Raw genomic sequence first — 103,801 nt, 5'->3', positions numbered from 1 at the left:
GGGTTGATAGGCCGGATATGGAAGCCCTGTGAGGGGTGGAGTTGACCGGTACTAATAGGCCGAGGGCTTGTCCTCAGTTGCTCGCGTCCACTGTGTTGTTCTGAAACAACGACCCCCACACGTCTGGTCACGGTGTGGGTGCGGTTGACAGTTTCATAGTGTTTCGGTGGTCATAGCGTGAGGGAAACGCCCGGTTACATTCCGAACCCGGAAGCTAAGCCTCACAGCGCCGATGGTACTGCAGGGGGGACCCTGTGGGAGAGTAGGACGCCGCCGAACAATTCTTATGGAGAAGCCCCCGCCGGGGAACCGGGCGGGGGCTTTTCTGTTGTAAGGTCAACGTGCGAAGTTGCCACACATGACAGGAGGCCCCCGGGTGGAGGTCCAGGAGACGCGAGTCCAGACCGATCGCGTCCTCACCATCCCCAACCTGCTGAGCATGGGCCGGCTGGTCGGTGTTCCGCTCTTTCTCTGGCTGATCCTCTGGCCGGTGTTCGACGGGCCGAACAACGACGGCTGGGCATTGCTGATTCTGATGCTCAGCGGTATCAGTGATTACCTGGACGGGAAACTCGCCCGCCGGTGGGGGCAGATCAGCCGCGTGGGGCAGCTGCTGGATCCGCTGGCGGACCGGCTCTATGTGCTCTCCACGCTCCTCGGCCTGACCTGGCGTGAGATCCTGCCGTGGTGGCTGACGGCGATCCTGATTGCGCGTGAGCTGTTTATCGCCGCGCTCCTTCCCCTTCTCAACCGGCACGGCTACGGGCCGTTGCAGGTGAGTTTCCTGGGGAAAGCCGCGACCTTCAATCTGATGTACGCGTTTCCGCTTCTGCTGCTCGGCGCCGGGGACAGCTGGATCGCCCGGCCGGCCGAGATCGTGAGCTGGGCCTTCATCTGGTGGGGGACCGCCCTGTACTGGTGGGCCGGCATTCTCTACGCCGTCCAGGCGCGCCAGATCATCCGGGGCAGCTCGGCCTCCTCCGCGTCCACTGTCTGAGACGCGATCCCGAGACGGGATCTGAGAGAAGTCCCACGGCGACACGGTGCGTCGGACGATATCTTCCGGGTAGACCCCCTCTGGAACGGTTTGATGGACCTGCAGGGTCCACACCGCGAAGGAGGACGCACCCGTAATGAAAGCCGTTGTAATGGCGGGGGGCGAAGGCACCCGACTCCGCCCGATGACCTCCAGCATGCCGAAGCCGCTGCTTCCCGTGGTCAACAGGCCGATCATGGAGCACGTGCTGCGGCTGCTGAAGCGGCACGGCCTCTCCGACACCGTCGTGACCGTCCAGTTCCTGGCCTCACTGGTCAAGAACTACTTCGGTGACGGTGAAGAGTTGGGCATGAATCTCACCTACGCCAACGAGGAGACGCCACTGGGCACTGCGGGGAGTGTCAAGAACGCCGAGGACGCCCTGAAGGACGACTCCTTTCTGGTGATCTCCGGTGACGCACTGACCGACTTCGACCTCTCTGAATTGATCGCGTTTCACCGTAGTAAGAACGCACTGGTCACCGTCTGTCTCACCAGGGTGCCGAATCCACTGGAGTTCGGTATCACGATCACCGATGACGAGGGGCGCGTGGAGCGCTTCCTGGAGAAGCCGACCTGGGGGCAGGTCTTCTCGGACACGGTGAACACCGGTATCTACGTCATGGAACCCGAGGTCTTCGACTACGTCGCGGCGGGTGAGTCCGTCGACTGGTCGAGTGACGTGTTCCCGCAGCTGCTGAAGGAGGGCAAGCGGGTCTACGGGTACGTCGCCGAGGGCTACTGGGAGGACGTGGGCACCCACGAGAGCTATGGCAAGGCCCAGGCGGACGTCCTGGAGGGCAAGGTCGACGTCGAGATCGACGGGTTCGAGATCTCGCCCGGGGTCTGGGTCGCCGAGGGCGCCGAGGTCGACCCGGAGGCGGTTCTCCGCGGGCCGCTGTACATCGGGGACTACGCCAAGGTCGAGGCCGGCGTGGAGATCCGCGAACACACCGTGCTCGGCAGCAACGTGGTCGTGAAGCGCGGGGCGTTCCTGCACCGGTCGGTCATCCACGACAACGTCTACGTGGGGCCGCAGAGCAATCTGCGGGGCTGCGTGGTCGGCAAGAACACCGATGTCATGCGGGCCGCGCGGATCGAGGACGGCGCGGTGATCGGGGACGAGTGCCTGATCGGCGAGGAGTCGATCATCGCGGCCAACGTCCGGGTCTACCCGTTCAAGACCATCGAGGCCGGCGCGGTCGTCAACACCTCGGTGATCTGGGAGTCCCGCGGGCAGGAGCACCTGTTCGGGCTGCGGGGTGTCTCCGGGATCCTGAACGTCGAGATCACCCCCGAGCTGGCCGTACGGCTCGCCGGCGCGTACGCGACGACGCTGAAGAAGGGCGCGACCGTCACCATCGCGCGTGACCACTCGCGAGGTGCGCGCGCCCTGAAGCGGGCGATGATCTCCGGGTTGCAGACCAGTGCGATCGACGTCCGCGACCTGGAGAACGTGCCGATGCCGGTGGCCCGGCAGCACACGGCCCGGGGCAGTGCCGGCGGGATCTTCCTGCGGACCACGCCCGGGGTGCCGGACTCGCTGGACATCCTCTTCTTCGACGAGCGCGGGGCCGACCTCTCGCAGGCCGGGCAGCGCAAGCTCGACCGGGTCTACGCGCGCCAGGAGTACCGCCGGGCCTTCCCCGGCGAGATCGGGGACCTCACCTTCCCGTCCAGCGTCTTCGACTCCTACGCGGGCAACCTGCTGCGGGCCGTCGACACCACCGGGGTGCGCGAGGCCGGTCTGAAGGTCGTCGTGGACACCGCGCACGGCAGCGCCGGGCTCGTCCTGCCGAGCATCCTCGGTCGGCTCGGGGTCGAGGCGCTCAGTGTCTCCAGCGGGCTGGACGAGTCCCGGCCCACCGAGGACGCCGAGGAGCGGCGCGCCGGGCTCGCCCGGCTGGGCGAGCTGGTGGCGTCGTCCCGGGCGGCCTTCGGGGTCCGCTTCGACCCGGTGGGCGAGCGAGTGGCCTTCGTGGACGAGCTGGGCCGGGTCATCGACGACGACCGGGCGCTGCTGGTCCTGCTGGACCTGGTCGCGGCCGAGCGGCGGAGCGGTCAGGTGGCGCTGCCGGTGACCACGACGCGGATCGCCGAGCAGGTCGCGGCGTACCACGGCACGCAGGTCACCTGGACCACGACCACGCCGGACGACCTGGCGAAGGCGGCAGCCGCCGAGGGCACGGTGTTCGGCGGGGACGGGCGCGGCGGCTTCGTCGTGCCGGAGTTCAGCGGTGTGCTGGACGGCGCCGCGGCGTTCGTCCGGCTGGTCGGGCTGGTCGCCCGGACGCAGCTCACGCTGAGCCAGATCGACGCGCGGATCCCGCAGGCGCACATCCGCCGCCGGGACATCGCGACGCCGTGGGCGGCGAAGGGCATGGTCATGCGTTCGGTGGTGGAGGCGGCCGGCAGCCGGCAGCTGGACACCACGGACGGTGTCCGGGTCGTCGAGGCGGACGGGCGGTGGACGCTGGTGCTGCCGGACCCGGCCGAGGCGGTCACCCACCTGTGGGCCGAGGGCCCGGACGACGAGGCGACCGAGGCGCTGCTGGACGAATGGGCGGCGGTGGTCGACGGCGCCGGGAGGTGACGGCCGGAGCCCGGTGACGGGTCGGCGGCGGGGCGGGCGGCTGGTGCCGCACCGCCCCGCTGTCCGTTTCGGGTGGTTGGTGGCGGTCGGTCCGTTTTGGTATGTATGCAGGTCAGGGGTTGTGTACGGGGCCCTCGTCGGTCGTGGGACGATGGTCCGCATGTCAGCGACGCCGACGCCGAGTGCCAGCAGTGGACGGTACAACCGTCCGGATGCCTCGATGTCCCTGCTGACCAATGTGATGGACCACAGCCTCGACGAGGGGTACGCCGAGGCGGCTGCGGCACGGGGTGGCGACGGTCCGTACCGGATACCCGGTACGGCGCGGGGGCTTCTCACGCTGGGGGCCGGGCTGGCCCTGGTGGGCGCGGTCCTCACGGTCGGGGCTGTGAACGCGCACGAGGCCGAGCCGACGCTCGCCAAGGAGCGCGACGCCCTGATCCACCGGATCAACGACTCCAACGGGTCGGCGGACCAGCTCCAGAAGCAGGTCCAGGAACTCCGGCGCAGGGTCGACAGCACCCAGCAGCAGGCACTCGCTCCGGGGGAGGTCGACCCGGCCGTCCTGGCCGGCGCGGTCGGCCTGGCCGAGGTGACCGGGCCAGGCGTCAAGCTGGTGCTGGAGGACGCGACCGGTACGGGCGCCGGCGGCAACGTCGACCCGCGGAGCGGGCAGGGCTTCTCGAACAGCGGACGGCTGCGGGACCGTGACCTGCAACTGGTGGTGAACGGGCTCTGGTCCTCCGGCGCGGAGGCCGTCGCGATCAACGGGCAGCGGCTCACCGCGCTCTCCGCGATCCGCGCGGCCGGTGAGGCCGTACTGGTGGACAACCGGCCCCTGGTCCCGCCGTACACCGTGCAGGCGCTGGGGAACGGGCCCAAGCTGGTGGGCGCCTTCGAGAACGCGATGGCGGGCCAGTACCTGCGGCTGTTGCAGGAGAAGTACGGCATCAAGTCGACCATCTCCGCGCAGAAGAGCCTGACCCTGCCCGCAGCCGTGGGGGTCACCCTGCGGACCGCCCAACCTGCGCTCCCCGAGCCCTCGCCCACCGCGAGTCCGCCTGCCTCCGGGGAGGCGTCGCCGTCCGCGGGGCCCTCCGGATCGGCCTCACCGTCGACGGGCGGCACCGCGAGTCCGTCCGGCACCGCCTCGCCGTCCGCGAAGCCGACCGGGCAGGCCTCGGGGAAGCGCTCGCCGAGCCCCTCGGCCAAGACCACGACCGGCCGTCCGCCCACCGCGACCACCGGGTCGCCCTCCGCAGCGACAGGAGCAGCTAGACCGTGATTGCCGTACTGGGTCTCGTGATCGGGGTCGTCGTCGGACTCTTCGTCCAGCCCGAGGTACCGGACGCCGTCGTGCCGTACCTGCCGATCGCGGTGGTGGCGGCGCTGGACGCGGTGTTCGGCGGCGTCCGCGCGATGCTGGACGGGATCTTCAACGACAAGGTCTTCATCGTGTCGTTCCTGTCGAACGTGGTGGTGGCGGCACTGATCGTCTTCCTCGGGGACCAGCTGGGCGTGGGCTCGCAGCTCTCCACGGGCGTCGTCGTCGTCCTCGGAATCCGCATCTTCTCCAACGCCGCTGCGATCAGGCGCCATGTCTTCCGCGCCTGAGCCGGGCCGCGAGCGGGCGGCGGAGAAGAAAGCGGACGGATCTGCGGGAGAAGTTGTGCGCGAGGACGGTGGAGAGGAACGCGAGCCGGTACCGGTCGAGCCGGTGGACGGGAAGCGGCAGGAGAAGCCCGGGCAAGGGTCGGGGGCCCGGCCGGTGAGGCGGTCCGACGGGCCGGCGATCGCGCCGGAGCCCGAGGAACGGCCCGGGCAGCCCGCGGACGCGGTGACGGAGGAGCGGGAGGCGCGGGGGGAGCCGGCCGAAGAGTCTCTGCCCGGCGGGAGGCCGGAGGGCGTTGCCGCCGACGGGGCCGGGGACGAGCCCGCGCCCGGGGCCCCGGCGGAGCCCGAAGCGGAGCCTGCGGAGGGGGTCACGGAGCCTGCTCCGGCGCGCGCCCCCGAGGTGACGCCTGCGCCCGCGCGTGCGCTGCCGCCGGTGGCGGCAGTGGAACCGGTACGGCGGCCGGAGCCACGGCCCGAGCCCGCAGCGAAGTCGATCCCGCAGCCCCAAACCCAAACCCCGCCGCAGCTACAGCCGGCGGGGCCGGACGCCGAGTCCGTGGCGCCGTCCCCGCCGTCCCCGGTACCGGTACCGTCACCGGTACCGGAACCTGCGCCGGCCCTCCCGTCTGCCGCCGCGACCGCCCCCGAACCCGAGTCCGGGCCGGCCCGGGACGACCGGGCCGCGGGGCGGCGACGGCTGAAGGCCGCGGTCTGGCCGCCGAGGCTGTCGCGCGGCCAACTGGTGGTGGCGGTGCTGCTGTTCTCGCTCGGACTGGCGCTGGCGATCCAGGTGCGGTCCACCAACGACCACCACAGTCAGCTGCGTGGCGCGCGCCAGGAAGACCTTGTTCGCATCCTCGACGAACTGGACGGCCGTCAGCAGCGTCTCCAGCAGGAGAAAGCGGAGCTCGAGCAGTCCCTGGCGAAGTTGGAGAACAGCTCCAACCAGGCCAAGGAAGCCCAGGAACAGACCAGGAAGAAGGTGACGGAGCTCGGCGTTCTGGCCGGGACCGTCCGAGCCACTGGTCCGGGGATCGTACTGACGGTCGATGATCCCCAAGGGCAGGTGAAGGCAGATATGCTGCTGGACACCCTGCAGGAACTCCGAGCGGCGGGGGCGGAGGCGATTCAGATCAACGATGTGCGTGTGGTGGTCAACACCTACTTCACGGACGTGTCCGGCGGCGGCGTGCAGATCGACGGCAAGAAGGTCTCGGCGCCCTACCGGTTCACCGTCGTGGGGAATCCGCAGGACCTCACACCCGCGTTGAACATTCCGGGGGGTGTGGTCCGTACCTTGGAGAACAACCAGGCACGCGCGACCATCTCCCAACAGCAGAAGGTGGTCGTCGACGCACTCGTCGACCCGAAGACCCCGCAGTACGCCAAACCGGCTCCGAAGTGAGCACCGCAGTCGGAGTTCCGCTCCAGCCGGCCCGATCCACGACCGGGCCCGCAACCTGTCCGAGGTCCTCACCCTGCCCCGCGGGCGGGTCTGTCACACGCAAGGGGATTCGCCCGTGAGTTTCTTCTCTAAGTTGTTCGGTCGTAACAAGGGCCGCGACGCGGCCGCCGTCGAGGCGCCGACCGCGCGCCACCGCCGGGACGACGAACCCGCCGTGCCGGGCATGCGTCCCGCTCCCGAGGGCGCGGAGTACGCCGAGCGCCCGCTGTTCCGGGACGGCGCCCAGTACGCCGGGAATCAGGCGGGCTACGGCGCGTCGGTTGACCCCTCCGGCGCCCCGCGCATAGGTTTCCCGTCAGGACCCTCAACCTCTGGTGGAGGGTTTGCACCGGACCCGTACGCCGGGCACAACCCGTCGGGTGTGCCGCGCCAGGAGGCTGTGAACATGGCTGGCCCCACTCCGTGCCCCAGGTGCGGCAACCAGAACCCGGCCGCGGCCCGCTTCTGTTCCAACTGCGGTTCGGCGCTGCGCGGTGGTCTGCTGCCCGAGGGGTCGGCGGAGACCACCTCGACGATCTCGATCTCCGGCCTGGAGTCGTACGACCCGAACACCACGACCGGGACCGGCACGCCGGCCCTCTCGGCCGAGGTGTTGGCGGCCATCGACGCGCTGCCCCCGGGTTCGGCCCTGCTGATCGTCCAGCGAGGCCCGAACTCCGGCAGCCGGTTCCTGCTGGACTCGGACAAGACCACGGCCGGCCGCCACCCGCAGGGCGACATCTTCCTGGACGACGTCACCGTCTCCCGCAAGCACGTGGAGTTCCGCCGGACGCCCGGTGGCGGCTTCACCGTCGCCGACGTCGGCAGCCTCAACGGCACCTACGTCAACCGGGAGCGGATCGACGAGGTGTCGCTGAACAACGGCGACGAGGTGCAGATCGGGAAGTACCGGCTGGTCTTCTTCGCCAGCCACAACCGGGGGTACTGAAACCAACGTCGGCAGGAGCCCGAGTGAGCACGAATACCCCTTCTTCTCCTCTCGGGGCGGCCACCCCCGCGCCGTTCGGTCACACGCCGGACAAGGGCTCGCGCGGGGTGGTCGCGGCCCCCAGGCAGCCGGTCCGGTCGGACCGGCCCGGCGGGGGCGGCCGGCGCCGCGGCGGCGACGAGCTGCTGAGCATCGGTGCGGTGCTGGCCTTCCTGCGTGACGACTTCCCCGAGGTCACCATCTCCAAGATCAGGTTCCTGGAGGCGGAGGGCCTGGTCGAGCCCCAGCGCACGCCCTCGGGGTACCGGAAGTTCAGCCCGGCCGACGTCGAGCGGCTGGCCCACGTGCTGCGGATGCAGCGCGACCACTACCTGCCGCTGCGGGTGATCCGCGACCACCTCGACGCGATCGAGCGCGGCGAGACCCCGCCGGCGCTGCCCGGCCCCTCCGACAGCCGCCCGGGGCCGGTGGAGGAGGCGGACCGCGAGCTGACCGCCGCGGCCGAGGCCTCCGCCGGGGTCCGCCTGGGCCGGGCCGAGCTGCTGGCCGCCGCCGAGGCGGGCGAGCGCGAACTGGCCGAGTGGGAGTCCTACGGGCTGATCGCGCCCGGGCCGGACGGCGGGTACGACGGCGAGGCGCTCCAGGTGGCCCGCCTGGTCGCCGAACTGGGCCGGTTCGGTCTGGAACCGCGCCACCTGCGGGCCATGAAGGCCGCCGCCGACCGGGAGATCGCCCTGGTCGAGCAGGTGGTGGCGCCGTTGCGGCGGCACCGGAACCCCCAGACCAGGGCGCACGCCGAGGCCACCGCGCGCGAGCTGGCGACCCTCTCCGTCCGGCTGCACGCGGCCATGGTCCAGGCCGGTCTGCGGGCCTGGACCTGACCTGCGCCACCGCGCTGACCAGCGCCGTCGGCGCTGCGCTTTCATATCCGGGTCGGGAGCCATAGGGTTGCTCGTGTGAATGAGCTCGACGTCGTGGGTGTCCGGGTGGAGATGCCTTCCAACCAGCCGATCGTGCTGCTCCGCGAGGTCGGGGGCGATCGGTACCTGCCCATCTGGATCGGCCCCGGCGAGGCGACCGCGATCGCCTTCGCCCAGCAGGGCATGACGCCGGTGCGCCCGCTGACGCACGACCTCTTCAAGGACGTGCTGGAGGCTCTGGGCCAGCAGCTCACCGAGGTCCGGATCACCGACCTGCGCGAGGGCGTCTTCTACGCCGAGCTCGTCTTCACCGGCGGCGTCGAGGTCAGCGCCCGCCCGTCCGACGCGATAGCGCTGGCGCTGCGGACCGGGACGCCGATCTACGGGAGCGAGGAGGTGCTCGCCGAGGCGGGCATCGCGATCCCGGACGAGCAGGAGGACGAGGTCGAGAAGTTCCGCGAGTTCCTCGACCAGGTGTCGCCCGAGGACTTCGGCGGCAGCGGCCCGCAGTAGGGCGTGCGGCCGGTCAGTGGGCCGGCGGGCCGTGTGTGTCCGGCCGTTTTGCCAAACCGCGTCCACCTACCCACACTAGGGGCACGAAAAACCACTCTCCTGAGTGATGTGGTCTGCCCGCCACGGCGTGGCGATCGTTGACGGGCCATAGGGGACTGCCTACCGTCAGGAGGGGCTGCCCGGGTGTCCGATGCCCGTGGTCTGGGTTGCCCGCAGCACGAGTGGACGGAGGTAGGCATGACCGGCACCGGCGAGGAATTGGCCGTGGGAGGCCTGTGCACCGTGCACATGCCGCGCACCGCCCGCAACGTGACCGAGCTGCCCCGGCCGGAACTGCCCCGGGTGGGCCGGTTCCCGGCGGTCCAGCCCGGCCAGCCGGCCCTGGAGCGACTCGGGCCCACGTCCGAGCTGATCGGTTACCGCGGTCCGACGGCCTGCGCCGCGGCCGGGATCACCTACCGCCAGCTGGACTACTGGGCCCGCACGGGCCTGCTGGCCCCGAGCGTCCGGTCGACCTTCCCGGCGACCGGCCAACGGCTCTACAGCTTCCGCGACATCCTGCTGTTGAAGATCGTCAAGCGGCTGCTCGACGCGGGCGTCTCGTTGCAGAACATCCGGGTCGCGGTCGCCCACCTGCAGTCCGTCGAGGTCTGTGACCTGACCGGACTGACGTTGATGTGCGACGGCGCGACGGTGTACGAGTGCACCACCCCGCAGCAGGTCGTGGACCTGCTGAAGAGCGGCCAGGGGGTCTTCGGGATCGCCGTCGGCGCGGTCTGGCAGGAGCTGGAACGCACCCTCGGGCGGCTGCACGCGGAGCGGACCGACACCGGGGAGACGGTGGCCGGGCACGACCCGGCGGACGAGCTGGCGCAGCGCCGCAACAGGGCTGTCTGAACAGGCATCTGACGAGGCCGCGGGCCCGGACGGGGAACCGTCCGGGTCCGCGGTTTCGTCGTGGCCGGTGAACCGACAGAGGGAGGGCACGTGCGCTTCGGTTCCGGAATCCCCGGCCTGGTGATGCGGAGGGCGGTGCGGCTCGGCGTCCGGTTGCGGCGCAGGCGGGCGCAGCGCCGGTTGTTCCAGCTGGTGACGGTCTGCTGCTCGCTGGCGCTGGCGCCGAGCGCCTGGCTCTGGTTCTCGGCGGGGGAGCGGGTGGGCACCGTGGCGACGGCGCCGCAGGCACCGGTGGCGGTGGTGTTCGGCGCCGGGCTGTTCGACGGCAGGCCCTCGCCCTACCTGGCGCACCGGCTGGACGCGGCGGTCGAGCTGTTCGAACGGCGGAAGGTCCAGGCGATCCTGGTGACCGGGGACAACGGCCGGGAGAGCTACGACGAGACCGAGGCGATGCGGCGGTACCTGATCGAGCACGGGGTGCCGGACGTCCGGGTGGTCGGGGACTATGCGGGGTTCGACACCTGGGACTCCTGCACGCGCGCGCACCGGATCTTCGGGGTGGAGCGGGCGGTGCTGGTCAGTCAGGACTTCCACGTGCGGCGGGCGCTGGCACTCTGCCGGGCGGCCGGCATCGAGTCGTACGCGGTGGGCGTGCCGGAGGCGCGGGACCTCACCTGGCTGTACGGCGGGCTGCGGGAGATCCCGGGGGCGGGGAAGGCGGCGCTGAACGCCTGGCTGCGGCCGGACCCGCTCTTCCTCGGGCCCCGCGAGCCGGGCCTACCGAAGGCGCTGGCTGACGCGGGGGCCGGTCCGGTGCGCGGGTAGGGCCCGCCACCGGGGGGAGACGGCCGGGTTCGTCCGTGCTGTCGGACCCGTGCGGCATGATCGGCGGGTGCGGTCACTGCCGAGCATCATCCACCTCGACATGGACGCCTTCTTCGCGGCGGTGGAGCAGGCGGCCAAGCCGAGCCTGCGCGGGAAGCCCGTGGTCGTCGGCGGGCTCGGCGGGCGGGGGGTGGTGTCCACGGCGTCCTACGAGGCGCGGAAGTTCGGGGTGCACTCGGCGATGCCGATGGCGCAGGCCCGTCGGCTCTGTCCGAACGCGGCCTTCCTGGCCGGTCGCTTCGAGGCCTACCGGCCGGTGAGCGAGCTGGTGATGGGGCTGCTGAGGGAGCTGTCCCCGCTGGTGCAGCCGCTCAGCCTGGACGAGGCCTTCGTCGACCTGGAGGCGGGTCCCTACGGTCCGCTGCTGGCGGAGGCGGAGCACCGGACGGGCGAGCGGCTGGTGCTGGCGCTGGCGGAGGACCTCCGCGCGGACATCCGGCGGCGGACCGGGCTGACGGCCTCGGTGGGCGCGGCCGGATCCAAGCTGATGGCCAAGATCGCCTCCGAGCAGGCCAAACCGGACGGGCTGGTGATGATCGAGCCCGGCCAGGAGCGCGCGGTGCTCGGGCCGATGCCGGTCCGCGCACTGCCGGGGATCGGTCCGGCCACCGAGCAGGTGCTGCGCCGGTCGGGGCTGAACACGGTGGCCGATCTCGCCGAAGCGGGGGAGAACGAGCTGGTCCAGCTGCTGGGGAAGGCCCACGGGGCCGGCGTGTACCAGATGTCGACGGGGCTCGACGACCGGCCGGTGGTGGCCGACCAGGACGCCAAGTCGGTCTCGGTGGAGGACACCTACGAGGTGGACCTGGCCGACCGGGAGCGGATACTGCGCGAGGTGGGGGCACTGGCGGCGCGGTGCGTGCGGCGGCTGCGGGGTGCGGGGCGGTCGGGGCGGACGGTGGTGTTGAAGGTGCGGCGGTTCGACTTCTCGACGCTGACCCGCTCCGAGACGCTGCGCGGGCCGACGGACGACGAGACGGTGATCACCGAGACGGCGCGCCGGCTGGCCTCGCAGGTGGACATCACGGGTGGGGTGCGGTTGCTGGGCGTCGGAGTGTCGCAACTGGCCGACTACACGCAGGAGGACCTGTTCGCGCAGGCCGTCCGGGAGGAGGCGGAGGCTGCCGGGCACGAGGCCGGTGCGGACGAGGAGGTGGAGGCCGACCGCGCGGAGGCGGCGCCGGCCGTGCGGCGCTGGCTGCCCGGGCAGGACGTGCACCACGCCGAGTTCGGGCCGGGGTGGGTGCAGGGCAGCGGGGTGGGGCGGGTGACGGTGCGGTTCGAGACGCCGTGGAGCGGGCCGGGGCGGGTGCGGACCTTCGGGGTGGAGGATCCGGCGCTGGAGCCGGCCCCGCCGCTGCCGCTGGGCGGGAGCGAGCCGGGCCCGGAGCGCGGTGGCCCGGGGAGTGGAGGCCGGGGGAGTGGTGCGGACGGTGGTGGTGCGTCCGGACGGGCGGGGACCGAGGGCTGAGGCACGGGGCCGGGGGACGGGGACGGCGTTGCCGGGCCGGGACATGAAGCGGCCCCACCCGGCAGGGGTGCCGGGTGGGGCCACATGCGGTTCCGGGCCACGGACGGTCGCGATGCCCTCGGCGACCGTCCGGGTCCCGGTCCCCGCGCCCTGTCCCTGAGCGCGGGGTCGGACGCCTCGTCAGGCGTCGGTCTTCACCGGCCGGGGGCCGGAGGTCAGGTCCGCGACCTCGTTGCCGTGCACCACGGTGGTGGTGGGCTTGACGGTGCGGATCAGGAACGGGACGGCGCCGGCGATCACGCAGACCACGGCGGCGGTCCAGAACGCGTGCTGGTAGGCGTCCAGGGTGGGCAGCGTGACCGGGATCGGCAGCTTCATGGTGTCGCCGGTGAGGATGGCGGCCATGACGGCGGTGCCGATCGCGCCGCCGACGGTGCGCAGCACGGCGTTCATGCCGTTGGCGATGCCGCTCTGCTCGACCGGGACGGCGCCGTTGATGTAGGCCGGCATCGCCGAGAACGCGAGGCCGATACCGAGGCCGAAGATCGCCGAGGAGAGGTAGATGTCCGCTTCGTGGCTGTGCCGGACGGCCAGGTAGGCCATCGCGACGGCGCCGAGGACACCGCCGAGGACCAGCGGAAGGCGCGGTCCGCGGCGGGCGATCAGCACGGCGCCGAGCGGGGCGGCGACCATCGAGCCGAGGGCGGACGGCAGCAGCATCACACCGGCGTGCAGCACGGTGGCGGTGAAGCCGTAGTGGGCGAGCTTCTCCGGGGTCTGGGCGAAGTTGCTGATCACCATGAACGAGCCGTACATGCCGAAGCCGATCAGCAGGCCGGCCAGGTTGGTGAAGGCGACGGCCGGGCGGGACATCATCGTCATGTCGACCAGCGGGTGCTTGACCTTGACCTCGATGACGCCCCAGATCAGGGCGACCACGGCGGCGACGGCGAACAGGCCGAGCGTCCGGGTCGAGGTCCAGCCCCAGGTGTTGCCCTGGCTGACCGCGACCAGCAGGGCGGAGAGCCAGCCGGCCAGGGTGATCGCACCGAGCGGGTCGGCGCCGCCCTCCTTGTCCGTGACCGGGTCGGTGGGCACCCGGACGGCGACCAGGGCGATCGCGAGCAGGCCGAAGAAGAGGCCCATCCAGAAGATGGACTTGTAGCTCCAGTGCTCCAGGAGCAGACCGGTGGCGACCAGGCCGAGGCCGCTGCCGACACCCATCGAGGCGCTGATGGCGGCGACGCCGCCGGTCACCTTCTGCTTGGGGAGCTCGTCGCGGACGATGCTGATCGCCAGCGGGAGCACGCCACCGCCGGCGCCCTGAAGGACGCGGGCGAGGACCAGCCAGGTGAAGGAGTGGGTGGTGACGGCGAGCGCGGAGCCCGCGGCCAGACCGGCCAGCGAGATCAGCAGCATCGGCTTGCGGCCGCGCAGGTCGCCGAAGCGGCCGAGGAGGGGGGTGAGCACGGCGGCGGAGAGCAGGTTGGCCGTCATCAGCCAGGTGATGCTGGAACCGGAGACGTTCAGTTCCTTGGCGAGCGAGGGCAGGATCGGGACGACCGCGGTCTGCACCACGCTGAACGACAGCATCGCCAGGATGAGGGCCGGCAGGACCCGGGCGCTGCTCTGCTTCTCGGCCGCGACGGTGGGCTGTGGTGCCTCACTCACGGTTGCTTCCTCCCGTACATAGTGAATGAACTGAAGTAACCATGCAGGGAGATACTTCAGAGTGTCAAATATCCATTGGTTAAGCCTTGGCAAAGTCGAAGGGTTTGCGCCGTGGAACGCCGCAGGGCCCCGGCCGGATCGGCGGGGGCCCTGCGGGCTCGGGTGTCAGACCAGGGGCCTGAGCGGGAGTGGGCGGGCCGGCTCGTCGGGGGCGGGGGAGACGGGCCCGGGCGGCGGGGCGGACGCGGCGGAGGCGGAGACCGGTGGGTTCGAGGCCGTCCCGGTGGTGTCGTGGACCTCGACGTGCTCGCGCCGCAGCTCGTCGCGGATCACCTCCTCGGCGGTGTACCGCTCCACCACCAGGCGGACCCGCTCGATCGGCGCGAGGTACTTGCGGACCACCGGGCGCTCCTCGCGCAGGGTGACCTCCTCCACCGCCTCGGCGATGTCCTTCTCGCTGAGCGCGGCCCGCTCGGCCTCGCCGACCGGCATCCGCTCGACCCGGACCCGTTCGCGGACCACCGGGACCCGGCGCTCGACCGGCTCGCTGGTGACGTACTTGCGCAGCTTGGCCGTGCCCACGACGTGCCACTCGGTCGTGACGTCCAGCCGCTCCTCGCGGCAGGTGATCTCCACCGGGCCGCCGGGCGTGGACGCGACCGCACCGTCGGCGGAGCGCGAGGTGCCGGTGGCGGACGGCGTGGCCTGCGAGGGCGAGGGCTGCGAGGCCGTCGGCGGGGTGCCGTTGGCCGGGGCGGGCTGCGCGGACTGCGGGCGCGGCTCGGCGGCCGGGGCGGTCGCCGCGGCGGAAGCCGGCGGCGCCGCGGCGGGCGTGGGGGTGGCGAGGGTCCGCACGTTGGCCTCCGTGACGGGGTCGGCCGGCTTGCCGGAACCGGCTGCCGGAGTGGTGGTGGCCGCGGCGGCGGCCGTGTGGAAGGTGAGCGACTTGGCCGGGGCGGCGGCGGACGGTGTGGCCGACCGGCTCCGCGCGGCCGCTGCGGCCGCGGCTGCGGCGCCCGCCGTTCCGGCGACTCCCGCGAGGGGCGTGCCGTTCGAGGCGGTGGTGCCGGGGGTGCCGTTCGATGAGGGCGTGTCCGCAGGGGTGCCGTTCGACGCCGTCGTGCCGAAGTCGAGGTCGGCCGGCTCGGAACCCGAGCCGGGGCCGTCGCCCGCCGACGGCTGCCCGTCCAGCGTCGTGTCCAGCCCGTAGTAGCGGTAGAGCTGGAGCTCCTGCGCCGGCGACAGGTGCTGGCCCACGCCGAAGTCCGGCGACTCCTTCACCAGCGACTTGTCGTACGGCACCCGCAGCTCGTCGCCGGAGAACTCGCTCGTGGTCAGGGGGACGAAGGCGTCCCGGCCGAAGATGCCGGTCCGGACGGCGGCCCACTCGGGCCGGCCGGTCGCGTCGTCGAGGTACACCTCGTCGACGGTGCCGATCTTGTCTCCGTTGCGGTCGACCGCCTTGTGGCCGATGAGGTCCCGGGGGTCGATATCGGTCTGCACTCTTTCCTCCAGTGCGCTCGTCCTGCGGCTCCCGCAGGACGGCGGCCGGCCCGCCCGTCCTGTCCGCCACTTCACACCAAAAGCCATGAACCGGACGTCCGCGACCGGGACGGGGCCGGACGGGCCGGGTCGTCGTCCGTCCGGGTCACGGCCCAACGGGCCGAGTGACCTGACGCACCCGTGATCGGGCGGCCTCCCGCTGGTACCCTGGGCGCGACCGCCGAGCCCGCTCGGGAGAGTCCCCGACAGTCGAAACCGCTGGTCGGGGCGCCGAAGGAGCAACTCCTCCCCGGAATCTCTCAGGCATCCGTACCGTGTGGGCTAGGTCACTCTGGAAAGCAGGGCAGGACCGTCGGCGAGGGAGCCGTCGGACCCCACCCTCACCGACGGTGCAAGCCGGCGGGGCGCCCACCGTGCCCCCGCGCGGGTGAAGCTCTCAGGTCCCGATGACAGAGGGGGAGGCCTGTCGGGTTCGTCCGCCCAGGCCGCTCCGCTGTTCTCCGCAGCGGCGAAGCCGTCCGGCGTGCGCACCCCCGCCGGTCCGTGACCAGGAGGCCTCGACCACCATGAACGCCCAGCCGAACTCGGGACGCCCCACCACCCCCGCGACCCTCACCGAGCTCGAACAGGCCAGCCCCTTCGAGAACCGCCACATCGGCCCCGACGCCGCAGCGCAGGAGAAGATGCTGGCCCAGGTCGGGTACGGCTCGCTGGACGAGCTGGCCACGGCCGCCGTCCCCGAGGCGATCCGCTCCATCACCGCGCTCGACCTGCCCGCAGGCCGCAGCGAGGCGCAGGTCCTCGCCGAGCTGCGCGAACTGGCCGACCGCAACCAGGTGCTCCAGCCGATGATCGGCCTGGGCTACTACGGCACCTTCACGCCGCCGGTGATCCTGCGCAACGTGCTGGAGAACCCGGCCTGGTACACGGCCTACACCCCGTACCAGCCGGAGATCTCGCAGGGCCGGCTGGAGGCGCTGCTCAACTTCCAGACCATCGTCTCCGACCTGACCGGCCTGCCCACCTCCGGTTCCTCCCTGCTGGACGAGGGCACCGCGGCCGCCGAGGCGATGGCGCTCGCCCGTCGCGTCACCAAGGTCAAGGGCGGTGTCTTCCTGGTCGACGCCGAGACGCTTCCGCAGACCACCGCGGTCATCAACACCCGTGCCGTGCCGACGGGCGTCGAGGTCGTCGTCGCCGACCTGTCCGAGGGCATCCCGGCCGAGATCGCCGAGCGCGGCGTCTTCGGCGTGCTGCTCCAGTACCCCGGCGCCACCGGTGTCGTCCGCGACCTCACCCCCCTGATCGAGCAGGCCCACGGCCTCGGCGCGATCGTCGCCGTCGCCGCCGACCTGCTGGCGCTCACCCTGCTCAAGTCCCCGGGCGCGCTCGGCGCCGACATCGCCTGCGGCACCTCGCAGCGGTTCGGCGTGCCGATGGGCTTCGGCGGCCCGCACGCCGGCTACCTCTCGGTGCGTGCCGAGTACGCCCGCTCGCTGCCCGGCCGCCTGGTCGGCGTCTCCGTCGACGTCGACGGCAACCGCGCCTACCGCCTGGCGCTGCAGACCCGTGAGCAGCACATCCGCCGCGAGAAGGCCACCAGCAACATCTGCACCGCCCAGGTGCTGCTCGCCGTCATGGCCTCGATGTACGCGGTCTACCACGGTCCGGACGGCCTGGCCGACATCGCCCGCCGCACCCACCGCTACGCCGCCGCGCTGGCCGAGGGCCTGACGGCCGGCGGCGTCGAGCTGCTGCACGGCGAGTTCTTCGACACCGTCACCGCCGTCGTCCCCGGCCGCGCCGCGGAGATCGCCGCCGCCGCCCGCGCCAACGGCGTCAACGTCTACCAGGACGGCGAGGACCGGATCTCGGCCTCCACCGACGAGACCACCACCCGCGAGCACCTGGCGGCGGTCTGGGCCGCGTTCGGCGTCGAGGGCGTCGAGGTGGCGGAGGGCGCCGACGCGCTGCCCGCCGCCCTGCTGCGCGAGGACGAGTACCTGACCCACCCGGTCTTCCACAGCCACCGCTCGGAGACCGCCATGCTGCGCTACCTGCGCCGCCTGTCGGACCGTGACTACGCGCTGGACCGGGGCATGATCCCGCTGGGCTCCTGCACCATGAAGCTCAACGCGACCACCGAGATGGAGCCGGTGACCTGGCCGGAGTTCGGCCAGCTGCACCCGTTCGCGCCGGTCGACCAGGCCGCGGGCTTCCTCACCCTGATCCGCCAGCTGGAGCAGCAGCTGGTCGAGGTGACCGGCTACGACGCCGTCTCCATCCAGCCGAACGCCGGCTCCCAGGGCGAGCTGGCCGGCCTGCTGGCCGTCCGTGCCTACCACCACGCCAACGGCGACACCCAGCGTGACGTCTGCCTGATCCCGTCCTCCGCGCACGGCACCAACGCCGCCTCCGCGGTGATGGCCGGCATGCGGGTCGTCGTCGTCAAGACCCTGGTCGACGGCGACGTGGACGTGGCCGACCTCAAGGCCAAGATCGAGCAGTACCGCGACAGCCTCGCCGTGCTGATGGTCACCTACCCGTCGACCCACGGCGTGTACGAGACCGAGATCACCGACATCTGCGCGGCCGTGCACGACGCCGGTGGCCAGGTGTACGTCGACGGGGCCAACCTGAACGCCCTGGTCGGCCTGGCCAAGCCGGGCAAGTTCGGCGCGGACGTCTCGCACCTGAACCTGCACAAGACCTTCTGCATCCCGCACGGCGGCGGCGGCCCGGGCGTCGGCCCGGTGGCGGTCCGCGCGCACCTCGCGCCGTACCTGCCGAACCACCCGCTCCAGGAGGAGGCCGGCCCGGCCACCGGTGTCGGCCCGATCTCGGCGGCGCCGTGGGGCTCGGCGGCGATCCTGCCGATCTCCTGGGCGTACGTCCGGCTGATGGGCGGCGAGGGCCTCAAGCGCGCCACCCAGGTCGCGGTGCTGAACGCCAACTACATCGCCAAGCGGCTGGCCCCGCACTTCCCGGTGCTCTACACCGGCCCCGGCGGTCTGGTGGCGCACGAGTGCATCATCGACCTGCGCCCGCTCACCAAGGAGACCGGCGTGACGGTGGACGACATCGCCAAGCGCCTGATCGACTACGGCTTCCACGCGCCGACCATGTCCTTCCCGGTGGCCGGCACGCTGATGATCGAGCCGACCGAGTCCGAGGACCTGCACGAGATCGACCGCTTCTGCGACGCGATGATCGAGATCCGCGCCGAGGTCGAGAAGGTCGGTTCGGGCGAGTGGGCCGCGGAGGACAACCCGCTGCGCAACGCCCCGCACACCGCCGCCACGCTGGTGGGCGAGTGGGCGCACGGCTACTCGCGGCAGGAGGCGGTCTTCCCGGCGGGTGTGAACCCGGCGGACAAGTACTGGCCGCCGGTCAGCCGGATCGACGGCGCGTACGGCGACCGCAACCTGGTCTGCTCCTGCCCGCCGCTGGACGAGTACGGCGTCTGACGCAGGACCGGTACGGCCGGCCCGCGGACACGTGGACAGGGCAGGGCCCCGGCGGAACGTTCCGCCGGGGCCCTGCCCTGTGTTCCGTGGTGGTCCGGACCGGTGCCGGGCGGGTCAGAGCGCGTGGGCGGTCCGGCGGCGCGGGGCGATCACCCGGCCGTCGGGCAGCAGTTCGCCGGTGTCCTCGAACAGCAGGACGCCGTTGCAGAGCAGGCTCCAGCCCTGCTCCGGGTGGCACGCCACCGGGACGGCGGCCTCGCGGTCCTCGGACTCGGCCGACGGGCACTCAGGACGGTGCTGGCACATGCGTACCCTCGCTTCGCTCTGCGATCCTCCCCGAGACACGGTGCCGCCGGTCTGCCGTCGGGCGCTGCCGCGGTGGTCGGATTCTGTCCGGTGTCGGGCCAGGTGTGGACCGGCACTCAAGTGGGTAGGACAGGAGGTCCCTCCACGCTGGTTCCCAGTGTCGGCATCCGGGGACGCGCGCGCAGCGATTTCGTGACATGCGCCACAACCAGCGGGTAGAGATCACCCGTTCAGGTGGCGGCGGACCGTGGCCGGTGCCGGGTGGGCCATCCGGTGACGGGCCTGGACGGGCCATGCCGCATGGCCCACCCGGGTGTTCGCCGGCGGTGGCCGGGAGGGACGAGGGGGGGGCGTGGCTGAGCTCCGGACCGAAGCACCCGGCCGGGGCGCGGGGCCGGACACCGGGCGGGTCCCGGGTCGGGTCCGGGTGGTGGCTCGGGGCGCCGGGTTGTCGGGCCTCGGGTCGGCTGCCCCGCTCTCAGGGGGAGCCGAGCAGCAGCGGCCGCCCGATCGGCGTACGGGCCAGGACCGGCAGGAGCTCGGCAGCCGGGTAGGTGCGGTGCGCGGTGACACCGAGCGGAGCCGGCGCCAGCGGGATCAGCAGGTCCGAGCCGGTGTCGCCGTCCGGGCCGTGCAGCCACAGGGCCGTCGCGTACTGGCCGGGGAAGGTCAGCAGCCGGGGCTGCCGGCGGGCCCGGGAGGACTGGGCGAGCTGCCAGGCCTGGCGCAGCGCCCGGACCGTCGAGTCCAGGTAGGGGCCGGCGGTGAAGTGCGAGAACGTGTGGCCCTCGGACCCCTGCACCACCTCGGCCGCGGCGGCCACGTCGGCGCCGTCCTTGATCAGGAAGCGCCACCCCGTCCGCCGGGCGGCGGCGAGATCGGCGCGAGGCCCGTCCAGGACGTGGACGGCGAGCGGATGGGCGGGGAGCAGTGCGCCGGTCGGATGACGGAGCGCGGCGGCGGCGGGCTGGCGCAGCGCGGTCTCGGAGTCGAGTGCGGCGAGGACGGCGCGGAGCGCGCTGGGCGGGGGCTGGGGAGTCTGCAGAGTCATGGCAAAGTCGCCTCTCCGTGCGAGATCGGCGTGCGAGTGCGGCATACCGGCATGGCCCGGTGCGTCGGCGGTGACGGAACCTGGGCCTTGTCCGGTTGGGCAGGATCGCGGTGCCGGCGAGGCCCCCGCCGTCGACGGTGGTCTCGGGGCGAAAGCGGGCCGGGCCGTGGGGCAGTGCGAATTCTACTCGAACAGGTGCGCAGGGTGACCTGTTTATCACAGGCGGTGGCGTCGGGCAAGTCGGCAGATTAACTGAAACGGCATCAGTTTCCTTGCATTGCAAGCCAATCGAAGCCATCGGGTATCGATCTTCGGGGTGGGCATGATGCTTGCACGGTCGCTCGGCCGGGCGGCTCTGGAGGAGGGGACCATGGGCGAGAAGGTCGTGGCGACGCGGGCGGACCTGTCGGACCGGCAGCTCTACCGGCGCAAGCTGCAGTCCAGCCTCGACGTGTTCGGCCGGATGCTGCGCGAGGACCGCTTCGAGCGACCACGGGCCGTGATGGGTCTGGAGATCGAGCTCAACCTGGCCGACGAGCAGGGCCTGCCGGTGATGAACAACGCGCAGGTGCTCACCGCGATCGGGTCCAGCGACTTCCAGACCGAGCTCGGCCGGTTCAACATCGAGGTCAACATCGCGCCGCACCGGCTCTGCGGGCACGTCTTCGAGGACCTGCACGAGGAGATCGACACCGGCTTGCGCTACGCCGACCGGCGGGCGAGCGAGGCCGGGGCGCGGATCGTGATGGTCGGCATCCTGCCGACCCTGGAGCACGACCACACCGGGTTGGACGCGATGTCCCACAACCAGCGGTACAGCCTGCTCAGCGACCAGATCCTGGCCGCCCGGGGCGAGGACATCACGCTGGACATCGAGGGCGTCGAGCGCCTCCAGCTGGAGTCCATCACCATGGTCGCGGAGGCCGCGGCCACGTCGCTCCAGCTGCACCTGCAGGTGACCCCCGAGCGGTTCTCCTCGGTCTGGAACGCCGCGCAGGCGATCTGCGGTCCGCAGCTCGCGCTCGGTGCCAACTCGCCCTTCCTGTTCGGCCGGGAGCTGTGGCGCGAGACCCGGCCGGTCCTGTTCCAGCAGGCCTGCGACACCCGTTCGGCGGAGCTCAAGGCCCAGGGCGTGCGCCCGATCACCTGGTTCGGCGAGCGCTGGGTGGACTCGGCGTACGACCTCTTCGAGGAGAACCTGCGGTACTTCCCGGCGCTGCTGCCGATCTGTGACGACGAGGACCCGGTGAAGGTGCTCGGCTCCGGAGGGGTCCCCCGGCTCGCCGAGATGCGGCTGCACAACGGCACCATCTACCGCTGGAACCGACCGGTGTACGACGTCAGCGGCGGGGTGCCGCACCTGCGGGTGGAGAACCGCGCGCTGCCGGCCGGGCCGACCGTCGCCGACACGCTCGCCAACGCGGCGTTCTACTACGGCGTGGTCCGGGTGCTGGCCGAGCAGGCGCGGCCGATCTGGACCAGGCTGCCGTTCGACCGGGCCGACGAGAACTTCCGGCAGGCGGCGCGGTACGGCGTCGACGCGGTGTTCCAGTGGCCGCGGCACGGCCGGGCCGGGCGCGGCGGCGGCCTGACCGCAGTGCCCGCCGTCGACCTCGTGCTGGGCGAGCTGCTGCCGATGGCGCACCAGGGACTCGACGCCTGGGGCGTGGAGCCGGCCGACCGGGACCGCTACCTCGGCATCATCGAGCAGCGCTGCCTGCGCCGGACCAACGGCGCCTCCTGGCAGAGCGCGACGTTCCACCGGCTGCGCGAGCAGTACGGGATGGACCGGCCGGCCGCCCTGGCGGCGATGACCCGCCGGTACATGGAGTACTCGCGCGCCGGCGAGCCGGTGCACACCTGGCCCGTGGGATAGGCGCGTCGCGGGGATCGGTCCGGACGAAGGTCCAGACGAAGCCGTCGCGGCCCCGGGCCGATCCGCCCCGCACACCCCACCGGCACGCTGTGGAAGGATGACCGCTCCGGCGGTCGGCCGACGGCCGGAGCGACGCCCGTCCGCCGTCCGCGCTGGAGCACCACGTGACCACCGTCCCGACCGAACCGCAGACCGCGAAGCCCACCCGCCGGCTGCTCGGCGTGGAGCTGCTGATCGTTCTCGGCCTGTCCCTCGGGGCCAGCGGCATCGGCGCGCTGATCAGCTTCGCGGGCTCGCTCACCGAACCGCTCAACCTGGGCCGGCAGGTCGCCACGCTGAACGGCTCACGGGCCCCCGGCCGGCCCTGGCTCGACCTGCTCTGGCAGCTGTACTACGTCGGACGCGGGCTGATGCCGGTCGTGCTGGTCGGCTACCTGCTGGTCCGCGAGGGCGTGGCGCTGCGGGTGCTCGGCTTCGACCTCGGGCAGAAGCTGCGCGACCTCGGCCGGGGCGCGGCGGTCGCGGCGGCGATCGGTGGTTCGGGACTGGCGCTGTACCTCGCCTCCCAGGCCGCCGGCTACAACCTCACGGTCGCGCCGTCCGGGCTGCCGGACGTGTGGTGGCGGATTCCGGTGCTGCTCGCCTCCGCCTGGCAGAACGCGATCCTGGAGGAGGTCGTCGTCCTCGGCTACCTGCTGCGCCGGCTGGGGCAACTGGGCTGGTCGTGGCCGGCCGCGGTGGTGGCGAGTTCGCTGCTGCGCGGCTCGTACCACCTGTACCAGGGGGTCGGGGGGCTGGTCGGCAACATCGTGATGGGCGTCGTGTTCTGCCTGCTCTACCGGCGGTGGGGGCGGGTGATGCCCCTGGTCGTGGCGCACGCGCTGATCGACACGGTGGCCTTCGTCGGGTACGCGCTGCTGGCCGGGCACGTGAGCTGGCTGCCGACCGGGTGAGGCCCGCCGCGTGCGGCCGGGCGGGGCAAGGGCGGCCCGGGCGGGTGGGCGTGGTGGGCCGGGAGGTCAACCGGCCTCGGGCCGGGCGGTGGGTCGGGTGGTGCGCGGGCGCAGGGTGGCGGGACGCGGCGGCCGGGCCAGCAGCCGGTCCACGTGCCGGCGTTCGAGGCCCCGGCCCGGATCGATCGGCAGCAACACGCGGTCGCGGCGCCAGAGTGCGCTGCGGACCAGCCGGCCGGGGATGACGTCGTCGACCCAGGCGAACGGCCGCCCGGCCGCGTAGCGCAGCAGCGGTGCCCACTTGCGGGCGGAGAACAGCTCCATCAACGGGACGCGCGGGTCGCCGGGCTGGGGCGTGTAGCCGGTGAACCGAACCAGCGGCAGCTCCGGCAGGCCGATCGCCGGGGCGATGTGGGCGTTGGCGTGCTCCTCCCAGGTGGTGGCCCAGACGAGTTCGTAGCCGGCGGCCAGTTCGCGCAGCCACGTGCCGTGCCGGGGGGAGAGCAGCACGGTGTAACCGAGCATGGTGTGCGCGTCGAAGTCGGTCTCCGGTCCGGGGCAGACCGGGTTGAGCACTCCGTCGACGTCCAGGAACAGCAGTGGCTTCGGCATCGGGCGCCCCCCAGGTCTCACTCGTCGTCACCTGGTCGGACGAGCCGGGTCCTCCGGTGGTTGCCCACCGGAGGGCGCATCCGGGGGCGCACGGGGCGCGTCAGAGGGTGGGAGCGGTTGCCGTGCGCGGTGCGCCCTGGGCGTCGGCGGCGGTGGGGCCGGCGGTCGGGCGTCTGGTGAGCCGGCGGACCTGCGGCTCCAGCAGGACGACCGCGCTGAGGAGGAAGGAGAGCGCGGCACAGGCCCAGAGCGCGCCGGAGAGGCCGAACAACCCGGCGGCGGGTCCGGCCAGCGCGGTGCCGAGCGGCGCCAGCGAGAGCGAGCCGAACTCGTCGTACGCGGCGACCCGGGAGAACGCCTCGGGCGGGATCTCCTGCTGGAGCGCGATCATCCAGTTGACGCCGAAGACGGTGACCCCCACGCCGGACAGGAACATCGACGCGGCCAGGACCGGCAGCGGGGCGGACACCGCCAGCGCCAGGGCGGGCACCCCGAACAGGAAGACGCCCCAGTTGCCGACCAGCAGGATCCTTCGCGGCTGCCAGCGCGCCATCAGCACGCCGGTGGCGACCAGGCCGACGCCGTAGGCCGCCATCGCGAGCCCCCAGTCGCGGGCCCCGCCGAGCCGTTCCTTCGCGACGATGGGCCCGTACACCGCCTCGACCGCGCTGATGCAGGCCACCAGGACCGAGAACTGGAGCACGATCACCCAGAGCCAGCGGCGGGAGGCGAACTCCTGCCACCCCTCGCGCAGGTCCCGCAGCATGCCGCCGCCCGCGGCCGCCGCCACGGGCGGCACCGTCTCCAGCAGGAACCGCAGCGCCGCGGCGACCAGGAAGCAGCCGGCGTCCAGGGCGAGCACCCAGCCGGGGCCCACCGCGGCGGTCAGCGCGCCACCGAGCGCCGCGCCGCCGATCTGGGCGGCGTTGAGGCCCATCCGGTACACCGAGAAGGCGCGGGCGGCGTGCTCCGGGGCGACGCTCTCCAGCACCATGCCCCCGGCGGCGGGGGCGTAGAACGCGTACCCGGCGCCACCGGCGGCGGAGAGCAGCAGCAGCTGCCAGAGCGGCGCCCCGCCGGCCAGTACGACCGCGGCGAGGGCCGCCTGGGCTGCCGCGCTGAAGAGGTTGGCACCGACCATGACGTGGTGGCGCGGCAACCGGTCGGCGAGGGCGCCGCCGAGCACCAGCAGCAGGACGGTGGGCAGCAGCCGGGCCGCGGTGACGTAGCCGACCTCGGTGGTGGAACCGCCGCCCTCCAGGACCGCGAAGGCGGTGGCGATCGGGGCACCGGCGTTGCCGAGGCCGCCGATCACGGTGGCGGCGGTCTGGATCCGGAAGTTGCGGCTCGCCCAGGCGAACCGGGGCCGGGACACGGGGGAGGGTGGGCTCTGCACCCGGCGACTATGCCGGGGGAGCGGTCAGCTGTCCAGCGAGTTTCGCCCCTTACCGAACCGCTCAGCCGAGGTGGCCCCAGAGGAAGCTGACGGTGCGGAGCCAGGCCGTCCGGGCCTGCAGCGGGTCGTAGGTGCCGAGCAGGTCCTCCTCGTTCATGAAGGCGTGGCCGGCCGGGTAGAAGTGGATCTCCGGACGGACGTCGGTGGCCTCCCCGATCCGGATCGCGGCCTCGTCGACGGCCTTCATCGGGACGGACCGGTCGTGTTCGGCGAAGTGGCCGAGGACGTGCGCGGTCAGGCCGCGGTACTCGAACTCCCGGTCGGGCGGCAGGCCGTAGAACGGCACCGCGGCGGCCACCCGGTCGCCCTCGGCGGCGGCCAGCAGGAGGGCGAAGCCGCCGCCCATGCAGAAGCCGACCACCCCGACCGCGTCGCCGACCACGCCCTCCAGACCGAGCAGGTGGCCGACCGCGCCGCGCAGGTCCTGGACGGCCTGCTCGACGGGCAGCTCGCGTTCGAGCCGCGCCGCCTCGGCGCGGTCGTGGGTGGTGTCGCCGCCGAACAGGTCCGGCGCCAGGACGGTGAAGCCCTCGGCGGCGAACCGGTCCGCGACCCCGGCCAGGTACGGGGTCAGCCCCCACCACTCCTGGACCAGCACCAGGCCGGGGCCGAGGCCCTGCGGCGGGCGGGCCAGGTACCCGTGGGCCTCACGGCCGCCGCTCGGGAAGACGGTGTTCTGCCGGGAGCCGCGCTGGTCGGGCATGGCTTCCTCTCGGGGACGGGCCGCGCGCGGCGGCATGGACGTCGGAGCTCAGCCCATCTCCTCCAGGGAGCGGCCCTTGGTCTCCTTGATGCAGAAGGCCACGAACGGGATGGAGAGCAGGGCGAAGACCGCGTAGATGACGTACGTCGCCGACAGGTTCCAGTCGGCGAGGTCGGGGAAGCTGACGGTGATCGCCCAGTTGGCGATCCACTGGGCGGACGCGGCGACGGACAGGGCGAGCGCGCGGATCCGGTTCGGGAACATCTCGCCGAGCAGCACCCAGACCACCACGCCCCAGGAGAAGGCGAAGCAGAACACGAAGACGTGGGCGGCGACCAGCGCGACCGTGGCGTGGGCGTCGTCCAGGGTGGCGGCGTCGCCGGTGCCGTGCCGGTAGGAGAACGCCCAGGCGGCGGTGGCCAGCGCGACGGCCATACCGGCCGACCCGGCCAGGGCGAGGGGCTTGCGGCCGATCCGGTCCACCAGGGCCATCGCGATCACCGTGCCGATGACGTTGACGATCGACGTGGAGAGGCTGATCAGCAGCGAGTTGGACTCGTTGATGCCGACCGACTGCCAGAGGAAGGAGGAGTAGTAGAAGATCACGTTGATGCCGACGAACTGCTGGAAGACCGAGGCACCGATGCCGACCCAGACGATCGGCAGCAGGCCGAACCGGCCGCCCAGCAGGTCCTTGAGCCGCGGCTTGTGGCTGGACTCCAGGACTCCGCGGATCTCCGCCACCCGGGCGTCCAGGTCGACGCCCTCGCCCTCGACCTCCAGCAGCACCTTGCGGGCCTGCGCCTCCCGCCGGTCGGCGATCAGGTAGCGCGGGGACTCCGGGATGGCCAGTGCCATCAGCCCGTAGACGATGGCCGGGATCGCCTCCACGCCGAGCATCCACTGCCAGGCCTGGACGCCGCCCAGGTGGCCGGTGGACTCGCCCCCGGCCGCCTGGTTGAGCGCCCAGTTGGCGAGCTGGGAGACGGTGATGCCGAGCACGATCGCCATCTGCTGGAAGGAGGCCAGCCGGCCGCGGTAGGCGGTCGGGGCGACCTCGGCGATGTAGGTCGGCGCGATGACCGAGGCGATGCCGATCGCCACGCCTCCGACCACCCGCCAGGTGGCCAGCACCTCGATGCTCGGCGGGAACATCGAGCCGACGCCGCTGATCGCGAACAGGACGGCGGCCAGCAGCATGGTGCGGACCCGGCCGAGGTGGTCGGCCAGCCGCCCGGCGGCCACCGCGCCGGCGGCCGAGCCGAGCAGGGCGATGGCCACCACGAAGGCGGTCTCGCCGTTGCCCACGTCGAAGTGCTTCTGGATGCCCGTCACCGCGCCGTTGATCACCGCGCTGTCGTAGCCGAACAGGAAACCGCCCATCGCGGCGGCGGCGGAGATGAAGACGACGTGTCCGAGGTGGGCCTCACCGGAGGCCGGATGGGTATGGGTTCTGGACACGTGCGCTCCCCGGGGTGGACGGCCCGCCCCACGGCCGAGCGGGCAGGATTCGTGTCACATTCGACCAGCGGAGGGCGGGTTCCGCCCGAATACGGGCTGATCGGGTGACTTGGCGTCAGCCCGGATACCCCGGGACCCGGGTTCCATGCGGGTACCGGGGTGACCGGGGTACGGGTGTGGTGGGGGAGCCGCGGCGACCGGTCGGCCGGCGCTCCGCGGTCGGCGCGCGCTACGGGCGGGGGGCCCGCCGGGCGTTGCGGCGCAGCAACTGCGCGCGGGTGCCCGCGTCCAGGCCGAGGCCGCGCGCGGCGAGCCGGTCGGCGAGCGCGTACTGCTCGGCCGGCGGCTTCTTGTCGTCGAACTTGAACTTGGCGCGGACCTCGCGGACCGTCAGCCGCAGCCCGCGCAGGCCCGGGAGGAGGCGGCCGAACTCGCCCTCGCCGGGGACCACCCGGGTCTGCGGGGTCTCGGGCTGGAAGTGCGCCAGCTGGCGGTTGAGGATCTCCGCCTTGCCGGCCGCGTCCTCGACGATCTCGGCGGTGGCGTGGAAGTGGACCGAGGCGTAGTAGCTGGTCGGCGTGCCGGGCTCGCCGCGCCAGTGGCCGGGCGCGAAGGCGTAGTCGTCGGTCACCGCGAGGGTGACCTCCGGGTCGTCCCGGACGGCGGCCAGCAGGGGGTTGGGCGCGGCGAGGTGGAGCAGGATCTCGCCGTGCCCGGCATCCAGCAGGAAGTGCGTGGGGACGAGGACGGGACCCCGGCCCGGTCCGCCGTTGGCGGCGAGCAGGCCGAAGTCGCGCCCCTCGGCGAGCCAGGCCCGCCACTCGGCCTCGTCGCCGCGGTCCCAGGACCGGATCAGCATCGGTGCGCCCCCGTCAGGCCGTCAGGTCGCGGACGTTGGCGGGGAGCGGCACGGTGGTGGAGGCGTCCGGCTCGGGTGTGCCGTAGCCGCTGGTGACCGGGACGACGCCGGCCCAGTGCGGCAGGTCGAGGTCCTCGGCGTCGTCGTCGGCGAGGTCGGCGCGGGTCTTGGCGGAGACCTCGTCGAGGTCGAGGCGGATCACGGCGGTGGCGGCGAGCTCCTTGGCGTTGGCCGGGCGGACCTCGGCGGAGCGGCCGGGGACGACCTGGTCGACCAGGGCGTCGAGCGCGGTCGTCAGCTCCTCGGGATCGGTGACCTGGTGGGCGGTGCCGTGGGCGACCACCGAGCGGAAGTTGATCGAGTGGTTGAACGCCGACTTGGTCAGCACCAGGGCGTCGACCAGGGTGACGGTGACGCAGACCGGCAGGCCCTGGTCACCCCGGGCCCCGCGCAGCGGCCGGCTGCCGGTGGAGCCGTGCACGTAGAGTCGGTCGCCGACCCGCGCGTGGATGGTGGGCAGCACCACCGGGGCGCCGTCGGCGACGAACCCGAGGTGGCAGAGGTAGGTGGCGTCGAGGATGGCGTGGATCGCCTCCCGCTCCCAGGTGGCGCGGTCCTTGTAGCGGGTGGGAGTGGTGCGCGGGGTGCGCGGGTAGGACGCTTCGCCGTCCGGCCTGGTCGACATGACAACCTCTATGTACTAGTGCATAATCTGTTTTGTGCTAGGAGACTATCGGATCACCGGTCGGCGTGCCAGCGAAATCGCGGCCGACGTCGAGCAGGGCGTCAGCAGCGGCCGACTGGCCCCCGGCGCGGCGCTGCCCCCCTTGCGCGACCTCGCGACCGAACTCGGCGTCAACCCCAACACCGTGGCCGCCGCCTACCGGCTGCTCCGCGACCGCGGCGTGATCGAGACCGCCGGCCGCAAGGGCAGCCGGATCCGCCCCCGGCCGCCCCACACCCCCCGCGACCAGCTCCGGCTGCCCGTCCCGCCGAACGCCCGCGACCTCTCCAACGGCAACCCCGACCCGGCGTTGCTGCCCGACCTCACCCCCGCCCTCGCCGCCGCCGCCGAGGCCGCCCGGCGCGCCCCCGTGCGCTACGGGGGGTCGGCCGCCGACGCCGGCCTGCTCGCGCTGGCGGGCGCGGGCTTCGCCGCCGACGGCCTGCCGGCCGGGCCGATCGCCGTCGCCTCCGGCTCGCTCGACACCATCGAGCGGATCCTGGCCACCCGGCTGCGCCCCGGCGACGCCGTCGCCGTCGAGGACCCGGGCTGGGGGAGCCTGCTGGACCTGCTGCCGGCGCTGGGCCTGCGGGCCGCGCCGGTCCGGCTGGACGACGCGGGTCCGCTGCCCGACGCGCTGGCCGAGGCGCTGGCCGGCGGGGCCCGGGCGGTCGTCGTGACCAGCCGGGCGCAGAATCCCACCGGGGCGGTGCTCACCGCCGGCCGGGCCGAGGAGCTGCGGGCGGTGCTGGCCGGCCATCCGGACGTGCTGCTGATCGAGGACGATCACGGTCACGGCATCGTCGACCAGCCCTACCGCCCGCTGGCCGGGGCCGGTCCGACGCACTGGGCGGTGGTCCGCTCGGCGGCCAAGGCCTACGGGCCGGACCTGCGGCTCTCGGTCGCCGTCGGCGACGAGGACACCATCGGTCGCGTGCTCGGGAGGCAGCGGCTCGGGGCCGGCTGGGTCAGTCATCTGCTCCAGTGCACGGTGGCCGAGCTGTGGCGCACCGACGCGGCGCCGGCCGGGCGGGTCGCCGCCGCGTACCGGGCGCGCCGGGACGCGCTGATCGGCGACCTGGCCGCGCGCGGGATCGCGGCGCACGGGGCGAGCGGGCTCAACGTCTGGGTGCCGGTGCCGGACGAGACCACCGTGCTGGCCTCCCTGGTGCAGCGGGGCTGGGTCGTGGCGCCCGGCGCGCGGTACCGGCTGCAGTCCCCGCCCGGGCTGCGGATCACCGTCGCGGAGCTGGACCCCGCGGAGGCGCGGCGTCTGGCCGATGACCTGGCCGGCGTCCTCGGAACGGGCGGCGCCGTTTCGCGACTGAGCTGAACCGGTCGGTAACCCAGCGAGAAATCCGGTGCAGATACCTAGCGGTAACAAGCGCGAGCATGTCATCTTCATCGCGCCACCGGCCGGCGGCCCACCCTCACCTCCGTGTCTCCCCGACCCCACTGTGCGGGCGAGACCGACCGCAGGAGTTCCGCCGTGCCCGAAAACCGTTCGAGCATCATCCGCAGGACCACCTCCTGGAGCGGGCGGCTGCTCACCGCAGCCCTCGCACTCCCGCTGGCCACCGCGCTGACCACCGCGCCGGCGGTCGCCGCCCCGGCGTCCCCCGCCGGCGCGGTTCTCGCCGGGCAGACCGCCAGCGTCACCCTCGGCGACAGCTACATCTCCGGCGAGGCCGGCCGCTGGAAGGGCAACTCCGTTGCCTCCGGCGGCAGCCGGGCCGGAACCGACCGGGCCTGGAGCGGCAGCTCGGCCGACCCGGCCAGGATCTACGGCGCCACCTACGCGAGCGGGTGCGACCGCTCGGACGTGGCAGAGGTGCGCAGCGCACCGACCGTGGCCCAGGTCCAGATCAACCTGGCCTGTTCGGGTGCCGTCGCCGAGAACGTCTTCCGTGCCGCCGCCGGCGGCCGGTCCTTCAAGGGCGAGGCCCCGCAGGCCGACCAGCTCGCCGCCGTGGCGAAGCAGTACAGCGTCAAGCTGGTCACGCTGTCGATCGGGGGCAACGACCTCGGCTTCGCCGACGTGATCGAGACCTGCGTCGCCGACTACCTCGTCTGGTACTCCTACTGTCACGACGACCAGCAGAGCGAGGTCGACGCCCGGATGCCGGCGGCGATGGCCGGGGTCGGCAAGGCGGTGGACGAGATCCGCACGGTGATGGCGGCTGCCGGATACGGGAGCGGCGACTACCGGATCGTGCTCCAGTCCTACCCGTCGCCGATCCCGAGGGCCGCCGAGATCCGCTACCCGGAGAGCGGCTGGAGCCGGTCGGACACCGGCGGCTGTCCGCTCTGGAACGGCGACGCGGACTGGGCGCGGGACTCGCTGGTGCCGCAGATCTCCCGCTCGCTGGCCGGGGTCGCGGCGGCCAAGGGCGTGCAGTTCCTGGACCTGGCCGACACGCTGCAGGGGCGCGAGGTCTGCTCGAAGGCGACCCGGCAGGCCACCTCGACCAGCGCGCCCTCCGCCACCACCAGTGAGTGGGCGAGGTTCCTGGACGGCGGGCTCAACACCTCCCAGGGCACCCTCCAGGAGTCCCTGCACCCCAACTACTACGGGCAGTTGGCTCTCGGGCGATGCCTGACCCTGCTGTTCGCCAGGCCGAGCGGCAACTGGGCCTGCCGCAACACGGCGGGGCAGGACGCCGGCGGGATGTACCTGACCGCGAAGTAGCGTGCGGTGAAAGGCCGGTGCCCCTCCCGCGACGGCCGTCGCGGGAGGGGCACCGGCGCCGGCCGGACGGCGCGGACGCGGCCGGGCGGTCAGCCCTTGGCGAGCAGCGCCTGGGCGTGCGCCTTCACCTGATCCTTCGTCAGATAGGCGTCGGTGTACTCGAAGTCGCGCAACCGGGCGGGCTGGCGGGCCAGGAAGCCGGTGCGGACGAAGTCGTCACCGGCGGTCGCGTTGAGCAGCCAGTTCGCGCCGACCCGGAACTTGGCGGCGTTGGTGCGCATCGCCATCAGGTGGTACCCGCGTGCCACCACCTGGGCAGGCACCCCGCGCAGTTCCACGCCGATCGGCTTCGACACGGCGTCCTTGCCGCCGAGGTCCACGACCAGGCCCAGGTCCTTGTGGTAGTAGGGCTCCAGCGGCTGGTGGCGGAGGGCGGCGATCACGTTGCCGGCCACGGCACGGCCCTGGCGGGCCGAGTGCTGGGCGGTCGGCGGGCAGACCGCGCCGTCGCCCTTGGCGAGGTCGGGCACGGCGGCCGCGTCGCCGAGCGCGAAGACGCCTTCGAACTGCGGCACCCGCATCTCCGCCGTCACCGCGATCCGGCCGCGCACGGTCTCCGCGTCGAGGGTGCCGATCAGCGGGCTGGCCGCGACGCCCGCCGTCCAGATCAGGGTCCGGCAGGGCAGCACCCGGCCGTCGGTGAACTTGACCGACTCGGCGCCGACCTCGGCCACCGAGACGCCCAGCGAGACCTCGATGCCGCGCCCGCGCAGGACCTCCAGGGCGGCGGTGCCGAGCGCGTCGCCGAGTTCGGGCATCAGCTTCGGGGCGATGTCGATCAGGTGCCACTTGATCTGGCGGGCGTCCAGCCGCGGGTAGCGGAGGGCCGCCGCCGTGGTGAGCCGTTGCAGACAGGCGGCGGTCTCGGTGCCGGCGTAGCCGCCGCCGACCACCACGAACTGGAGCCGGGACTCGCGCTCGCGCTGGTCCAGCGTGGCGGAGGCGAGGTCGAGTTGGGCGATCACGTGGTCCCGGACGTACGTCGCCTCGGCGAGCGTCTTCATCCCGCGCGCGTAGTCGGTCAGGCCGGGGATGTCGAAGGTGCGGGTGACGCTGCCGGGGGCGAGGACCAGGTAGTCGTACTTCAGCGCCACCACCTCGTCGGTGATCTTGCGGACCACGCAGACCTTGGACCCGGGATCGACGCCGATCGCGCCGCCGGGGACGATGTGCGTCCGGCGCAGCGTCCGGCGCAACGAGACGGCCACCGACTGCGGGGTGAGCACGCCGGCCGCCACGTGCGGCAGCAGGGGCAGGTACAGCTGGTAGCTGAATGGTGTGACCAGTGAGATCTCCGCCTCCGAGGGAGCGAGCTTGCGCTCCAGACGGCGCGCGCACTCCAGCCCGGCGAAGCCGCCGCCCACGATCAGGATCCGGGGTCGTTCCATCGTGCGTCCCTCACAGTGCATGTCGTTCAGTCACGGTGTCGTTCAGTCACGGTGCGGGCCGAGTCGGTGCCGGTCGAATCGGCGCAGTTCACAGCGGTGCAGGTCACGGCAGTACAGGTGCCAGTGGTGCAGGTGGTGCCGGGCAGGCGTCTACCCCGCTACTGTCCGCCACACTCGCACGGAGCAGCACGGGCTGCCACCGGGACGACCCGGGCGGGCGAGCATGCCGAGCGACACCCGCCCCGTGCATATGCCGGATAGGCTGTCGGCCGTGCTCCCCGAGGTGACGGCGGTCCGTTATGTGACGCCACTGCGAGAAGGCGGCTCGATGCCGGGCCTGGTCGAGGCCGACGACCGGCGGCTCTACGCGCTGAAATGGGTCGGTGCCGCGCAGGGCCGCAAGGCGCTGGTCGCGGAGGTGCTGGCCGGGGAGCTCGGCCGGCGGCTCGGCCTGCCGGTGCCCGAACTGGTCACCGTCGACCTGGACCCGGTGCTGGCGCGCAGCGAGCCGGACCCGCAGATCCAGGATCAGATGAGGGCCAGCGGCGGGGTCAACCTGGGCATGGCCTTCGTCAGCGGTGCGCTCAACTTCGACCCGGTCTGCTTCGAGGTGGACTCCGGACTGGCCGGTCAGGTGCTCTGGTTCGACGCGCTGATCGGCAACGTCGACCGCTCCTGGCGCAATCCCAACCTGCTGGTCGCGACCGGCGGGCTGCGGCTGATCGACCACGGCGCCAGCCTGATCTTCCACCACCACTGGCCCGGCGCCGCTGCCTGGACCCGCCGGGCGTACGACGCCTCCGACCACGCGCTGCTGCGCGCCGAGCCCGACCTGCTCGCGGCCGACAAGGTGCTCGCCCCGCTGGCGGAGTCGGCGATCGGGGAGGCGGTGGCGCGGATCCCCGACGTCTGGCTGGTGGACGAGCCGGGGTTCGACTCGCCCGAGGCGGTGCGCGCCGCGTACCGCGCCCAGCTGACCGAGCGACTGGCCGGTCCGCGGGACTGGCTGCCGGAGGTGTCCGCATGACCGGCCCGATCCGGTCGGCGCTGCCGGCCGTCGCCGAACTGCACGACTACGAGTACGCGGTGATCCGGGCGGTGCCCCGGGTGGAGCGCGGCGAGTGCGTCAACGTCGGCGTGCTGCTGTACTGCCGGCAGAGCGCCCACCTGGCGGCGCGGACGCACCTGGACCAGGCGCGGCTGCTGGCGCTGGACCCGGTGGTCGACGTCGCCGGGGTGCGGCGGGCGCTGCACGGGATCGAGGTGGTCTGCCAGGGCGGGCCGCAGGCCGGTCCGGCGGCGGCGGACAGCCCGGGTCAGCGGTTCCGCTGGCTGACCGCGCCGCGCAGCGCGGTGGTCCAGCCGGGGCCGGTGCACACCGGGCTGACCGCGGACCCGGAGGCCGAGCTGCGGCGGCTCTTCGACCAGCTGGTGCTCTGACCGGGCAGCCCGCGCTCCGGGCGGCAGGTCTTTGCCGTGCTCAAAGCTTGAGTTACTGAAGCACTCGGTCGTACCCTGACCTCATGGGTTCGACAGCGACGACGACCGTACCGACCAACGGCGAGCTGATGGAGGCACTGGCCGCCGTCGGCGCCGCGTACTTCCAGGACTTCGCGGCCGCCGCGTCCCGGCACGGTCTCTCCTCCTCGCAGGCCAAGGCGCTCGGCGCCGTCCAGGAGCCGGTGCCGATGCGCGCGCTGGCCGGCCGCCTCGGCTGTGACGCCTCCAACGTGACCGGGATCGTCGACCGTCTGGAGTCGCTGGGCCTGGCCCACCGCGAGGCGGCGGCCGGGGACCGGCGGGTCAAGATCGTCGTCATCACCGAGCAGGGCCGGGAGATTCTGGGGCTGATCCGGGGCGAGATGATCCGGACCCACCAGGCCATCGGGACCATGACCGACGAGCAGCGGGTGGCGCTGCACTCGGTCTGCGTCCAGGTGCTCCCGGTGCTCAGCGGCCGGGCGGCTCCCTGAAGCCTCCGCGACTCCCGGGGGCCCTCCGCGACTCCCGGGCGCGCCCGGCGCGACCGCTGCCCGGTTTCCGTCGGCCCCCGGCCCGGGTCGCTCCGTCCGGCCCGTCCGCCGTGGCCGCCGGACCGGCGCGGTTCCGGCTGACCTCGGCTGTTAGGCTTGCGAAGCGTGAGCGCGAAGCCCCAGATCCCCAATGTCCTGGCCTCCCGGTACGCCTCGGCGACCCTGGCCCAGCTCTGGTCCCCCGAGCACAAGGTGGTGCTTGAGCGCCACCTCTGGCTTGCCGTCCTGAAGGCCCAGCAGGACCTCGGCGTCGAGGTGCCGGCCACGGCCGTCGCCGACTACGAGCGAGTGATCGACCAGGTCGACCTCGCGTCGATCGCCGCCCGCGAGCGGATCACCCGGCACGACGTGAAGGCCCGCATCGAGGAGTTCAGCGAGCTCGCCGGCCACGAGCAGATCCACAAGGGGATGACCTCCCGCGATCTGACCGAGAACGTCGAGCAGCTGCAGATCCGGCAGTCGTTGGAGCACGTGCGCGACCGCGCCGTGGCCGTCCTGGTCCGGCTGGGCCGTCTCTCCGCCCAGCACGCCGAGCTGGTCGTGGCCGGCCGCTCGCACAACGTGGCCGCGCAGGCCACCACCCTGGGCAAGCGCTTCGCGTCCGTCGCCGACGAGCTGCTGGTCGCCTTCCGCCGCCTGGAGGAGCTGATCGCCCGGTACCCGCTGCGCGGGATCAAGGGCCCGGTCGGCACCGCCCAGGACATGCTCGACCTGCTCGACGGCGACACCGACAAGCTCTCCGAGCTGGAGCGCCGGGTCGCCGCGCACCTCGGCTTCGACAACGTGCTCACCAGCGTCGGCCAGGTCTACCCGCGCTCGCTGGACTTCGAGGTCCTGACCGCCCTCGTCCAGCTGTCGGCCGCGCCGTCCAGCCTGGCCAAGACGATCCGCCTGATGGCCGGCCACGAGCTGGTCACCGAGGGGTTCAAGGAGGGCCAGGTCGGCTCCTCCGCGATGCCGCACAAGATGAACACCCGCTCCTGCGAGCGCGTCAACGGCCTGGCCGTCATCCTGCGCGGCTACGCGTCGATGACCGCCGAGCTGGCCGGCGACCAGTGGAACGAGGGCGACGTCTCCTGCTCCGTGGTCCGCCGGGTCGCGCTGCCGGACGCCTTCTTCGCGTTCGACGGTCTGCTGGAGACCTTCCTGACCGTCCTCGACGAGTTCGGCGCCTTCCCCGCCGTGATCGAGGCCGAGCTGGACCGCTACCTGCCGTTCCTGGCCACCACCAAGGTGCTGATGGGCGCGGTCCGCGCGGGCGTCGGCCGGGAGGCCGGCCACGAGGTCATCAAGGAGCACGCCGTCGCCTCCGCGCTCGCGATGCGCGCCGGCGCCCGGGAGAACGAGCTGCTGGACCGCCTCGCGAACGACGAGCGGATCCCGCTGGACCGGGCCGCGCTGGACGCGCTGCTGGGTGACCGGCTCGCCTTCACCGGCGCCGCCGGTGCCCAGGTCGCCGAGGTCGTCCGGCAGATCGAGGCGGTCGCGGCCGCCCACCCCGAGGCCGCCAAGTACGCTCCGGGCGACATCCTCTGACGTTCCGTCAGGCTGGTCCGGCGTCTCGTCAGGCGTCCGGCCGGGGCCTCGTCACCGTACCGGTGGCGGGGCCTTCGCCGTGCTCGGACGCCTCCGGCGCGTGGCCCGGATCCAGTGGCGGTGCGCCGGTGGCGCAGGCGTACCGGCAGTCCGGCTCGGCCACCGGGTGATCCTCCGGCGCCAGGACGTTGCCGTGCACGGTGACCAGCGCGGTCAGCCCGCCGGCCACCAGGAGCCCGGCGCAGATCAGCATCGCGGTGCGGAACGCCGCGTCCACCGAGGCCGGCACCTGGTAGGCGTCGCCGCTCAGCCCCGCCAACGACGGCAGGGCGGCGACCGCGAGCAGGCCGGCGGCCCGGGCGGCGGCGTTGTTCACGCCGCTGGCGATCCCCGCGTGCCGTACCTCCACCGCCGCCAGCACCGTCGCGGTCAGCGGTGCGACCAGCAGCACCATCCCGCAGCCCATCACCGTGACGGCCGGTAGCACGTCCGTCCAGTACGAGGCGTCGGGGCCGATCCGCAGCATCAGCAGCACGCCGGCGGCGCAGAGCAGCGGGCCGACGGTGAGCGGCAGCCGGGGCCCGATCCGCTTGCCCAGCCGGCCGGCCCGTGCGGAGAGCGCCAGCATCAGCACGGTGATCGGCACCAGGGCCACCCCGGAGACCAGGGGGGAGAAGCCGGAGACGATCTGGAGCTGCACGACGAGCAGGAAGAAGACCCCGCTGAACGCCGCGTAGACGGCGAGGGTGACCAGGTTCACCGCCGTGAACAGGCGTGACGAGAAGAGTCCGAGCGGCAGCATCGGCTCCGGCGTGCGGCGCTCGACCAGCACGAAGGCCACGCCCAGCAGCAGCCCGGCCGCCCCGGTGAGCCAGACCCCGGGGGAGAGGCCCTCCCCGGCGGCGGTCAGCGCGTAGGTGAAGGTCCCCAGGGCCACTGCGGCCAGCACCGCGCCGAGGACGTCGAACCGGCCGGTCGAGGACTCGTCCCGGCTCTCCGGCACGTGTCGGGCGGTCACCGCGACGACCAGCGCGGCCAGCGGGACGTTCAGGAGGAAGATCCACCGCCAGCCCGGCCCGTCCACCAGCCAGCCGCCGAGGAACGGTCCGACCGCCGCCGACACCCCGCCGAGGCCGGACCAGAGGCCGACCGCGGCGGAGCGGTCCTCGGGGTGGAAGACCGCCTGGAGCATCGCCAGTGATCCCGGGGTGAGCAGGGCCCCGCCGACGCCCTGCACCGCGCGGGCGGCGACCAGCACCTCGATGGTGGGCGCGGCCGCGCAGGCCGCGGAGGCGACGGCGAACCAGACCACGCCGAGCAGGAAGATCCGGCGCCGGCCGTACCGGTCCCCGAGCGCGCCGCCGAGCAGGATCAGCCCGGCCAGGGTGAGCAGGTAGGCGTTGAGCGTCCACTGCAGGGCAGCGAGCGGGGCGTCGAGATCGGTCCCGATCCTGGGCAGCGCGACGTTCACGACGGTCCCGTCGAGCATCGCCAGGCTGGAGCCGAGCACCGTCGCCAGAAGTACCCAGCGACCCTGCGCGGTGCCCAACCGCAGGATGCCGGCCTCGGAGGTGGCCACGGCATGATCGTCCGCCCCGGGGGCCGACGTGACAAGGGTCACCGGGGGCGTGTCGGCGGATGGCTTTCCGTGAGTGATCGTGTGCGGACCGGTCCGGAAATCGGCGGAGGGTCGTGGATCAGTGGCGCGCCGTGAATCGATTGTGTGCGTACTGTGCAGCCGATCATTCGGAGCGTGACGGCGGTCCGGTGTTTTGTTGCGAGTTCAAGAGATCGACATTGCTTCACTCGGACGGATGAGTTTTAGTTCAGCGACCGCCCGGCGTCAGCCCGGGTGGCCACCGGGTGGAACGCCTAGTCCTGCCGCTGCCCGGTGGTACGCAACGAACTCTGTTCGGCAGGAGCGGGGGACCCAAAGGTAAGTCGCCGGACCGGAATTCGCGGTCCGGCTTGGGGTGAAGCCGCCTAGATGCGGCCGGGCAACTCCAGCCCGAACCCGACAGCTCACCTCGTAGGCGTCGGAGAGGACATCAGCCATGGCCGCACAGGCTCGTCGTATCGCCCTGCCCCGCGCCGTCCGCATCGGTATCGCCACCGCCGTCACCGGCGCCGCCTTCGCCCTCCCGCTGGTCACCACCGTGAGCGCCCAGGCCCACGAGGCTCCGGCCGCCAAGCCCCACCAGACCAGCACCTGGAACGGCGCCGCCAGCGTCGACGCCGCCCCGGCCGCCGCCCCGGCCGCCGCCCCGGCCGCCGAGACCGCCCCGGCCGCCGCGGCCGAGGAGACCTACAAGGTCGCCGGTGGGGACACCCTGTCGAAGATCGCCGACGCGAAGAACGTCCAGGGCGGCTGGGAGGCCCTGTACGAGCACAACCGCTCGGTCGTCGGCGCCAACCCGAACCTGATCTACCCGGGCCAGCAGCTCGCACTCGGCGGCAAGGCCGTCGAGGCCGCCAAGCCGGCCGCGCCCGCCGCCAAGCCGCAGGTCTCGCAGGACTCGGTGAAGCCGGCCGCGAAGCCCGCCGCCCCGGCCGTCAAGCCGGTCGCCCCGGCCGCGAAGCCCGCCGCGCCCGCCGCCAAGCCCGCGCCGGTCCAGGCCGCGAAGCCCGCCGCCCCGGCGCCGGCTCCCGTGGTCGCCTCCTCCGGTTACGTCGCCCCGCTGGCCGGTACCAAGCTCGGTACCGCCTACGGTGTCGCCGGTTCCATGTGGTCCTCCGGCCACCACACCGGTGTCGACTTCTCCGCTGCCACCGGCACCCCGCTGCGCGCCATCGCGGCCGGCACCGTGGTGAAGGCCGGCAACGGCGGCGCCTACGGCAACGAGGTCGAGATCAAGCTCGCCGACGGCAAGTACGCCCAGTACGCGCACCTGTCCTCGATCGCGGTGAAGGTCGGTCAGACCGTCACCGCCGGCCAGCAGATCGGCCTCTCCGGTGCGACCGGCAACGTGACCGGCCCGCACCTGCACTTCGAGATCCGCACCGGCTCGGAGTACGGCTCGGACATCGACCCGATCGCCTACCTGCGGGCGCACGGCGTCTCGATCTGATCGAGCACCAGAACCACCGCTGGGTGCGGGGTGAACGACCTCCCGGAATGGTCATGTCGGGTGACCGCTCGACCGGGTGATCGCCGCACCACCAGTGGATCCACGGGCGCGGGACACGCCCGTTGGGCCGGCCCGGTTCGCGAGACCTCCTCTCGCGGACCGGGCCGGCCTTTGTCGTTTTCGCCCCCCCGGGGGATCTTTCCGATGGATTGTCCGGCCGGCCGGATTCCCGCCGAATTCAGGTCGAAGCCCGAAGGGTTCCGGAAGGGTTCCGGAAGGGTTCCGGGAGGGGCTCGGGGAGGGGTTTCCGGAGTGGTTTCCGGGCGAACGGATCGTTCGGCTGCCGTCAGCGGCGCGGGGCGGTGGTGCCGGTCGGCAGGGCTCGCCGGAGTGTGCGGCCGCCGGGGACGCGAGGGTGGGCGCGGTCGACCCGGTGGACGCTCGCGGAATCTCCCGGCCGCCCGGTTCTGCGGCATGGGTGACCGGCGGTGCGCGGCCGGCCGTCAACGGCCGGGCCGGGCGGGAGAGTCGGGCCGGTGGTGGGGCGGGGGTGGGGCGGGGGTCAGCGCCGGTGCGCGGGCTCGGCCTGCTGCGCGGCGGTCAGCAGCTGGTGCACGCGGTGGCCGAAGTCGTCGGCGTCGTGGGCCGGTTCGGGGAAGACCAGCCGGACGTCACGGTGGCCGTGCGCGTGGTCGAGGCGGAGCACCAGGCCGTACCGGTCGAGGGCGAGCGGCCGGACGTCGGGGTGGTCGACGAGCAGCTCCGGGTCGAGGAGGCGGGTGAGCACCGCGAGGGCGTCCGGGTGGTCGTCGGCGAGGTGGGTGAGCATGCCGGCCTCGTAGCGGGCGAGCGGGTCCGGGGTGGCGAGGGCGAGGTCGGCGCCGGTGAGGGCGCTGGTGCCGTACGGGGTGGAGAGGACGGCGTGGGCGACGTCCAGGCGGAGGTGGACGCTGAGGCCGTCGTCGGCGAGGTGGGCGAGGTGGAGGCGCCCGGCCAGGGTGAGGCGTCCGCGGACCCGGTCGCGGACGGCGACCGGCGCGATGTCGGTGAGGTCGAGGACGACGGGGAGTCCGTCCTGCTCGCGGACGGTCGCGAGGGTGAGCGGGGCGTCGAGCGGGGCGCGCAGGCGGAGCCTGGAGCCGTGGACCGAGACGGGGGTGGTGAGTTCGTGGTGCTCGCCGAAGGCGCGGACGACGACGGAGGAGGCTGCGCAGAGCAGGCTGCCGACCCGTTCGGCGGCGGTGGGCTCGGGGACCTCGGCGTCGATGGGGGTGGGGTTCATGGCAGCCTCCGGCTAGTTAGGTGAGGCTAACCTAATGACTTGCGCTGCGTGAGGCAAGGTGACGCGGGCCGTCGCGTGCGGGGGGTGGTGACGAGTGGCCGAAGGGGGAGCGGGGTGCGGCTGCCGCGGGGGGTGTTGTAGGCGGCCGTCTATATGCCGCGCTTGCAAGTATCCGGCGAGCGGTCGTATTGTCGACGCTGGTAGTTGCATGCGCAATGGTTTGGTGTGCGGCTGACCGGTACCCCTGCAACGCTCCGGAAAGCGGTCCCTCTCATGCCTCTCGCGCTCCTGGCGCTGGCGATCAGCGCCTTCGGCATCGGCACCACCGAGTTCGTGATCATGGGCCTGCTGCCCGAGGTCGCCGGCGACTTCTCGGTGTCCATCCCCACCGCCGGCCTGCTCATCTCCGGCTACGCGCTCGGCGTCGTCGTCGGCGGGCCGCTGCTCACCGTCCTCGGCGCCCGCGTCCCCCGCAAGGGCATGCTGCTGATGCTGACCGGCCTGTTCATCGTCGGGAACCTGGTCTCCGCGACGGCCCCCGCCTTCGGGCTGCTGATGGCCGGGCGGATCCTCGCCGCCTTCGCGCACGGCGCGTTCTTCGGCATCGGTTCGGTGGTCGCCGCCGACCTGGTCGCCCCGCACAAGAGGGCCGGCGCCATCGCCCTCATGTTCACCGGACTCACCGCCGCCAACGTGCTCGGCGTCCCGATGGGCACGCTGCTCGGCCAGCACTTCGGCTGGCGTTCCACCTTCTACGTGGTCGCCGCGCTCGGGGTGATCGGCTTCGCAGGCATCGCCGCGCTCGTCCCCGTCCAGTCTCGGCCGGAGGGGGCCCGGCTCGGCGCCGAGCTGGCCGTCTTCCGGACCCCGCAGATCTGGCTCGCGCTGACCATGACGGTGCTCGGCTGGGGCGGCATCTTCGCGATGTTCACCTACATCACGCCGATGATGACCGAGCTCGCCGGCTTCTCGCCGTCCGGCGTCACCTGGCTGCTCTTCCTCTTCGGGGTCGGCCTCTTCGTCGGCAACCTGCTCGGGGGCTGGTTCGCCGACCGTGCGCTGATGCGCAGCCTCTACGTGATCCTCGCGGTGCTCGCGGTGCTGCTGTTCGCCTTCACCTTCGCCGCGCAGAGCCGGGTCGGCGCGATCGTGGCCATCCCGCTGATCGGGGTGTTCGGTTTCGCCACCGTCGCCCCGCTGCAGAAGCGGGTGATGGACCAGGCGGCGGGCGCGCCCACCCTCGCCTCGGCCGCGAACATCGCCGCGTTCAACCTGGGCAACGCGCTGGCCGCCTGGCTCGGTGGGCTGGTCATCTCGGCCGGGCTCGGCTACCAGGCGCCGAACTGGGTGGGCGGACTGATGGCCGCCGCGGCGCTCGGTGTGGCCGTGCTGTCCGGTGCTCTGGACCGGCGTGCGGGCCGGAGCGGCGGCGGCCGGGTGGTGGTGGCGGGGGGACCGGCCTCCGGCGGGGTGGCAGGCGCTGCCGGTCCGGACGGCGCGGTGGCGGCTTCCGCGTCGGCCCCGGTGGCGGGGCCGACGGAGCGCGCGGTGGCAGCCGGGAGGTGAGCCACGGCCACGCGGAAGGGCCCGGACGAGTGTCCGGGCCCTTCCGCGTGGCCGCGTGGCCGCGTGGCCGCGTGATCAGCCGACGACGGCCTGGGCGTCGATCTCGACCAGCATCGGCTCCTGCGGGAGCTCGGCGAAGATCGTGGTCCGGCAGGGCTTCACCCCGCCCGGCCTGATGTTCTCGTCGATGAACTCGGCATAGACCTCGTTCATCAGCGGGAAGTCGGCACGCTTGGTGAGGTAGACGCGGAACATCACCACGTCCTCGATCGTGGCGCCGCCCGCCTCGACGATCGCCTTGACGTTCTCCAGCGTCCGCCGGGTCTGGGCCTTCACGTCGCCGTGGAACAGGTACTCGCCGGTGGCCGGGTCCTGCGGGCCCTGGCCGGACACCTGGAGGATCGGGCCCTTGCGGACGCCCTGGGAGAACATCCACGCCGGGGCGGGGGCGCCGTCGGTCCGGATCTCGGTCTTGTCGCTCATGCGCTTCCTTCGTTGCGGTGATTGCTCAGGTGGTCGGCGGCGTCTGGCCGCAGTCGGCCGAGACGGCGCGGGTGGTGGCGAGCAGCTGGGGCAGCAGCTCCAGCACCTGCTCGTACGGGAGGACGACGTCCGGCACCGAGATCGAGGCGGCGGCGACCACCCGGCCGCTGGCGTCCCGGATCGGTGCGGCCACGCAGTTGATGAACGCCTCGTGCTCGGCGTGGTCCTGCGCCCAGCCCTGGACGGCGACCTTCTCCAGTTCGGCCAGCAGTGCCTCGGGCGTGGTCAGGGTGCGGGCGGTGTGCGGGGTGAAGTCGATCCCGGCCACCACCCGGCGGCGCTCCGGCACCGGCAGGTCGGCCAGCAGCACCTTGGAGACCGCGGCGCTGTGCAGGGCCGCGCGCAGGCCGATCCGCGAGTACATCCGCACCGGGTGGCGGGAGTCGTACTTGTCGATGTAGACCACCTCGCCCCCCTCGTACGCGGCCAGGTGCACGGTCTGGCCGGTGGCGGCGTTCAGCTCGGCCAGGTGCGGTGCGGCGATCCGGCGGACCCCGCGCTGCTCCAGCGCCAGGCCGGAGAGGGCGAAGAGCCCGGCGCCCAGGTGGTAGCGGTACGCCGGATCGCGGTAGACGAATCGTTCCTCTTCGAGGCTCTGGAGCAGCCGGAGCACGGTGGTCTTGTGCACGCCGAGCACCTCGGCGAGCTGGTCCAGCGAGCGCTCGCCCTCGCCGAGCTCGGCGAGGATGCGCAGGGCGCGGGTGACGGTCTGGCTCATCGTGCTCCAAGGGCCGGGGAGGCGGCCGGTCGGGGGTCGGCGGCACCGCCCCCCGGCGCCGGCGCGGCCGGAGCGGGCGTGGCCGCCGCGGGTGTCGCCGTGGCGGGCGCCGACACGCTGGAGGCCGGGACGGTCCGTGCGACCGCGGGCAGTACAGGGGACACGATGCCATCCGCCGACACCCGGGTGGACGCCCAGTCCTCCGGGGAGGCGGCGAGCAGGGCGGCGACCACCGGCTCCGGGGGCAGCTCGGCCTGGTCGCCGTCGGCGGTCAGCGCGCACGCCGCGCTCAGGTGGCCGAGTCGCAGACGGCGCCGCTGGTCGAGGCCGCGCACCGTGCCGGCCAGGTATCCGGCGGCGAAGGCGTCGCCGGCCCCGGTCGCCTCGACCACCTCGACGGTGAGCGCCGGCTCGCTGACGGTGCTCCCGTCCCGCTCCAGGGCGGTGACCAGCCGGGCGGCGTCCTTGACCACCAGGGTGGCGGGGGAGGGGAACCGGCGGCGCAGCTCGTGCGGGTCGCCGATGCCGAACGCGGCCTCGGCCTCGTCGGCGCCGATCAGCAGGAGGTCGGCGGCGTCCAGCAGCGGCGGGAGCACCGAGACGTCGCGGTCGCGCCAGAGCGCCGGGCGCCAGTTGAGGTCGAAGCTGACCAGACGGCCCGGGCGGCGGTCGGCGAGCAGGGCGCGGAGCAGGGCCAGGCAGTCGTCGGAGAGCGCCGCGGTGATGCCGGAGAGGTGCAGCAGCCGGGCGCCGGCCAGTAGCCGGGCTGCGGCCGGGTCGGCGAGCAGGGCGGGGGAGAGCGCGGCGGCGGCAGAACCCCGCCGGTGGTAGTGGAGCCGGCTGCGGCCGGGACCGAGGTCGAACCCGCCGCCGGTGGAGCCGCCGATCTCCTTGAGGTAGAGGCCGGTGGGGCGGTGCGGATCGACGGCGACCGCCGAGACGTCCACCCCCCGTGCGGTGAGCTCGCCGAGCAGGCGGCGGCCGAAGCCGTCGTCGCCGACCCGGCTGATCCAGGCACTCGGCACGCCCAGCGCGGCCAGGGCGCCCGCCACGTTCGACTCGGCCCCGCCGACGGATAGTCGGAACGCCTCCACCGACTCCAGAGGGCCGGGCCGGTCGGGCAGGAGGACGGCCATCGACTCGCCCACGCAGACGGCGGCCGGGGTGGCGGGGGCGCCGTCCCGGACGTCCCCCGGGGCGGGCGCGGCGGAGCCGGCCGGGGTGGCCGGCGCGGCCACTGCGGGCCCGGCCGGGTCGGGTCCGGCCGCCGCCGGGCCGCCGAGCTGTGGGGTGCCCGGGCTCACGGCGGCGTCCTGTCGTGGCATCTGCTGGGCTCCTCGGGGTGCTGCGGCCGACCGGGTGGGGGTGCTGCGGCCGACCGGGTGGCCCGCCTGCCGGGGGCGACCGTCGTTGACCTTCGTCCGGCGCCGATGCTAGAACCGTGCTGCCAGCATGTGCAACCCTCGTTGCGTATGTTGCAACACGGCAAATGGAGGAAGACGGTGGACCAGACCTTCGCAAGCAGCGGCACCGGGCCGGGCATCGACACCGGGGCGGTGGCGGCGCTCGCCGACGAGACGCTCGACTGGCGGTTCAAGGCGCTGCCGCCGGCCGCCTGGGGCCTGAGCGTCCGCGACTACCTGGCCACCGGCCCCGCCCTCGCCGACCTCGGCACCCCGCTGCTCACCCTCGACGCCGGCGCGCTCGACCACAATCTGCGGACCATGGCCGCCTGGTGCGCCGAGGCGGGCGTGGCGCTCGCCCCGCACGGCAAGACCACCATGGCCCCCGCGCTGTGGCAGGCCCAGCTGGCCGCGGGAAGCCACGGCATCACCCTCGCCAACCTGCCGCAGATCAGGGTGGCGCGGGCCTTCGGCGTCCAGCGGGTGCTGCTCGCCAACACCCTGCTCGACCCGGCCGGCCTCGGCTGGCTGGCCGGCGAACTGGCCGCCGACCCGGCCTTCGCCTTCACCTCCTGGGTGGACTCCGCCGCGAGCGTCCGGCTGATGGACGAGGGGCTGCGGGCCGCGGGCGCCGAGCGTCAGGTCGAGGTGATGGTCGAACTCGGCGGCCCGGGCGGGCGCACCGGCGCCCGTACCGTCGACGAGGCGGTCGAGATCGCCGCCGCCGTGCTGCGTGCGCCCACCCTGCGGCTTGCCGGGATCGGCGGCTACGAGGGCGCGCTGGCCCATGACGCGAGCGAGGACGGGCTCGCCGCCGTCCGGACGTACCTGCGGACCCTCGCCGAACTGCACGGACGGCTGGCTAGCGCGTACGCCGACGGCTCGGCGCCCGTGGTCACGGCCGGGGGGAGTGCCTACTTCGACCTGGTGGCCGAGGAGTTGGGGGCCCTTCCGGAAGCCTTCGTGGTGCTCCGTTCCGGTGCGTACATCGCCCACGACGACGGCTTCTACCGGGGGATCTCCCCGCTCGCCCGGGCCGCCGGCGCCGCGGGTGGGACGGACGCCGGTGGGGCACCGCTGCGCAGTGCGCTGCACGGGTGGGCCCGGGTGGTCTCCCGGCCGGAACCGCACCTGGCGCTGCTGGACGCCGGAAAGCGCGACCTGCCGTTCGACGAAGGGCTCCCGGAGCCGCAACGCGTCCGGGGCGGGGCGGAGTTGACCGGGACCGCGGCGCGGATCACCGCTCTCAACGACCAGCACGCCTTCCTGCGGGACGCGGGCGACCTCGCGCCGATCGGTGCCGTGCTGAGGCTGGGCGTCTCGCACCCGTGCACCGCCTTCGACAAGTGGGCGCTGATCCCGGTGCTCGACGACGCCTCGGCGGCCGAGCCGAAGGTCACCGGGCTGGTCAGGACGTTCTTCTGATGAGCCGGGAGCAGGGGCCGGGCGGCGAGGGCGAGCCGGCGGGCCGGGTGGACCGCGGCAACGGGCCCGGTGCCCGCGAGGTGGTCTTCAAGGGGGCCACGGTCATCGACGGCACCGGCGCCGAACGGTACCGGGCCGACGTCCGGATCGCCGACGGACTGATCGCCGAGATCGGCCGCGGTGTCGACGGGGCGCGGGTGGTGGACGCCGACGGGCTGGTGCTGGCTCCCGGGTTCATCGACATGCACGCCCACTCCGACCTCGCCCTGCTGCTCGAACCCGAGCATCCGGCCAAGGCCACCCAGGGTGTCACCTGCGAGGTCCTCGGCCAGGACGGCCTCTCCTACGCCCCGGTCGACGACCGTACGCTGCCTGCCCTCCGCCGCCAGATCGCCGGCTGGAACGGCGACCCGGAGGACTTCGACTGGGACTGGCGGACGGTCGGCGGCTACCTGGATCGGCTGGACCGGACCGGTCCCGCCGTCAACGCCTGCTACCTGGTGCCGCACGGATCGCTGCGGATGCTCGTCGTCGGATGGGAGAACCGGGCCCCGAGCGCCGCCGAACTCGACCGGCTGCGCGCGCTGTTGGCCCAGGGGCTGGCCGAGGGCGCGGTCGGGATGTCCAGCGGGCTGACCTACACGCCCGGGATGTACGCCGACACCGCCGAACTCGTCGAGCTCTGCCGCGTGGTCGCCGAGTACGGCGGATTCCACGCCCCGCACCAACGCTCCTACGGCGAGGGAGCGTTGGAGGGCTACGCGGAGATGGTGGAGATCGCCCGGCGTTCCGGCTGTCCGCTCCACCTGACCCACGCCACGATGAACTTCGGCGTCAACCGGGGACGGGCCGGCGAACTGCTCGACCTCGTCGACCGGGCGCTCGACGACGGGGTGGACCTCACCCTGGACAGCTACCCCTACCTGCCCGGTTCCACCACACTGGCCGCGCTGCTCCCCAGTTGGTCCACCGAGGGCGGCCCGCGCGCCACCCTCGACCGGCTGGGCGATCCCGCGGTGCGCGAGCGCATCCGGTACGAGGTGGAGGAGAAGGGCAGCGACGGCTGCCACGGGGTGGTCACCGACTGGGCCACCATCCAGCTGTCCGGCGTCCGGAACCAGGAACTGGCCGGTGCCGTCGGCCGGTCCGTGGCCGAGCTCGCCGCCGAGCAGGGCCGCTCCGGGACGGAGGTCTTCCTCGACCTGCTGCGCCGCGACGAGCTGGCCACCACGATCCTCCAGCACGTCGGCCACGAGGAGAACGTCCGGGCGATCATGCGCCACCGTGCGCACACCGTCGGGAGTGACGGGCTGCTGGTCGGGGCCCGGCCGCACCCGCGTGCCTGGGGCACCTTCCCCCGGTACCTGGCCCGTTACAGCAGGGAGGCGGGCGTGCTCACGCTGGAGGAGACGATCGCCCGGATGACCGGCCGGCCCGCCGCCCGGCTCCGCCTGGACCGGCGGGGCCGGATCACCCCGGGCCACCACGCGGACCTCGTCCTGTTCGACCCCGAACGCGTCCAGGACGCGGCCACCTTCGACCAGCCGCGGCGGCCCGCCGTCGGCATCGAGCACGTCTACGTCAACGGCACAGCCGTCGTCCGGCAGGGCCGCACCACGGGCGCGCGCCCGGGGCGGGCCCTGCGCCGAACCGCACGAGGAACCCGAGCCGCATGAACTCTCAGCCCGTCACCGTCGATTCCGTCGACCCGGCCGCCGTCGTCGACCCCGCCGCCCCGGTCGGTCCGGTTGCCGCCGACCCCGCCGTGCTCGCCGCCACGCGCGCGGCGCTGGCCGCCGAACCGGTCATCGCCGTCGTCCGTGCCCCCCGGATACCGGACGCCGCCGCGCTCTGCGCCGCGCTCGCCGAGGGCGGCATCACCTGGACCGAACTCACCTTCACCACACCGGACGTGACGTCCCACGTCGAGCAGGCCGCGCGTGCCGGCTGGCGGGTCGGGGTCGGTACGGTGCTGACCCCGGAGCAGGCCGGGCGGGCGCTCGACGCCGGTGCTTCCTTCCTGGTCACCCCCGGTCTGCGGCCCGAGGTGGCGCACGCCGCGCATGCCGCCGGGGTGCCGGTCGTCCTGGGTGCGCTCACTCCGACCGAGGTGGCCCTGGCGGTCGACCTGGGCGCCGCCGCCGTGAAGATCTTCCCCGCGCGGGCGTTCGGTCCCGGCTACTTCAAGGACCTCCGCGGCCCGTACCCGGACGTTCCGCTGGTCGCCTCCGGAGGCGTCAACGGGGGCAACGCGGGCGAGTTCCTGGCCCAGGGCGCGCTCGCGGTCTGTGCCGGGACGGACGTGGTGCCGCCGGACGTGGTCGCGGCCGGGGACTGGGCGGAGATCACCCGGCGGGCGAAGGCGTTCACGGCGGCCTGCGCGGCGCGGTAGCGGACGGCGGGGCGGGCTCCGCAGTTTTGAGGCTCCGCGGCTTTGAGGCTTCAAGGCTGCGGAACTGCGGGTCGCGGGGGTGCGGAGGGTGGGCGGAGCGGTTCGGGAGGGGTGCGGGGCGCGCGGGGAGGGGGAGCGGGAGGGCGCTGAAGCGGCGCGGGAGGAGTGCGGGACGACCCGGGGGCTCCTCCCGCCACAGGCCCCGGAGGCCCGCTTCGGCGCCGGGAGTGGTCGCTGCGGACTGTTGGGACGGCCGGGATTCAACGAGAATCGAGAGCCCCCGGCACCCGGCAGGAGGATCCACCCATGACCTCGACCCGCCCCGGCCCCGACTGGCTGGCCGACGCCGTCCTCTACCAGATCTACCCGCAGACCTTCGCCGACTCGGACGGCGACGGAATCGGCGACTTCACGGGCGTCACCGAGCACCTCGACCACCTCTCGTGGCTGGGTGTCGACACGGTCTGGCTCAACCCGTGCTTCGCCTCGCCGTTCCGCGACGCCGGGTACGACGTCGCCGACTACCTGACGCCCGCGCCGCGCTACGGCACCACGGAGGGCCTCGCCGCCCTGGTCGAGGCCGCGCGGAGCAAGGGCATCCGGGTCCTGCTGGACCTGGTCGCCGCCCACACCTCCGACCGCCACCCCTGGTTCCTGGCCGCGGCCGAGGACCCGTCCGACCACCGCTACATCTGGTCCGACGGCCCGGTGGACGGCTTCGTCGCCTCGCCCGGCGGCCGTCCCGGCTGGTACCGGCCCAACTTCTTCGACTGCCAGCCCGCACTCAACTTCGGCTACGCGCGCGAGAGTGCCGACCAGCCCTGGCGGCAGTCGGTGGACGCCGAGGGACCGCGTGCCAACCGTGCCGCGCTGCGCGAGATCATGGACCACTGGCTCGGCCTCGGCCTGAGCGGCTTCCGGGTCGACATGGCCTCCTCGATGGTCAAGGACGACCCCGGCTTCACCGAGACCGGCAAGCTCTGGACCGAACTGCGGGACTGGCTCGACCGCACCCACCCGCAGGCGGCCCTGTTCGCCGAGTGGGGAGAGCCGGCCGCCGCCGTGGCAGCCGGTTTCCACGCGGACTTCTTCCTCCAGTTCGGCGGCGCCGACCAGGGGTTGCCACTGCGTTCGCTCTGGAACAACAACGCCGGAACGGTCGAGGAGTACTGGAAGCAGGGGCCCTGCTACTTCGAGGCCGAGGGGCGCGGCACGCCCCGGGTCTTCCTGGACGCCTGGCGCTCCGCCGCCGAACTCACCGAGGGCGCCGGTTACATCGCACTCCCCACGGCCAACCACGACTTCTCCCGGCTCGCCACCGGACCGCGCACCGCGGAGCAACTCGCCCCGGCCTTCGCGCTGTTGCTCACCTGGCCCACACTGCCGGCGGTCTACTACGGGGACGAGATCGGCATGCGGTACCTGCCCGGCCTGCCGGACGTCGAGGGGAGCGTGCTCGGCCCGCAGTACAACCGGGCCGGCTCGCGCACCCCCATGCAGTGGGCGCCCGGCCCGAACGCGGGCTTCTCGACGGCTCCCGCCGAGCGGCTCTACCTGCCGGTCGACCCCGACCCGCACCGGCCCGACGTGGCCACCCAGCGGGCCGACCCGACCTCGCTGCTGCACACCGTCCGGCGGCTGATCGCGCTGCGCCGGGCGCACCCGGGGCTGGGGGCCACCGGCTCCGTGGAGGTCCGGCACGCGGGCTACCCGCTGGTCTACACGCGCGCCGGGCGGTACCTGGTGGTGGTCAACCCGCGGCGGGAGCCGGTGGTGGTGGAGCTGGGCGGGGCCGCACCGGAGGGCCGGGCGGTCCGGCCGCTCGACGTGCAGGGGGTGCGGGTGGTGAGCGGGGAGCTGCGGGCGGACGGCTTCTCGTACGGGGTGTTCGAGCTGGTCTGATGCCGTGGGCCGGGGCGGCCGGCCGGTCGGGCACCCGGTCGGCGGCGGTGGCGAGGCCGAGGAGGAGACGGAGGAGCCGCTCGCGGCCCGACCGCTCGGCCGGCCGCGACTCCGGACGGCAGGGGAGGGAGCCCCCGGGAGCGGAGTCGGGACGGGTACGTGCGGTGGCGGCGCGTGGCGCGGGCGGGGTGCCGTGGTGGATCCGGCGGGCAGCACCCCGGCCACGGAGCCCCCGACCTCGGGCCCGACCCGGGGCGGGTCAGGTGTGTCGGCCGGAGGGGCGGCGCAGCAGTCCGTGTCCGGCGCCGGCGAGCCCGCCGACCGCCCAGAGGAGGGCGGCGAACGGCGCGAGGTAGGAGGGCCGGGCGAGCCAGCCGACGGCCGCCGCCGAACCCAGCACCGCCGGCGCTCCGACCAGGGCGGCCAGGGCGACCGGTACCCCGGCCGCCAGCCGCAGGGAGGCCAGGGCGAGCCAGTACGCCGCTCCGGCCGTGAGCAGCGCCGCCGGGAGAACGAGTACGGACAGCACACCGGGACGATAACCCGGGCCGAGTCGAATCCGGTGCCGAGGGGCGAGCCGGTACCGCCTCGGCCGGCCCCGCCGACCCGGGCGCGGTCAGGGACGGCGGGGCGGGCGGGTGAAGCAGCAGTCGCCGCAGACGCCCGCCTGCGGGCCGACGCGGTAGTACAGGCAGCAGCTGGTGCGACGGAACGCCGTACCGCCGAGCGCGTCCGGGTGCCCGGGGATCCCGGGGACCCGGGTCGCGATCAACGTTCCGCTGCCGGTCAGCGGCGGTCGGTCGAGCACCTGGGCGACGAGCGAGCGGGCCCGCGCGGGGCCGTGGGGCGGGGAGGTGGCCTCCGGCGGCGGGGAGGTGCGGGCGGTGGCGTGCTCCGCGGTGTGTGCGTCGAGCATGCGCAGGGCGCCGGCCAGGGCCGAGGCGGTGTTGCCCCGGAGCAGCCCGTCGGAGAGCGGCACCACGGCCCGGACGGCCGCCTCCAGGACCACCAACTGCCCCTCGACGACGGTCCGGTGGAAGCGGTCGACGAGGGAACCCCGGTCCGCGCGGGCGGGCCCGGACGGCATCCAGAGGTCGACCGGTCCCTGTTCGGGGACCCGCACCCACGCCCGGTCCGGGTCCAGTTCGGGCACCTCGCCGAGCAGGACGGCCGCACCGAGGCCCACCGAGCAGAACCGGGCGGCCAGGCCGAGGTGCAGGATCGACGCCGCGACCCTGGGCTCGGCCGTCCCGAGCCGCCGCGCCACCTCTCGTACCCGGTCGGCCAGCGGTCCGTCCGGGCCGGGGGCGTAGAGCTCCCGCAGCGGACGGAAGCCCGGGGGCGGCCCCTGGTCCGGTGCGGCTGCGACGTCGAGGGCGAAGTAGGGGCCGACGAGGGCGAGCCGGCCGTAGTCGGGTGCGTCGCTCACCGGCCGGCCACCGCTGCGCCGGGGACCCGTGCGGCGCGGCTGACCGGGTCCGGGCGGAAGGTGCGGCCCGGGCGGGGGAGGACGCCGGAGGGCGTACGGGGCTGGGACATCGGACGGGTCCTCCGGTTCCGTGCGGCGGGGTGCGGCGGGGCTCAGCCCCGGACGGTGAAGTTGCCGGTGTCGGTACGGATGAACGGTACCGTGCCCTGGCAGTCGGACACGGGTATCCCGAAGGCGCCCCAGAGCCACCCCAGGCGGTCGTTCCGCCCGTCGTCCTGGACGGTGAGCGAGACCCTGGAACCCACGAGCGTCAGGTCCGGGAACCAGGGCGCCGACCCGCCGGTGACCACACCGGTGGTGATCGCCGTCCGCCCGCCGGCGGCGAGGCAGTCGAGGGTGCCCTCGAAGTCGGCGACCAGGGCGCCGTCCGGCCGGTGGTGGGTGACGTGGAAGCGGCCCCGGGCGTGGCCGGGCGCGTTGTTGAGGTCCGTCCGGGCGTCGACTTCGAACCGGACGAGGTCGCCCTCCATCCCGGAGAAGTCCTTGGTGAGGGTGGCTCCGCCGCCGCCCCGCACGCGGACGGTCGGCTGGCCCGTCCCGCCGGTCCCGCCGGTCCCGCCCGTCTCCCGGGCGTCGGTGACGGCGGGTGGGGTGACGGAGGGGGCTGCGGTCACGGGCGCCGCGGTGACCAGTGCCGCCAGCAGGCAGAGGGCGGTGGCGGAGGCGGTGCGAACGGTCGTGGTGGTGGGGCGGCGCATGGGACGGGTCCTTTCGACGGTGGTCGGAGTCGGTCGGCGCCGTGCGGGGTCCGGGTGGGCCGGGTCCGGGGCCGGGGTGTCTCCGGCGAGGTGTTGCGGTCACGCACCAGACTGATCGGTGTACGGCCGTCGCACCTCCCGCTGCGGTGGGGGTTGCCCCCCTCCTCCGGGAGGATCTCCGCCTCCCCCGGGAGAGTTGGCCCGAGCGGGTGAACGACCGGCCGGATCGTAGGCTCGTCCGTATGTGTGCTGAACCTTCGGCGAATCGAGCGCAGGCCCGGATCCCGGCCGAGCCGTGGCCCGCCGCCGCTTCCTCCCTCCCGACCCGGGCCGCCCGGGCCCGCCGACCGCTGGGCACCGCTGTCGCGCTGCTGTTGCTCGCGCCCGCCGCACTGGCACATGCGGGTGAGCACACCGCCGCACTGCTGGTCGCGGGCACGGCCGCCCTGGCGGCGCTGGTCGCCGTCCTGCCGTGGCCGTCGCCGTCGCGACGGGTGACGCTCGTGGCGGCGGCGGGCGCGGTGGCCGTCGCCTCGCTGTCGTTGGACCTCGGGTACGCGGGGCCGTACCGACTGCCCGCCCTCTGGCTGCCGTTCGAGTGGGCGGCCCTGCTGGTGCTGGCGGGACGGGTGGCCCGCCGGGCGCGCGGACGGTGGGCCGGCGCGGTCGGGGTGGCGGTGGTGACGGCGGCGGCCGTGGTGCCGCTGCGGTTCACCGTGAGGGTCCCGGACGGCGGCCGGACCGGTTCCGTGATCGCCGTGCTGTGCTCGTTGGTGCCGCTGGCCGTCGTGGTCGGGGCGAGCCTCTACCTGCGCGCGCTGGACGCCCGTCGGGAGCGCGCGGTGACCCGGGCCCGGCGCGCACAGCGTCTCGAAGTGGCCCGCGGGCTGCACGACTTCGTGGCGCACGAGGTCACGGGCATCGTGCTGGAGGCTCAGGCGGGCCAGCTGCCGGGGCTGGATCCGGAGGAGACGGCCGCGCTGCTGCGCCGGCTGGAGGAGGCCGGGCTGCGCGCGCTGGATTCGATGGACGCGATGGTCGGCGCGCTGAGGGATCCGCAGGACGACGGGGAGGACGACGGGGAGGGCGCCGGGAACGGTGTCGGCGGGCGGGTCGGGGAGCGGGAGGGCGAGGTGGGCGTCGGCGGCGCGGCCGGTCGCACGGCCGGCACCACCCGTGTGCCGGGGCTGGCCGAACTGCCGGAACTGGTCGGTCGGTTCGCCGCGACGGGCGCCGTCCGGGCCCGTCTGGAGGCAGCGCCCGAGACCGTCGGGCTGTTGTCGGCGGAGGCGGACGCCACGGCCTACACCGTCGTCCTGGAGGCGTTGACCAACGTGCGCAGGCACGCTCCCGGGGCCGCGGAGGTGGTGGTGCGCGTGGCGGCAGGCCCGGGCGGCCTCCGGACGGTGGAGGTGTCGGTCACCGACTCCGGCGGTGGCGGACGCGGCGTCAAGGGCCTGCTGCGCCGCCGCCCGGGCAGTGGGGGCACCGGGCTGGTGGGACTCGCCGAGCGCGTCTCGGCGCACGGCGGCACGCTGGCGGCGGGACCGTGGCGGCCTGCGGGCTGGCGGACCGGCTGCGTGCTTCCCGCGCGACAGGCCGATCGGTCGGGCGCGGGCGGAAGGTCCTCCGCCGAAGATCTGCCGAACGGCAGATGGCAGGGGGCCGTCGAAGGACGATCCTCGTCACTGTGATCGAAGCCGGCAGCGCCGACGCGCTGCTCCGATCCGCGTCAACGGGTCGGTGCGACCGCCGCACGCGGGTCCTGCCACCACGCAGGGCCGCCGTCGCCGGTCGTGCCGCCGGACCGCTCCCGCCGCAGGAGGCCCTTCATGACCGTCGTGCCCAGCCCCGCCGTCGCGCCCGCCGCCCCGCCGCGAAACACCGCCGTCGCGCCCGCCGCCGTGGCCGCCAGGCCGGGGAGCGCCGCCGAACGCCCCGGAAGGTGGGCGTTCCTGCTCGGGCGCCCCGGGCGGGCGGTGGGCCGGGTGCCCGTCCTGGGAGCCGTGACCGCAGTCGTCCTGCTGGCTGCCGTCACGGGCTGCGCCCGGGCCGAGGAGGCCGAGCCCGAGTCGACGCTCTTCGGCTACGCCGGCACCACGCTGGACGTCGTCGTGGCGCATCACGTGCCCACCGACCTGGTCACGGCGGACCGTCAGGACATCAAGGTCACGCGCTGGTTCAAGGCCGACGTCGTCGGCACGAGCACGACCGACTGGAGGCTGGAGGGCGACACCCTCCACCTGGAGGCGAGTTGCTCCGGCCTCGCCGACTGCGACGCGAGGTTCCGGGTCGAAGTGCCGCCGCACGTGGCCGTGCTGCGCGACGGCCGGGCGACCGACCTCAAGGGCCGGCCCTCCTGATCCCGGGGCGGGCGGTCGGCGCCGCCGTGCGAGACTGCCCCCCGTGACGAGTCCGAACCCGGAGCCCATCCGCACGCTGATCGCGGACGACCAGGAGGCCGTCCGGCGCAGTGTGCGGCGGATCCTTGAGGCCCAGCCCGACATCACGGTGGTCGGCGAGGCGGCCGACGGTCTCGCCGCGCTGGAACTCGCCGCGGAACGGCGCCCGGACGTCGCGCTGGTGGACATCCGGATGCCGCGGATGGACGGCCTGGAACTGACCGCCAGGCTCGCCGGCCCGGGCGCCGTCACACCGGTGCGGGTGGTGGTGCTGACCACCTTCGACCTCGACGAGTACGTCTACCCGGCGTTGCGGCACGGCGCCTCGGGGTTCCTGCTCAAGCGCTCCGGTCCGGCGCTGCTGGCCGAGGCGGTCCGGGCGGCGGCGGACGGGGAGAGTCTGATCAGCCCGTCCGTCACCGTCCGGCTGCTGCAGCACGTCACGGAGACCCGGCGGACGGACCGCCGGTCGGCGCCGGTGGCGCCGCTGACCGGGCGCGAGGTGGAGATCGCCGGGCAGGTCGCCGCGGGCCGGACCAACGCCGACATCGCCGCGGAACTCTTCATCTCCCCGGGCACGGTGAAGACGCACGTGGCGAGCATCCAGCGCAAGCTCGGCGTGTCGAACCGGGTCGGCATCGCGGTGCACGCCTGGGAGATGGGGTACGCGGTGCGGACGGGCGCGTAGCCGGAGGCGGGGAACCACGGACGTGGGGAACCTGCGAGGCGGCGGTGGCCTCCGGACGTCGCGTCCTCCGGCCGTACAGTTCGATCGTCGACCGAGGTACCAGCGGCAGACCCTGATCCGTCTCGATCTGTCGCCACTGCCTCCTGCGGTCGAACTCCCTCAACTACCTCGCAGGTTCACCACCATCATGCTCCTCGCCGGGCCGGTGCACCAGGGGTTCGGTGGACAGATTCTCCCCAATCGGATATTTCGGGGTGATGTGGGAGAGCGGAGAGTGTCCGGGGCCGGCGGCCACGCCCCTCCGGGCGGACGCTCACCGCAGTGCGTCCTTGCGCAGGAACCGCTTCAGCCGCTGCCAGGGCCAGGTGTTGATCACGTCCTCGGTGGTCAGCCAGGCCCGCTGGGCGGTGCCGATCCCGTACCGGGGGTAGGCCAGGTGCGGGGTGGCGTGCGCGTCACTGTCGATCGAGAAACTCACCCCGTGGCGCCGGGCGCGCAGGACGTCCTCGTCGCGCAGGTCGAGGCGTTGGGGAGAGCTGTTGATCTCGATGGCGGTGCCGGTCCGGGCCGCGGCCGCGAACACGGCGTCCAGGTCGACGTCGATCGGGCCGCGCCGGCCGATCCGCCGGGTGGTGAGGTGGCCGATGACGTGGACGTGGGGGTTCTCGCAGGCGCGGACGAGGCGACGGGTCTGGGCCGCCCGGTCCGCCCCGAAGTGCGAGTGCACCGAGGCCACGCAGACGTCGAAACCGGCCAGGAAGTCGGCCGGCCAGTCCACGCCGCCGTCGGGGCCGATGTTCAGTTCGGTGCCGTGCAGCAGCCGCATCCGCCGGTGGCGGCCCGCCAGTGCGCGCAGTCGCTCGCGCTGGGCGAGCATCTTCTCGTCGGTCATCCGCTGCATCACCAGGTCGGGCGCGTGGTCGGTGACGGCGTAGTAGGAGTAGCCGCGCGCCGCGGCCGCGTCGATCATCTCCTCCAGACCCGCCAGCCCGTCGGTCAGGTCGGTGTGGGTGTGCAGGTCGCCCCGGAGGTCGGCCTCGGTCACCAGGTCCGGCAGCTCGCCGCTCAGGGCGGCCTCGATCTCGCCCCGGTCCTCGCGCAGCGGCGGCGCGATCCACGGCAGGCCGAGCGCCCCGTAGACCTCCTCCTCGGTCGCCGAGGCGATCTTCTCCCCGCTCTCGGCGTCGAACAGTCCGTACTCGGACAGCTTCCGCCCGGCCCGGACGGCGATCGTCCGCAGCCTGATGTTGTGGGCCTTGGAACCGGTGAAGTACACCAGCGCCGCGCCCCAGTCCTCCTCGGGCACCACGCGCAGGTCGACCTGGAGACCGTCGGTGGTGCGGATCGAGGTCTTGGTCGGACCGCCGGCGATCACGTCGGCCACCTGGGGGAGCCCGGTGAGAGCGGCCATCAGCGGCGCCGAGTCCTCCGCGGTGGCCAGCACGTCGATGTCGCCGACGGTCTCGCGCATGCGTCGCAGCGAGCCGGCGTACGCGCAACGGGTGCAGCCGGGGACGGCCGCGAGCGCGGCGACGATCTGTTCGGCCTGCGCGGTGGCGACGTCCAGCAGCGTTCGTCCGCCCGACTGCCGCATCAGCTCGATGCCGTGCAGGATCTTCTCGCCGCTCCGCTCGCCGAAGCCCGCCACCTCGCTCAGCCGGTCGGCGCGGACCGCCTCGGCGAGCTCGTCGACGGACGCGATGCCGAGGTCCCGGTAGAGCGCGAGGGCGCGCTTGGGGCCCACGTGGGGGACGGACATCATCGCGCGGACCCCGGTCGGGATCTCGGCCCGCAGCGACTCCAGCGCCTCGATCCGGCCGGTGGAGAGGTACCCGGCGATCTTCTCGGCGGTGGACTTGCCGACGCCGGGGATCTGTTGGAGGCCCTTGACGTCGAGTCCGGCGATGTCGTCGGGGTGGCCGCCGACCGCCCGGGCGGCCTTCTCGTAGGCGCGGGCGCGGAAGGCGTCCCCGCCGGTGATCGAGATCAGGTCGGCGTACTCCTGGAGCAGCTCCCTGACCTGGTTGTTGAGCCGGGCCATGCGGCCAGTCTAGGGTCGGCGGGCGGATCGGGCGGATCGGGCGGATCGGGCGGATCGGGGGTGGAGGGTGTCCGTGTTCGGGGTGGGGGGCGTGCGGGGCTTGCGGAGGGTGGTTGCGCGCGCCGGGGAAGTGCGCCCCCGCCGGTCGGCGGGTGTCGACTCCTCCGGTCGGCGGGGTGGGCGGGTCGGCCTAGGGCCGGGGGCCGGATTGTCACCCGGGCGGCGCTGGCGCAGGCTGGTCGCAGGACCGGGGAGACGGTCCGCACCGGCTCGCCGGGGATTCCGCGGAGACGGTCCGCGAGGTACGAGGGGCGGGGCGATGGCAAGCGGGAAGCTCTGGGACTACGTGGCGTCGGGCGCCCGGGCGCTGGGCGGGTTGGGTCCGCTCGGACGGTCCGGCGGACTGGCGGGTTCGTGGCTGGTCAAGAGCGCCGGCGGGGTCGGTCGACCGGGCTCGACGGCCGGGTTCGGCGCGTCGCCGGCCGGTGGCGGCGGGCTCGGCGGCCCGCTCCGGGCGGGCTCGGGCGGGATGGTCGGACCCCAGGCGTTGTCGCGACCCGAACTGGAACGGTTGCGGTGGACCGACCGGGCCGGCGGCTGCGTGCCGGACGCGCGGCACGTCCAGGTGGCCGACGTGGTGCGCAGGGTGCTGCGCGGCGGCGGCCGGTCGGCGTCGGTGTCGGTGCGGATACCGGTCGGCCTGCCGGTGGTGGTGGCGGACGCCCGTCGTCTGGAGGCGGCGCTGGCCGGGCTGGTCGACCACGCCGTCCGGCGCAATCCGCCCGGGGTCAGGGTGCTGGTCCGGATCGATCCGGTGCCCGGTCCGGGCGGTCCGGGCGGGCTCGGGTTCCCCGGCTTCCCGGGGTCCCCGGAGGTCCCCGCGGGTGAGCTGGCCCGGGTGGAGCTCAGGGTCGTGGACCAGGGGCCGTCGGAGCTCCCCGAGGCCCGGCACTGGCTGCCGGCCGGGGTCCGGGCCGCCGAACCCGGAGGCCCGGCGGACGGGCGCGAACCCGGCGGGGCGGGCGACGCGGCCGGGCCCTCGGTGCCCGCGCTGGTCCGGGCCGCGGGGGGACGGCTGGGCGTGGAGCAGACGCCCGGTGGAGGGGTCACGGTGGTGCTCGTGCTGACGGTCGCCGGGGACTGACGGCGGGCCGTCGGGGGCGGTGCCGGCGCGCCGCGCAGGCCCTTCCACCATAGAACCGCAAACAGTTCTTCGCAAAAACCCTTTGCGAAGAACTGTTTGCGGTTCTATGGTGTTGTCATGACCGATGACCGCAGATGGCCGCACAGCCCGGATCCCCAGACCGATGTCGTGCTCGACGCCAAGGGCCTGCGTGCCCTGGCCCACCCGGTGCGCGTGCAACTGATCGGGCTGCTCCGCAAGCACGGCCCGTCCACCGCCACCCGGCTCGCCGGGCAGCTGGGGCTGAACTCGGGGGCGACCAGTTACCACCTCCGCCAGCTCGCGGCGTCCGGGTTCGTCGCGGAGGACACCGAACGCGGCAACGCCCGCGAGCGGTGGTGGAAGGCGGTCCACCAGGTCACCTGGTGGACGGACGCGAACCTCGCCGACGAGGACCCGGAGGCGGCGCTCGGCTACCTGAGGTCGATCGTCGCGGGGCACACCGTCACCGCGCAGACGGCGCTCAACGCGTACGAGACCATGCCGAGCGACTGGCGGCACGCCCTGGACCTCAGCGACTCGGTGCTCCGGCTCAGCCCGGAGGAGGCCCGCGAACTGGCGGCGGAGCTGACGGAGGTGGTCGCGCGCTACCGGCGGGCCGATCCGGCCTCGGCGGGACCGGAGGGCACCGAGCGGGTGGCGGTGGTCGTCCAGGTGCTCCCCGACCCGGTGGCGGCGGCACCTGAGGAACCGGAGGAACGATCATGACCGCGCGGAGTACGGACGCTTCCGCCGTCGGTGCCGCCGGGGCTGCCGATGCCGCAGCCGCGCCGCGCAGCCTCCGGCCGCTGGTCGGTGTGCTGGCGGCGATGGCGGTCTCCCTGACCGGGACGCGGGTCTCGGCCATCGCCCTGCCCTGGTTCGTGCTCGCCACCACCGGCAGCGCGACCATGACCGGCCTGGTCGCTTTCGTCGAGCTGACGCCGTACGTGCTGGTCAAGGCCCTCACCGGGCCCGTGGTCGACCGGCTCGGCCCGCGTGTCGTCTCCTGGACGGCGGACGCGGTGAGCGCCGTGGTGGCCGGTCTGGTGCCACTGCTGCACGGCCTCGACCTGCTGCCGTTCTGGCTGCTGCTGGTCATGGTCGGGGTGATCGGTGCGGCCCGCGGCCCGGGGGACCTGGCCAAGGAGATCATGGTCCCCGAGGCGGCCGACCGGGGCCGCGTCCCGATGGAGCGGGCCACCGGGCTGTCCGGGGTCACGGAGCGGTTGGCCTCCACGGCCGGCCCGGCGGTGGGCGGAGCTCTCGTCGCGCTGCTCGGCCCGATGGTCGGCCTCACCGTCAACGCGGTCGCCTTCGCGCTGGGCTCGCTGGTCATCGCACTCGCACTGCCACGGGGCATGGGTCGGGCCGTCGCCCCGCACGCCGCCGCTGCCCTGCCACTCACCGAGGCCGCGCCGTCGTCCGAGCCCGCGCCTGGGCACCGGACCGGGCGCGTGGCCGAGCGCGTGGACGAACCCGGGGCGCCGCCGATCGGCTACTGGCGGATGTTCCGGGAGGGGTTCACCTTCCTCCGGGGCGACCCGCTGCTGCTGACGATCATCGTGATGGTCGCGGTGACGAACCTGCTGGACGCCGCGTTCATGACGGTCCTGGTCCCGGTCTGGGCCCAGGAGTCCGGGGGCGGTCCGGCCGCCATCGGTCTGACGGGAAGCGTCTGGGGGATCGCGGCGGTCGGGGGCAGCCTGATCGCGGCAGCCGTCGCCCACCGGCTGCCGCGCCGGACGGTGTTCTTCACCGGCTTCCTGCTCTGCGGTGCCCCGCGGTTCCTGGTCCTGGCCCTGGGGGCACCGATGGGTGTCGTCCTCGCCGTCTTCGCGGTGAGCGGCTTCGGCTCCGGATTCCTCAATCCGATCCTCGGCGCCGTCCAGTTCGAGCGTGTACCGCGCCACCTGCTCGGCCGGGTCAACGCCCTCGGCGACTCCTTGGCCTGGGCCGGCATCCCGTTGGGCGGTCTCCTCGGCGGCGCGGCCGTGGCCCTGGTCGGGCTCGTACCCGTGCTGCTCGTGTGCGGCGGTCTGTACTTCGCCACCACCACGCTCTCCGGCCTGCGCCCGGAGTGGCGCGAGATGGACCGCAAGCGAGGCCGTGGACCGCAAGCGGTCGCCGACACGGGCAGCACTCCGGCAGAACGGCCTGCGGTCACCACCGCAGTCGGGGCCTGACCCGGACGGCCACGCAGGCGGGTCGGGCCGGGGGGGCAGGTCAGGTCGATTCCGCGGGGCCGCCGTCGGCGGGGGCCGCCGATCCAGGGGCGACCTGCGGTCGGCCCGCCGACCGGCAACCGGTTCCTGTCACACCCCGACGGTGGGGGGCCGACCAGGTGAAGCCGTCCAGTGGAGGAGGAGAAGCGAGGCGAGAGCGGCCAGGGCGCACCAGGTGGAGACGAACGCCAGCCGCCAGAGCAGGGCGCAGACCAGCGCGCCGACACCGGTGAGCAGACCGAGGAGGCGAAGCGAACGGTCACCGCTGAGGAGGAGCGCGCCGACGGTGGCAAGGAGGTAGCCGAGGAGGAGGAGAGCCGGGTACGGGACGCCGACGCCGTAGGTGAGGGTGTGGGTGTGCTCGGTCACGGTCACCGGCCGGACGGCGACGGCGAGGGCCAACGGGACGGCCACGAGGATGCCGAGGAGGGCGACGGCGGTGAGCAGCCTGCGACGGGTCGGTCCGCCGTCGGTCGCGCAGCGGACCCCGACGGGGACCATGACGGGGAGCAGCGGCAGGGCGATCACCGCCCAGACCGTGCCCGCCCAGCGGGCCGTCCCGGCGGGTAGGTCCCCGTCGGCGCCGAGCCAGACCGCGGCCTCGATCAGTTGGTGCACGCCGAGGACCAGGGGGAGTGCGGCCAGCACGAGCCGTTCAGGTCGTCCGGCGCGGTGGGCCCGGACCAGGCAGAGAACGCCGACGGCCGAAACCGCGCCGCCGACCACCAGGTCCGCCCGGGCGCTCCAGCACATGTGCCGTGCTCCGGCGGCCGGTCAGCGGGCGCCCGGGAGCGGGCCGGCTCCGTCTGCGCCGTCGTGGCGGTCGTCGTTGCGGCCGCTCGTGTCGTTGCCCGCCATGTCGCTCCCCTGCGCCCTGTTCCGCTTCGTCCCGGCCCGCTTCGGCCCGTTCTTCTTCCCACCCTTGCCCATGTCGCCCCGGTTCGTCCCGTTCGTGGCGTCCGTCCTGTTCGTGTCGCCGGGGCCCCGGCCGACGGTTGCCGTGCCGCCCGGGCCCTCGTCGCAGGGTTCCTCGTCCGGGTCCTCGCGGGGTTCCTCGCCGGACTCGGCTCCGGGTTCTTCGGTGGGCTTCTCCCCGGAGCGCTTCGAGTCCTTGCCGACGGCACCGGGCATCGCGGGGTGGCGGCCGATCACCACCACCCCGGTCACGATGGCCAGCAGCCCGGCGACCTCCCACGCCAGGGCGCCCGGGGTGACCCGGAGCCGGTCGCCGAGGAAGCCGACCGCGCAGGCGATTCCGGCGATCGGCTGGGCAGCGGTCAGCGCCGGGAGCGACATGCGCAGCGGCGCGGCCTCGAAGGCGCTCTGGACCAGCAGCAGCCCGACCACGCCCGCCGCCACCACCGCGTACGGCTGCCAGCTGCCCAGCACCGCGTCCAGGCCCTGGCGGTCGAGGCGCTGGGTGGTGGTCCGGGTGAGTGCGTCCTGGAGCCCGTAGAGCAGGCCGGCCGCCAGGGCGAGGAGGGTCGCCTCCTCGAACAGCGGCATCCGGCGGGCCGTCGACACGAGCAGCAGCGTCAGGCCGACGACCGTCCCGACCACCAGCCAGTGCCGAAGTTCGCTCGCCGGCGGGCCGCCGCCGGTCGGGCGGCCGGCCACGATGAACGCCGTCACCCCGGCCGCCAGCAACAGCACACCTGCCCAGCCCGAGCGGCCGAGCGACTGCTTGGTCAGGACCCGGGAGAGGGCCATGGCGAAGACGAGGTTGGTGGCGAGCAGCGGTTCGACGAGCGAGACCTCGCCCTGGTTGAGGGCGAGGGCGGAAAGGATGAGCCCGCAGACCATGAAGCCGGTGCCGAGCAGCCACTCGCGCATCCGCAGCAGGTCCAGCAGCAGGCGCCAGCGGAGCAGGTCGGCACGCGGGGCCCGCTGCGCGGCGTGCTGCTGGAGGACGAAACCGAGGCCCAGACAGCAGGCGGCGCTGAGTGCCAGGACGAAGACCGCCACGAAGGGACCACCCGAAGGTCGTTGCCCGCGCCGCACCGCCGGTCCTCCGGAAGAAGGGGGACGTCCGCACGGAATGCCTCCCGGGCGTCCCGCGGTTCTGGCGCGCTGTCGTCAGCCTACCGCCGGGGCGCGGCGCCGACCCCCGGAGCTGCGCCGGGCGCGGGGCGCGGCGTCCGCTTGCCGCCGCCCTGGTGGCGGGCGCACGCTGGTGTGAGCGGACGCCACGGGCCACTGCCCGTGTCGGTCCGGGCAGGCGCGAAGGGGGCCGGCGCCAGGAGGTGTGGCATGCACAACCAGTGGGATGTGGAGCTGAGCTTCGAGGAGGACGGCGTCCACACGGGATGCAACGCGCGGCTGACCGGGGCGCGAGCGCCGGGCCTCACCGCGCACGGGGAAGCGCTGAAGAGTGTGGAGGACCGACCGCTCGCCCGGATCGGCGAGGAGGTCGCGGCCTCGCGCGCCCTGGAGGCGCTGTCCCGCAAGCTGCGGGCCCAGGCCACCGGGGAGATCGAGGACGAGGGGCACCGGCCGGGGTACCTGATCTACTGACGCGGCCGCCCGGCGAATGCGCCGGCCGCCCGGTTCACGGCCGCCCGGCGGGACGTCCGTACGGCTGGGTGCCTGAACGCTCGGGCTCTGGGTGCCTGAACGCTCGGGCCCTGAGTGCTCGGCCCCTGAGCGCTCTGCCCCCGGCCGCCGGGGCCCCGACCCGCGGCCGGTCCGGAGTCCGGCCCGGCCGCGTCCGGAGCGCCGCCGGTCCCGTTCCGACCCTCCGGTTCGGAACGGGACCGGTCTCCGCCGGGCCGCGCCCTCCGGTTCCGTCAGCGCGGCCGAGCCGGCTGCGGCCCGGAGGCCGCCTTGCGGGCGGGCACGAACAGCACCGAGATCAGCGCCGCCACGCCGAGCAGGGCGGCGGTGACCACGAAAGCCCGGTCGTAGCCGGCCGCCAGCGCGGCCAGGGGGGTGTCGCCGTCCTCCGCGGCCCGGCGGGTGGCGGACACCGCGAGGGTCGACAGGACGGCGAGGCCGATGCTCCCGCCGCACTGGCGTCCGGCGTTGAGCAGTCCGCTGACCAGGCCGGCTTCCCGCGGGTCGACGCCGGAGGTGCCCATCGCGGTGTTGGAGACCATGCAGATGCCGACACCGACGCTGGCCACGAGGGAGGGGCCGACGAAGGCGGTGAGGTAGCCGGAGTCCACGCCGAGTCCGGCGAACCAGAGCATGCCGAGGCCCCCGAGCAGCAGGCCGCCGGTGAGGGTGGCCCGTCCACCGAAGCGGGCGGTGAGCCGGCCCGCGATCATGCTGCCCGCCGCCGTTCCGGCGCAGAACGGCAGGAACGCGGCTCCGGCCGCGAGCGGGCCGTAGTGCAGGACGTTCTGCAGATGCAGCGAGCAGAAGTAGAAGCCGACCAGCATGGCCGCTCCGAGCAGCGTGACGACCGTGCTCGCCACCCAGGCCGTACGGGCCCGGAGCACGCCCAGCCGGACGATCGGCGCCTGTGCGAACCGGGATTCCCAGAACAGGAAGGCGAGGCCGAGCAGAACGGCGGCGGCGATCGTGCCGAGGGTGCGGGCCGAGCCCCACGGGTGCCGGTCGGTCTCCATCAGTCCGTAGACCAGGGCGGTCGTCGCACCGGTGCCGAGGACCGCGCCGAGTACGTCCGGGCGGCCGGCGCGCGGTGGGCGGAAGGCCGGCACCGAGCGTGCTGCCAGGGCGACGCCGACCAGCACGATCGGGGCGTTGACGAAGAACACCCAGCGCCAGTCGAGCAGGTCGGTGAGTACCCCGCCCAGCAGCACGCCGAGCGCGCTGCCACCGGCGGTCACCATCGACCAGATGCCCAGCGCACGGGCCCGGGCCGGTCCCTCGGCGAAGGTCACCATGATCAGGGTGAGGCCGATCGGGGCCAGTACGGCGGCCGCGACGCCCTGTCCGGCGCGGGCGGCGACCAACTGGGTGGGCGTCTGGGCGAACCCGCCGAGCACCGAGGCGATCCCGAACAGCACCAGACCGGAGAGCACCGCGCGGCGGTGCCCGACCAGGTCGGCGATCCGGCCGCCGAGCAGCAGCAGCCCGCCGAACGCCAGCGCGTAGGCGTTGACCACCCAGGGCAGCGCGCTGTCGACGAAGCCGAGGGCCTCGCTCATGGCGGGAAGCGCGATGTTCACGATGCTGGCGTCGAGCGTGACCATCAGCTGACAGAGGCAGACGGTGGCGAGGACGAGGCCCGGCCTGGCGTGCCGGGCGTGCTCCCCGTGCGGGGCGCGCGGGGTGGGCGGCGACTCCGGGGCGGGGTCCTGGGCGGGGTCCTGGGCGTGGACCGGCGTCGGGCCGGGTGACGTCCCGGGAGTGGCTCGGGACGGGGTGGGTGGCGCGGCTTCGGGCATGACGACCTCCGATGCGAACGTTGTTCGCGTAAGGTAAGCCTTACTCGATGTCGAGTGCAAACGACCCGGTGGAGGAGCGGGTTGGCGGAGCCATGGCAGGATGGCGGAGTGTCAGAAGAGACCAGTCGGCCGGGCGCCGGCGGACGTGAGGCGGACGCCGTGCGCGAGGCCGCACCGGAGGCCGCGCCCGCGACTGCCCCGGGGAACGCACCGGAGACCGCACCCGAGGTCCCGCGCCGGGCGGGCTCGGGGACCGCACCCGCCGCCGCGGTGCAGGGGGTCGCAGAGGTGGCGGGGGAGGTCGCGGGGGAGCGCGGCCGGTACGGGCGCAAGCGCCCGCGCCCCGGTCTGACCACCGCCGGCGTGGTCGCCGCCGGGCGCCGGGTGATCGAGCGCGACGGGATCGACGCGCTCACCATGCGCGCCGTCGCCACCGAGCTCGGCACCGCGCCCGCCTCCCTCTACCGGCACGTGACCGACCGTGAGGCGCTGCTGCTCGCCGTCCTGGAGGAGATCGCCGAGGGCCTGCCGGTCGGCGTGGCGGGTGCCGGCCCGGAGGCCCGGCTGCTGCGCCGGCTGGTCGACGCCCACGACTACATGGCCGGCCACGCCTGGGTGCTGCACATCCTGATCCGGGGCGAGCTGGTGGCGGAGAACGCGCTGCCCTTCAACGACGCCTGCCTCGCCGACCTGATGGCCGCCGGACTCCCGCCCGGGCGCGCGATGCCGGCGTTCCGTTCCTGCTGGCAGCTGGTCCTCGGCGAACTGCTCTCCGAGCACCCCGTCAGCCCGCCACGGGAACCTAGCCAGCGCCGCGCCGCGTACGAGGGGGCGGACGCGACACGGCTGCCGGCCCTGGGGCGGGTGCTGGCCGAGACGGGGTACGTCGGCGTGGGCGAGCGGTGCGGGGAGCTGGAGGTGGCGCTGGGTGCGCTGATCGCGGGGCTGGTGCGACGCGGGTAGCCCCGGGCCGCGCGGCCGCGCGGTCAGGGGCCGGTGGCGAGGAAGGTCGTGAGCCGCCGGTTCAGTTCGTCCGGCCGGGCGGTCAGCAGGGTGTGGTGGGACGTGCCGGGGAGGACCGCGACCGTGGCGGAACGGAGGGTCCGGCGGGCGCGTTCGGCCACCGCGGCGGCGTCGTGGGTCCGGCTCCGTTCGGCGAACAGGGCGAGGACGGGCGCGGTGAGCCCGCGCAGCTGATCGGTGGTCGGGCGCGGACCGGTGACCGGCCGGGCGGCGGGGAAGCCGGCGTACCCGAGTGCGTACAGCTCGCGCCAGGCCGGGTCGAGGGCGGTCCCGCCGCTCTCCCAGTCCAGGTAGGAGCGGGCCCTGGCGGTCGTGCGCGGGGGCGCGAGGAGGGGAAGGGCCCGCAGCAGGTAGCCGGGTCGGAAGCCGGCGAAGCACTGGGTGGGATCGAGGAGGGCGAGGCGGCCGACCCGGCCGGGGGCGTGCAGGGCGTGGCGGAGGGCGATCCACGCGCCGTAGGAGTGGCCGACGACGTCGGCGGCGGCCACGTCGAGCCCGTCGAGGACGGCGTCCAGCCAGCTCAGCAGGCCGGGGACGCCGCCGAGCGGCGAGCCGCCGAGGACGCTGCGGCCCGGGTCTCCGATCAGGTCCACGGCGAGGACCCGGTGGCCGGCCCCGGTGAGTGCGGCGACGCCGGCGGTCCAGCAGGTCGAGGTGGAGCCGCCGCCGTGCAACAGGACGAGGGGGCGGCCGTCGCGCGGGCCGCAGGCGTTGACGCGGGTGGCGCCGTGGGGCGTCCGGACGGTGAGCGCCTCGGCCGGGACGGGCCAGCGGGCGAGGGCCTCGTCGTAGGCGGTGAGGAAGGCGGCGTGGCCGGGTTCGACGGCCGGGTCGGCGGATGTGCGTGCGGACATGATCTCCCCCGGTGGATGATGGAGTCGCTCGCCGAGCATGTATCTCGCTCAGCGAGAGAATACGTCCGGGGGACCGTCAGGGAAAGGACACGGGGTGGAGCAATCCCGGCTGCCGATGGAGCTGGTCCATCTGTTGCGCGGACTGACCGTCGAACTCGACCTCTTCGGCGCCGAGTTCGCCGCGCGGCACGGGCTGCACCCGACCGACCTGCGGGCGCTGGTCCACCTGCTCGACGCCGCGCGGGCCGGTTCGGTGGTCACTCCCGGGCGGCTCGGTGAGGCGTTGCGGCTGAACTCGGCGGGGACGACCGGTCTGGTCGACCGTCTGGTGCGGCTCGGCCTGATCCGGCGCGAGCGCGATCCGGAGGACCGTCGCAAGGTCCGGCTGGTGGTGGAGGAACGGGCGACGGAGCTCGGGCAGGCCTTCTTCGGCGGGCTCATCGCCGATCTGGTGACCGCGATGGGCGGCTTCGGGGAGGCGGAGCTGGCGGTGGCGCAGCGGTTCCTGACGGCGATGACCGATGTGGTGGCGACGGCCCGGGCCCGGTGACGCCGGCCTGCGGGCGGCAACCGGTCGGTCGCGACCGCGACCCGGCGTGCCCGCGAGGGGGCTGCGGATCCGCAGTGGCGGAGCGTACGGAGCTGCCGTCCGGACAGAGCCAGGTGCGTCGGTCGAGTCGGACGCAGGGGCGACCGGCGACATCGAGCGCGGACCCGGTGCGCGTTGCCGATGCGAACCCCCGGTCGGGCGCTCTGCGGACGAACGGCCCGCCGGTTCCCCGGCGGGCCGTCCTCCCACGGGTCGGGATCAGTAGATCCTGTTGGCGAAGGTCCTGAACGCCGCCTGCGTGCCCGAGCCCGCGATGCCGTCGATCGCGCCGGTGTAGCCCCAGCTGTCCTTCAGCAGACGCTGCAGCGCCTTGACGGTCTCGGTGCCCGCGAGGCCGTCGATCGCGCCGCCGTAGCCCCAGTGCGTCTGCAGCTGGCGCTGGAACGCCTTCCAGGTCTCGGTGCCCAGCTGGCCGTCGAGCGCGCCGCCGTAGCCCCAGTACCCCCGCAGCCAGTGCTGAACGTTCTGGGCCTGCGTGGTGTTCAGCCCGAGGTTGTTCACCGCGAGGACGCGCTGGGAGCCGGAAGCCTGGACGGCCGGGGCGTTCGGGGTGGCGCTCGCGGTGGCTGCAAGGCCGAACGTGGCGGCTACCGCCACTGTGACGGCAACAGCGCCCTTCGCGATCTTGTGCTTGAGGTTCATGGTCCCCCCGTTTCGAAGTGTCAGGTATCGGCAGCGGACGGGGTGCCCCCCATGGCCGCGGCCGGAACCATCATGAAGCGTGCACCACGCACCACGGGCGACTTGCTGCGCCGGAGACGTCTCAAGCTGCCGTCGGACCGGCTGACCAGTGCTTTGGGACGGTTTGTGAGACGCGGAGGGAACATCCTCCGGTTCTCGCACGCTCCTGTCGCGGGAGCCGCCGGCTGCACTGCCCGGTGGGGGAGACCCGGTGGTCGGACGTCGCCGAGGACTCGCCGAACGTCGCGGGTCGGGTCCCCCGGCCCGCGACCCGACGGTCCGGGGCGGGGCAGGGCGGTCCCGGACGGTCCGGACGGATGCGAGCCGACGAGGCCGTCGGCGGGGAGCGTCCCGGCTACGGCCGGAGCCCGGCGAACTCGTCCAGGACCGCCACCCGCAGCTCGTGCGCGCCGTCCGGCCGGGTCTGCTCGTAGTACAGGTACCAGCGCCCCCGGGCGGCGACCACGTCGGCGTAGCGGACGTCCAGCCAGGGCCCGTCGGTGGTCAGCCGGTGCCACTCCCGCAGGTCGGTGGAGACGGCGAGGCCGCAGCGCTCCTCGTAGTTGCCGGCGGCGTCGGCCGAGCCGTCGTAGAGCGCCAGCCAGCCGCCCCGCCCGTCCGGGAGGACGGCGGTGATCCGGGCCTCGTAGGCGTCCCACGCGCCGGGCGGGCCGACGTCCAGGACCTCGGCGGCCCTGCCGGGAGGGGCGGTGAACCGCAGTCCGTCGGGCGAGTCGGCGCGCGCGGTCGGCTGGACGGTGAGGCCGGTGGTGTGGATGTCGGCGTCGGCGTGGGCGAGCTCCTGCTCCTCGGCGGTGAAGGCACGGGTGCGCGAGACGGTGCTGAACATCTCTACCGTGCCGTCGAGTTCGAGCAGGTAGGGGTCCTTGACGCCCTCGGTGCCGGTGCCGGCGGCGGTGAGGACCGGGGTGCGGGTGGCGAGGTCGAAGGAGTCCGGCGCGCCGGCCCGGACGGCGTCGATCCGCCAGCGGTTGTCGGCCGGGTCGACGTAGCTGAGGTGGAGCAGGTAGCCGTCGTCGCGGGGGAGCAGGGCGAAGCGCTCCATCGACGGCGAGTCCAGCTCGGCGCGCTCGACCGACCAGACGTCGTGAAACTCGACGCCGTCCCTGCTCTCGGCCACCGCGCAGCGCCAGCCCCGGTCCTGGCCGTCGGTGCCGCGCGGGCGGCGCTCGCGGTAGGTGAGCAGGAAGCGGTCGCGGTCGGCCTCGTAGCGGATGCCCGGGCAGCCGGCCCAGTAGCCGGGCAGGGGGCGCTCGGGTGCGCGGACGAGGACGGAGTCGCTGAGGTCGGGCGGGGCGGGCAGGGTGCGCGGGGCGGTGGTCGGCATGGCTGGCGGTCGTCCTCACGGAAGGCGGCGGGGTGCTTCGGCAGTTTCTATCAGATCGATAGAAAGTTTCGAGAAGGTGTCCCGAGGTGGGCGGCATGCCGCTGGTCAGCGTGGGACTCTTTCTGCCTGCCGGGCTTCTGTGAAGCCTGTGTTTCCCCCTGTGGCGATCGGGCAACGCAGGTCGGCCTGGTCTTGACCATCACCGGAAGATCGGGAAAGACTTCTTCTCACAGTCGATCAAACGTCCTGCGGCGATCGCTCGCCGCGCACCGTAGAGGAAGCCCGACCCGATGACAGCCCCCACCACCGACGCACCCGGCTACGGCGGTCTTGGCCTGTACGTCGGCGACATCCACAACCACTGCGGCATCAGCTACGGCCACGGCCCGATCGAGGACGCGTACGCCAACGCCCGCCTCCAGCTCGACTTCGCCAGCGTCACCGGCCACGGCTGGTGGCACGACCTCCCCGAGCGGACCCCCGAGCTGGCCTCGCTGGTCGACTACCACACCCAGGGCTTCGCCCGGCTCGCCGACCGCTGGGAGCACGTCCAGGAGGTGACCGCCGCCGCCCACGAGGACGGCCGGTTCGTCACCTTCCAGTCCTTCGAGTGGCACAGCCTCGCCCACGGGGACCACTGCGTGTACTTCGACGGCCCGCGCGGCGAGATCATCCGCGCCGCCGGCCTGGAGGAACTGCGAGCCCGGCTGCGCGCCCTCGCGGCCGAGGGCGTGCGGACCTGGGCGCTTCCGCACCACATCGGCTACGGCACCGGGCGGCGCGGCATCAACTGGGACACCTACACCGAGGAGTTCGCCCCGGTGGTGGAGATGATGTCGATGCACGGCTGCGCCGAGTCCGACGAGGCGCCGCGCACCTACCTGCACACCATGGGCCCGCGCGACACCACCGGGACCGCCGTGCACGGGCTGCGGCTCGGCCACCGGTTCGGGCTGATCGGCTCCACCGACCACCACAGCGCCTTCCCCGGCAGCCACGGTCACGGCCGGCTCGCCGTCTGGGCGCCGGAACTGACCCGGCCGGCGATCTGGGACGCGATCGAGCGGCGGAGCACCTACGCGATCACCGGGGACCGCATCCTGCTCGCGGCCTCCGTGAACGGGGCGCCGATGGGGGCCGAGACCGCGTCGGCCGACCGCCGCCGGATCCGGGTCGCCGTGCAGGGCCGGGACGCGCTCGACCACGTCGAGGTGGTCCGCAACGGCGTGCCGATCCACCGGGTCTCCCGGCCCGAGCTGCTGGGCACCGCCGCCCGGTCCGCCGCGTTCGACGGCACGCTGGGCTTCGCCGTCGGCTGGGGCAAGCGCGAGACGCCCGTCCACTGGGACGTCACGCTGCGGGTCGAGGGCGGCGAACTGCTCGACGTCCAGCCCCGGTTGCGCGGTTCGGAGACGGTCGCCCCGGCCGCGGCCGAGCCCGCGTCGTACCGCCCGTCCGACTGGTGGCGCACCGGCCCGGGCGAGCTGCGGCTGCGGACCGTGACCGAGGGCAACCCCAACACCGCGACCGACGCCACCCAGGGCTTCTCGCTCGCGGTCGCCGGCGACGACCGGACCAGGCTGACGGCCGTCGTCAACGGGGTCGAGACCTCGTACGCCGTCGGGGAGCTGCGCGAGGGGCCGCGGACCGGGTTCATCGGCGGCTTCGTCTCCGGGGCCTTCCGGTTCGACCGGGCGGTGCCGGCCGGGGAGCTCGCGGCCGAGCTGGACCTGATCGACGAACGGCCGGGCGGCGACGGCGACTTCTACCACGTACGGGTCCGGCAGCTGAACGACCAGTGGGCGTGGTCGAGCCCGACCTGGGTCGGGCGGGCCGCGGGCGCCGGGCGGACGGGCCGTGCCGGGTCGGCGGCGGCCTCCTGTCGACGGGCCGGCTGACGCCTGGAAACCGTCGTCGGCCGGCCGCCCCGGTCACCGTCACCCGAACCCGTACGTCCCGAGGAGCACGATCCCCATGGCCCCGTCCCGCCCCACCGCACGCCGGCTCGCCGGCACCGCCCTCGCCGCCGCGCTGCTGACCGGCACCCTCGCCGCCCCGGCGGCCGTCGCGGGCACGACCGCCGGAACCGCCACCGCCGTCACCGCCACCGCTGCCACCACCGTGTTCTCCGACGACTTCGAGTCCGGCACCGTCGCCAACTGGACCCGTCAGCGGATCGACGGCAACGGCAGCATCACCGTCACCGGCGGGCCCGCCGGCGGTTCGGGCCTGGCCGGCCGGTTCAGCGTGCCCAACGACGGGCAGTCCTACCGCTCCGAGGTCGCCGTCAACGCCCTCGGCTGGGGCGGCTACCGCTTCGCCTTCGCCGACTACCTGCCCGCCGACTGGGTGCGCACCTCCACCGAGACCATCGTCGCCCAGTGGCACGGCTACCCGCTCGCCGACGGCAGTGACACCAAGCCGCCGATCGCCCTCACCGTCAAGGACGGCAACTGGCGGCTGAAGGTGCACTGGCTGACCGACCCGTCCACCGTGCAGGAGGCCGTGATCCCGCTCGGCGCCGTGCAGTTCGGACACTGGAACCAGTGGGCCTTCGACGTCACCTGGTCCACCGCCACCACGCCGGGCTCGATCACCGTGCTCCGCGACGGCGTCCAGGTCGGCACCCACAGCGGGCTCAACAACTACCACCAGAACCAGGCGCCCTACTTCAAGACCGGCATCTACCGCGCCAACTGGAACCCGGCCAAGGGCATCTCCTACCCGACCGGCGGACCCGACGTGGTGCTCTACAGCGACAGCGTGGTCGTCACCAAGTACTGAGGCGGGTGGGGGAGTTCCCCGCCCCGTCGGCCCGCGGCCCCGTGCCGCGGGCCACCCCGAACCCAACCACCAAGAGGTAGCAGCACCATGAGCGAAGCGGCCCGCCACCCCGGCCTGGCCCGAAGAGGCTTTCTCGGCCTGAGCGCCGGAGCGGCCCTGCTGGCGGCGGGCTGCCGCTCGGCCACCGACCCGTCCCCCGGCGGCGCCGCGGGCGCGTCCGCCACCGCCTCCGCACCCGACCTGCAGATCGTGTACGGCAGCGCACCCGACCCGACCCAGCTGCTCCACCGGGGCCCGGACACCCCGGCGTTCGTCAACCTCGTCCTGGACCGGCTGGTCGACCTCGACCCGAAGACCCTCCAGCCGGTGCCCTGGCTCGCCACCTCCTGGGAGTGGAGCGCCGACCGGCTGAAGCTGGTGCTCAAGCTGCGCGAGGACGTCACGTTCCACGACGGACGCGGGCTCGACGCCGACGACGTCGTGTACTCGCTGGTCGGAGCCACCAAGAGCTCCCAGGTCAAGCCGCTGCTGGAGCGCCTGGCCGACGTGAAGGCCAGTGCGCGGGGCGAGGTCACCCTCACCCTCTCCAAGCCCACCAGCAACCTGTTCGACGCGCTCGCCTTCAACCCCGTCGTCGACGCCCGGAGCTACGTCGAGGGCAGGGCCTCCGACAAGGTCAACGGCACCGGCCCGTTCACCTGGCAGGAGTTCAAGGGCGGCAACCAGCTCGACCTCACCCGCTACGACCGCTACTGGCAGAGCGGACGGCCCCGGTTCGAGCGGATCACCGTCCGGTCGGTGACGAGCAGCCAGGCCGGACTGTCCGCGCTGCAGTCCGGTCAGGCCCACCTGATCGGCGCCGTCCCCGGCCGCGACCTCAAGGTGCTGGCCGGCAACCCCGGCTTCACCGTGCAGTCCGCCAAGGCCTCCTACCAGCAGGCGTTCCTCGGGGTGAACGTCGCCTCCAAGCCCTTCGACGACATCCGGGTCCGCCAGGCGCTGCAGTACGCGGTGGACCGCGAGCGGATCGTCGCCCAGGTCTACGGCGGCCACGCCGAGGCCAGCAGCCTGCCCTGGCCGTCCAACACCCCGGGGGTCACCCCGGACCAGGTCACCCGCTACCGGCACGATCCGGAGAAGGCCCGGGGCCTGCTCCGGGAGGCCGGCGCGGAGGGCGTCCGGGTGCCGCTCACCGCCGCCAACTCGCCGATCTTCACCTCGCTCGTCGAGCTGGTGAAGTACGACCTGGAGCAGGCGGGCTTCGGCGTCGACGTGCAGCTGCTGGACAACGCGGCGATCCAGCCGAAGATCCAGCAGGGCACCCTGGAGGGCCTGTTCGTGGCCAACCACGGCATGGTCAGCGTCTCGCCGCTGAGCGGCATCACGGTCTCGGGGCCGCTCCAGGTCGGCAAGAACACGTCGCACGTCACCGACCCCGCCTACGCGGAGCTGCAGGCCCGCGCGTTCGCCGCCGCCGACGAGCAGGCCCGGGCCGACGTCAACCACGAGCTGTCCGAGTACCTGCTGGCGCAGTCCTTCCACATCACGCTCGCACACGCCTGGGAGACGTACGCCTTCGCCTCCTCGGTGCACGACGTGTCCACCAGCGCGCTCGGCTACCTGAAGCTGACCGACACCCGCCGGGCCGGCTGACTCCCGGTCCCGCCCCGTCCGGTCCCGACCCGTCCGGCTCCGCCCGGCCCGGCCCGGTCCGCCCCGACCGGCCGGATCCCGGCGCCGCCTCGGCCCGACGAACCGCCCCGCCCCGCCGGCCGCCGGCCCCGGGCGACCCCCACCGCCCGGGGCCGGTGAACCACCCGGCCCGCCCGCATGGCCCGACCACCCGGAGAACCCCCGTGCCGTACTGGACCAGAAAGGCCGCCGGAGCGCTGGCCACCCTCTGGCTCGCCTCGGTGGCCGTCTTCCTGCTGCTCCACCTGGCTCCCGGCGACCCGGTCTCCGCCGCCCTCGGGGCCGAGGCGGACCAGGAGCAGCGCGACCACCTCAGCCGCCAGCTCGGCGTGGACCGGCCACTGCCCGTCCAGTACCTGACCTGGCTGCGAGGACTGCTCGTCGGCGACCCCGGACTCTCCTTCCACTACCGCGAGCCGGTCACCAGGATGATCGGCCAGAGCCTCGGCTCGACCCTCCAACTCGCCTTCGCCGCAGGTCTGCTGATGCTCGTGCTCGGCCTGCTGCTGGGGGCCGCGCTGGCCGCCGAGCGGCGCGGCCGGCTGGCCCGGGTGCTCGACCCGCTCACCACCGCGGTGCTGGCCCTGCCGGTCTACGTCACCGCCGTGCTGTTCGTCTTCGTCTTCGCGGTCCTGCTCCGCGTCCTGCCGGCCGGCGGCGAGAAGGACCTTCTCACCGCGCCGGACCTGGCCGTGCAGTACCTGGCGCTGCCCGCCGTGGCGCTGGCCCTGCCCGGGTCGGTGGTCCTCGCCCGGCTGCTCGCCACCGAGATCCGCCGCACCCGGCAGGAGGAGTTCGTGCTCACCGCGGTCGCCAAGGGTGCGCCGCCCCGGCGCATCCTGCTGCGCCACGTGGTGCCCAACAGCCTGGCGCCGTTCTGCGTCGAGTTCGGGCTCAACCTCGGGGAACTCCTCGGCGGAGCCGTCGTCGCCGAGCAGCTCTTCGCCCGGCACGGTCTCGGCCAACTGCTGCTCGACGCCATCAACCAGCGGGACTACCCCGTCGCCCAGACCCTGATCATGCTCGCCGTCGCGGTGGCCGTCACCGTCCAGCTCGGTTCCGAGCTGCTGGTCGGTCGCCTCGACCCGCGGATCGCCCGCGCCGGCACCGGGGAGGCCCGATGAGCACCACCGCCGAGACCCAGGACACCACCGTCGGGACCCCGGCCGAGGCGGGAACCGCCGGGACCGCCGGGACCGCCGGGACCGCCGGGACCGGCGGGACGGCCACCGCGGCCGACAGCACTCCCGCAGGCCGGAGCACCGGGCGTCGCCGACTGCCGGCCCTGCCCGCGCTGCCCGCCGCACTGCGGGGCAGGCGGGGCCGGACCGGGGCGGCGCTGGTCGCCCTGGTGGTGCTGCTCGGCCTGCTCGGCCCGCTGCTGCTCTCCGCGGACCCGTACCAGCAGAGCCGCGAGGCACTGGCCGGGCCCTCCTGGGACCATCCGCTGGGCACCGACGAGGTCGGCCGCGACCTGCTGGTCCGCGCGCTGTACGGGGTCCGGATCGAGCTGCTGGTCTGCCTGCTGGCCGTTCCCGTCGCCGCCGTGCTGGGCACCCTGCTCGGCCTGGCGGGCGGGCTCAACCGCCTGCTCGGCGAGGCCGTCCAGCGGCTCTTCGACCTGCTGCTCGGCTTCCACGGGCTGCTGCTCGGCCTGGCCATCGCGCTGATCGTCCGGCCCGGCCTGGGCAGCGTGGTCGTCACCATCGTGCTCAGCGCCCTGCCCGTCTTCGGCCGCCAGGCACGCGCCGCCCTGCTGGCCCAGCTCGCCCGTGACCACGTGGTGGCCGCCCGGGTGCTCGGCGTACCGCGCGGGCGGACCCTCCGCCGGTACGTGCTGCCCAACGTCACCGACGCCGCCACCGCACTGCTCGCCGTCGCGATGGCGCACGCGGCCAAGATCGAGGGCGGGCTGAGCGTCCTCGGCTTCGGCATCCAGCCGCCCACCCCCTCGCTCGGCACGATGATCAACACCGGTAGCAAGTACCTCTTCCTGCACCCCGGATACGCCCTCGCGCCCGTCCTGCTGCTCGGTCTGCTGGTGTTCGGGCTGACCCTGCTCGCCGACTCGTTCAACCGGGAGAAACTGCGGTGACCGCGCCCACCGAGACCGCCCGCACCGCCGGTGGCGGCCCGACCGCCGGTGCAGGCCCGACCGCCGCCGTCGACGACGTCGGCCGCACCGGCCCGGCGGCGCCGCTGCTGGAGGTGTCCGGCCTGCGGGTCGCCGCCGGGCCCCACCAGGTCGTCCACGGCGTGGACTTCACCCTCCGGCCCGGCGAGATCCTGGGCCTCGTCGGCGAGTCCGGCTCCGGCAAGACCCTCACCGCGCTCGCCGCCAACCGGATGCTCCCGCCCGGCTGCCGGACCACGGCCGGGACGGTCCGCCTCGACGGCACCGACCTCCTCACCCTCCCCGAACCCGGCATGCGGGCCGTCCGTGGCCGCCGGATCGGCATGGTGTTCCAGGACCCGCTCGCCTACCTCAACCCCCGGATGCCCATCGGCCGCCAACTCGCCGAGGCCGCCCGGGTGCACGGAGCCTCCCGGGCCGCGGCCCGGGCCCGTGCGCTCGAACTCCTCGACCTGGTCGGCATCCCGGAGCCGGAGCGCCGCTTCCGCGACCGCCCGCACGAGTTCTCCGGCGGGATGCGCCAGCGGGTCCTGATCGCCATGGCGATGACCAACCGGCCCGACCTGCTGATCGCCGACGAGCCCACCACCGCCCTCGACCCCACCACGCAGGCCGGCATCCTCGACCTCCTGGTCCGGCTCCGCGACGAGACCGGCACCGCGGTCCTGCTGATCACCCACGACCTCGGGGTGGTCGCCCGGACCTGCGACACCGTCCAGGTCATGTACGCCGGACGGATCGCCGAACGAGCCCCGGCCAAGGCCCTGCTGGCGAGCCCGCGACACCGCTACACGGCCGGGCTGCTGGCCGCCGTCCCCCGGCTGGACGGCCCGCCCGGCCGCCCGCTCGCCGTGATCGGCGGCCGCCCGCCCGCCGCGGGCGAACCGCTGCCCGGCTGCGCCTTCGCGCCGCGGTGTGCCGCCGCCACCGCGCGGTGCGCCGAGGAGGTGCCCGCCTGGGAGGTGGTGGGGGACCGCGGTCTCGCCTGCCATGTGCCGGTGCCGGAGGAGGGGCCGGAGCACGAAGCGGAGCACGAGCAGGGACGAGAGACGGAGCAGGGTCGGGGACAGGGGCGGACCGACCCGCCGGGGGCGGACCGACCCGCCGCCGACGACCGGGCCACCGCCGCGGCGACCAGCCCCGCCGGGGACGCTCCCGTCGCGGCGCAGCCGGTGCTGGTCGCCGAGAACCTCACCGTCCGCTACGGCCGTGGCCGCCGGGGAGCGCCGGCGCTGGAGGGCGTCAGCCTCACGGCGGCGCCGGGCCGGGCGGTCGGGGTGATCGGCGAGTCCGGCTCGGGCAAGTCGACGCTGGCCCGCGCCCTGCTGGGGCTGCTCCGCCCGCAGCACGGGACCGTCCGGGTCGGCGGTCGCTCCTGGGCGGAGGTCACCCCGGAGGAGGAACGCGCGCTGCGCCGTCGCGTCCAGTTCGTCTTCCAGGACCCCTACGCCTCGCTCAGCCCGCGCATGACGATCCGCCAGGCGCTCACCGAGCCGCTGCTGACCCACGGCCTGCCGCTCTCGCGCGTCGACGAGTTGCGCGAACTGGTCGGACTCCCGGCGGGGTTGCTCGACTCCCGGCCGCACCAGCTGTCCGGCGGGCAGCGCCAGCGCGTCGCGATCGCCCGGGCGCTCGCGGTCGGCCCGGAGGTGTTGGTGGCGGACGAGCCGACCTCGGCCCTGGACGTGTCCGTCCAGGCCCAGATCCTCAACCTCCTCCTCGATCTGCGCCGACGGACCGGCGTCGGGCTGGTGTTCATCTCGCACGACCTCGCGCTCGTCCGCCACCTCTGTGACGAGGTGCTGGTGATGCGTCACGGCCGGGTCGTCGAACACGCCCCCTCCGCCGAGCTGTTCACCGCGCCCGCGCACCCGTACACCAGGCAGTTGCTGGCCGCCGCCGCGCACTGACGCGCGCCGCCTTCCGGTTTGCCCCGCCCGCCCGCCTGCCTGCCCGCCCGCCTGCACCCCGTGCCGCCCGCCGCGCACATCCCCGCCGCCCCCTCCTAGGAGCACCATGACGTCCGCCAGCCCCTCCCGCCGCCAACTCCTCCTCGGCGCCGGTACGGTGACCGCCCTGACCGCACTCGGCGTCGGCCCCGCCGCCGCCGCGCCGCGCTCGCCCCGCGCCCCCGAGGTGACCGGCCTCGGCCCGGGGAACGCCGACTTCCCGCTGATGAGCGCCACCCTGCTGGGCGAGACGCTCTGGATCGGCTCGCGGAACCTGGCGCCCGCCAAGGTGGTCGGCTACCACGTGCCGACCGGGCGGGTCACCGCGACCGCCACCCTGCCGACCGGCAACTTCGTGCAGGGCTCCGCCGCCCACGGGGGCCGCCTCTACCTGGGCGTCACCGACGCGCCGAAGGCCGTCAACCTCTACCGCCTCGACCCGGCCGACGGCAGCGTGCGCGGCCTCGTCAACGTGCCCGGCGCCGACGTCCGGGACGTCGCGGTCGCCCCCGACGGCGTGGTGTACGCCACCGGACGGCAGAAGGGCCGCGCGGCCGGCCCCGGCCTGTACGCGTACGACCCGGCGACCGGCGTGCTCACGGAGGTCGCCTCGCCCGCGCCGGGCGCCACCCAGGGCCGGGCGGTCGAGGCCACCGCCACCCACGCCTACCTGGGCGTCGGCAGCAACCTGGCGGGCGGCGGCGGGGCCACCCTCGCCAGCCTGTTCGCGGTCGAGCGGGCCACCGGCCGGATCGCCGACATCACCCCGCCCGAGCTGGCCGCCGACACGATCATCCGGCAGATCACCGCGCTCGGGGACGACCTGCTGGCCGTCTCCACCGAGGGCAAGCCGGCCCACGTCGCCTTCCTGGACCCCGCCACCCACACGGTGCTGCGGTCGTTCCCGGTGCCCGGCACCAAGAGCATCACCAACTTCCAGCGCCTGGGCGACACCGTCTGGTTCACCTCCACCGAGCAGGGCGTCGTCTGGCGGTACCGGCTCGCGGCCGGGACCCTGGAGCAGTTCGCCGTGCCCGTCCCGGACGGCAACTCCTGGGGCCTCGGCCGGCTCGGCGACACCCTGGTGGGCGTCACCGAGGGCGGCACCGCGTGGACCCTCTCCACCTCCACGGCAGCCGTCACCACCACCGACCTGGTGGCCGCCGGAGCGCCGGCCGAGGCTCAGCTCGGCATGTCGCTGGCGGCCCGGAACGGCCGCGTCTACGTCGGCGGCAACGGCTCGATCGCGCTGCACGACCTGCGCGCGGGAACGGTGCGCAAGCTCCCGGTGCCCGGCGAGGCCAAGGACACCGTGATCCTCGACGACGACACCCTCTACCTGGGCGTCTACTCCTCGCAGGGCATCTGGCGGTACAACCCGTGGGAGGACACGGAGCCGGTGCAGGAGGCCGTCCTCCCGCAGGAGCAGAACCGGCCGCAGACGATCCGCTGGGACGAGGAGCACGGGCTGCTGTTGCTCGGGGTGCAGGCCGACACCACCGGCGGCGGGTCCTTCGTCACCTACCGGCCCGGCAGCGGCCGGCCCACCGTGCACGTCGACCCGCTCGGGTCCGAGCAGCTGGTCCGCGCGGTGGCGGTGGGCCACGGGCAGGCGTTCCTCGGCGGCGACAACGCCAAGACCACCGGGCCGCGCGGCGACCTCGCCGCCTGGGACCCCGAGGCGGGGCGCGAGCTCTGGCGGATCGGCACGAACCTCGGCTCCGGCATCAGCAGCCTGGCGGTCCACGGCCGGTGGCTGTTCGGCATCACCGTGAACGGGCAGGTGTTCTCCGTCGACCTGCGGACGGCGCGGCGGCGCCCCGGCGGCGGCGCGCCCGCGCCGGTGATCGGTGCCCGCGCCGACCTGCGCGCGATCACGTCCGCCAACCCGCGCCTGCTGGTGGTGGACGACCGGCTGTACGGGATCAGCGAGCGGACGCTGTTCCGGCTCGACCCGGAGACGCTGGCCGCCACCGTGCTGGTCCAGGTGGACGCCGAGTGGTACAGCGGCGCCCGGGTCGCGGCCGACGACGGTGGCGTGCTGTACACGCTGCGCGGACGCGAGCTGATCGCCGTACGGGACCGCTGACGGCCCACGCGGCAGGTGCGGGCGCCCGCACAGCGGTGTCGGGGGGCCGGTGTCCGGGTCCGGAACCGGGGCGGGGCCGGGGGCCCGGCCCCGGCCCGGGACCTCAGGCCGGGCCGAGCGCCCACGCGGCCAGCGACAGCGTCGCCATCGACACCAGGGTGGAGCAGAGCACCGCGTCCCGAGCCAGTGCCGCGCCGTGGCCGTACTCGCGGGCGTACACGAAGACGTTCTGCGCGGTCGGCAGCGCGGAGAACAGGACCACGGTCAGCAGCTGGTGGGCCGACAGGTGGAGGACGAACGCCCCGACCGCGTAGGCGGCCAGCGGCTGGACGACGGTCTTCGTCAGCACCGCCACCCCGACCTCCGCGTACCGGGCGGCGCCGGTGACCGCCGGCCGGTGGCACAGCGAGAGGCCGAGTGCCACGAGCGCGGTCGGCACGGCCGCACCGCCGAGCAGCTCGCAGGAACGATTCAGCTCGGCGGGCGGTCGCCAACCGGTCGCCGACAGCACGGCGCCGAGGGCCACCGCCAGCAGGATCGGGTTGCGCAGCGGCAGGGTGAGCGCTGCCCGCAGCCCGGCGCGCCCCGAGTCCAGGACCGTCAGCACGACTGGGGTGACCACCAGGATCTGGAACAGCACCACCGGCCCCACGAACGAGGCGTCGCCGAGCACCTGCACCGCCACCGGGATGCCCAGGTTGGCCGAGTTGACGTAGCCCGCCGCCATGCCGCCGACCGTCCGCTCCGGCAGGCCCCGCCCGAACAGCCGCTGCGAGGCCAGCAGCCCCAGCCCGCCCGCCACCGCCGTGCCCGCGGCGAACGCTGCCATCGACGGATTGGCGAACCGGTCCAGCGGGGTCCGGGCGATCATCAGGAACAGCGCCGCAGGCATGGCCGCGTGGAAGACGAACCGGTTCAGCACCTGCTCCGCCTGGCCTCCCAGCAGCCCGCTCCGACCGAGCAGGTAGCCCACCCCGGTGAGCGCCCAGATCGGGGCGAAGCCGGAGATCAGCGGAGGCAGGCTGGGCATGGCGTCCTCGGCAGGGTCGGCACCGGCGGCACCGGCGGCACCGGCGGCACCGGCGGCACCGGCGGGTGCGGTCGCGGTGGCCCACGGCGGGCCGCCGGACCGGAAGTCAACCAGGCGGCGGTGCGGGGCGGACCAGGAGGGTCCCGGGACCCGGCCGGCGGCGGCAGGTCCTAGGATGGCGCTGTGGAGTACCTGAGCCTGGCCGAGGTCGAACGGATCGCGCGGAGCGCCCACGCGGGGCAGACCGACAAGGACGGTCACCCGTACACCGAGCACCTGGCGGCGGTGGCGAACGGCGTCGCGGTGCGCGGCGGCAGTGACGAGCAGATCGCGGCGGGCTGGCTGCACGACGCGATCGAGGACGACGCGCTGACCGGTGACTGGCTGGCCGGGGCCGCCCTCACCGACGCCACCAAGGCGATCGTGGACGCGCTCACCAAGCGCCCCGGCGAGCCGCTGGAGGGGTACACCGCGCGCATCCTGGCCACCCCCGGCGCCCTGCTGGTCAAGCAGGCCGACCTCGCGCACAACTCCGACCCGGCCCGGCTGGCGAGCCTGGATTCGGCGACCGCCGAACGGCTGGCGGCCAAGTACCGCCGGACCCGCGAACTGCTGGGGCTGGACGGCGACACGGCCTGACGCATCGCCTGACGAGCGGTCCGGTCCGTCCGGGCGGCGGACCGTCAACCCGCCCGCGGCGCCGGGAGGAAGCGCGCGAACGGATCGCCGGAACGGGCGCAGTGCACGGCGAGCAGGGAGCGGAACCGGTCGAGCAGCGCCGCGTGCCGCGCGTCCACGGCCAGGTTGACCATCTCGCCCGGATCGGCGGTGAGGTCGAAGAGCTGCTCCCGGTGGTCGCCCCAGGCGTAGCAGACGTACTTGTGCCGGGTGTCCCGGATCATCCGGCCCAGCGCGTTGTTGAAGCCGGGCAGCTCCCAGCGCGTCTCCACCACGACGGTCTCCCGGGGTTCCGGGGCGCGGACGCTGCGCCCCGGCAGGCCGGGCGGCGGGGTGACGCCCGCCAGGTCGCAGAGCGTCGGGACGAGGTCCAGGCCGGTGGAGACCAGTCGGTCGCTGACGGCACCCGCCTCGGCGCCGGGGCCGCTGACCAGGAAGGGCACCCGCACCGACTCCTCGTACAGGGCCCACTTCTGGTTCCACCGGTGCGCGCCCGCGCCGTCGCCGTGGTCGGAGCTGAACACCACCACCGTCTCCCGGCGTCCCTCCTGCCGCTGCTCCGGCCCGTCGGCCGGTTCGCGGAGCGCGGACAGGACCGTTCCGAGGTGCGCGTCCACCCGTTCGACCAGTGCGTAGTACGCGTACCGGTACCGCCGCCAGTCGTCCTCGCTCCACTCCTCGGTGGGGTGGGTGTGCGCCCAGGCCCGCTGGGCCAGCCGGGGCAGCCGGGCCTCGTACGGGGCGGGCGGGAAGTTGGCGGGCAGTGGCGGGCAGTCCTCGGCGGGCGGCGGGGCGGGCAGCGGCCCGGTCTTCGGGTCCTGGCCGCGCGCCCATTCGCAGATGCCGTGCGGTTCCAGGAACGACGCGACCAGCAGGAACGGCCGGTCGCGCCGCTCGCGGACGAACGCGGCGGCGGCGCGGGCCAGTCCGGCGTCGTCCCCGGCCGGGTGGATGCGGCGGAAGCCGTGCCCGTCGGGCAGGTCGAGTTCGGGCAGGTGCCACTTGCCCCCGTAGCCGCAGTCGTAGCCGGCGTCGGCGAACAGCCGGCCGAGCACCGGCTGCGCGCCGCCCTCGTTCCCGGTGACCCCGAGGCTGCTGGGCAGTTGCCCGGTGAGCAGGCTCGCCCGGGACGGTGCGCAGAGCGGTTGGGCGCAGTACGCCTGGCGGTACCGGGTGCCGGCGGCGGCCAGGGCGTCCATGTGCGGGGTGGCGACGTGCGGATTGCCGGTGGCGGTCATCGCCTCGGCGGTCTGCTGGTCCGTCAGGACCACCAGGACGTTCGGCCGGTCGTCTGCAGGTCGGTCGTCGGCGGGACGGTCGGTCACGGTCAGGCCATCCGCTCGTAGGTGCGGCGGTCGAGCGCCCGGAGCAGCGGCTCGCCGAGCGTCCAGCGCTCGAACTCCCCGACCACCAGGTCGCCGAGGCGCCGGCGCTCCAGGGCCTGACTGCCGGCCAGGTGCGGGGTGACCACGACGTTCGGCAGGGTGAACAGCGGCGAGCCGGGCGGCGGAGGCTCGGGGTCGGTGACGTCCAGGACGGCGAACAGGTCCGGTCGTTCGGCGAGCACGTCCAGCAGGGCGGGTTGGTCGAGGACGGCGCCGCGTGCGGTGTTGACGAGCGTCGCGCCGGGCTTCATGGCGGCGATCAGGGACCGGCCGACCAGCCCCCTGGTCTCCTCGGTGAGCGGCGTGTGGACGGTCACCACGTCCGCCGTGGCGAAGAGTTCCTCCAGGCCGACGGCCGCCACCCCCGGCGGGGGTGCGGCGTACGGGTCGTGGGCGACCACCCGCACGTCGTAGTCGCGCAGCCGTTCGCAGACCAGGCGGCCGGTCGCGCCCAGCGACAGGACGCCGACGGTGGCGCCGTACGCGCCCGGGGCGCGGCCGACACGGACCGGTGCGCGGGCGGCGCGGGCGGCGAGCACGTGCCGCCAGCCGTCCTTGAGCGCGTAGACGATCTGGGCGACGGTGAACTCGGCGACCGGCAGGGCGTTGGCGTGGGCGGCGGTGACGAGCGGGATGCCGGTGGCCCAGAACTCCTCGGTCACGATCCGGCGCACCGAGCCCGCGCCGTACAGCACCAGCGCGAGCCGGGGCATCCGGGCGAGCGCCGCCGCGTCGAGGACGGGGCCGCCCCAGCCGGTGAACAGCACCTCGATGTCGCGCAGCGCGTCCGGGTCGGCGGCGAGCCGTTCGGCGCTCCAGACCCCACCGGGGCCGGCCGGGTCCTCGACCGTCTCCGCCCGCGCGACCACCCGGGCGCGAGCCTCGGGTCCGTACACGTCGGGGAAGCGGACGGGGTCCATCGTGAAGGCGGCCGCGAACATTCGGGTCTCCCTTGGTCGAGTGCCCACGGAGAGTTTCTATCACACTGAGAAATAGTGGGACGCGGGGAGGCGCTGGAGGGGTGGCGGAAGCCCCGGGAGGGCGCACGCGGGCGCGTGCGGGAAGGGGGAGGCGCGGGTTCGGGGCCGTGCGGCGGGTCCGAGGAGGCGGTGCGGGGGTGGCGGCCCTGGGCAGGCCGGCGGGGCGAGGCCGGCCCGGCGGTTCAGCGGGTGATGAACGTCGCCCCGTCGGCGAGGCGGACGGCGGACGCGGCGGCGCCGACCAGCTCGGTGGTGGTCGAGTGCACCACCATCAGGCGCGGCAGGACCGGGACCCGGCCCTGCAGGCGGGACTCGATCGCGGGCAGCATCTCGCCCCCGCTCTCCCAGAACAACCGGCCGCCCAGCGCGACGAGTTCGGGCCCGAGCACGCTGGTCAGATTGGCCACCAGCAGGGCCAGGTCGTCGGTGAACTCGTCCACCAGCCGGACCGCGGCCGGCTCCCCCTCCCGGGCCAGCCGGAACAGTTCGGCGACCCGCTCGGCCGAGGTGCCGGTGACGGTCAGCCCCGCCTCGGTGATCCGCCGGTCGACGGCGTGGTCGCCGATCCGTGACTGGGTGTCGCCGGTCCGGCCGAGCGGCCGGTCCAGCGCCCGCCGGTCGGTCATCAGGTGGCCGAGCGCGCCCGCCGAGCCGAGCCGCCCCCGGTGCAGGCGGCCACCGAGTACGATCCCGGCGCCGACCTCGATCCCGACCACCACCGCCGCGAGGTCGCTCACCCCCGCACCGGCCTCGCTGTGCCGGACGGCCAGCGCGACCAGGTCGACGTTGCTCTCGACCGCCACCGGGATGCCCAACCGCTCCTGGAGCAGTGCGCGCAGCCGCATCCCGGGCCAGTCCAGCGCCGGCGCGAACTCCACCAGCCCCGTCCGGTCCCGGACCACGCCGGGCACTCCGACCACCAGGGCGCGCGGGGCGCCGGCGTGCCGGCCGGCCCACGTGCGCAGGCCGTCGACCAGGGCCAGCAGCGGCCCGGTGAGGTCCTCGGCGGAGGGCTCGCGGCTCCGGTCGGGGCCGAGGCCGGTCCAGTGGTGCTCGGTCTCGTGCAGCACGGTGCCGTGCAGGTCGGCGACCACGCCGACGATCCGGCGCGGCCGCATCGCCACGGCGAGCACGGTCTGCGCACCGGCGTTGTAGCGGACGAGTTGCGGCGGCCGCCCCCCGCTGGACGGTGCCCGTTCGGTCTCCACGATCACCAGTCCGGCCGTCCGCAGCACCTCGACCAGGCGGTGCACGGTCGCGGTGGAGAGGCCGCTCTCCGCCGCGAGCCGCTGCCGGGAGAGCGAGCCGTGCCGGCGCAGTACCTCCAGCAGTACGGTCTGGTTGACCTGCGCCACGGTCTGTGTGGTCGCCGTCGCGGGGGTGCGCGGTGCGGTCCGTGACGTGGTGCGCGGCGTGGCGCGCGGGGGCTGGGTCACCGGATGCTCCTCGGGCGGGGCCGGGCGGGGCCCGAGCGGGCGGGACTTTGTCTCGGCCCGAATATATCCGACCGGTCCGCCGACCGGACGGGCTCCGGTCGAACGGGGGCGGGCCCGGTGCGTGGGCCCGCGCGAGCCGGAACACGCCCGGCGGGAACGCCCGAAGGGCCCGGCCGCGCGGATCGCGCACGGCCGGGCCCTTCGGTCACCCCGGTGATCCCTGTCCGACCCCGGGGTGAGGGGGGACAGGCGGTCCGGATGCCGTCGGTGGAGACGGGTGGGGTCGGTTTAGTACCAGTGGTGGGTCTGCCAGAACGACCAGGCGGCGTTCGGGCTGCCGTAGCGGGTGTTCATGTAGTCCAGCGCCCACTTGATCTGGGTGGTGGGGTTGGTCTTCCAGTCGGAGCCGTGCGTCGCCATCTTCGAACCCGGCAGCGCCTGCGCCAGGCCGTACGCGCCCGAGCTGGGGTTGGTCGCGGTCACGTTCCAGCTGGACTCGTGGGAGATGATCTGCTTGAACGCGGCGAGCTGGCCGGCCGGCACGATCTGGGCGGCGATGGCCTGCGGGGACGCGGTCGCGGCCGAGGCGGTGGCGGGCACCAGGCCGGCGCCCAGGGCGGTCACACCAGCGGCACCGGCAAGAAGAGCGGCAGAAGTACGCATACGAAGCTTGAAAGCGGGCATGAAGAACAAGACCTCAATCAGGTTGGGCCGGTGCACGTCCCGCCCCGACCGCGGCCGGACAGGGGCCGAAACGGTCGCGGGGCGTGCCCGGCGAAAAGTCTGCGGAAAGCCGCTCCCGGTGGGACAGGTACCGGGTGCGGCTGACGACTGAGCCATTGTTGCCAGACGCGGAGGGCGCCCGCCAAGACCCCCCGGATACGACGCACCGTCGTAGCGGCGGGCGGTGCCGCGAATCGAAGGCGGCGCGGTGACGACGCGCCGCAATGCCCGCTGAGCTGCACCGATGTCCGGATCGGGAGGGGTCGCCCGGAGCAGTCGTCGCCGGACGGCGCGGGCACTATCGACCGTCGTGGCCGTCGAATCCCTGTGAGCGCACTCACCGGACCGGCTCCCGGCACCGTCACCGACCGGCGCGCCGCCGCCACCACGGGTACAGACGATCTGAGAGCGGCGCCACAGGCGCGGGTACCGGATGCGCAGCCACGGCGCGGGAAACCGGTCTCACGGGGCGATCGCGTCCCCCAGCCGCCGGTGCCGCAGGGCGCGGGCGGCCGACCGCTCCGCCGCCGACAGCCGTGACAGCTCGCCGAGCGCGACGCCGACGGCCCGTCCGAGCCGCTCGCAGAACGCCGCCGGCTCCTCGGCGGCATCCGGAAGCTCCGGCACGACCACGTCCACCAGACCCACCGCGGCCAGGTCGTACGCGCCGATGCCCTGGGCCCGGGCCAGTTCGGCGGCGTGCGCGCCGTCCCGGTGGACGATCGCCGACGCGCCCTCCGGCGGGAGCGGCGCCAACCAGGCGTTCCCGGCGGCGAGTACCCGGTCGGCCGGCAGCAGGGCCAGCGCGCCGCCGCCCGAGCCCTGGCCGAGCAGCACCGACAGCACCGGCGTGCGCAGCGAGAGCAGGGTGGTCAGGCAGTGCGCGATCTCCACCGCGATGCCGTCCAGTTCGGCCTGGGCGGAGAGCTCGGCCCCGGCCGTGTCGACCACCGTGACCAGGGGCATCCCGAGCTGCTCGGCGAGCCCGGCGGTCCGGCGGACGGCGCGCAGGTCGGCCGCGGTGAACGGCCGCTCTCGGTCGCCGGCCTGCCGCTGCTGCCCGACCACCAGCACCGGCCGCCCTTCCAGGACGGCGAGCGCGCGCACCAGTGCGCCGTCCCGGCCGCCCGGTACGTCCAGCAGCACCAGCTCCTCGGCCGTCCGGCGGAGCAGCTCGCGGGTGCCCGGTCGGTCGGGGCGGCGGGTCCGCCGGACGGCCTCCCAGGCGTCGGGGCGTTCGCCGGACCCGGCGGACCCGCCGGGTCGGCCGGGTCGGGCGGGTCCGTCGGGCTCATCGGATCCGAGAGGCTCTCCGGGTCCGCCGGCCGGCGCCACGCGGGTCAGCACGGCGAGCGAGCGCCGCAGCACCTCGCGCAACTCCTCCGGCGCCACCACCGCGTCCACCAGGCCGCGGTCGGCCAGGGTCTCGGCGCGCTGCACGTCGGCGGGCAGCTCCACACCCCGCAGCTCCTCGTAGACGCGCGGCCCGAGGAAGCCGAGCCGGGCCCCCGGCTCGGCGAACACCAGCTGCCCGAGCGTGCCCCAGGAGGCGAACACCCCGCCCATGGTGGGGTTGCGCAGATAGGTGAGGTACGGGATGCCCGCCGCGCGGTGCGCCTGGACGGCGGCGGTGATCCGCAGCATGCAGAGGAAGGCGGCCGACCCCTCCTGCATCCTCGTCCCACCGGAGACCGGCAGAGCGACCACGGGCAGCCGCTCGGCGGTCGCCCGCTCCACGGCCCGGGTGATCCGTTCGGCCGTGGCGACCCCGATCGACCCCCCGAGGAAGCCGAACTCGGACGCGATCAGCACGACGGTCTGTCCGCCGATCCGGCCGGTGCCGGTGAGGACCGCCTCGTCCAGTCCGGTCCGCCGGCGTGCCCGGGCGAGGCTCGCCCGGTACTCGGCGTCCGCGGGCTCCGTGTCCGCCGGCTCGTCCCAGTCCAGGTGGCTCCCGGGATCCACGAGCAGCTCGACCAGCTGACGCGCCGTCAGTGAAACTCCCACCTGGTCCACCCCATCGTCCGATCCGCCCGCACCGACGAAGATCACCCTAGGCGGAGGGCGGCGGGCGCAGGGGGATTGGCGGGTGGGTGTGAGCAGTCCGACAGCTTCGCCGGCGGACGGGAGGAAGAGAGGAGGAAGAGGGGGGAGGAGGCGGAAGGGAAGGGGGGAGAGGAGAGGCGCCGGGCGCAGGCCGGTGCTCCCCCGCTCTGGGGAGAGGGATCGGGCGTCCGCACGATTCGCGACGGTCGGCGGACGCGGAGGCTGGGCACATGACGAGCACCGAGATCCTCCGACCGACCGCGACCGCGACCGCGACCGCGACCGTGACTGCTCCGCGCACCGAGCGGCCCGTCCCCCGCTGGCCGCTGCCGGTGGTCAGCCTGCTCCGGCCATGGTGCTCCGGTCGGCGTGGATCCGGGCGGCGTGGTTCCGGTCGGGACGGGCCCGGTCGTTCCCGGACCGGTCGGCGAGCGCCCGGTCGGAGAGTGCCTGACCGGCGCGTGCCCGGTCGTAGCGTTCGGCGACGAGGCGGGCGAGGCCGTCGTGGGTGCCGAGGGGCGCGCCGGTCCAGCGCGCGGGGGCGGCGGCGGCGCGGGTGGCGAAGAAGCCCGGGGCGAGCAGGTAGGTGGCGACGGCGACGTGCCGGTGGCCGGCGGCGTGCAGGGCGGTCACCGCCTGCTGGGGGGTGGGGTGGGCGGCCGAGAGGTAGGCGGGGACGACGGGCCGGCCGTCGGCGAGGCGGTCGGCCAGCATCCGGGCCATCTGCGCGGTGTCCGCGTTGGCGGCGGGATCGGAGGAGCCGGCCGCCGCGAGGACGACCGGACCGGCGCCCGCCGGGCGGCCGCTGTGGGTGAGTCGGTCGGCGAGCGCGGCGGCGAGCAGGGGGTGGGGGCCGAGCGCGGGGGCGAGCGGGAGGTGCGCCAGTCCGGCGGCGGCGAGCGCATCGGGGAGGTCGACGCGCAGGTGGTAGCCGGCTCCCAGCAGCAGCGGGACCAGGACGGCGGGCCGTCCGCGCAGTGCGTCGAGCGCTTCCGGCAGCGAGGGGCGGGCGAGGTCCAGGAAGCAGCAGCGGACGTCGAGTTCGGGCCGCAGCTCGCGGACCCGGCCGAGCAGCGCACGGCCGGTGGCGACCCCTTCGGCGGACCGGCTGCCGTGTGCGACGGCGAGCAGGACCGGGGGTTCGTCCGCAGGCGCGCGCTGCTCGGCCGGGTCGGCCACCGACGGGCCGGCGGCGCAGACGGCGCAGCCGGAGCCTGAACCCCCGGCGCTGCCGGACCGGCCGGACCGGCCGGGCGCGGTGGCGGGGTGGAGCCGGGCGGCCATCAGTCCGCCGCCAGACGGTAGCCGCGCTTCGGCACGGTACGGATCAGCCGGGCGTGCGGTCCGAGCGCCGTCCGCAGCCGGCCGACGGCCGCCTCGACGGCGTGCTCGTCGGCGACCGCGTCGGCCCAGGCCGTCCGCAGCAGGTCCGCGCGGCTGAGGACGTGGCCCGGGCGCTCCGCGAGGGCGCGCAGCACGGCCGCGCCGCGGGGGCTGAGCCAGTGGCTCTCACCGTCGACCAGGACGGCGTTCCCCTGGAGCGTCAGGGTCTTTCCGCCCAGGACGAACTCGCGGCGGCCCCGGCCCGGGAGGGTCTCCGCGAGCAGCCGGACCAGTGAGCCGAGCCGTCCGCGCTCGGGGAACACGGCGGGCAGGCCCAGTTCGGCGAACGGCCGGGCGCAGAGCGCGCCGACGCAGACCGGCAGGACGTCCCCGCGCAGCGCGTCCAGCAGCGGTTCGCGCAGGCCGTCGGCGGCGGCCGTCTCGACGAAGGCGGTGACGGCGGGGGCGCTGGTGAAGGCGAGGGCGTGGACCTGGCGGCGGACGGTCTGCTCGACCAGCCGCCGGACCGGGGAGGGGTCGTCCGGCGGTGCCCAGCGGTAGACCGGGACGGAGATCACCTCGGCGCCGCGTTCGCGCAGCGCCGCCGCGAAGGCGTGCAGCCGGACACCGTGCTCCTGGACGGCGATCCGGCTGCCGGCCAGCGGTCGGGCGAGCAGCCAGGTGAGCAGTTCGTCGGTGGCCTCGGAGCCGGGAGAGAAGCCCTCACCGAGGCCGCTGGCGCGGACCGCGCCGGTGGCCTTGGGGCCGCGCGTGAGGACGACGGCGTGTCGGCAGGCCTCGGCGAGGGCGGCGCCCCGGCCCCAGCCCTCGGCGGCGCTCATCCAGCCGCGCCAGCCGACGCCGGTGGTGGCGACGACGTAGTCGAGCGGGGCGGCCAGGCACTGTTCGGTGGCCTGGCGCAGGGCGAGGTCGTCGGCGAGCGGCATGATCCGCAGGGCCGGTGCCTCCACCACCTGGGCACCACGCCGGGTGAGTAGTGCCACCAGCTCGTCGCGGCGGCGTGCGGCGGTCACCCCGATGGTGAAGCCGGTGAGGGGTCCGGGCCGCGGGGTGGGGCGCGATCCGGTGAGGGTGGTTGTTGCCATGGCCGAAAGGGTGCGGTCCGCGCGTTACGGGCCGATTGCCCGCCGGTCACCTGCGCGTTAGTGAAAGGGCTGCTCCGGTTACGGCGGATGTCCTGGGGCGCACCACGGGTGCCGGCGGGCGTGAGGGACGTGTACCGCGCGTGCAACACGGTGGACCCTGTCGCGAAACGACCGGCGGTCACATTTCTTGCCATGACCCCCGCCACCCCCGCCGGCTCCGCCTCTACCCGTACCCCCACCCCCTCCTCAGCCGACTCCACCGCCTCCGTTCGCGACGTGTCCGACGTGCCCGTCGCTTCCGACGCGTCCGACGCTGCCGGGGCTGCCGACGCCGCGGGCGGAGCCGGCGCCGCCGATGCCACGGACACCCACTGCCCGTACTGCTCGCTCCAGTGCGGGATGCGGCTGCGTGCCACGGACGCCGGCCCGGGGGAGGCGCCCGCCGAGGTGCTGGAGCGCGCCGACTTCCCGGTCAACCGGGGTGCGCTCTGCGGCAAGGGCCGCTCCGCGCCCGCCGTGCTGGCGGTCGGCGTCCGGCTGACCGGACCGCTGCTGCGCGACCGGCCGGGCGGGCGGCTGCGCTCGGCGGGCTGGGCGGAGGCCCTCGACCGGGTGGCGACGGGTCTCGCCGCCGTCCGGGAGCGGCACGGGGCGGACGCGGTCGGGGTGTTCGGCGGCGGGGGGCTGACCAACGAGAAGGCGTACCAGCTGGGCAAGTTCGCCCGGGTGGTGCTGGGGACGGCCAACATCGACTACAACGGCCGGTTCTGCATGTCCTCCGCCGCAGCCGCGCACCGCCGGGCGTTCGGGCTGGACCGGGGGCTGCCCTTCCCGCTGGCCGACGTCCCGCACACCGGCTGCCTGATCCTCGTCGGCGGCAATCCGGCGGAGACGATGCCGCCCGCGCTCCGCTACTTCCGCGAGATCCGGGAGAACGGCGGCACGCTGATCGTCGTCGACCCGCGCCGCACCCGGACCGCCGAACTGGCCGACCTGCACCTCCAGCCGCGCCCCGGCGGCGACCTCGCGCTCGCCCTCGGACTGCTCCACCTGGTGATCGCCGACGGGCTGGTGGACGAGGACTTCGTCGCCGCCCGGACCACCGGCTTCGACCGGGCCCGGGAGGCCGCCATGGCGCACTGGCCGGACCGGGTGGAACGGATCACGGGCGTCCCGGTGGACCTGCTCCGCCGGACGGCCCGGCTGTTCGGGCGGGCCGCGACCGGCATGGTGCTCACCGCCCGCGGACCGGAGCAGCAGAGCAAGGGGACGGACACCGTCGGCGCCTGGATCGACCTCTGCCTGGCCACCGGCAACGCGGGCCGCCGGTACGCGGGTTACGGCTGCCTGACCGGCCAGGGCAACGGGCAGGGCGGCCGGGAGCACGGCCAGAAGGCGGACCAGCTCCCCGGCTACCGTTCCATCGAGGACCCGGCCGACCGCGCACACGTCGCCGGGGTGTGGGGCGTCGACCCGGAGGCCCTGCCGAGGTCCGGCCGCTCCGCGTACGAGCTGCTGGACGGCCTCGGGCAGCCGGGCGGGGCGCGGGCGCTGCTGCTGATGGGCTCCAACCCGGTGGTCTCCGCGCCGAACGCCGCCCACGTCACCTCCCGGCTGCGCGGCCTCGACCTGCTGGTCGTCGCCGACCCGGTGCTCTCCGAGACGGCCCGGCTGGCCGACGTCGTGCTGCCGGTCACCCAGTGGGCCGAGGAGGACGGCACCACCACCAACCTGGAGGGCCGGGTGATCCTGCGCCGCCGGGCCGTGGACCCGCCCGAGGGGGTGCGCAGCGAACTGTGGCTGTTGCGCGAACTCGCCGCCCGGCTGGGCGTGGAGGCCGGCTTTCCGGACGACGCCGAGCAGGTCTTCGACGAACTGCGGCGTGCCTCGGCGGGCGGGGACGCGGACTACGCGGGCATCAGCTACCGGCGGATCGCGGCGGAGAACGGCGTCTTCTGGCCCTGCCCCGACGCCGGACACCCGGGCACGCCGAGGCTCTTCCTGGACCGGTTCGCCACCCCGGACGGCCGCGCCCGGTTCGCTGCCGTGACCCACCGTCCGGCGGGGGAGGAGCCCGACGGGGAGTACCCGCTGCACCTCACCACCGGCCGGGTGCTCGCCCAGTACCAGAGCGGGGCGCAGACCCGGCGGGTCGCCGAGCTGAACGCCGCCGCTCCCGGGCCGTTCGTCGAGCTGCACCCCCGGCTGGCCGCCCGGCTCGGCATCGCCGACGGCGATCCGGTCGCGGTGGTCAGCCGGCGGGGCCGGGCGGTGGCGCCGGCCCGGGTGACCGACACGATCCGGCCGGACACCGTGTTCATGCCGTTCCACTGGCCCGGGGCCGGGCGGGCCAACAGCCTGACCAACCCCGCGCTCGACCCGGTCTCCCGGATGCCGGAGTTCAAGACGTGCGCGGTGCGGGTCGAACCCGCGGCCCGGCCGCGGCCGGAGCAGGAAGGGCGTCCCGACCGGGAGACGCGGCCGATGCGGGAGGCACGGGAGGCACGGGCGGGACGGGCGACGCGGCCCGGGGCGCGCCGGCCGGACGACACGGCACGGGCGGTGGCGTGATGCGTACGGAGCGAAGGATCGCCGTGGTCGGGGGCGGCATGGCGGGCGCCCGCTTCGCCGAGCGGTACACCGCGCTCGGCGGCGCCGGCACCGTCACCGTCTACGCTGCCGAACCGCGCACCCCCTACAACCGGGTGCTGCTGGCCGACGTGCTCACCGGACGGTACGACGCCGAGGCGATCGCCCTGCCGCTGGGCGCCGCCCGGCTCCGCGCCGGCTGCGAGGCGGTGACCTTCGACCCGGACGCCCGGACGCTCGGCCTCGCCGACGGAACGGTGGAGCCCTGGGACGAACTGGTGCTGGCCACCGGCTCCAATCCCGTGCTGCCGCCCGTCCGGGGCCTGCGCCGCGCCGACGGGGCCGGACTCACCGAGGGCGTGCACACCCTCCGTTCCCTGGACGACTGCACCCGGCTCGCCGAGGACGCCGTCACCGCCCGCCGGGCCGTGGTCGTCGGTGGCGGTGTGCTCGGTGTGAGCGCCGCCCGTGCGCTGGCCGCACTCGGTGTCCGGACCGAGATCGTCCACCAGGGACCGTATCTGATCGAGCGTCAGCTCGACGCGGAGGCGGGTGCGGCGCTCCGCGCCCGGCTCGACGGGCTGGGTGTCGCGACCTACCCCGGCAACCGGGCCCGCACGGTCGTCGCCCCCGACGGCCGGGTCGCCGCCGTGGAGCTGGCCAACGGCTACCGGCTCGACTGCGACCTGGTGGTGCTCGCCTGCGGCACCCGGCCGCGGACCGCGCTGGCCCACGCCGCCGGTCTGCCGGTGGGCACCGGAGTGCTGGTCGACGACCGCCTCGCGGCCGGCGCACCGCACGTGTCCGCCATCGGCGACTGCGCCGAACACCGGGGCGCCGTCCAGGGATCGGCCATCCCCGCCTGGGACCAGGCCGACATCCTCGCCCTGCGGCTCTCCGGCGCCGACCCGGGCGCCCGCTACACCGGCTCCCGCCCGTCGGCGCGGCTGAGCGCCGCCGGCCTGGAGTACGCGGCCTTCGGCGCCGTCGACGAGACGGGCGACGAGGGGCTCGACGTCCTCCGGCTCACCGACGCCACCCGGGGCAGCTACAAGAAGCTCGTGCTGCGGGGCGACCGGCTGGTCGGGGCCATCCTGTTCGGTGATCTGGCCGGTATCGACGCCCTCGCCGACGCCTGGGCCCGCGACGACCCGCTCACCGGGCACCCGCTGCACCTGCTCACCGCGGGCTCCGGACCCGCGCCCGGATGAGCGGCCGGGCCCGACCCCCGACCGCCGGACCCCGACCCCCGGCCGCCGCCCGCTGCCTGACCGATGTCCCGACCGCCCCGGCCCTAACAGGTTCCCCCGGTTCCCCCGTCACCCTTTCCCGCACCACCCCGAGGAGTCACGCCATGACGTCGCACACGCCCGACCGGCCGCGGGACCTCGTCCTGGTCGGCCACGGCATGGTCGGCCAGCGCTTCCTGGAGTCCTGGACCGAGCAGCCGGGCGCCGACCGCTGGCGGGTCACCGTGCTCGCCGAGGAGCCCCGCCCCGCCTACGACCGCGTCCACCTCGGCGCACTGTTCGACGGCCGCACCGTCGAGGACCTCGGTCTCTGCCCGCCCGGCTTCCTCACCGAGCACGGCATCGACCTGCGCCTCGGCGACCCGGTCACCGCCGTCGACCGGGCCGCCCGCACCGTCACCACCCGGTCCGGGCACCTGCTCCGGTACGACGCCCTGGTGCTGGCCACCGGTTCGGTCCCCTTCGTGCCGCCGGTGCCCGGCCACGACGCCGACGGCTGCCACGTCTACCGCACCGTCGAGGACGTGGAGGAGATCCGGGCCGCCGCCGCGGCCGCCGCGACCGGTGTGGTAGTCGGCGGCGGACTGCTCGGACTGGAGGCGGCCGGCGCGCTCCGGGCGATGGGGCTCGCCACCCACGTGGTCGAGTTCGCACCCCGGCTGATGGCCGTCCAGGTCGACGAGGGCGGCGGCGAGCTGCTCCGCCGCAAGATCGAGGACCTCGGCGTCACCGTCCACACCGCCGCCGGCGCGAGCGGCGTCGCCACCGGTCCCGACGACCGGGTCCGGGCCCTGACGCTCTCCGACGGCCGCGAACTCGTCGCCGACCTGGTGGTGTTCTCCGCGGGTGTCCGCCCGCGTGACCAGCTCGCCCGCGACTGCGGCCTCCCGGTCGGCCCGCGCGGCGGCGTCGTCGTCGACGAGCGCTGCCGCACCGAGGACCCGGCCGTGCTGGCGATCGGCGAGTGCGCCCAGGCCGCCGACGGCCGGGTCTACGGGCTGGTCGCCCCGGGCTACCAGATGGCCGAGACCGCCGCCCGCGAACTCGCCGGCCGCCCCGGCGCGGGCTTCACCGGCGCCGACACCTCCACCAAGCTCAAGCTGCTCGGCGTCGACGTGGCCAGCTTCGGTGACCCGCACGGCACCGCCGACGGCGCCCTCGACGTGCTGTACAGCGACAGCCGGCTCGGCGTGTACCGCAAGCTGGTGATCGGCCGGGACGGGGCCCTGCTCGGCGGGGTCCTGGTCGGTGACACCGAGTCCTACGGCGTCCTGCGCCCGCTCGCGACGGCCGGCAAGCCGCTCACCACGCCGCCCGAGCAACTCGTCCTGCCCGCGGGGTTCGCCGCCGCCGGCCCGATCGCGCTGCCCGACGACGCGGTGCTCTGCTCCTGCCACAACGTCACCCAGGGCGCCGTCCGCACCGCCGTCCGCGACCAGGGCTGCGAGACCGTCGCCGCCGTCAAGAAGTGCACCCGGGCCGGCACCGGCTGCGGCAGCTGCCTCAAGCAGCTGAGCACCGTGGTCACCGAGGAGCTGACCGCCGCCGGCACCGCCCCGCAGACCGGTCTCTGCGAGCACTTCCCGCAGACCCGCGCCGAGTTGTACGAGATCGCGCTGGTCACCGGCCTCACCACGTTCTCCGGGCTGATCGACCGCCACGGCAGCGGCGAGGGCTGCGACATCTGCAAGCCGACCGTCGCCTCCATCCTCGCCAGCCTCTCCAACGGCCACATCCTGGACGGCGAGCAGGCCGCGCTCCAGGACTCCAACGACCACTTCCTCGCCAACCTCCAGCGCAACGGCTCCTACTCGGTCGTTCCGCGCGTGCCCGGCGGCGAGATCACCCCGGACGGTCTGATCGCGATCGGCGAGGTGGCCCGCGACTTCGGCCTCTACACCAAGATCACCGGCGGCCAGCGGATCGACCTCTTCGGCGCCGGCGTCGACCAACTCCCCGCTATCTGGCGCCGCCTGGTCGACGCCGGCTTCGAGTCCGGGCACGCCTACGGCAAGGCGCTGCGCACCGTGAAGTCCTGCGTCGGAGAGACCTGGTGCCGGTACGGCGTCCAGGACTCCGTGGCCCTCGCCATCGAGCTGGAGCTCCGGTACCGCGGACTGCGCTCCCCGCACAAGCTCAAGTCGGCGGTCTCCGGCTGCGCCCGCGAGTGCGCCGAGGCCCAGAGCAAGGACTTCGGCATCATCGCCACGTCCGCCGGCTGGAACCTCTACGTCGGCGGCAACGGCGGCATGACCCCCCGCCATGCCGACCTGCTCGCCGCCGATCTGGACCGCGATACCCTGATCCGCACCATCGACCGGTACCTGATGTTCTACATCCGCACGGCCGACCGCCTGGAGCGCACCTCCGTCTGGCTGGAACGGCTGGAGGGAGGTCTGGACCACCTGCGTGCGGTCGTCCTCGACGACTCGCTCGGCATCGCCGCCGAGCTCGACCAGCTGATGGACCGTCACGTCGGGTCCTACCAGGACGAGTGGGCCGCCACCCTGGCCGACCCGGACCGCCTGCGCCGGTTCGCCTCCTTCGTCAACGCCCCCGGCACGCCCGACCCGGCCGTCACCTTCGTCCCCGAACGCGGCCAGATCCGCCCCGCCCGCCCCGACGAGGACGGCCACGTCCTCACCGCCCCCGTCTACGCCCCCACCCCGGTCCTGGTGGCCGGTCCCCGACTGGAGGTGCTCGCCAAGTGACCGTGGAGATCCACGACGGCAACCGCTGGCAGCCCGTCTGTACCCTCGACGACCTGCAGCCCGGCCGCGGGGTCGCCGTCCTCCTCGCCGCGGCCGACGACGGCAACGACGCGCAGGTGGCCCTCTTCCTCGACCGCGCCGGCGCCCTGCACGCCGTCGACAACCGCGACCCGTTCAGCGGCGCGTACGTCCTCTCCCGCGGCCTGCTCGGCAGCCGCGGCGACCGGCCCACCCTCGCCTCGCCGATGTACAAGCAGGTCTTCGACCTCACCGACGGCCGCTGCCTCGACGAGGACACCGCCCCCGACGGCAGCCCCGCCGTCCTCCGGCGCTGGCCCGTCCGCACCACCGCCGAGCACACCGCCCCGGGCACCGACCCGCAGACCGACTCGCAGACCGACTCGCCAACCGTTCCGCAGACCGTCCCGAGCACCGCCCCCATAATCCGGGAGGACCAGGCATGAGCACCGCCGTCGAAACCCCGCCCGCCCGCGCCGGCAGAGCCGGTGCCCCCACCCTCACCCACTGGGATCCGGAGGACACCGAGTTCTGGGAGCGCACCGGCGCCCGGACGGCCCGCCGCAACCTCGTCTACTCCGTGGCCTCCGAGCACATCGGCTTCTCGGTCTGGAGCCTCTGGTCGGTCCTGGTCCTCTTCCTCGGGCCGGAGTACCACATCGACCCGGCCGGGAAGTTCACCCTCACCGCCCTGCCCACCGCACTCGGCGCCGCGCTCCGCCTCCCCTACACGTACGCCGTCGCCCGCTTCGGCGGCCGCACCTGGACCGTGATCAGCGCCCTGCTGCTGCTCGTGCCCACCGTGCTCGCCGCGCTGGTCCTCACCCCCGGCGTCTCCTACGGCACCCTGCTCGCGGTGGCCTGCGTCGCCGGCGTCGGAGGCGGCAACTTCGCCTCCTCGATGGCCAACATCAACGCCTTCTACCCGCACCGCCTCAAGGGCTGGGCGCTCGGCGTCAACGCCGGCGGCGGCAACCTCGGCGTCCCCGCCGTCCAGCTCCTCGGCCTGCTCGTCCTCGCGACCGCCGGCGCCGGCCACCCCCGCCTGCTGCCGCTGCTCTACCTCCCGCTGATCGTCCTCGCCGCCGTCGGCGCCTGGCGGCGGATGGACAACCTGCCCGCCACCCCGCGCTCCGCCGACCGCTCGTTGCGCGAAGTCGCGCGAGACCCGTACGGCTGGGCCGTCTCGACCCTCTACATCGGCACCTTCGGCTCGTTCATCGGCTTCGGCTTCGCCTTCGGGCAGGTCCTCCAGGTGCAGTTCCACGACCGCTTCGACACCCCGGTCAAGGCCGCCGCGCTCACCTTCCTCGGCCCGCTGCTCGGCTCCCTGCTGCGCCCGGTCGGTGGCCGGCTCGCCGACCGCTGGGGCGGCGCCGTGGTCACCCTGGTCACGTTCGTCGCCATGGGTGCCGGCACCGCCGTGGTGCTGTCCGCCTCCCGGGCGGGCTCGCTGCCGCTCTTCCTCGCGGGGTTCATCGCGCTCTTCGTGCTGAGCGGCATCGGCAACGGCTCGACGTACAAGATGATTCCGGCCCACTACGAGGGCCGCTCCCGGGCCGCCGTCGCCGCCGGTGCCGATCCGGTCGCCACGGAGGCCGCGGGCCGGCGCCGCACCGCCGCCCTGATCGGCCTGGCCGGTGCGATCGGTGCCTTCGGCGGGGTGCTCGTCAACCTGGCCTTCCGCCAGTCCTTCCTCTCCAGCCGCAACGGCGACGCCGCCTACCTGGCCTTCCTCGCCGCCTACCTGTTCTGCGCGGCGCTCACCTGGGTGGTCTGGCTCCGGCCCGGCGCCCGGCGCTGACGGCGCGCCCGGCCCGGGACGCGCCCGGCGAACCGCCGCGGGCCCCGGACGCAGTACGCGTCCGGGGCCCGCGGTCGGTCAGTTGTGGGTGTGCGAGCCGCATGCGGGGCCCGGCAGCGGGAGGAAGCCGTGCAGGCGGATGTCGGCGGCGCCGGTGCCGCTCCGGCAGATCCAGCCGGACGGGCCGAAGATGGCGCGTAGCGCGACACCGTGCGCGTCCAAGGTGTTCCACTCGGACTGGCGGACGGTGTTGTAGAGGACTCGCCCGTACGCCGAAGCCGAGTAGGGCGCGCTGATGGTGTGGGTCGTGGGGTTGACCGGTTGGACGTTGTTGACCGCGCGTGGCACGAGCACCCCCGGGTTGTCGGTCGGGGTGGAGTAGCCGCCGTGGACCTGGCCGACGTAGCGGCCGACGGAGTACGGGACGATCACGTCCGGGTCGTGCAGGACCGCGTCGGTGCCCTGGTTCTCCCGTTCGACGACACCGACGCACGAGTGGTCCGTCCAGGGGTCCCCCACGATCGCGGAGTAGTAGTCGAGGGCCTGAAGGAAGAACCCGGAGGAGTCCATGGAGGCGCCGTCCACCCCCGACCGGGTCACCAGGAGGTGGCCGGCCAGCATCGGGCGGATGGTGGCGTCGGGCAGCGCCGGGTCGATCTGCCGCCAGTTGGTGACGGTGCAGGTGTAGATGGCGCGCAGCTGCGCGGTGGTGAGGTTGGCCGGGGCGTGGCCGCCGGCCGGGGCGGCCCAGCTGACGGCGTCCTTGGCCATGGCGACGAACAGCGTGTTCACGCTGTCGTCGACCTTCGGGCCCCGGGTGCTGCGGGCGAAGTCCAGCGTGCCGCTGGTGGTGGAGGCCAGCGCGATGATTCCCGCGTTGGACCGGTCGGGGCGGACCAGCGAGGACGATCCCGCCTTGGGGGTGATGAGGGTCGTCCCGGTGGAGTCCCAGCTGTAGAGGCGGGGCGAGGTGGTGTTGCCGGCGGCGGTGAGGGAGGCGTTGTAGTCGGTGGAGAGCTGGTTGAAGAGCGACTCCGTGACCTGGGCGCCGACGCCGACGATGTCGGTGGCGGCGGGCGGGGGCACGGGGATCGGCCGGGGCGGGTCGGCGAGCGCCGGGGCGGCGGAGGCGAGGGCGAGCGCGGCGGCCAGTGCGAGGGCCGGGGCGACCCGGGCGGTGAGACGGTGCACGAGGTGAACTCCCTTTCGGGGGCGGGCGGTCGGGCCACCGGGATCATCGGTGTGCCGGTCCGTGACCCGGAAGATCCCAGGCTTCTGGGGGGTGGACGTCCCCGCAGGTCACCCCCTGTCCCCGCCCGCTCCGACTGCCACCTGTTCTTCCACCGGACGCCCCCCGTACGCCGCCGCCGTACCGGCGCGGTCCGTCGCCGGGGTCCGTCACGGCGGTCTGTCGCCCGGGTCCGTCGCCGGGGTGCCGGCCGGCCGGGTGGCGGGCGGCGTTTCCGGCGGAAAACGCCCAGGTTGCTAGGGTCGGGGGATGACAGCGAGCGGCGCAGGCGGCGCGAACCCCCCGGTGCGGTTGCGGCGCGACGCGCAGCGCAACCGCGATCTGCTGCTGACCACCGCCCGCGACCTGTTCGCCCGGCACGGGCTGGACGTGCCGCTCGACCAGATCGCCAAGGAGGCGGGCGTCGGCAACGCCACGCTGTACCGGCACTTCCCGACCCGGGAGTCCCTCGTCGCCGAGGTGTTCGCGGACGCCGCGACGCTGCTCGGCGACGCCGGTGCGCAGGCGCTGGCCGACGAGGACGCCTGGGGCGCCGTCGAGCGCTACTTCGAGCGGATCTTCGAACTGGTCGCCGCCGACCGGGGCATCAACGACCTGGTCACCCAGGCCATCCCCACCGTCCCCGGGATGATCGAGATCAGTCGGCGCAACGCCGAGACGGTCGGCGTGCTGGTCGCCCGCGCACAGCAGCAGGGCACCATGCGGACCGACGTCGTCACCATGGACCTGCTCTTCATGCTCGGCCCGCTCTGCCGCGCGCTGCCCGCCACCACCGACCTCCGTCCCGACCTCTGGCGCCGCTACCTCGCCCTGCTGCTCGACGGTTTCCGTACCCGGGCCACCCACCCGCTGCCGGTGCCGCCGATCGGCGAGGAGCACCTGGACAAGATGTTCGCCGACCTGTGGGAGGCGGACGGGCCCGGCGCCTGACCCGCTCCCGGGCCCGGCGCCGCCGCCCGCGTCAGGAACCCGTACGGACCGGCGCCCCGCGCGTCAGGGCTCCGTCAACGAACGGCCCTTCCCCCTCCGCCGGGGATTGGCTGGAGCTGAGCACCACACCAGTGAACAGCCAGCCGGAAGGACGGACAGGGCCATGGCGGACAGCGGCGCCGGCACCCACGCGGACGAGCCGATCGACCTCCCGATCGACCCGTGGAACGAGCAGGAGAACGACGAGCAGCACGGCGGGCAGAGCGACGGCGGCCGGGGCCGGATCGTGGTCGGACTCAGCGGCTCGCTCGGCAGCCTCGCCGCCCTGCACCGAGCCGTCGCCGAGGCCCGCCGCCTCGACGCCGAGGTCCTCGCGGTGCACTGCTGGACCCCCGTCGGCGGCGAGTTCGGCTACCGCCGCTCCCCGTGCCCGCCGCTGCTCACCGCCTGCCGCGACGCCGCCGCGGCCCGTCTGCGCGAGGCCCTCGACCGGGCCTTCGGCGGCACCTCGGCGGGCGTCCGGCTGCGCGGCGCGGCGGTCCGGGGCGAGACCGGGCAGGCTCTGGTCCGCTGCGCCGATCGGCCGGGTGACCTGCTCGTCCTCGGCGCCGGCAGCCGGGGCGCGCTCGCCCGCGCGCTGCGCCCGTCGGTCACCGCCTACTGCGTCCGGCACGCGGCCTGCCCGGTGCTGGCCGTCCCGAAGCCGCCGCTCCAGCGCGAGCTGGAGGCGCTCCGGCGCCACCACCGCGTCCGGATGCCGGTGACGGCATGAGCACCCGCCTCCGGCCCGCGATGTCCGGAGCGGTCGCCCTGACCGCCTCCGCCGCACTCGCCCCGCTCCTCGCCGTGCTCGGCGAGCTCCGCGCCACCTGGGTCGCGCTCGCCGGCTACGCGGTGCTGTGCGCCGCTGTCGGCCGCTGCTCGCGCCCGTCCGCCGCCCCGTTGGTCGGCCTGGCCGCCTGGCTCTTCCACAACGGGTTCGTCGAACACCGCCGGGGCACTCTCGGGTGGGCCGGCCCCGCGCCGGAGACCGGCCACCTCCTCCTCTTCACCGCCGCAGCCCTCGCCTTCGCCGTCCTCGCGGCCCTGCGGCGTCCGCACGCCCGACGGCGTCCGCGGCCCCGTGACCGGCGTCCCGGCCGCCGGTTCGGTCTCACCGCCTGACCGACCCCCCGGGGTGCTCCGGGCGGTCGTCCGGGGTTCTCCCGTGGTTCGGGCGGCCGTTCCGGGCTGGTACTGTTCTTCCTGTCGCGAGGGAGATGATCTCTCGTCAGGCGTCAGTGGTGCTACCAGAGCACGTCCTACTTTCAGTAGGGAGAGTCCGTGCAACCCGGGCCTGGCGCTCCACGTCGG

84 protein-coding genes, 1 rRNA gene, 2 pseudogenes and 2 riboswitches are annotated in these 103,801 nt (G+C 74.2%); of the genes and pseudogenes, 52 read left to right on the top strand and 35 right to left on the bottom strand.

Going from position 1 to position 103,801, the window contains the following annotated elements; all coding sequences use genetic code 11:
* Positions 1–162 precede the first annotated feature (162 nt).
* From rrf to PUR61_RS10080, 12 genes and pseudogenes are all read left to right on the top strand, one after another.
* A 5S ribosomal RNA gene (gene rrf / locus PUR61_RS10135) occupies positions 163–279 on the top strand.
* Between the two features lie 97 nt (positions 280–376).
* A complete protein-coding gene (locus PUR61_RS10130) occupies positions 377–997 on the top strand; it encodes a CDP-alcohol phosphatidyltransferase family protein (protein ID WP_329877966.1) in 621 nt (206 codons plus the stop codon).
* A 136-nt stretch (positions 998–1,133) separates the two neighbouring features.
* Positions 1,134–3,629, top strand: coding sequence for a mannose-1-phosphate guanyltransferase (locus PUR61_RS10125; protein ID WP_329877964.1), 2,496 nt, complete (start codon positions 1,134–1,136; stop codon positions 3,627–3,629).
* A 151-nt stretch (positions 3,630–3,780) separates the two neighbouring features.
* Positions 3,781–4,656 (top strand): annotated as a pseudogene (locus PUR61_RS10120) (DUF881 domain-containing protein); the annotation flags it as partial.
* 254 nt (positions 4,657–4,910) lie between these two features.
* On the top strand, positions 4,911–5,243 hold the full coding sequence (locus tag PUR61_RS10115; protein WP_030062488.1) for a small basic family protein: 333 nt from the start codon (positions 4,911–4,913) through the stop codon (positions 5,241–5,243).
* A gap of 493 nt (positions 5,244–5,736) precedes the next feature.
* On the top strand, positions 5,737–6,648 hold the full coding sequence (locus tag PUR61_RS10110; RefSeq protein WP_443035143.1) for a DUF881 domain-containing protein: 912 nt from the start codon (positions 5,737–5,739) through the stop codon (positions 6,646–6,648).
* 115 nt (positions 6,649–6,763) lie between these two features.
* A complete protein-coding gene (locus PUR61_RS10105) occupies positions 6,764–7,636 on the top strand; it encodes an FHA domain-containing protein (protein WP_329877945.1) in 873 nt (290 codons plus the stop codon).
* Between the two features lie 182 nt (positions 7,637–7,818).
* Complete coding sequence (ftsR, locus tag PUR61_RS10100; protein WP_329877974.1) at positions 7,819–8,517, top strand: transcriptional regulator FtsR; 699 nt, start codon at positions 7,819–7,821, stop codon at positions 8,515–8,517.
* A gap of 75 nt (positions 8,518–8,592) precedes the next feature.
* Positions 8,593–9,069, top strand: coding sequence for a bifunctional nuclease family protein (locus tag PUR61_RS10095; RefSeq protein WP_063350203.1), 477 nt, complete (start codon positions 8,593–8,595; stop codon positions 9,067–9,069).
* 237 nt (positions 9,070–9,306) lie between these two features.
* The gene (locus tag PUR61_RS10090; protein WP_329877941.1) at positions 9,307–9,966 is read left to right on the top strand and encodes a MerR family transcriptional regulator; all 660 of its coding nucleotides are present in this window, start codon (positions 9,307–9,309) and stop codon (positions 9,964–9,966) included.
* Between the two features lie 123 nt (positions 9,967–10,089).
* Positions 10,090–10,791, top strand: a complete 702-nt coding sequence (locus PUR61_RS10085; RefSeq protein ID WP_329877972.1) for a SanA/YdcF family protein — start codon at positions 10,090–10,092, stop codon at positions 10,789–10,791.
* 67 nt (positions 10,792–10,858) lie between these two features.
* Entirely contained in the window at positions 10,859–12,322 is a 1,464-nt protein-coding gene (locus tag PUR61_RS10080) for a DNA polymerase IV (protein ID WP_329877939.1), read from the top strand.
* 180 nt (positions 12,323–12,502) lie between these two features.
* On the opposite strand, the gene PUR61_RS10075 is transcribed toward PUR61_RS10080, so the two are convergent.
* Both PUR61_RS10075 and PUR61_RS10070 read right to left on the bottom strand, forming a co-directional pair.
* Positions 12,503–13,993: an MFS transporter gene (locus PUR61_RS10075; protein WP_329877937.1), complete on the bottom strand. Its 1,491-nt coding sequence runs from the start codon at positions 13,991–13,993 to the stop codon at positions 12,503–12,505.
* 165 nt (positions 13,994–14,158) lie between these two features.
* Complete coding sequence (locus PUR61_RS10070) at positions 14,159–15,496, bottom strand: PRC and DUF2382 domain-containing protein (protein ID WP_329877935.1); 1,338 nt, start codon at positions 15,494–15,496, stop codon at positions 14,159–14,161.
* Between the two features lie 221 nt (positions 15,497–15,717).
* Positions 15,718–15,821, top strand: a riboswitch (glycine riboswitch).
* A gap of 241 nt (positions 15,822–16,062) precedes the next feature.
* On the opposite strand from PUR61_RS10070, the gene gcvP reads away from it, so the two are divergent.
* Entirely contained in the window at positions 16,063–18,963 is a 2,901-nt protein-coding gene (gene gcvP, locus PUR61_RS10065) for an aminomethyl-transferring glycine dehydrogenase (protein ID WP_329877933.1), read from the top strand.
* 114 nt (positions 18,964–19,077) lie between these two features.
* Here gcvP and PUR61_RS10060 read toward each other — a convergent pair whose 3' ends face one another.
* Positions 19,078–19,269 (bottom strand): DUF5999 family protein, encoded by a 192-nt coding sequence (locus PUR61_RS10060; RefSeq protein ID WP_329877932.1) that lies wholly within the window; start codon positions 19,267–19,269, stop codon positions 19,078–19,080.
* 478 nt (positions 19,270–19,747) lie between these two features.
* Positions 19,748–20,320 carry a hypothetical protein gene (locus PUR61_RS10055; protein WP_329877931.1) on the bottom strand — a complete coding sequence of 191 codons (573 nt, stop codon included), beginning with the start codon at positions 20,318–20,320 and terminating at the stop codon, positions 19,748–19,750.
* A gap of 370 nt (positions 20,321–20,690) precedes the next feature.
* Between PUR61_RS10055 and PUR61_RS10050 the strand changes: the two genes are divergently transcribed.
* Both PUR61_RS10050 and PUR61_RS10045 read left to right on the top strand, forming a co-directional pair.
* A complete protein-coding gene (locus PUR61_RS10050; RefSeq protein ID WP_329877929.1) occupies positions 20,691–22,196 on the top strand; it encodes a glutamate--cysteine ligase in 1,506 nt (501 codons plus the stop codon).
* A 164-nt stretch (positions 22,197–22,360) separates the two neighbouring features.
* A complete protein-coding gene (locus tag PUR61_RS10045) occupies positions 22,361–23,149 on the top strand; it encodes a CPBP family intramembrane glutamic endopeptidase (RefSeq protein ID WP_329877927.1) in 789 nt (262 codons plus the stop codon).
* Positions 23,150–23,215: 66 nt separating this feature from the next.
* Here PUR61_RS10045 and PUR61_RS10040 read toward each other — a convergent pair whose 3' ends face one another.
* The 6 genes from PUR61_RS10040 to PUR61_RS10015 all read right to left on the bottom strand — a co-directional run bounded on the left by PUR61_RS10040 (position 23,216) and on the right by PUR61_RS10015 (position 28,925).
* Complete coding sequence (locus PUR61_RS10040) at positions 23,216–23,761, bottom strand: HAD domain-containing protein (RefSeq protein WP_329877925.1); 546 nt, start codon at positions 23,759–23,761, stop codon at positions 23,216–23,218.
* A 100-nt stretch (positions 23,762–23,861) separates the two neighbouring features.
* On the bottom strand, positions 23,862–25,157 hold the full coding sequence (locus tag PUR61_RS10035) for an MFS transporter (protein ID WP_329877923.1): 1,296 nt from the start codon (positions 25,155–25,157) through the stop codon (positions 23,862–23,864).
* A gap of 61 nt (positions 25,158–25,218) precedes the next feature.
* Positions 25,219–25,920 carry a dienelactone hydrolase family protein gene (locus PUR61_RS10030; RefSeq protein WP_329877921.1) on the bottom strand — a complete coding sequence of 234 codons (702 nt, stop codon included), beginning with the start codon at positions 25,918–25,920 and terminating at the stop codon, positions 25,219–25,221.
* Positions 25,921–25,968: 48 nt separating this feature from the next.
* Positions 25,969–27,381 carry a sugar porter family MFS transporter gene (locus PUR61_RS10025; RefSeq protein ID WP_329877919.1) on the bottom strand — a complete coding sequence of 471 codons (1,413 nt, stop codon included), beginning with the start codon at positions 27,379–27,381 and terminating at the stop codon, positions 25,969–25,971.
* Positions 27,382–27,610: 229 nt separating this feature from the next.
* The gene (locus PUR61_RS10020) at positions 27,611–28,240 is read right to left on the bottom strand and encodes an FMN-binding negative transcriptional regulator (protein ID WP_329877917.1); all 630 of its coding nucleotides are present in this window, start codon (positions 28,238–28,240) and stop codon (positions 27,611–27,613) included.
* Between the two features lie 13 nt (positions 28,241–28,253).
* Positions 28,254–28,925, bottom strand: coding sequence for a pyridoxamine 5'-phosphate oxidase family protein (locus tag PUR61_RS10015; protein ID WP_329877915.1), 672 nt, complete (start codon positions 28,923–28,925; stop codon positions 28,254–28,256).
* Between the two features lie 34 nt (positions 28,926–28,959).
* On the opposite strand from PUR61_RS10015, the gene PUR61_RS10010 reads away from it, so the two are divergent.
* Together PUR61_RS10010 and PUR61_RS10005 are read left to right on the top strand one after the other, a co-directional pair.
* A complete protein-coding gene (locus PUR61_RS10010) occupies positions 28,960–30,297 on the top strand; it encodes an aminotransferase class I/II-fold pyridoxal phosphate-dependent enzyme (RefSeq protein ID WP_329877913.1) in 1,338 nt (445 codons plus the stop codon).
* Between the two features lie 156 nt (positions 30,298–30,453).
* A complete protein-coding gene (locus PUR61_RS10005) occupies positions 30,454–31,653 on the top strand; it encodes a GDSL-type esterase/lipase family protein (RefSeq protein ID WP_329877911.1) in 1,200 nt (399 codons plus the stop codon).
* An 89-nt stretch (positions 31,654–31,742) separates the two neighbouring features.
* Here the strand turns inward: PUR61_RS10005 and PUR61_RS10000 are convergent, their stop codons facing one another.
* Complete coding sequence (locus PUR61_RS10000) at positions 31,743–33,101, bottom strand: NAD(P)/FAD-dependent oxidoreductase (RefSeq protein ID WP_329877909.1); 1,359 nt, start codon at positions 33,099–33,101, stop codon at positions 31,743–31,745.
* Positions 33,102–33,372: 271 nt separating this feature from the next.
* Here PUR61_RS10000 and PUR61_RS09995 point away from each other — a divergent pair, with 271 nt between their 5' ends.
* The 4 genes from PUR61_RS09995 (at position 33,373) to purB (ending at position 36,670) form a co-directional block, all read left to right on the top strand.
* Positions 33,373–34,128 (top strand): HipA family kinase, encoded by a 756-nt coding sequence (locus PUR61_RS09995; RefSeq protein ID WP_329877907.1) that lies wholly within the window; start codon positions 33,373–33,375, stop codon positions 34,126–34,128.
* The gene (locus PUR61_RS09990; protein ID WP_329877905.1) at positions 34,125–34,541 is read left to right on the top strand and encodes a DUF3037 domain-containing protein; all 417 of its coding nucleotides are present in this window, start codon (positions 34,125–34,127) and stop codon (positions 34,539–34,541) included. Before PUR61_RS09995 ends, PUR61_RS09990 begins: the two co-directional genes overlap by 4 nt.
* Positions 34,542–34,624: 83 nt before the next feature.
* Positions 34,625–35,074 carry a MarR family winged helix-turn-helix transcriptional regulator gene (locus PUR61_RS09985; RefSeq protein WP_329877903.1) on the top strand — a complete coding sequence of 150 codons (450 nt, stop codon included), beginning with the start codon at positions 34,625–34,627 and terminating at the stop codon, positions 35,072–35,074.
* A gap of 165 nt (positions 35,075–35,239) precedes the next feature.
* The gene (purB, locus tag PUR61_RS09980; RefSeq protein ID WP_329877901.1) at positions 35,240–36,670 is read left to right on the top strand and encodes an adenylosuccinate lyase; all 1,431 of its coding nucleotides are present in this window, start codon (positions 35,240–35,242) and stop codon (positions 36,668–36,670) included.
* Positions 36,671–36,698: 28 nt separating this feature from the next.
* On the opposite strand, the gene PUR61_RS09975 is transcribed toward purB, so the two are convergent.
* Positions 36,699–38,249, bottom strand: a complete 1,551-nt coding sequence (locus PUR61_RS09975) for a DHA2 family efflux MFS transporter permease subunit (protein ID WP_329877899.1) — start codon at positions 38,247–38,249, stop codon at positions 36,699–36,701.
* A gap of 308 nt (positions 38,250–38,557) precedes the next feature.
* Positions 38,558–38,721: riboswitch (cyclic di-AMP (ydaO/yuaA leader) on the top strand.
* A 3-nt stretch (positions 38,722–38,724) separates the two neighbouring features.
* Between PUR61_RS09975 and PUR61_RS09970 the strand changes: the two genes are divergently transcribed.
* Entirely contained in the window at positions 38,725–39,738 is a 1,014-nt protein-coding gene (locus PUR61_RS09970; RefSeq protein WP_329877897.1) for a M23 family metallopeptidase, read from the top strand.
* A 562-nt stretch (positions 39,739–40,300) separates the two neighbouring features.
* Here PUR61_RS09970 and PUR61_RS09965 read toward each other — a convergent pair.
* Positions 40,301–41,020: a DUF2470 domain-containing protein gene (locus PUR61_RS09965; protein ID WP_329877895.1), complete on the bottom strand. Its 720-nt coding sequence runs from the start codon at positions 41,018–41,020 to the stop codon at positions 40,301–40,303.
* A gap of 273 nt (positions 41,021–41,293) precedes the next feature.
* Between PUR61_RS09965 and PUR61_RS09960 the strand changes: the two genes are divergently transcribed.
* Positions 41,294–42,586, top strand: coding sequence for an MFS transporter (locus PUR61_RS09960; protein WP_329877893.1), 1,293 nt, complete (start codon positions 41,294–41,296; stop codon positions 42,584–42,586).
* A 75-nt stretch (positions 42,587–42,661) separates the two neighbouring features.
* Here PUR61_RS09960 and PUR61_RS09955 read toward each other — a convergent pair whose 3' ends face one another.
* Genes PUR61_RS09955 through PUR61_RS09945 form a run of 3 tightly spaced genes read right to left on the bottom strand, consistent with a single transcriptional unit; the run spans position 42,662 to position 45,172 of the window.
* Entirely contained in the window at positions 42,662–43,069 is a 408-nt protein-coding gene (locus tag PUR61_RS09955) for a RidA family protein (RefSeq protein WP_329877891.1), read from the bottom strand.
* Positions 43,070–43,094: 25 nt separating this feature from the next.
* Positions 43,095–43,847 carry an IclR family transcriptional regulator gene (locus PUR61_RS09950; RefSeq protein ID WP_329877889.1) on the bottom strand — a complete coding sequence of 251 codons (753 nt, stop codon included), beginning with the start codon at positions 43,845–43,847 and terminating at the stop codon, positions 43,095–43,097.
* Entirely contained in the window at positions 43,844–45,172 is a 1,329-nt protein-coding gene (locus PUR61_RS09945) for a sugar kinase (RefSeq protein WP_329877886.1), read from the bottom strand. The genes PUR61_RS09950 and PUR61_RS09945 overlap by 4 nt, the downstream gene beginning before the upstream one ends.
* 177 nt (positions 45,173–45,349) lie before the next feature.
* Between PUR61_RS09945 and PUR61_RS09940 the strand changes: the two genes are divergently transcribed.
* The 4 genes from PUR61_RS09940 to PUR61_RS09925 all read left to right on the top strand — a co-directional run bounded on the left by PUR61_RS09940 (position 45,350) and on the right by PUR61_RS09925 (position 50,969).
* Positions 45,350–46,675 (top strand): alanine racemase, encoded by a 1,326-nt coding sequence (locus tag PUR61_RS09940; protein ID WP_329877884.1) that lies wholly within the window; start codon positions 45,350–45,352, stop codon positions 46,673–46,675.
* On the top strand, positions 46,675–48,351 hold the full coding sequence (locus PUR61_RS09935; protein ID WP_329877882.1) for an N-acyl-D-amino-acid deacylase family protein: 1,677 nt from the start codon (positions 46,675–46,677) through the stop codon (positions 48,349–48,351). The genes PUR61_RS09940 and PUR61_RS09935 overlap by 1 nt, the downstream gene beginning before the upstream one ends.
* A complete protein-coding gene (locus PUR61_RS09930) occupies positions 48,348–49,067 on the top strand; it encodes a bifunctional 4-hydroxy-2-oxoglutarate aldolase/2-dehydro-3-deoxy-phosphogluconate aldolase (protein ID WP_329877880.1) in 720 nt (239 codons plus the stop codon). The genes PUR61_RS09935 and PUR61_RS09930 overlap by 4 nt, the downstream gene beginning before the upstream one ends.
* Before the next feature lie 306 nt (positions 49,068–49,373).
* Positions 49,374–50,969, top strand: coding sequence for an alpha-amylase family glycosyl hydrolase (locus PUR61_RS09925; protein ID WP_329877878.1), 1,596 nt, complete (start codon positions 49,374–49,376; stop codon positions 50,967–50,969).
* Between the two features lie 259 nt (positions 50,970–51,228).
* On the opposite strand, the gene PUR61_RS09920 is transcribed toward PUR61_RS09925, so the two are convergent.
* From PUR61_RS09920 to PUR61_RS09910, 3 genes are all read right to left on the bottom strand, one after another.
* On the bottom strand, positions 51,229–51,498 hold the full coding sequence (locus PUR61_RS09920; protein ID WP_329877876.1) for a hypothetical protein: 270 nt from the start codon (positions 51,496–51,498) through the stop codon (positions 51,229–51,231).
* Between the two features lie 87 nt (positions 51,499–51,585).
* Complete coding sequence (locus PUR61_RS09915; protein WP_329877874.1) at positions 51,586–52,398, bottom strand: (2Fe-2S)-binding protein; 813 nt, start codon at positions 52,396–52,398, stop codon at positions 51,586–51,588.
* Positions 52,399–52,550: 152 nt separating this feature from the next.
* Positions 52,551–53,156, bottom strand: coding sequence for a hypothetical protein (locus PUR61_RS09910; protein ID WP_329877872.1), 606 nt, complete (start codon positions 53,154–53,156; stop codon positions 52,551–52,553).
* Between the two features lie 242 nt (positions 53,157–53,398).
* Here PUR61_RS09910 and PUR61_RS09905 point away from each other — a divergent pair, with 242 nt between their 5' ends.
* From PUR61_RS09905 to PUR61_RS09895, 3 genes are all read left to right on the top strand, one after another.
* The gene (locus PUR61_RS09905; RefSeq protein WP_329877870.1) at positions 53,399–54,850 is read left to right on the top strand and encodes a sensor histidine kinase; all 1,452 of its coding nucleotides are present in this window, start codon (positions 53,399–53,401) and stop codon (positions 54,848–54,850) included.
* 138 nt (positions 54,851–54,988) lie between these two features.
* Complete coding sequence (locus PUR61_RS09900) at positions 54,989–55,519, top strand: hypothetical protein (RefSeq protein WP_329877868.1); 531 nt, start codon at positions 54,989–54,991, stop codon at positions 55,517–55,519.
* Between the two features lie 34 nt (positions 55,520–55,553).
* The gene (locus PUR61_RS09895) at positions 55,554–56,246 is read left to right on the top strand and encodes a response regulator (protein WP_443035142.1); all 693 of its coding nucleotides are present in this window, start codon (positions 55,554–55,556) and stop codon (positions 56,244–56,246) included.
* Positions 56,247–56,559: 313 nt separating this feature from the next.
* On the opposite strand, the gene polX is transcribed toward PUR61_RS09895, so the two are convergent.
* Positions 56,560–58,287, bottom strand: coding sequence for a DNA polymerase/3'-5' exonuclease PolX (gene polX / locus PUR61_RS09890; RefSeq protein WP_329877864.1), 1,728 nt, complete (start codon positions 58,285–58,287; stop codon positions 56,560–56,562).
* Positions 58,288–58,606: 319 nt separating this feature from the next.
* Between polX and PUR61_RS09885 the strand changes: the two genes are divergently transcribed.
* From PUR61_RS09885 to PUR61_RS09875, 3 genes are all read left to right on the top strand, one after another.
* Positions 58,607–59,431, top strand: coding sequence for a hypothetical protein (locus PUR61_RS09885; RefSeq protein WP_329877862.1), 825 nt, complete (start codon positions 58,607–58,609; stop codon positions 59,429–59,431).
* 117 nt (positions 59,432–59,548) lie between these two features.
* Positions 59,549–60,178, top strand: coding sequence for a helix-turn-helix domain-containing protein (locus PUR61_RS09880; RefSeq protein ID WP_329877860.1), 630 nt, complete (start codon positions 59,549–59,551; stop codon positions 60,176–60,178).
* Positions 60,175–61,635, top strand: coding sequence for an MFS transporter (locus PUR61_RS09875; RefSeq protein ID WP_329877858.1), 1,461 nt, complete (start codon positions 60,175–60,177; stop codon positions 61,633–61,635). The genes PUR61_RS09880 and PUR61_RS09875 overlap by 4 nt, the downstream gene beginning before the upstream one ends.
* A 129-nt stretch (positions 61,636–61,764) precedes the next feature.
* Here the strand turns inward: PUR61_RS09875 and PUR61_RS09870 are convergent, their stop codons facing one another.
* Both PUR61_RS09870 and PUR61_RS09865 read right to left on the bottom strand, forming a co-directional pair.
* The gene (locus PUR61_RS09870) at positions 61,765–62,427 is read right to left on the bottom strand and encodes a DUF6629 family protein (RefSeq protein WP_329877856.1); all 663 of its coding nucleotides are present in this window, start codon (positions 62,425–62,427) and stop codon (positions 61,765–61,767) included.
* Positions 62,428–62,772: 345 nt separating this feature from the next.
* A pseudogene (locus PUR61_RS09865) lies at positions 62,773–63,639 on the bottom strand (DMT family transporter); the annotation flags it as partial.
* 285 nt (positions 63,640–63,924) lie between these two features.
* Here PUR61_RS09865 and PUR61_RS09860 point away from each other — a divergent pair.
* Positions 63,925–64,188, top strand: coding sequence for a dsRBD fold-containing protein (locus tag PUR61_RS09860; protein ID WP_329877854.1), 264 nt, complete (start codon positions 63,925–63,927; stop codon positions 64,186–64,188).
* A 272-nt stretch (positions 64,189–64,460) separates the two neighbouring features.
* On the opposite strand, the gene PUR61_RS09855 is transcribed toward PUR61_RS09860, so the two are convergent.
* Positions 64,461–66,026, bottom strand: coding sequence for an MFS transporter (locus tag PUR61_RS09855; protein ID WP_329877852.1), 1,566 nt, complete (start codon positions 66,024–66,026; stop codon positions 64,461–64,463).
* Positions 66,027–66,134: 108 nt separating this feature from the next.
* Between PUR61_RS09855 and PUR61_RS09850 the strand changes: the two genes are divergently transcribed.
* On the top strand, positions 66,135–66,989 hold the full coding sequence (locus PUR61_RS09850) for a TetR/AcrR family transcriptional regulator (RefSeq protein ID WP_329877850.1): 855 nt from the start codon (positions 66,135–66,137) through the stop codon (positions 66,987–66,989).
* A gap of 23 nt (positions 66,990–67,012) precedes the next feature.
* Here PUR61_RS09850 and PUR61_RS09845 read toward each other — a convergent pair whose 3' ends face one another.
* Positions 67,013–67,903 carry an alpha/beta fold hydrolase gene (locus PUR61_RS09845; RefSeq protein WP_329877848.1) on the bottom strand — a complete coding sequence of 297 codons (891 nt, stop codon included), beginning with the start codon at positions 67,901–67,903 and terminating at the stop codon, positions 67,013–67,015.
* 115 nt (positions 67,904–68,018) lie between these two features.
* Between PUR61_RS09845 and PUR61_RS09840 the strand changes: the two genes are divergently transcribed.
* Positions 68,019–68,453: a MarR family winged helix-turn-helix transcriptional regulator gene (locus tag PUR61_RS09840; protein WP_329877970.1), complete on the top strand. Its 435-nt coding sequence runs from the start codon at positions 68,019–68,021 to the stop codon at positions 68,451–68,453.
* A 258-nt stretch (positions 68,454–68,711) separates the two neighbouring features.
* Here the strand turns inward: PUR61_RS09840 and PUR61_RS09835 are convergent, their stop codons facing one another.
* Positions 68,712–69,155, bottom strand: a complete 444-nt coding sequence (locus PUR61_RS09835) for a peptidoglycan-binding domain-containing protein (protein ID WP_329877846.1) — start codon at positions 69,153–69,155, stop codon at positions 68,712–68,714.
* A 394-nt stretch (positions 69,156–69,549) separates the two neighbouring features.
* Positions 69,550–70,542, bottom strand: coding sequence for a hypothetical protein (locus PUR61_RS09830; protein WP_329877844.1), 993 nt, complete (start codon positions 70,540–70,542; stop codon positions 69,550–69,552).
* A gap of 290 nt (positions 70,543–70,832) precedes the next feature.
* On the opposite strand from PUR61_RS09830, the gene PUR61_RS09825 reads away from it, so the two are divergent.
* From PUR61_RS09825 to PUR61_RS09795, 7 genes are all read left to right on the top strand, one after another.
* Entirely contained in the window at positions 70,833–72,440 is a 1,608-nt protein-coding gene (locus tag PUR61_RS09825; RefSeq protein WP_329877842.1) for a DUF3604 domain-containing protein, read from the top strand.
* A gap of 76 nt (positions 72,441–72,516) precedes the next feature.
* Positions 72,517–73,326, top strand: coding sequence for a polysaccharide lyase (locus PUR61_RS09820; protein WP_329877840.1), 810 nt, complete (start codon positions 72,517–72,519; stop codon positions 73,324–73,326).
* Positions 73,327–73,413: 87 nt separating this feature from the next.
* Entirely contained in the window at positions 73,414–74,979 is a 1,566-nt protein-coding gene (locus PUR61_RS09815) for an ABC transporter substrate-binding protein (protein WP_329877838.1), read from the top strand.
* Positions 74,980–75,182: 203 nt separating this feature from the next.
* Positions 75,183–76,142, top strand: a complete 960-nt coding sequence (locus PUR61_RS09810) for an ABC transporter permease (RefSeq protein ID WP_329877836.1) — start codon at positions 75,183–75,185, stop codon at positions 76,140–76,142.
* Entirely contained in the window at positions 76,139–77,113 is a 975-nt protein-coding gene (locus tag PUR61_RS09805; protein WP_329877834.1) for an ABC transporter permease, read from the top strand. The genes PUR61_RS09810 and PUR61_RS09805 overlap by 4 nt, the downstream gene beginning before the upstream one ends.
* On the top strand, positions 77,110–79,062 hold the full coding sequence (locus PUR61_RS09800; protein ID WP_329877832.1) for an ABC transporter ATP-binding protein: 1,953 nt from the start codon (positions 77,110–77,112) through the stop codon (positions 79,060–79,062). Before PUR61_RS09805 ends, PUR61_RS09800 begins: the two co-directional genes overlap by 4 nt.
* 106 nt (positions 79,063–79,168) lie before the next feature.
* Entirely contained in the window at positions 79,169–81,190 is a 2,022-nt protein-coding gene (locus tag PUR61_RS09795; protein WP_329877830.1) for a PQQ-binding-like beta-propeller repeat protein, read from the top strand.
* 103 nt (positions 81,191–81,293) lie between these two features.
* Here the strand turns inward: PUR61_RS09795 and PUR61_RS09790 are convergent, their stop codons facing one another.
* The gene (locus PUR61_RS09790) at positions 81,294–82,220 is read right to left on the bottom strand and encodes an AEC family transporter (protein WP_329877829.1); all 927 of its coding nucleotides are present in this window, start codon (positions 82,218–82,220) and stop codon (positions 81,294–81,296) included.
* A gap of 183 nt (positions 82,221–82,403) precedes the next feature.
* Between PUR61_RS09790 and PUR61_RS09785 the strand changes: the two genes are divergently transcribed.
* Positions 82,404–82,859: an HD domain-containing protein gene (locus tag PUR61_RS09785; RefSeq protein ID WP_329877828.1), complete on the top strand. Its 456-nt coding sequence runs from the start codon at positions 82,404–82,406 to the stop codon at positions 82,857–82,859.
* Between the two features lie 44 nt (positions 82,860–82,903).
* On the opposite strand, the gene PUR61_RS09780 is transcribed toward PUR61_RS09785, so the two are convergent.
* The 7 genes from PUR61_RS09780 to PUR61_RS09750 form a co-directional block, all read right to left on the bottom strand.
* Entirely contained in the window at positions 82,904–84,223 is a 1,320-nt protein-coding gene (locus PUR61_RS09780; RefSeq protein ID WP_329877827.1) for a sulfatase family protein, read from the bottom strand.
* A 2-nt stretch (positions 84,224–84,225) separates the two neighbouring features.
* On the bottom strand, positions 84,226–85,224 hold the full coding sequence (locus tag PUR61_RS09775; RefSeq protein ID WP_329877826.1) for a hydroxyacid dehydrogenase: 999 nt from the start codon (positions 85,222–85,224) through the stop codon (positions 84,226–84,228).
* Between the two features lie 221 nt (positions 85,225–85,445).
* On the bottom strand, positions 85,446–86,699 hold the full coding sequence (locus tag PUR61_RS09770; protein ID WP_329877824.1) for an ROK family transcriptional regulator: 1,254 nt from the start codon (positions 86,697–86,699) through the stop codon (positions 85,446–85,448).
* 288 nt (positions 86,700–86,987) lie between these two features.
* Complete coding sequence (locus PUR61_RS09765) at positions 86,988–87,362, bottom strand: transglycosylase SLT domain-containing protein (RefSeq protein ID WP_329877821.1); 375 nt, start codon at positions 87,360–87,362, stop codon at positions 86,988–86,990.
* Positions 87,363–87,884: 522 nt separating this feature from the next.
* On the bottom strand, positions 87,885–89,429 hold the full coding sequence (locus tag PUR61_RS09760; protein WP_329877819.1) for a carboxyl transferase domain-containing protein: 1,545 nt from the start codon (positions 89,427–89,429) through the stop codon (positions 87,885–87,887).
* 375 nt (positions 89,430–89,804) lie between these two features.
* Positions 89,805–90,752: a sirohydrochlorin chelatase gene (locus tag PUR61_RS09755; protein WP_329877817.1), complete on the bottom strand. Its 948-nt coding sequence runs from the start codon at positions 90,750–90,752 to the stop codon at positions 89,805–89,807.
* On the bottom strand, positions 90,752–91,897 hold the full coding sequence (locus PUR61_RS09750) for a uroporphyrinogen-III synthase (RefSeq protein WP_329877815.1): 1,146 nt from the start codon (positions 91,895–91,897) through the stop codon (positions 90,752–90,754). Before PUR61_RS09750 ends, PUR61_RS09755 begins: the two co-directional genes overlap by 1 nt.
* 399 nt (positions 91,898–92,296) lie before the next feature.
* On the opposite strand from PUR61_RS09750, the gene PUR61_RS09745 reads away from it, so the two are divergent.
* The 5 genes from PUR61_RS09745 (at position 92,297) to PUR61_RS09725 (ending at position 100,269) form a co-directional block, all read left to right on the top strand.
* On the top strand, positions 92,297–94,468 hold the full coding sequence (locus PUR61_RS09745; RefSeq protein ID WP_329877968.1) for a molybdopterin oxidoreductase family protein: 2,172 nt from the start codon (positions 92,297–92,299) through the stop codon (positions 94,466–94,468).
* Positions 94,468–95,697, top strand: a complete 1,230-nt coding sequence (locus tag PUR61_RS09740; protein WP_329877813.1) for an NAD(P)/FAD-dependent oxidoreductase — start codon at positions 94,468–94,470, stop codon at positions 95,695–95,697. Before PUR61_RS09745 ends, PUR61_RS09740 begins: the two co-directional genes overlap by 1 nt.
* Before the next feature lie 143 nt (positions 95,698–95,840).
* A complete protein-coding gene (gene nirB, locus PUR61_RS09735; RefSeq protein ID WP_329877811.1) occupies positions 95,841–98,447 on the top strand; it encodes a nitrite reductase large subunit NirB in 2,607 nt (868 codons plus the stop codon).
* Positions 98,444–98,911, top strand: coding sequence for a nitrite reductase (NAD(P)H) small subunit (locus tag PUR61_RS09730; RefSeq protein ID WP_329877808.1), 468 nt, complete (start codon positions 98,444–98,446; stop codon positions 98,909–98,911). The genes nirB and PUR61_RS09730 overlap by 4 nt, the downstream gene beginning before the upstream one ends.
* Positions 98,908–100,269, top strand: coding sequence for a nitrate/nitrite transporter (locus PUR61_RS09725; protein WP_329877806.1), 1,362 nt, complete (start codon positions 98,908–98,910; stop codon positions 100,267–100,269). Before PUR61_RS09730 ends, PUR61_RS09725 begins: the two co-directional genes overlap by 4 nt.
* A 78-nt stretch (positions 100,270–100,347) precedes the next feature.
* Here PUR61_RS09725 and PUR61_RS09720 read toward each other — a convergent pair whose 3' ends face one another.
* Complete coding sequence (locus tag PUR61_RS09720) at positions 100,348–101,460, bottom strand: substrate-binding domain-containing protein (protein WP_329877804.1); 1,113 nt, start codon at positions 101,458–101,460, stop codon at positions 100,348–100,350.
* A gap of 307 nt (positions 101,461–101,767) precedes the next feature.
* On the opposite strand from PUR61_RS09720, the gene PUR61_RS09715 reads away from it, so the two are divergent.
* The 3 genes from PUR61_RS09715 (at position 101,768) to PUR61_RS09705 (ending at position 103,612) form a co-directional block, all read left to right on the top strand.
* Positions 101,768–102,448, top strand: a complete 681-nt coding sequence (locus PUR61_RS09715; RefSeq protein WP_329877802.1) for a TetR/AcrR family transcriptional regulator — start codon at positions 101,768–101,770, stop codon at positions 102,446–102,448.
* Between the two features lie 163 nt (positions 102,449–102,611).
* Positions 102,612–103,220, top strand: coding sequence for a universal stress protein (locus PUR61_RS09710; RefSeq protein WP_329877800.1), 609 nt, complete (start codon positions 102,612–102,614; stop codon positions 103,218–103,220).
* Positions 103,217–103,612, top strand: a complete 396-nt coding sequence (locus PUR61_RS09705; RefSeq protein WP_329877798.1) for a hypothetical protein — start codon at positions 103,217–103,219, stop codon at positions 103,610–103,612. Before PUR61_RS09710 ends, PUR61_RS09705 begins: the two co-directional genes overlap by 4 nt.
* Positions 103,613–103,801: the final 189 nt, after the last annotated feature.

Source organism: Streptomyces sp. BE20 (genome assembly GCF_036322525.1).
Taxonomy (GTDB): Bacteria; Actinomycetota; Actinomycetes; order Streptomycetales; family Streptomycetaceae; genus Kitasatospora.
This window is presented reverse-complemented; position numbering and strand designations above follow the sequence as displayed.

Excerpts from the sequence above, each read along its gene's own strand:
- PUR61_RS09710 (WP_329877800.1), top strand. The coding sequence starts at position 102,612 with ATGGCGGACAGCGGCGCCGGCACCCACGCGGACGAGCCGATCGACCTC.
- PUR61_RS09860 (WP_329877854.1), top strand. The coding sequence starts at position 63,925 with ATGCACAACCAGTGGGATGTGGAGCTGAGCTTCGAGGAGGACGGCGTC.
- PUR61_RS09765 (WP_329877821.1), bottom strand. The coding sequence starts at position 87,362 with ATGCGTACTTCTGCCGCTCTTCTTGCCGGTGCCGCTGGTGTGACCGCC.
- PUR61_RS09870 (WP_329877856.1), bottom strand. The coding sequence starts at position 62,427 with ATGTGCTGGAGCGCCCGGGCGGACCTGGTGGTCGGCGGCGCGGTTTCG.
- PUR61_RS09845 (WP_329877848.1), bottom strand. The coding sequence starts at position 67,903 with ATGTCCGCACGCACATCCGCCGACCCGGCCGTCGAACCCGGCCACGCC.
- nirB (WP_329877811.1), top strand. The coding sequence starts at position 95,841 with ATGACGTCGCACACGCCCGACCGGCCGCGGGACCTCGTCCTGGTCGGC.
- PUR61_RS09715 (WP_329877802.1), top strand. The coding sequence starts at position 101,768 with ATGACAGCGAGCGGCGCAGGCGGCGCGAACCCCCCGGTGCGGTTGCGG.
- PUR61_RS09725 (WP_329877806.1), top strand. The coding sequence starts at position 98,908 with ATGAGCACCGCCGTCGAAACCCCGCCCGCCCGCGCCGGCAGAGCCGGT.
- polX (WP_329877864.1), bottom strand. The coding sequence starts at position 58,287 with ATGGCCCGGCTCAACAACCAGGTCAGGGAGCTGCTCCAGGAGTACGCC.
- PUR61_RS09820 (WP_329877840.1), top strand. The coding sequence starts at position 72,517 with ATGGCCCCGTCCCGCCCCACCGCACGCCGGCTCGCCGGCACCGCCCTC.
- PUR61_RS09805 (WP_329877834.1), top strand. The coding sequence starts at position 76,139 with ATGAGCACCACCGCCGAGACCCAGGACACCACCGTCGGGACCCCGGCC.
- PUR61_RS09775 (WP_329877826.1), bottom strand. The coding sequence starts at position 85,224 with ATGTTCGCGGCCGCCTTCACGATGGACCCCGTCCGCTTCCCCGACGTG.
- PUR61_RS09925 (WP_329877878.1), top strand. The coding sequence starts at position 49,374 with ATGACCTCGACCCGCCCCGGCCCCGACTGGCTGGCCGACGCCGTCCTC.
- PUR61_RS09790 (WP_329877829.1), bottom strand. The coding sequence starts at position 82,220 with ATGCCCAGCCTGCCTCCGCTGATCTCCGGCTTCGCCCCGATCTGGGCG.
- PUR61_RS09835 (WP_329877846.1), bottom strand. The coding sequence starts at position 69,155 with ATGAACCTCAAGCACAAGATCGCGAAGGGCGCTGTTGCCGTCACAGTG.
- PUR61_RS09705 (WP_329877798.1), top strand. The coding sequence starts at position 103,217 with ATGAGCACCCGCCTCCGGCCCGCGATGTCCGGAGCGGTCGCCCTGACC.
- PUR61_RS10085 (WP_329877972.1), top strand. The coding sequence starts at position 10,090 with ATGCGGAGGGCGGTGCGGCTCGGCGTCCGGTTGCGGCGCAGGCGGGCG.
- PUR61_RS09955 (WP_329877891.1), bottom strand. The coding sequence starts at position 43,069 with ATGAGCGACAAGACCGAGATCCGGACCGACGGCGCCCCCGCCCCGGCG.
- PUR61_RS09855 (WP_329877852.1), bottom strand. The coding sequence starts at position 66,026 with ATGCCCGAAGCCGCGCCACCCACCCCGTCCCGAGCCACTCCCGGGACG.
- PUR61_RS09945 (WP_329877886.1), bottom strand. The coding sequence starts at position 45,172 with ATGCCACGACAGGACGCCGCCGTGAGCCCGGGCACCCCACAGCTCGGC.
- PUR61_RS09745 (WP_329877968.1), top strand. The coding sequence starts at position 92,297 with ATGCGGCTGCGTGCCACGGACGCCGGCCCGGGGGAGGCGCCCGCCGAG.
- PUR61_RS09935 (WP_329877882.1), top strand. The coding sequence starts at position 46,675 with ATGAGCCGGGAGCAGGGGCCGGGCGGCGAGGGCGAGCCGGCGGGCCGG.
- PUR61_RS09750 (WP_329877815.1), bottom strand. The coding sequence starts at position 91,897 with ATGGCAACAACCACCCTCACCGGATCGCGCCCCACCCCGCGGCCCGGA.
- gcvP (WP_329877933.1), top strand. The coding sequence starts at position 16,063 with ATGAACGCCCAGCCGAACTCGGGACGCCCCACCACCCCCGCGACCCTC.
- PUR61_RS09755 (WP_329877817.1), bottom strand. The coding sequence starts at position 90,752 with ATGGCCGCCCGGCTCCACCCCGCCACCGCGCCCGGCCGGTCCGGCCGG.
- PUR61_RS10040 (WP_329877925.1), bottom strand. The coding sequence starts at position 23,761 with ATGCCGAAGCCACTGCTGTTCCTGGACGTCGACGGAGTGCTCAACCCG.
- PUR61_RS09825 (WP_329877842.1), top strand. The coding sequence starts at position 70,833 with ATGACAGCCCCCACCACCGACGCACCCGGCTACGGCGGTCTTGGCCTG.
- PUR61_RS10125 (WP_329877964.1), top strand. The coding sequence starts at position 1,134 with ATGAAAGCCGTTGTAATGGCGGGGGGCGAAGGCACCCGACTCCGCCCG.
- PUR61_RS09985 (WP_329877903.1), top strand. The coding sequence starts at position 34,625 with ATGGGTTCGACAGCGACGACGACCGTACCGACCAACGGCGAGCTGATG.
- PUR61_RS09880 (WP_329877860.1), top strand. The coding sequence starts at position 59,549 with ATGACCGATGACCGCAGATGGCCGCACAGCCCGGATCCCCAGACCGAT.
- PUR61_RS09740 (WP_329877813.1), top strand. The coding sequence starts at position 94,468 with ATGCGTACGGAGCGAAGGATCGCCGTGGTCGGGGGCGGCATGGCGGGC.
- PUR61_RS09795 (WP_329877830.1), top strand. The coding sequence starts at position 79,169 with ATGACGTCCGCCAGCCCCTCCCGCCGCCAACTCCTCCTCGGCGCCGGT.
- PUR61_RS09970 (WP_329877897.1), top strand. The coding sequence starts at position 38,725 with ATGGCCGCACAGGCTCGTCGTATCGCCCTGCCCCGCGCCGTCCGCATC.
- PUR61_RS09840 (WP_329877970.1), top strand. The coding sequence starts at position 68,019 with ATGGAGCTGGTCCATCTGTTGCGCGGACTGACCGTCGAACTCGACCTC.
- PUR61_RS10030 (WP_329877921.1), bottom strand. The coding sequence starts at position 25,920 with ATGCCCGACCAGCGCGGCTCCCGGCAGAACACCGTCTTCCCGAGCGGC.
- PUR61_RS09930 (WP_329877880.1), top strand. The coding sequence starts at position 48,348 with ATGAACTCTCAGCCCGTCACCGTCGATTCCGTCGACCCGGCCGCCGTC.
- PUR61_RS09990 (WP_329877905.1), top strand. The coding sequence starts at position 34,125 with ATGACCGGCCCGATCCGGTCGGCGCTGCCGGCCGTCGCCGAACTGCAC.
- PUR61_RS10060 (WP_329877932.1), bottom strand. The coding sequence starts at position 19,269 with ATGTGCCAGCACCGTCCTGAGTGCCCGTCGGCCGAGTCCGAGGACCGC.
- PUR61_RS09885 (WP_329877862.1), top strand. The coding sequence starts at position 58,607 with ATGGCAAGCGGGAAGCTCTGGGACTACGTGGCGTCGGGCGCCCGGGCG.
- PUR61_RS10090 (WP_329877941.1), top strand. The coding sequence starts at position 9,307 with ATGACCGGCACCGGCGAGGAATTGGCCGTGGGAGGCCTGTGCACCGTG.
- PUR61_RS10000 (WP_329877909.1), bottom strand. The coding sequence starts at position 33,101 with ATGGAACGACCCCGGATCCTGATCGTGGGCGGCGGCTTCGCCGGGCTG.
- PUR61_RS10050 (WP_329877929.1), top strand. The coding sequence starts at position 20,691 with ATGGGCGAGAAGGTCGTGGCGACGCGGGCGGACCTGTCGGACCGGCAG.
- PUR61_RS10055 (WP_329877931.1), bottom strand. The coding sequence starts at position 20,320 with ATGACTCTGCAGACTCCCCAGCCCCCGCCCAGCGCGCTCCGCGCCGTC.
- PUR61_RS09815 (WP_329877838.1), top strand. The coding sequence starts at position 73,414 with ATGAGCGAAGCGGCCCGCCACCCCGGCCTGGCCCGAAGAGGCTTTCTC.
- PUR61_RS10015 (WP_329877915.1), bottom strand. The coding sequence starts at position 28,925 with ATGTCGACCAGGCCGGACGGCGAAGCGTCCTACCCGCGCACCCCGCGC.
- PUR61_RS09950 (WP_329877889.1), bottom strand. The coding sequence starts at position 43,847 with ATGAGCCAGACCGTCACCCGCGCCCTGCGCATCCTCGCCGAGCTCGGC.
- PUR61_RS09965 (WP_329877895.1), bottom strand. The coding sequence starts at position 41,020 with ATGAACCCCACCCCCATCGACGCCGAGGTCCCCGAGCCCACCGCCGCC.
- PUR61_RS09875 (WP_329877858.1), top strand. The coding sequence starts at position 60,175 with ATGACCGCGCGGAGTACGGACGCTTCCGCCGTCGGTGCCGCCGGGGCT.
- PUR61_RS09910 (WP_329877872.1), bottom strand. The coding sequence starts at position 53,156 with ATGCGCCGCCCCACCACCACGACCGTTCGCACCGCCTCCGCCACCGCC.
- PUR61_RS09960 (WP_329877893.1), top strand. The coding sequence starts at position 41,294 with ATGCCTCTCGCGCTCCTGGCGCTGGCGATCAGCGCCTTCGGCATCGGC.
- PUR61_RS09900 (WP_329877868.1), top strand. The coding sequence starts at position 54,989 with ATGACCGTCGTGCCCAGCCCCGCCGTCGCGCCCGCCGCCCCGCCGCGA.
- PUR61_RS09905 (WP_329877870.1), top strand. The coding sequence starts at position 53,399 with ATGTGTGCTGAACCTTCGGCGAATCGAGCGCAGGCCCGGATCCCGGCC.
- PUR61_RS10020 (WP_329877917.1), bottom strand. The coding sequence starts at position 28,240 with ATGCTGATCCGGTCCTGGGACCGCGGCGACGAGGCCGAGTGGCGGGCC.
- PUR61_RS09830 (WP_329877844.1), bottom strand. The coding sequence starts at position 70,542 with ATGCCGACCACCGCCCCGCGCACCCTGCCCGCCCCGCCCGACCTCAGC.